Source organism: Actinokineospora fastidiosa, assembly GCF_014648415.1.
Classification (GTDB): Bacteria; Actinomycetota; Actinomycetes; order Mycobacteriales; family Pseudonocardiaceae; genus Actinokineospora; species Actinokineospora fastidiosa.
Map to the genome: position 1 here is coordinate 115,344 of NZ_BMRB01000005.1, position 115,085 is coordinate 230,428.

The 115,085-nt window shown below is 72.4% G+C and carries 101 protein-coding genes and 1 pseudogene (2 of these 102 cut by a window edge); 44 read left to right on the forward strand and 58 right to left on the reverse strand.

Annotation, left to right across the window (positions count from 1 at the left end; translation table 11 throughout):
• From IEY98_RS33190 to IEY98_RS24980, 4 genes are all read right to left on the reverse strand, one after another.
• On the reverse strand, positions 1–234 hold the beginning of the coding sequence (locus IEY98_RS33190) for a type I polyketide synthase (protein WP_189213068.1). 6,333 nt of this gene lie to the left of the window's left edge; only the first 234 of its 6,567 coding nucleotides appear in the window; the start codon lies at positions 232–234; the stop codon falls past the left edge of the window.
• Positions 235–1,338, reverse strand: a complete 1,104-nt coding sequence (locus IEY98_RS24970) for a fatty acid desaturase family protein (protein WP_189213069.1) — start codon at positions 1,336–1,338, stop codon at positions 235–237. It abuts the gene before it with no gap.
• A 19-nt stretch (positions 1,339–1,357) separates the two neighbouring features.
• On the reverse strand, positions 1,358–2,443 hold the full coding sequence (locus tag IEY98_RS24975; protein WP_229787399.1) for a ferredoxin reductase: 1,086 nt from the start codon (positions 2,441–2,443) through the stop codon (positions 1,358–1,360).
• Positions 2,444–2,797: 354 nt separating this feature from the next.
• The gene (locus tag IEY98_RS24980; protein WP_189213071.1) at positions 2,798–3,562 is read right to left on the reverse strand and encodes a GAF and ANTAR domain-containing protein; all 765 of its coding nucleotides are present in this window, start codon (positions 3,560–3,562) and stop codon (positions 2,798–2,800) included.
• A 319-nt stretch (positions 3,563–3,881) separates the two neighbouring features.
• On the opposite strand from IEY98_RS24980, the gene IEY98_RS24985 reads away from it, so the two are divergent.
• Positions 3,882–4,259, forward strand: coding sequence for an STAS domain-containing protein (locus IEY98_RS24985; protein WP_189213072.1), 378 nt, complete (start codon positions 3,882–3,884; stop codon positions 4,257–4,259).
• Here the strand turns inward: IEY98_RS24985 and IEY98_RS24990 are convergent.
• Positions 4,245–4,658 carry a VOC family protein gene (locus IEY98_RS24990; protein WP_189213073.1) on the reverse strand — a complete coding sequence of 138 codons (414 nt, stop codon included), beginning with the start codon at positions 4,656–4,658 and terminating at the stop codon, positions 4,245–4,247. The two genes, IEY98_RS24985 and IEY98_RS24990, sit on opposite strands and share 15 nt — an antisense overlap.
• A gap of 135 nt (positions 4,659–4,793) precedes the next feature.
• On the opposite strand from IEY98_RS24990, the gene IEY98_RS24995 reads away from it, so the two are divergent.
• Entirely contained in the window at positions 4,794–5,342 is a 549-nt protein-coding gene (locus IEY98_RS24995) for a dihydrofolate reductase family protein (RefSeq protein ID WP_189213074.1), read from the forward strand.
• Positions 5,343–5,376: 34 nt separating this feature from the next.
• Here the strand turns inward: IEY98_RS24995 and IEY98_RS25000 are convergent, their stop codons facing one another.
• Entirely contained in the window at positions 5,377–5,940 is a 564-nt protein-coding gene (locus IEY98_RS25000) for a TIGR03086 family metal-binding protein (RefSeq protein ID WP_189213075.1), read from the reverse strand.
• Positions 5,941–6,013: 73 nt separating this feature from the next.
• On the opposite strand from IEY98_RS25000, the gene IEY98_RS25005 reads away from it, so the two are divergent.
• Entirely contained in the window at positions 6,014–6,616 is a 603-nt protein-coding gene (locus tag IEY98_RS25005) for a TetR/AcrR family transcriptional regulator (RefSeq protein WP_229787401.1), read from the forward strand.
• Between the two features lie 256 nt (positions 6,617–6,872).
• On the opposite strand, the gene IEY98_RS25010 is transcribed toward IEY98_RS25005, so the two are convergent.
• The 3 genes from IEY98_RS25010 to IEY98_RS25020 are packed head-to-tail and all read right to left on the reverse strand — an operon-like array spanning position 6,873 to position 11,366.
• Positions 6,873–7,877 carry a Gfo/Idh/MocA family protein gene (locus tag IEY98_RS25010; RefSeq protein ID WP_229787487.1) on the reverse strand — a complete coding sequence of 335 codons (1,005 nt, stop codon included), beginning with the start codon at positions 7,875–7,877 and terminating at the stop codon, positions 6,873–6,875.
• 45 nt (positions 7,878–7,922) lie between these two features.
• The gene (gene mgrA / locus IEY98_RS25015) at positions 7,923–8,915 is read right to left on the reverse strand and encodes an L-glyceraldehyde 3-phosphate reductase (protein ID WP_189213077.1); all 993 of its coding nucleotides are present in this window, start codon (positions 8,913–8,915) and stop codon (positions 7,923–7,925) included.
• Between the two features lie 9 nt (positions 8,916–8,924).
• On the reverse strand, positions 8,925–11,366 hold the full coding sequence (locus tag IEY98_RS25020; RefSeq protein ID WP_189213078.1) for a glycoside hydrolase family 2 protein: 2,442 nt from the start codon (positions 11,364–11,366) through the stop codon (positions 8,925–8,927).
• 85 nt (positions 11,367–11,451) lie between these two features.
• On the opposite strand from IEY98_RS25020, the gene IEY98_RS25025 reads away from it, so the two are divergent.
• Positions 11,452–13,560: an alpha-galactosidase gene (locus tag IEY98_RS25025; RefSeq protein ID WP_189213079.1), complete on the forward strand. Its 2,109-nt coding sequence runs from the start codon at positions 11,452–11,454 to the stop codon at positions 13,558–13,560.
• Positions 13,561–13,626: 66 nt separating this feature from the next.
• Positions 13,627–14,571 (forward strand): hypothetical protein, encoded by a 945-nt coding sequence (locus IEY98_RS25030; protein ID WP_189213080.1) that lies wholly within the window; start codon positions 13,627–13,629, stop codon positions 14,569–14,571.
• 5 nt (positions 14,572–14,576) lie between these two features.
• On the opposite strand, the gene IEY98_RS25035 is transcribed toward IEY98_RS25030, so the two are convergent.
• From IEY98_RS25035 to IEY98_RS25055, 5 genes are read right to left on the reverse strand one after another with little or no spacing between them, the layout of a single operon-like run.
• Positions 14,577–14,978, reverse strand: coding sequence for a hypothetical protein (locus IEY98_RS25035; RefSeq protein ID WP_189213081.1), 402 nt, complete (start codon positions 14,976–14,978; stop codon positions 14,577–14,579).
• Entirely contained in the window at positions 14,975–15,928 is a 954-nt protein-coding gene (locus IEY98_RS25040) for an ABC transporter ATP-binding protein (protein ID WP_189213082.1), read from the reverse strand. Before IEY98_RS25040 ends, IEY98_RS25035 begins: the two co-directional genes overlap by 4 nt.
• A complete protein-coding gene (locus IEY98_RS25045; protein ID WP_189213083.1) occupies positions 15,925–17,646 on the reverse strand; it encodes a dipeptide/oligopeptide/nickel ABC transporter permease/ATP-binding protein in 1,722 nt (573 codons plus the stop codon). The genes IEY98_RS25040 and IEY98_RS25045 overlap by 4 nt, the downstream gene beginning before the upstream one ends.
• 13 nt (positions 17,647–17,659) lie before the next feature.
• Entirely contained in the window at positions 17,660–18,643 is a 984-nt protein-coding gene (locus tag IEY98_RS25050) for an ABC transporter permease (RefSeq protein WP_189213084.1), read from the reverse strand.
• On the reverse strand, positions 18,640–20,328 hold the full coding sequence (locus IEY98_RS25055; protein ID WP_189213085.1) for an ABC transporter substrate-binding protein: 1,689 nt from the start codon (positions 20,326–20,328) through the stop codon (positions 18,640–18,642). Before IEY98_RS25055 ends, IEY98_RS25050 begins: the two co-directional genes overlap by 4 nt.
• A gap of 158 nt (positions 20,329–20,486) precedes the next feature.
• On the opposite strand from IEY98_RS25055, the gene IEY98_RS25060 reads away from it, so the two are divergent.
• The 3 genes from IEY98_RS25060 (at position 20,487) to IEY98_RS25070 (ending at position 23,358) form a co-directional block, all read left to right on the forward strand.
• Positions 20,487–21,746: an ROK family transcriptional regulator gene (locus IEY98_RS25060; protein WP_189213086.1), complete on the forward strand. Its 1,260-nt coding sequence runs from the start codon at positions 20,487–20,489 to the stop codon at positions 21,744–21,746.
• Positions 21,747–21,820: 74 nt separating this feature from the next.
• The gene (locus tag IEY98_RS25065; protein ID WP_189213087.1) at positions 21,821–22,897 is read left to right on the forward strand and encodes an NAD(P)/FAD-dependent oxidoreductase; all 1,077 of its coding nucleotides are present in this window, start codon (positions 21,821–21,823) and stop codon (positions 22,895–22,897) included.
• A 164-nt stretch (positions 22,898–23,061) separates the two neighbouring features.
• Positions 23,062–23,358, forward strand: coding sequence for a hypothetical protein (locus IEY98_RS25070; RefSeq protein ID WP_189213088.1), 297 nt, complete (start codon positions 23,062–23,064; stop codon positions 23,356–23,358).
• 132 nt (positions 23,359–23,490) lie between these two features.
• Here IEY98_RS25070 and IEY98_RS25075 read toward each other — a convergent pair whose 3' ends face one another.
• Positions 23,491–26,544, reverse strand: coding sequence for a S8 family peptidase (locus tag IEY98_RS25075; RefSeq protein WP_189213089.1), 3,054 nt, complete (start codon positions 26,542–26,544; stop codon positions 23,491–23,493).
• Positions 26,545–26,658: 114 nt separating this feature from the next.
• On the opposite strand from IEY98_RS25075, the gene IEY98_RS25080 reads away from it, so the two are divergent.
• Positions 26,659–27,258, forward strand: coding sequence for a hypothetical protein (locus IEY98_RS25080; protein ID WP_189213090.1), 600 nt, complete (start codon positions 26,659–26,661; stop codon positions 27,256–27,258).
• On the opposite strand, the gene IEY98_RS25085 is transcribed toward IEY98_RS25080, so the two are convergent.
• Together IEY98_RS25085 and IEY98_RS25090 are read right to left on the reverse strand one after the other, a co-directional pair.
• Positions 27,236–28,144, reverse strand: coding sequence for an alcohol dehydrogenase catalytic domain-containing protein (locus IEY98_RS25085; protein ID WP_189213091.1), 909 nt, complete (start codon positions 28,142–28,144; stop codon positions 27,236–27,238). The two genes, IEY98_RS25080 and IEY98_RS25085, sit on opposite strands and share 23 nt — an antisense overlap.
• Before the next feature lie 127 nt (positions 28,145–28,271).
• Positions 28,272–29,240 carry a methyltransferase domain-containing protein gene (locus IEY98_RS25090; RefSeq protein WP_189213286.1) on the reverse strand — a complete coding sequence of 323 codons (969 nt, stop codon included), beginning with the start codon at positions 29,238–29,240 and terminating at the stop codon, positions 28,272–28,274.
• A 666-nt stretch (positions 29,241–29,906) separates the two neighbouring features.
• Between IEY98_RS25090 and IEY98_RS25095 the strand changes: the two genes are divergently transcribed.
• From IEY98_RS25095 to IEY98_RS25115, 5 genes are all read left to right on the forward strand, one after another.
• Entirely contained in the window at positions 29,907–31,142 is a 1,236-nt protein-coding gene (locus IEY98_RS25095) for an ABC transporter substrate-binding protein (protein ID WP_229787403.1), read from the forward strand.
• Between the two features lie 75 nt (positions 31,143–31,217).
• Positions 31,218–32,132, forward strand: coding sequence for a carbohydrate ABC transporter permease (locus tag IEY98_RS25100; RefSeq protein ID WP_229787489.1), 915 nt, complete (start codon positions 31,218–31,220; stop codon positions 32,130–32,132).
• A gap of 107 nt (positions 32,133–32,239) precedes the next feature.
• Positions 32,240–33,025 carry a carbohydrate ABC transporter permease gene (locus tag IEY98_RS25105; RefSeq protein WP_229787491.1) on the forward strand — a complete coding sequence of 262 codons (786 nt, stop codon included), beginning with the start codon at positions 32,240–32,242 and terminating at the stop codon, positions 33,023–33,025.
• A gap of 2 nt (positions 33,026–33,027) precedes the next feature.
• On the forward strand, positions 33,028–34,434 hold the full coding sequence (locus IEY98_RS25110) for a GH1 family beta-glucosidase (protein ID WP_189213094.1): 1,407 nt from the start codon (positions 33,028–33,030) through the stop codon (positions 34,432–34,434).
• The gene (locus tag IEY98_RS25115) at positions 34,431–35,450 is read left to right on the forward strand and encodes a LacI family DNA-binding transcriptional regulator (protein WP_189213095.1); all 1,020 of its coding nucleotides are present in this window, start codon (positions 34,431–34,433) and stop codon (positions 35,448–35,450) included. The genes IEY98_RS25110 and IEY98_RS25115 overlap by 4 nt, the downstream gene beginning before the upstream one ends.
• Here the strand turns inward: IEY98_RS25115 and IEY98_RS25120 are convergent.
• Complete coding sequence (locus IEY98_RS25120; RefSeq protein ID WP_229787405.1) at positions 35,442–37,091, reverse strand: ATP-binding cassette domain-containing protein; 1,650 nt, start codon at positions 37,089–37,091, stop codon at positions 35,442–35,444. The two genes, IEY98_RS25115 and IEY98_RS25120, sit on opposite strands and share 9 nt — an antisense overlap.
• Positions 37,092–37,394: 303 nt before the next feature.
• Between IEY98_RS25120 and IEY98_RS33450 the strand changes: the two genes are divergently transcribed.
• A complete protein-coding gene (locus IEY98_RS33450) occupies positions 37,395–37,796 on the forward strand; it encodes a magnesium chelatase subunit ChlI family protein (protein WP_373292454.1) in 402 nt (133 codons plus the stop codon).
• 235 nt (positions 37,797–38,031) lie between these two features.
• On the opposite strand, the gene IEY98_RS25130 is transcribed toward IEY98_RS33450, so the two are convergent.
• The 3 genes from IEY98_RS25130 to lanKC form a co-directional block, all read right to left on the reverse strand.
• Entirely contained in the window at positions 38,032–39,594 is a 1,563-nt protein-coding gene (locus IEY98_RS25130; protein WP_308425926.1) for an ABC transporter transmembrane domain-containing protein, read from the reverse strand.
• Positions 39,595–40,107: 513 nt separating this feature from the next.
• Entirely contained in the window at positions 40,108–40,251 is a 144-nt protein-coding gene (locus IEY98_RS25135) for a SapB/AmfS family lanthipeptide (protein WP_189213099.1), read from the reverse strand.
• 23 nt (positions 40,252–40,274) lie between these two features.
• Positions 40,275–42,824 carry a class III lanthionine synthetase LanKC gene (lanKC, locus tag IEY98_RS25140; protein WP_189213100.1) on the reverse strand — a complete coding sequence of 850 codons (2,550 nt, stop codon included), beginning with the start codon at positions 42,822–42,824 and terminating at the stop codon, positions 40,275–40,277.
• Positions 42,825–43,209: 385 nt separating this feature from the next.
• Between lanKC and IEY98_RS25145 the strand changes: the two genes are divergently transcribed.
• The 15 genes from IEY98_RS25145 (at position 43,210) to IEY98_RS32880 (ending at position 59,316) form a co-directional block, all read left to right on the forward strand.
• Positions 43,210–43,725 carry an ATP-binding protein gene (locus tag IEY98_RS25145; RefSeq protein WP_189213101.1) on the forward strand — a complete coding sequence of 172 codons (516 nt, stop codon included), beginning with the start codon at positions 43,210–43,212 and terminating at the stop codon, positions 43,723–43,725.
• A gap of 90 nt (positions 43,726–43,815) precedes the next feature.
• Positions 43,816–44,844 (forward strand): LacI family DNA-binding transcriptional regulator, encoded by a 1,029-nt coding sequence (locus IEY98_RS25150; protein ID WP_189213102.1) that lies wholly within the window; start codon positions 43,816–43,818, stop codon positions 44,842–44,844.
• 110 nt (positions 44,845–44,954) lie between these two features.
• A complete protein-coding gene (locus tag IEY98_RS25155) occupies positions 44,955–45,215 on the forward strand; it encodes a hypothetical protein (protein ID WP_189213103.1) in 261 nt (86 codons plus the stop codon).
• A gap of 94 nt (positions 45,216–45,309) precedes the next feature.
• Positions 45,310–45,882, forward strand: a complete 573-nt coding sequence (locus tag IEY98_RS25160; protein WP_229787407.1) for a sigma-70 family RNA polymerase sigma factor — start codon at positions 45,310–45,312, stop codon at positions 45,880–45,882.
• Positions 45,883–46,144: 262 nt separating this feature from the next.
• Positions 46,145–47,140: a beta-ketoacyl-ACP synthase III gene (locus tag IEY98_RS25165; protein WP_189213105.1), complete on the forward strand. Its 996-nt coding sequence runs from the start codon at positions 46,145–46,147 to the stop codon at positions 47,138–47,140.
• Between the two features lie 18 nt (positions 47,141–47,158).
• Complete coding sequence (locus IEY98_RS25170) at positions 47,159–47,407, forward strand: acyl carrier protein (protein ID WP_189213106.1); 249 nt, start codon at positions 47,159–47,161, stop codon at positions 47,405–47,407.
• Entirely contained in the window at positions 47,404–48,276 is an 873-nt protein-coding gene (scoE, locus tag IEY98_RS25175) for a (3R)-3-[(carboxymethyl)amino]fatty acid oxygenase/decarboxylase (RefSeq protein ID WP_189213107.1), read from the forward strand. The genes IEY98_RS25170 and scoE overlap by 4 nt, the downstream gene beginning before the upstream one ends.
• On the forward strand, positions 48,273–48,803 hold the full coding sequence (locus IEY98_RS25180) for an FcoT family thioesterase (RefSeq protein ID WP_189213108.1): 531 nt from the start codon (positions 48,273–48,275) through the stop codon (positions 48,801–48,803). The genes scoE and IEY98_RS25180 overlap by 4 nt, the downstream gene beginning before the upstream one ends.
• A gap of 17 nt (positions 48,804–48,820) precedes the next feature.
• On the forward strand, positions 48,821–50,377 hold the full coding sequence (locus tag IEY98_RS25185) for a long-chain-fatty-acid--CoA ligase (RefSeq protein ID WP_189213109.1): 1,557 nt from the start codon (positions 48,821–48,823) through the stop codon (positions 50,375–50,377).
• A 13-nt stretch (positions 50,378–50,390) separates the two neighbouring features.
• Positions 50,391–50,642 carry a phosphopantetheine-binding protein gene (locus tag IEY98_RS25190; protein ID WP_189213110.1) on the forward strand — a complete coding sequence of 84 codons (252 nt, stop codon included), beginning with the start codon at positions 50,391–50,393 and terminating at the stop codon, positions 50,640–50,642.
• On the forward strand, positions 50,635–54,849 hold the full coding sequence (locus tag IEY98_RS25195; protein ID WP_189213111.1) for a non-ribosomal peptide synthetase: 4,215 nt from the start codon (positions 50,635–50,637) through the stop codon (positions 54,847–54,849). The genes IEY98_RS25190 and IEY98_RS25195 overlap by 8 nt, the downstream gene beginning before the upstream one ends.
• A 152-nt stretch (positions 54,850–55,001) precedes the next feature.
• Positions 55,002–56,417: an MFS transporter gene (locus IEY98_RS25200; protein ID WP_189213112.1), complete on the forward strand. Its 1,416-nt coding sequence runs from the start codon at positions 55,002–55,004 to the stop codon at positions 56,415–56,417.
• Positions 56,418–56,498: 81 nt separating this feature from the next.
• Positions 56,499–57,521: an ABC transporter substrate-binding protein gene (locus tag IEY98_RS25205; protein ID WP_189213113.1), complete on the forward strand. Its 1,023-nt coding sequence runs from the start codon at positions 56,499–56,501 to the stop codon at positions 57,519–57,521.
• Entirely contained in the window at positions 57,518–58,555 is a 1,038-nt protein-coding gene (locus IEY98_RS32875; RefSeq protein WP_229787411.1) for a FecCD family ABC transporter permease, read from the forward strand. The genes IEY98_RS25205 and IEY98_RS32875 overlap by 4 nt, the downstream gene beginning before the upstream one ends.
• A complete protein-coding gene (locus IEY98_RS32880; RefSeq protein WP_229787413.1) occupies positions 58,552–59,316 on the forward strand; it encodes an ABC transporter ATP-binding protein in 765 nt (254 codons plus the stop codon). The genes IEY98_RS32875 and IEY98_RS32880 overlap by 4 nt, the downstream gene beginning before the upstream one ends.
• Before the next feature lie 237 nt (positions 59,317–59,553).
• Here the strand turns inward: IEY98_RS32880 and IEY98_RS25215 are convergent, their stop codons facing one another.
• The gene (locus IEY98_RS25215; protein ID WP_229787414.1) at positions 59,554–60,756 is read right to left on the reverse strand and encodes a YncE family protein; all 1,203 of its coding nucleotides are present in this window, start codon (positions 60,754–60,756) and stop codon (positions 59,554–59,556) included.
• A gap of 122 nt (positions 60,757–60,878) precedes the next feature.
• Between IEY98_RS25215 and IEY98_RS25220 the strand changes: the two genes are divergently transcribed.
• The gene (locus IEY98_RS25220) at positions 60,879–61,934 is read left to right on the forward strand and encodes a helix-turn-helix domain-containing protein (RefSeq protein WP_189213115.1); all 1,056 of its coding nucleotides are present in this window, start codon (positions 60,879–60,881) and stop codon (positions 61,932–61,934) included.
• A gap of 9 nt (positions 61,935–61,943) precedes the next feature.
• Here IEY98_RS25220 and IEY98_RS25225 read toward each other — a convergent pair whose 3' ends face one another.
• The 3 genes from IEY98_RS25225 to pucD form a co-directional block, all read right to left on the reverse strand.
• The gene (locus tag IEY98_RS25225) at positions 61,944–63,935 is read right to left on the reverse strand and encodes an EAL domain-containing protein (RefSeq protein ID WP_189213116.1); all 1,992 of its coding nucleotides are present in this window, start codon (positions 63,933–63,935) and stop codon (positions 61,944–61,946) included.
• Positions 63,936–64,036: 101 nt separating this feature from the next.
• On the reverse strand, positions 64,037–64,843 hold the full coding sequence (locus IEY98_RS25230) for an SAM-dependent methyltransferase (RefSeq protein ID WP_189213117.1): 807 nt from the start codon (positions 64,841–64,843) through the stop codon (positions 64,037–64,039).
• Between the two features lie 82 nt (positions 64,844–64,925).
• Positions 64,926–67,232, reverse strand: coding sequence for a xanthine dehydrogenase subunit D (gene pucD / locus IEY98_RS25235; protein WP_189213118.1), 2,307 nt, complete (start codon positions 67,230–67,232; stop codon positions 64,926–64,928).
• Positions 67,233–67,395: 163 nt separating this feature from the next.
• Here pucD and IEY98_RS25240 point away from each other — a divergent pair, with 163 nt between their 5' ends.
• Positions 67,396–68,241 (forward strand): DMT family protein, encoded by an 846-nt coding sequence (locus IEY98_RS25240; RefSeq protein ID WP_189213119.1) that lies wholly within the window; start codon positions 67,396–67,398, stop codon positions 68,239–68,241.
• A gap of 8 nt (positions 68,242–68,249) precedes the next feature.
• Here IEY98_RS25240 and IEY98_RS25245 read toward each other — a convergent pair whose 3' ends face one another.
• From IEY98_RS25245 to uraD, 6 genes are all read right to left on the reverse strand, one after another.
• Positions 68,250–69,608, reverse strand: coding sequence for an 8-oxoguanine deaminase (locus IEY98_RS25245; RefSeq protein WP_189213120.1), 1,359 nt, complete (start codon positions 69,606–69,608; stop codon positions 68,250–68,252).
• Complete coding sequence (locus tag IEY98_RS25250) at positions 69,599–70,069, reverse strand: (2Fe-2S)-binding protein (protein ID WP_189213121.1); 471 nt, start codon at positions 70,067–70,069, stop codon at positions 69,599–69,601. Before IEY98_RS25250 ends, IEY98_RS25245 begins: the two co-directional genes overlap by 10 nt.
• The gene (locus IEY98_RS25255; RefSeq protein WP_189213122.1) at positions 70,060–70,914 is read right to left on the reverse strand and encodes an FAD binding domain-containing protein; all 855 of its coding nucleotides are present in this window, start codon (positions 70,912–70,914) and stop codon (positions 70,060–70,062) included. Before IEY98_RS25255 ends, IEY98_RS25250 begins: the two co-directional genes overlap by 10 nt.
• A gap of 10 nt (positions 70,915–70,924) precedes the next feature.
• Complete coding sequence (pucL, locus tag IEY98_RS25260) at positions 70,925–71,767, reverse strand: factor-independent urate hydroxylase (protein ID WP_189213123.1); 843 nt, start codon at positions 71,765–71,767, stop codon at positions 70,925–70,927.
• A 64-nt stretch (positions 71,768–71,831) separates the two neighbouring features.
• Entirely contained in the window at positions 71,832–72,146 is a 315-nt protein-coding gene (gene uraH / locus IEY98_RS25265) for a hydroxyisourate hydrolase (protein ID WP_373292455.1), read from the reverse strand.
• Complete coding sequence (uraD, locus tag IEY98_RS25270) at positions 72,143–72,643, reverse strand: 2-oxo-4-hydroxy-4-carboxy-5-ureidoimidazoline decarboxylase (protein WP_189213125.1); 501 nt, start codon at positions 72,641–72,643, stop codon at positions 72,143–72,145. The genes uraH and uraD overlap by 4 nt, the downstream gene beginning before the upstream one ends.
• A gap of 164 nt (positions 72,644–72,807) precedes the next feature.
• Between uraD and IEY98_RS25275 the strand changes: the two genes are divergently transcribed.
• Positions 72,808–73,149 carry a hypothetical protein gene (locus tag IEY98_RS25275; RefSeq protein ID WP_189213126.1) on the forward strand — a complete coding sequence of 114 codons (342 nt, stop codon included), beginning with the start codon at positions 72,808–72,810 and terminating at the stop codon, positions 73,147–73,149.
• A gap of 34 nt (positions 73,150–73,183) precedes the next feature.
• On the opposite strand, the gene IEY98_RS25280 is transcribed toward IEY98_RS25275, so the two are convergent.
• The 3 genes from IEY98_RS25280 to IEY98_RS25290 all read right to left on the reverse strand — a co-directional run bounded on the left by IEY98_RS25280 (position 73,184) and on the right by IEY98_RS25290 (position 77,210).
• Complete coding sequence (locus IEY98_RS25280; RefSeq protein WP_189213127.1) at positions 73,184–73,723, reverse strand: TlpA disulfide reductase family protein; 540 nt, start codon at positions 73,721–73,723, stop codon at positions 73,184–73,186.
• A gap of 98 nt (positions 73,724–73,821) precedes the next feature.
• Entirely contained in the window at positions 73,822–75,984 is a 2,163-nt protein-coding gene (locus IEY98_RS25285; RefSeq protein WP_189213128.1) for a 3-hydroxyacyl-CoA dehydrogenase NAD-binding domain-containing protein, read from the reverse strand.
• 11 nt (positions 75,985–75,995) lie between these two features.
• A complete protein-coding gene (locus IEY98_RS25290; protein WP_189213129.1) occupies positions 75,996–77,210 on the reverse strand; it encodes an acetyl-CoA C-acetyltransferase in 1,215 nt (404 codons plus the stop codon).
• 127 nt (positions 77,211–77,337) lie between these two features.
• Between IEY98_RS25290 and IEY98_RS25295 the strand changes: the two genes are divergently transcribed.
• Positions 77,338–78,519 (forward strand): TetR/AcrR family transcriptional regulator, encoded by a 1,182-nt coding sequence (locus IEY98_RS25295; protein ID WP_308425927.1) that lies wholly within the window; start codon positions 77,338–77,340, stop codon positions 78,517–78,519.
• 25 nt (positions 78,520–78,544) lie between these two features.
• On the opposite strand, the gene IEY98_RS25300 is transcribed toward IEY98_RS25295, so the two are convergent.
• Entirely contained in the window at positions 78,545–78,970 is a 426-nt protein-coding gene (locus tag IEY98_RS25300) for a nuclear transport factor 2 family protein (RefSeq protein ID WP_189213130.1), read from the reverse strand.
• A gap of 140 nt (positions 78,971–79,110) precedes the next feature.
• Here IEY98_RS25300 and IEY98_RS25305 point away from each other — a divergent pair, with 140 nt between their 5' ends.
• Positions 79,111–79,665 carry a TIGR03086 family metal-binding protein gene (locus IEY98_RS25305; protein ID WP_189213131.1) on the forward strand — a complete coding sequence of 185 codons (555 nt, stop codon included), beginning with the start codon at positions 79,111–79,113 and terminating at the stop codon, positions 79,663–79,665.
• A gap of 149 nt (positions 79,666–79,814) precedes the next feature.
• Here the strand turns inward: IEY98_RS25305 and IEY98_RS25310 are convergent, their stop codons facing one another.
• The 15 genes from IEY98_RS25310 to IEY98_RS25380 all read right to left on the reverse strand — a co-directional run bounded on the left by IEY98_RS25310 (position 79,815) and on the right by IEY98_RS25380 (position 99,454).
• A complete protein-coding gene (locus IEY98_RS25310) occupies positions 79,815–79,982 on the reverse strand; it encodes a hypothetical protein (RefSeq protein WP_189213132.1) in 168 nt (55 codons plus the stop codon).
• 103 nt (positions 79,983–80,085) lie between these two features.
• Entirely contained in the window at positions 80,086–80,676 is a 591-nt protein-coding gene (locus IEY98_RS25315; protein WP_229787418.1) for a TetR/AcrR family transcriptional regulator, read from the reverse strand.
• Between the two features lie 11 nt (positions 80,677–80,687).
• Positions 80,688–81,839: an acyl-CoA dehydrogenase family protein gene (locus IEY98_RS25320; RefSeq protein WP_189213133.1), complete on the reverse strand. Its 1,152-nt coding sequence runs from the start codon at positions 81,837–81,839 to the stop codon at positions 80,688–80,690.
• Entirely contained in the window at positions 81,836–83,740 is a 1,905-nt protein-coding gene (locus IEY98_RS25325; protein WP_189213134.1) for an ATP-binding protein, read from the reverse strand. The genes IEY98_RS25320 and IEY98_RS25325 overlap by 4 nt, the downstream gene beginning before the upstream one ends.
• Positions 83,741–83,748: 8 nt before the next feature.
• The gene (locus IEY98_RS25330) at positions 83,749–85,347 is read right to left on the reverse strand and encodes an acyl-CoA carboxylase subunit beta (RefSeq protein WP_189213135.1); all 1,599 of its coding nucleotides are present in this window, start codon (positions 85,345–85,347) and stop codon (positions 83,749–83,751) included.
• Positions 85,344–86,480, reverse strand: a complete 1,137-nt coding sequence (locus IEY98_RS25335) for an acyl-CoA dehydrogenase family protein (protein WP_268244610.1) — start codon at positions 86,478–86,480, stop codon at positions 85,344–85,346. Before IEY98_RS25335 ends, IEY98_RS25330 begins: the two co-directional genes overlap by 4 nt.
• On the reverse strand, positions 86,477–88,246 hold the full coding sequence (locus IEY98_RS25340; RefSeq protein WP_268244611.1) for an acyclic terpene utilization AtuA family protein: 1,770 nt from the start codon (positions 88,244–88,246) through the stop codon (positions 86,477–86,479). The genes IEY98_RS25335 and IEY98_RS25340 overlap by 4 nt, the downstream gene beginning before the upstream one ends.
• Complete coding sequence (locus tag IEY98_RS25345; RefSeq protein WP_189213136.1) at positions 88,243–89,016, reverse strand: TIGR03084 family metal-binding protein; 774 nt, start codon at positions 89,014–89,016, stop codon at positions 88,243–88,245. The genes IEY98_RS25340 and IEY98_RS25345 overlap by 4 nt, the downstream gene beginning before the upstream one ends.
• A 55-nt stretch (positions 89,017–89,071) precedes the next feature.
• On the reverse strand, positions 89,072–89,407 hold the full coding sequence (locus IEY98_RS25350) for a DoxX family protein (RefSeq protein ID WP_189213137.1): 336 nt from the start codon (positions 89,405–89,407) through the stop codon (positions 89,072–89,074).
• 731 nt (positions 89,408–90,138) lie between these two features.
• Positions 90,139–91,485, reverse strand: coding sequence for a type I glutamate--ammonia ligase (locus IEY98_RS25355; RefSeq protein WP_189213138.1), 1,347 nt, complete (start codon positions 91,483–91,485; stop codon positions 90,139–90,141).
• Positions 91,482–93,173, reverse strand: coding sequence for an IucA/IucC family protein (locus IEY98_RS25360; RefSeq protein WP_189213293.1), 1,692 nt, complete (start codon positions 93,171–93,173; stop codon positions 91,482–91,484). The genes IEY98_RS25355 and IEY98_RS25360 overlap by 4 nt, the downstream gene beginning before the upstream one ends.
• 50 nt (positions 93,174–93,223) lie before the next feature.
• The gene (locus IEY98_RS25365; protein ID WP_189213139.1) at positions 93,224–94,468 is read right to left on the reverse strand and encodes a lysine N(6)-hydroxylase/L-ornithine N(5)-oxygenase family protein; all 1,245 of its coding nucleotides are present in this window, start codon (positions 94,466–94,468) and stop codon (positions 93,224–93,226) included.
• A 577-nt stretch (positions 94,469–95,045) separates the two neighbouring features.
• Positions 95,046–96,374, reverse strand: coding sequence for a pyridoxal phosphate-dependent decarboxylase family protein (locus tag IEY98_RS25370; RefSeq protein WP_189213140.1), 1,329 nt, complete (start codon positions 96,372–96,374; stop codon positions 95,046–95,048).
• 65 nt (positions 96,375–96,439) lie between these two features.
• Positions 96,440–97,399, reverse strand: a complete 960-nt coding sequence (locus tag IEY98_RS25375) for an LLM class F420-dependent oxidoreductase (protein ID WP_189213141.1) — start codon at positions 97,397–97,399, stop codon at positions 96,440–96,442.
• A complete protein-coding gene (locus IEY98_RS25380) occupies positions 97,400–99,454 on the reverse strand; it encodes a S9 family peptidase (protein ID WP_189213142.1) in 2,055 nt (684 codons plus the stop codon). It abuts the gene before it with no gap.
• Positions 99,455–99,562: 108 nt separating this feature from the next.
• On the opposite strand from IEY98_RS25380, the gene IEY98_RS25385 reads away from it, so the two are divergent.
• Positions 99,563–100,372, forward strand: a complete 810-nt coding sequence (locus IEY98_RS25385) for a S1C family serine protease (protein ID WP_229787420.1) — start codon at positions 99,563–99,565, stop codon at positions 100,370–100,372.
• Positions 100,373–100,463: 91 nt separating this feature from the next.
• Here the strand turns inward: IEY98_RS25385 and IEY98_RS25390 are convergent, their stop codons facing one another.
• Entirely contained in the window at positions 100,464–101,276 is an 813-nt protein-coding gene (locus tag IEY98_RS25390) for a PPK2 family polyphosphate kinase (protein ID WP_189213144.1), read from the reverse strand.
• Positions 101,277–101,416: 140 nt separating this feature from the next.
• Between IEY98_RS25390 and rocD the strand changes: the two genes are divergently transcribed.
• Entirely contained in the window at positions 101,417–102,628 is a 1,212-nt protein-coding gene (rocD, locus tag IEY98_RS25395) for an ornithine--oxo-acid transaminase (protein ID WP_189213145.1), read from the forward strand.
• Here the strand turns inward: rocD and IEY98_RS25400 are convergent.
• The gene (locus tag IEY98_RS25400) at positions 102,617–103,198 is read right to left on the reverse strand and encodes a hypothetical protein (RefSeq protein WP_229787422.1); all 582 of its coding nucleotides are present in this window, start codon (positions 103,196–103,198) and stop codon (positions 102,617–102,619) included. The genes rocD and IEY98_RS25400 overlap by 12 nt on opposite strands.
• Positions 103,199–103,281: 83 nt before the next feature.
• On the opposite strand from IEY98_RS25400, the gene IEY98_RS25405 reads away from it, so the two are divergent.
• Genes IEY98_RS25405 through IEY98_RS25415 form a run of 3 tightly spaced genes read left to right on the forward strand, consistent with a single transcriptional unit; the run spans position 103,282 to position 105,766 of the window.
• A complete protein-coding gene (locus IEY98_RS25405; RefSeq protein WP_229787424.1) occupies positions 103,282–104,565 on the forward strand; it encodes a class I SAM-dependent methyltransferase in 1,284 nt (427 codons plus the stop codon).
• 35 nt (positions 104,566–104,600) lie between these two features.
• Positions 104,601–105,314: a DUF1295 domain-containing protein gene (locus IEY98_RS25410; protein WP_189213295.1), complete on the forward strand. Its 714-nt coding sequence runs from the start codon at positions 104,601–104,603 to the stop codon at positions 105,312–105,314.
• Positions 105,311–105,766, forward strand: a complete 456-nt coding sequence (locus IEY98_RS25415; RefSeq protein ID WP_189213147.1) for a peroxiredoxin — start codon at positions 105,311–105,313, stop codon at positions 105,764–105,766. Before IEY98_RS25410 ends, IEY98_RS25415 begins: the two co-directional genes overlap by 4 nt.
• On the opposite strand, the gene IEY98_RS25420 is transcribed toward IEY98_RS25415, so the two are convergent.
• From IEY98_RS25420 to IEY98_RS25440, 5 genes are all read right to left on the reverse strand, one after another.
• Positions 105,767–106,687 carry an LCP family protein gene (locus IEY98_RS25420; protein WP_308425928.1) on the reverse strand — a complete coding sequence of 307 codons (921 nt, stop codon included), beginning with the start codon at positions 106,685–106,687 and terminating at the stop codon, positions 105,767–105,769.
• Positions 106,688–107,665: 978 nt separating this feature from the next.
• Positions 107,666–108,901: an SAM-dependent methyltransferase gene (locus IEY98_RS25425; RefSeq protein WP_189213296.1), complete on the reverse strand. Its 1,236-nt coding sequence runs from the start codon at positions 108,899–108,901 to the stop codon at positions 107,666–107,668.
• Between the two features lie 5 nt (positions 108,902–108,906).
• Positions 108,907–109,614 (reverse strand): DUF1365 domain-containing protein, encoded by a 708-nt coding sequence (locus IEY98_RS25430; protein ID WP_229787426.1) that lies wholly within the window; start codon positions 109,612–109,614, stop codon positions 108,907–108,909.
• The gene (locus IEY98_RS25435) at positions 109,611–110,897 is read right to left on the reverse strand and encodes an NAD(P)/FAD-dependent oxidoreductase (RefSeq protein WP_229787428.1); all 1,287 of its coding nucleotides are present in this window, start codon (positions 110,895–110,897) and stop codon (positions 109,611–109,613) included. The genes IEY98_RS25430 and IEY98_RS25435 overlap by 4 nt, the downstream gene beginning before the upstream one ends.
• Positions 110,898–110,910: 13 nt before the next feature.
• Positions 110,911–111,579, reverse strand: coding sequence for an alpha/beta hydrolase (locus IEY98_RS25440; protein WP_258906660.1), 669 nt, complete (start codon positions 111,577–111,579; stop codon positions 110,911–110,913).
• A gap of 71 nt (positions 111,580–111,650) precedes the next feature.
• Here IEY98_RS25440 and IEY98_RS25445 point away from each other — a divergent pair, with 71 nt between their 5' ends.
• The 3 genes and pseudogenes from IEY98_RS25445 (at position 111,651) to IEY98_RS25455 (ending at position 113,787) form a co-directional block, all read left to right on the forward strand.
• Positions 111,651–112,475 carry an alpha/beta fold hydrolase gene (locus IEY98_RS25445; protein WP_189213151.1) on the forward strand — a complete coding sequence of 275 codons (825 nt, stop codon included), beginning with the start codon at positions 111,651–111,653 and terminating at the stop codon, positions 112,473–112,475.
• 34 nt (positions 112,476–112,509) lie between these two features.
• A pseudogene (locus IEY98_RS25450) lies at positions 112,510–112,971 on the forward strand (nucleotidyltransferase family protein); the annotation flags it as partial.
• A gap of 102 nt (positions 112,972–113,073) precedes the next feature.
• Positions 113,074–113,787, forward strand: a complete 714-nt coding sequence (locus IEY98_RS25455; RefSeq protein WP_229787495.1) for a sugar isomerase domain-containing protein — start codon at positions 113,074–113,076, stop codon at positions 113,785–113,787.
• Here IEY98_RS25455 and IEY98_RS25460 read toward each other — a convergent pair.
• Positions 113,784–114,938, reverse strand: coding sequence for an MFS transporter (locus IEY98_RS25460; protein WP_229787430.1), 1,155 nt, complete (start codon positions 114,936–114,938; stop codon positions 113,784–113,786). The genes IEY98_RS25455 and IEY98_RS25460 overlap by 4 nt on opposite strands.
• 53 nt (positions 114,939–114,991) lie before the next feature.
• Between IEY98_RS25460 and IEY98_RS25465 the strand changes: the two genes are divergently transcribed.
• A protein-coding gene (locus tag IEY98_RS25465) for an ArsR/SmtB family transcription factor (protein ID WP_229787431.1) crosses the window boundary here: on the forward strand, positions 114,992–115,085 show its start. The gene runs 419 nt beyond the window's last position; the window shows 94 of its 513 coding nt (coding positions 1–94); its start codon is at positions 114,992–114,994; its stop codon lies off the right edge, out of view.

Consider the following 115,085-nt stretch of genomic DNA (forward strand, 5'->3'; position numbering starts at 1 on the left):
GAGCGTGCGCGCGAGGTCGGCGATCGTCGGCGCCGACCAGACCAAAGTAGACGGCTGGTCGCGGCCGATCAGCTCGCCGATCCGCGCGGCCAGCATGGTCGCCGAGCGCGACGACACGCCGAACTCGTGCAGCGGCCGGTCCAGGTCCTCGGCCGTGACCGGCCGCCCGAGCAGCCCGGTCAGCCAGTCCGCCAGCCAGCCGCGCCACTCCCGCTCACCGCCGGGCGCGCCCACTCACGCCGCCTTCGGGATCGCCGACAGCTCCGAGCGCCCGACCGGGCGCGGCGGCAGGGCCAGCCGGAAGATCTTCCGCCACACGCTGCCGATCTGCCTGCCCAGCGGCCCGGTGTTGTACCGCAGGCCGTACCGCTGGCAGATCTCCCGCACCCTCGGCGCGATCTCCTGGTACCGGCGGGCGGGGATGTCCGGGAACAGGTGGTGCTCGATCTGGAAGCTGAGGTTGCCCGTCAGCACGTGGAACAGCTTCCCGCCGGTGATGTTGCTGGAGCCCAGCAGCTGCCGGTAGTACCACTGCCCGCGCGTCTCGTTCTCGCACTCCTCCTGGGTGAAGTCGGCCACGCCCTCGGGGAAGTGCCCGCAGAAGATGATGCTGAACGCCCACAGGTTGCGGACCAGGTTGGCGACCGCGTTGCCGGTCAGGGTCGCCAGCGCGCCGGGACCGCTCAGCAGCGGGAACAGCACGTAGTCCTTGAGCGCCTGCCTGCCGCTCTTCTCCCACATCCGCCTGCGCAGGGCCTTGGTCGACGCCCACGACCGGCGCCCGGTCATTAGCCGGTCGAGCTCCAGGTCGTGCAGCATGACGCCCCACTCGAAGAACACCATGAGCAGGAAGGCGTAGACCGGGTTGCCCAGGTAGTACGGCCGCCAATACTGCGCGTCGACCATGCGCAGCAGGCCGTACCCGATGTCGCGGTCCTTGCCGATGATGTTGGTGTAGGTGTGGTGCACGTAGTTGTGCGTGTGCCGCCACTGCTCCGACGGGCACACGGTGTCCCACTCGAACATCTTCGAGTTGAGCTTGGGATCGCCCATCCAGTCGTACTGGCCGTGCATGACGTTGTGGCCGATCTCCATGTTGTCGAGGATCTTGGAGACCGACAGCGCTGCCGTGCCCGCCACCCACGCGGGCGGGAACCAGCCCGCCCACAGCAGCGCCCGGCCGAGCGCCTCGAACCGCTGCTGCGCGGCCACGACCCGGCGGAGGTAGGCGGCGTCCGGCTCGCCGAGGTCGGCGACCAGCTCGCGGCGCAGCGCGTCGAGCTCGCGGCCGAGTTCGGCGAACTGCTCGGGGGTCAGCGGGGGGATGCGGGCGGCCATGACGGCGTCCTCTCTGGTGTCAGATGTCCAGCTCGACGTCGCCGCACGCGGTGGTGACGCACAGCTGGACCCGCTCGCCGGGCTCGGCGCTCACCGCGCCGGTGAGCGTGTTGCGGACGGCGCCATCGGCCTTGACGGTCGTGCACGTGTGGCAGACGCCCATGCGGCAGCCGTACTCCGGGCTCAGCCCCGCGGCCTCGGCCTGCTCCAGCAGGGAGCGGCCGTCGTTGGCGGCGCGCACCCCGCTGCGGCGGAACCGCACCTCGCCGACGGCGTCCGCGCTGGGGACGGTCACCGGGACGAAGCGCTCCGCCAGCAGCCGGCCGGCGAGCCCGTCGGCCGCCCAGAGGTCGGCGACCGCGTCCATCAGCGGCGCGGGGCCGCAGACGTAGGTCAGGGCGGCGGCGTGGTCGGCGCCCGCCAGGTGCTCGCGGCGGAACAGGCCGTCGAGCGCGCCCGCGCCGGGGGCCTCGGTGTAGGCGATGCGGAGCGTCACCCGGCTGTCGGCGGCGGCGATCGCGGCCAGTTCATCGGCGTAGACGACATCGCGCGGGGTGAAGGCGTAGTGCAGGAAGGTGATCCGCGAGTCGTGCGCGCGGGCGGTGAGCGTGCGCAGGATCGACATGACCGGGGTGATGCCGCTGCCGCCGCTGATCAGCAGGAGGCGCGCGGGCAGGACGTCGGGGAGCACGAACTCCCCCTCGGCCGGGGACAGCGTCACGACCATGCCGGGCCGGGCGTGCTCCTTGAGGTGCCGGGAGACGGCGCGGTTCACCTTCGCGGTGATCTCGACGTCCGCGCTGCCCTCCGCGCTGGCCACCGAGAAGAACCGGGTGCGGAGCACGCCCCCGACCGCCACCGTCAGCCGCACGTGCTGCCCGGCCCGCGCGCCGGTCCAGTTGGCGTTCGGCCGCAGGGTCAGGGTGACGGTGTCCGGGGTGTGGTGGGCGACCCGGACGACGACCGCGCGGATCTCCCGGACCGACCACAGCGGGTTGACCATGCCCAGGTACCGGTCGACGCCGTGCGGAGCGGTCAGCCCCGTGACGATCGGGGACTCCAGCACCCGCCGCACGGCCGCCCGCACCAGGCCCGAATTCGCCACGCCAGCCACCTCGCCGAATTCTTTCACCGGAACGGCGCGCGATTGCTCCATTCGGCGCGCCGCGATCGAGGATGGCCGAGCGCGAAGATCGGTGTCAATGGCGTGGTGGCGGCCCAGAACTACTCAGGGAGTGCTGTTCGGAGGGAATTTGTCACCCGGGGACAGCCGCGCTTTCCAACTCCACGGCCGGATGAGCGTTTACCGCCGAACGGGCGCCGACGTGCGCCGATGCCACTTGTCAGCCACCTGAGCCAGTCCGGGGTCCCGGTTGTGCCGAGGGTTACTGCGCAGGCGACTGGTGTCGGCATAACAAATTTCGACGCCCACCACGTCCGAACGGGACAACTATTCCGGTCAGCCTGCGGGCACCGGTGTCGTGTCCGGATCCCCGAGGCCGAATCGCGCCAGCGCCGACCCGAGATCGCCTTGTTCGTGCGCGCTCACCAACGTCGCGGCCACCTGCCGCAGTTTGGAATTGGTGTTCTGCGACGCTCTTTTGAGCAGTTGGAACCCCGCGTCCGCGTCGGCCCCGAAGTGCCGCATGAGCAGCCCCTGGGCCTGGCCGATCGCCTGGCGGGTGTCCAGCGCCGTCCGCAGCTGGTCGACCAGGCCGCGGCTATCGTGGTAGAGCTGGGCGTTGTCGAAGACCGCGCCCGCGTGCAGGGTCAGCAGCAGCACGATGTCGTAGGCCGTCTCGCCGAACTGGTTCGGCGTGTCGGAGAACAGGGTGAGCACGGCGGCCGTCGAGCGGCGCGTCGGGATCGGCAGCGCCAGGACGCTGCGGTAGCCGCGGCCCGCGACGTGCGCGCTGAACGCGGGCCAGCGCTGGTCGGTCGTGGTGTCGTCGATGCGGCGCGGCTCGCGGTACTCCAGCGCCTCGGCGATCGGGTCGATGGCGGCAGGCGCCTCGCCCACCCGGTCGAGCTCGACGGCGGCGACGGTCTCGGCGCCGTCGGCGGTGCGCACGGTGATGGTGGCCTCGGTGACGCCGGGCACAGTGAAGGCGAGCCGGGAGACGAACCGCGAGAGGACGGCGTTGACGTCGTCGTCCTCGGCCAGCCGGGTCACCTCGGCCAGCTCCTGCGCCAGCGTCAGCACGCGCCGTAACGCCCCAGACATCGCACATCCTCCACGGCAGCGGCAACGCGCCAGACAACCCGGCCTTGCCGCTCGTTCGGGGCCGGAGGCGACCGTCATGGTCGGGATGCTGCGCTGCCGAACACCCGTTGGCCGCGACTGTACCGAACGCCGGTCTGCTCTAGGATCACCAGTGCCGCGGTTGGGCAGTCAGCCGGGCAGCCCTGTGGACCCGTCATGGGCACAGCGCTGCGGGCCGTCCTCCCTCCGATCCTCCCCAACGGGTGCCTCGTGGACGGCGGTCCTGAATCCACGAGAACCCCGGAGGGCCGCCCATGTCCGTCGCGCACGCCAAGACCCGATGACCGACCCGGCCGCGCAGGTCCCCTCGGTCGACCGCGGCGCGCTGAGCGTCACCGCCGCGTCGCCGGAGCCGTCCACGCTGGTGCTGGCCGTCGACGGCGAGCTCGACCTGGTGACCGCGCCGCGACTGGACGCCGTCCTCGCCGCGGCCGTGCTCGTCGGCAGGCACACCCGCGTGGTGGTGGACCTGACCGGGGTGTCGTTCCTCGGGGTCGCGGGCATCACCGCGCTCCAGCGGCACCGGGCAAGGACGGACGAGCACGGGATCGCCTTCCGGCTGGTCGCCACGGGCAGGCCGGTGCTGCGCCCGCTGGCCCTGCTCGACCTCGAGGACGCCTTCGACGTCCACCCGACGGTCGGGTCAGCCCTGCGGTGAGGAGATGTTGACCATCCAGGTGATGCCGAAGCGGTCGACGCAGGCGCCGAACTCGTCGCCCCACATCTGCTTCTCCAGGGGCATCTGCACGGCGCCGCCCTCGGACAGCCTCGTCCAGTAGCCGCGCAGCTCGTCGGCGTCGTCGCCGCTGAGGCTGATCGCGATGTTGTCGCCGGGGTTGTGGGCCATGCCGGGCGGGGTGTCCGACGCCATCAGGGTGAAGCCGCTGGCGGTCTCCAGCGTCGCGTGCATGACCTTGTCCGCCTGGGCTGGGTCGTCCGCGCCGTACTCGCCGAAGGTGTTGAGCGTGAGGGTTCCGCCGAAAACGGACTCGTAGAACTCGACCGCCTGCCGGGCGTCGCCGTCGAAGCTGATGTAGGGGTTCAGTCGCGATGCCATCGTGGTCTCCTTCCGGTAACCGGCATCGTCGCAGATCAACGGGCATCCGGAAATTTCTCGCTGCGCGGTGTCGAGAACGCCCAGGCCGCTCCGACCCCTCGGTGACAGCATCCCGACACGACATCGGAGCCCGCCATGCGCAAGGTCATCCACTTCGTCCACTCCTCCGTCGACGGCTACATCGAGGGCCCGGAGGGCGAGTTCGACTGGCCCGCGATGGGGCCGGAGCTGTCGGCGTACTCGCTGGCCCTGAGCGAGCGGGCGGGCACGCTGCTCTACGGGCGCGTGGTGTGGGGGTGGATGGCGGGCTACTGGCCCACCGCGGAGTCGATGTCGGACGACCCGCACGACCTGGCGTTCGCCCCGATCTGGCGGGCCACCCCCAAGGCCGTCCTCTCCCGCACGCTCACCTCGGCCGAGCACGGCGCCCGCGTCGTGCGCGCCGAGGACCTGGCCGAGCTGAAGGCGGGCGACGGCGGCGACCTGCTGCTCATGGGCGGCACGGAGGCCGCGGCGGCGCTGACCGACCTCGGCCTGGTCGACGAGTACCAGGTGGTCGTCCACCCGGTGGTCCTCGGCGGCGGCAGGCCGGTCTTCGCCCCCGGCAAGGCCCGCATCCCGCTGCGGCTGGCCGAGACCCGCGCGTTCGACGGGCGCTCGGTGCTGCTGCGGTACACGGTCTAGACGGGCGGCCCGGCGCCCGGGCCGCCCCCTTCCGCTAGGCCGTCCAGTCGGCGCGGCGGCCGGTCAGGGCGAGCAGCCGCTCCTGCGGGTCGGCGTCGCCGCCCGCGGCCAGGCGCGGCTTGAAGACGTTGCTGTCGTCGGACCACAGCTCCGGCACGTCCGGGAACTGGCCGACGATCCCCAGGGCTGCCTCGACCAGCTCGGGGTCGAGCGCGATGTCGGCGCCGATGGCCCTGGCGAGGTCCCAGCCGTGGACGAGGACGTCGGCGAAGTGCACGGTGAGCGCGGTGCTGCCGGGCACCGTGCGCCCGATGACGGGCATCTCGAACGGCGCCTCCATGGCGGCGTCGTCGGCGAACGCGCTGGTCAGGGCGGCGGCGGAGGTCCGGTAGTCGCGGCGCACGTCGTCGCCCGCCTGCGGGGCGGCGCCGGTCAGCCGCTCGACGGTGCGGTGGTTGTTCTCGACCATGTGCGCGATCACGTCCCGCACCGTCCACTTGTCGCACGGCGTGGGCAGGTCGAGCTGGTCGTCGGTCAGCTTGTCGATGATCCCCCCGGTCGACTCGATGGCGCGCCGGTCGAGGTCCCTGATGTCCATGTCCCCTCCAGAGATATCCGAACGTTCGGTCACATAGTTCCACATGATCAACCCGGTCGTCTAGATTGGGCCCGTGGACGGCCGACTGGCGCGAGGTGAGCAGACCCGCCGCAGCATCCTGCGCCGGGCGGCGGACATCGCCTCCGTCGAGGGGCTGGACGGGCTGACCATCGGCAGGCTGGCGACCGACCTGGCGTTGAGCAAGAGCAGCGTTTTCGCCCACTTCGGGTCCAAAGAGGACCTGCAACTGGCGGCGATCGCCCACGCCGAGGACGTCTTCCGCGACCTGGTCATCCGCCCCGCGCTGAAGGCCCCCGACGGCCTCCCCCGCCTGACGGCGATGTGCGAGCACTGGCTCGACTACTCCCGCAGCCGCGCCTTCCCCGGCGGCTGCTTCTTCGCGGGCGTCATCGCCGAGTTCGACGCCCGCGAGGGCCGGGTCCACGACGCGGTCCGCCACGGCCGCGAGAAGTGGATCGACCTCCTCACCGGCCTCGCCCACAAGGCGGTCACCCTCGGACACCTCCCCCCGGACACCGACCCGGCCCAGATCGCCTTCGAGCTCGACGCGCTTGCCCGAGCAGGCAACATGGAAGCGGTGCTGACCGGCTCGGACGCCGCGTACGACCGGGCGATCAGGGGCATCCGGGCCCGCCTGGGCGTGGACCCGGAGTAGCCCGGCCCCGGCCCGACCAGGATGCCGAGCCACCACTGGCACTGCTGCCCGGGCACCATGACCGGACGGCGACGCGGAGCGACCGCTCTGCCTGCCCGGAACCATCCCGCCCCGGCATGCGGTGACAGGCAAACCCCTCGACGTCACCAGAGGCGCAGTGGTCGGCGACCCTTCGGGGTCGGCCGTGCGGTGGTCAAGTGACCGTTCTGCGTGGGTGTGGTCGGGCCGCGGTTCGCTGCGAGACGCGGGGCCGGGGTTACCCGAGGGTCACGGACCGGCCGGTGGTCAGGCTGGTCTCGGCGGCGCTCACCAGAGCGACCGTGCCCAGGGTGGCCCGGCCGCTGATCTCGCTCTCGCACCCCGCCCGCACCGCGCGGGCGAAGTGGGCGATCACGGCCCACCTGTCGCGCAGGTGCGGGATGCCGACGGGGACCTCGGTGGGTTCGCCGCCCGCCCGGGCGTAGCGGGCGTAGGCGCCCTCGGCCGGGTCGGAGCCTGCCCAGTGGAGCATGCCGTCGTCGCCCTCCACGGTCCAGTCGCCGGTCCACGGGGTCGCGGGCGCGCTGCTGTCGGCGCTCGCGCTGTACTGGACGACCACCCCCGACCGGAACTCGATCTCGGCGGAGAACGACGTCAGCGCCGCGTCCCGGGAGCGGCCGCACGGCCAGGCGCGGGCGTCGATCGCGCGGGGTTCGCCGAAGAACGCGCGGAGCAGGTCGAAGTGGTGGACCGCCGTGCGCCACAGCACCGAGCAGGTGTCCTCCGCCGGGGAGCGGTGGTTGCGGCGGAACGACACGCTCACGTGCCTGACCTGACCGACGACCTCCTGCGCCAGCAGGTGCCGGACCTGGGACGACGCGGCGAAGAACCGGTGGTCCTGGGCGACCACCAGCCGCCTGCCGACCTCGTCGGCGAGGTGGACGAGGTCGGCGGCCTCCGCCAGGTCGAGGGTGAAGGGCTTCTCCAGCAGCACGTGCTTGCCCGCGCTCAGCGCCGCACGGGTGACGGCGCCGCGGGTCGCGGGGGCGGTGGTGACGAACACCGCCTCGGCGTCCACCTCGGCCATGGCGGCGTCGAGTCCGCTGTGGATGGCCGGCAGCGGGACCCCGGTGGCCTCGGCGAAGGCCGCGCGGCGCGCCGGGTCCGGCTCGGCCCAGGCGACCACGCGCATGCCGGGCGCGGAGGGCAGCACCCGCAGCGCCCAGTCGGTTCCCCACCCGCCGAGGCCGACCTGGACGGCGGAGACCGGATCGTTCACCATCGGCACCGGTCCACAATACGTCCCGATCATGGCCGCGCCACCCGGTCAGCCGAGGGAAATCTTTTCGATGGCCGCCAACTCCTCCGCGTCGAAGTCCAGCCCGCGCACGGCGGCGACGCTGTTCTCCACCTGCGCCACGCTGCTCGCGCCGACCAGGGCCGAGGTCACCCGGCCGCCGCGCAGCACCCACGCGATCGCCAGCTGCGCCAGGCTCTGCCCGCGCCGCCGCGCCACCTCGTCCAGCGCGCGGACCCGCCTCAGCGTGTCCTCGGTGATGCCGTCCGCGCTGAGGAACGGGCTGGCCCCCGCCGCCCGCGAGTCGGCCGGGATGCCGCTCAGGTAGCGGTCGGTCAGCAGGCCCTGCGCCAGCGGGGAGTACGCGATCGAGCCCGCGCCCACCTCGTCGAGCACGTCCTGCAGCCCGTCCTCGATCCAGCGGTTCACGATGCTGTAGGCGGGCTGGTGGATCAGCAGCGGCGTGCCCAGCCCGGCCAGGATCGCCGCCGCCTCCCGCGTCTGCTCCGCGGAGTAGTTGGAGATCCCGACGTACAGGGCCTTGCCCGAGCGCACGGCAGTGTCCAGCGCGCCCATCGTCTCCGCCAGCGGCGTGTCGGGGTCCGGGCGGTGGCTGTAGAAGATGTCCACGTGCTCCAGCCCGAGCCTGCGGAGACTCTGGTCCAAACTGGACAACACGTGCTTGCGCGACCCCCATTCCCCGTACGGGCCGGGCCACATGTCGTACCCGGCCTTGGTGGAGACGACGATCTCGTCCCGATATGGCCGGAAGTCCCGGGCGAACAGCGTGCCGAAGTTCGACTCGGCCGCGCCCGGCGGCGGGCCGTAGTTGTTGGCCAGGTCGAAGTGCGTGACGCCGAGGTCGAACGCCCGCCGCAGGATCGCCCGCTGCGTGGCGAGGCCGCGGTCGTCGCCGAAGTTGTGCCACAGGCCCAGCGAGACCGCCGGGAGCCGCAGGCCGCTGCGGCCGCAGCGCCGGTAGGGCATCTCCGCGTACCGGGTGTCGGCTGCCGTGTAGTCCATCGGGGCAGCCTAGCCTGCGGAGCGCGCCGCGGCGGCGCACAGGGCGTTGGCCGAGCGCAGCACCTCGGGCGCGGTGAATGCGGCGGGATCGACCTCCGCGGCGGTGCTGACGTGGAACGAGTGCGTCTCGCCGGGCAGCAGGGTGATCAGCATGTCGTCGGCGACGGCGTCGGCGGCCACCCGGTCGGCGAGCAGCGCGACGTCGCGGGCGAAGGCCGACGCCGTGACGTCCACCCGGTAGCCGCCCTTCACCGACGCCACCGCCGCCGTGACCGGGTTCGGGTCGTACGGCATCGCGATGTCCTCGACGAACAGGTGCACGACCCGCACCTCCCCCGCGGCGGCCACCAGCAGGTCGGTGTCCTCGCCCGCCAGCACGACCGCGGGCAGGTCGACCCGCGCCGCGCCCCGCGCGCCCGCGTCCAGCGGCAGCGCCGCCTCCGCGACCACCTCGCCCGCCAGCGTCATCCGCCGCACGGACAGCTCCCCCGTCCACGGCTCGTCGGTGTCGTTGACCGCGATGACGGCGAGCGCGTCACCGCGCGGCTGCACGGTCAGCAGCCGGGGCGCGAAGGCGTGCCGCAGCGCGTAGTACAGCGGCTTCGGCCGCTCGTCGCCGTCGACCGCCGACCAGGAGATGACCGGCCAGCAGTCGTTGAGCTGCCAGACCAGCGCGCCCGCCGTGCGCGGCCACCACGACCGGAAGTGCGCGACGCCGAAGTGGACCGCCCGCGCCTGGTTGAGCTGGGTCGCCCAGTGCCAGTCGGCGAACGCGGCCGGGACCGGCAGGTGCGCGGCAAGGCCGCGGTCGAGCTTGCCGTTGCCGTCCTCGGCCTTCTGGTGCAGCAGGAAACCCGGCGAGGTCGGCGTCATCGGCTCGTCGTGGACCCACGCGGTGAGCGTCGCCCACGTGGGCGGGCCCTGGAAGCCGAACTCCGCGCAGAACCGCGGGACGTGGTCGCGGTAGTGGACGTAGTCGACGCGGTTCCACACCTCCCACTCGTGCCGGGGGCCGTGGTCCTCGTCGTTCGGGTGGACGCCGTCGGGACTGTGCGGGCTGCCGATCGCGTAGGGCCGGGTGGGGTCGAGTTCGGCGACGATCGCGGGCAGCAGCTCGGTGTAGTAGCGCAGCCCCCAGGTCTTGCCCTGCAACTGCTCCGGCCAGCCCCAGTCGGCGTAGCCCCAGAGGTTCTCGTTGTTGCCGTTCCAGAGCGCCAGCGACGGGTGCGACGTCAGGCGGGCGACGTTCTCCCTGGCCTCGGCCTCGATCTCGCCCCACAGCGGCTGCTCCTCGGCGTAGGAGGAGCAGGCGAACGGGAAGTCCTGCCAGACCAGGACACCGCGCTCGTCGCAGACGTCATAGAAGTCCTCGGTCTCGTAGATGCCGCCGCCCCAGACCCGCAGCATGTTCATGTTCGCCGCGACCGCCTGGTCGACGCGGCGGGCGAGCCGCTCGCGGGTGATCCGGGTGAGGAAGTGGTCGTCGGGAATCCAGTTGGCGCCCTTGGCGAAGACGGCTTTGCCGTTGACGACGAACGTGAACGGGGTGCCGACCTCGTCCGGGGTGGTGTCGACGGTGATCGTGCGGAAGCCGATGCGGCGGCGGTAGGAGTCGCCGGTGTCGAGCGTGACCTCCAGATCGGACAGGGGCTGCTCGCCGTAGCCCGTCGGCCACCAGAGCGGCGCGTCGGGGACGGCGAGCTCGACCACGGCGCTGGTCTCGCCCGCGGCCAGGGTCGTCGTCGCGGTGATCCCAGAAACTGTTGCGGTCACCCGCACTTCGGCGTCGGTGTCCGTGCGCTCCACGTCGACGTGCACCGCCACGCGGCCGGTGCCGTCGTCGTCCACGGTCACCAGCGGCCGGACGGAGGCGAACCGGGCGGTGTGCCAGCGCTCCAGCCGCACCGGCTTCCAGATGCCCGCGGTCTGCAGGTCCGGCCCCCAGTCCCAGCCGAAGCTGCACGCCATCTTGCGGACCATGTTGAACGGATGCGGGTACACGTGGTCGCGCCAGCCCAACTCGGCCTCGACGCGCTCGGCGTGGGCGAGCGCGGACGCGAAGTCGACCACCAGCTCGTTCACGCCGTCGCGGACCAGGGCCGTCACGTCGAAGCGGTAGGAGCGGTGCATGTTGGCCGTGCTGCCGACGACGACGCCGTTGAGGCTGACGGTGGCGACGGTGTCGAGCCCGTCGAAGGCCAGGTCGACGCGCTCGCCGTGCGCCGCCGTCGCGGTGAACTCGGTGCGATAGCGCCACTCCGCGCGGTGCATCCAGACGAGATCGGACTCGACGCGGTCGCGGTACGGGTGCTCGATGAGCCCGGCGGCGAGCAGGTCGAGGTGGGTCCCGCCGGGAACGACGGCGGGCACGTCGGCGCCAGCGACGGCGGCCGGGACCGGACCCGCGGTGGCCCGCAGGCGCCACCCGTCGTGCAATTCCTGGCGAATCATCCGCTTCGCTCCTCAGCGCCGGTGGAGTAGGCTCGGCTCGATTCTTACGCCAGCAACTTAAGTAAGTCAACGAGGGGTCCAGACCATGGCGGACATCGTGTCGCTGCGCGCCGCGGGCGTCGGCGTCGTGCTCGACCTGGCGGGCGGCACGCTGCCCCGGGTCCTGCACTGGGGGGCCGACCTCGGGCCGTTGACGGCCGCCGAACTCGCCGACCTGCGGCTGGCCGCGGCGCCGCAGCCAATCGGCTTCTCGGTCGACGGCCCGGTGGAGGTCGCCGTGCTGCCGGAGCAGTCGGCGGGCTGGCTGGGCACGCCCGGCCTGGTCGGCAACCGCGGCGGCCGGGACTTCTCGACAGCGTTCCGCGTCGCGTCCGCCGCGCTGGACGGCGACACGCTGACCGTCGAGGCGGTCGACGCCGGGCTCGGGCTGGTGCTGACGATCGAGCTGACGCCGCAGGGCCTGCTGAAGCAGCGGGCGGTGCTGACCAACCTCGGGGACACGCCGTTCGAGGTGGACGGCGTGACGCTCGTCCTGCCGGTGCCGCAGACGGCCACCGAACTGCTGGACTTCACCGGCCACCACCTGCGCGAGCGCGCGCCAGTGCGGACGCCGTTCACCCAGGGCCTGCGCGTGCGGGAGAACCGCACCGGGCGCACGGGATACGACGCGGCGTATCTGACGGTGGCGGGGACGGCCGGGTTCGACGACCGGTCCGGGGAGGTGTGGGCGCTGCACACGGCCTGGTCGGGCAACCTCCGCACGATCGCCGAGCGCACCTTCCACTCGGTGTCCCTGCTCGGCTCGGGTGAGCTGCTGGGCTCCGGCGAGGTGGTCCTGGCGCCGGGCGAGTCGTACGCGACGCCGTGGCAGTACTGGGCCCACGGCGTCGGGCTGGACGCCGTCTCGGCCCGCTTCCACGACTACCTGCGGGCACGGCCGACCCATCCGCGCACGCCCCGGCCGGTCGTGGTCAACACCTGGGAGGCGGTGTACTTCGACCACGACCTCGCCCGGCTGACCGACCTCGCCGACGCCGCGGCCGAGGTCGGCGCGGAGCGGTTCGTGCTCGACGACGGCTGGTTCGGCGCGCGCCGCGACGACCGCCGCGCCCTCGGCGACTGGCACGTGTCGGAGCAGGCGTGGCCGAACGGGCTCGGGCCGCTCATCGACCACGTGACGGGCCTGGGCATGCAGTTCGGCCTCTGGGTCGAGCCGGAGATGATCAGCGAGGACTCCGACCTGGCCAGGGCGCACCCGGACTGGATCATGGCGGCGGGCCAGCGGCTGCCCCGGCCCGCCCGCGCGCAGCAGGTGCTGGACCTGGCCAACCCCGCCGCCTACGCGCACATCCTGGACAGGCTGGACGCGCTGCTGTCCGAGCACGCGATCTCCTACCTGAAGTGGGATCACAACCGGGATCTGGTGGAGGCAGGTCATCGCCCCACCGGGCGCGCGGGCGTGCACGGGCAGACGTTGGCGGCGTACCGGCTGCTGGACGAACTGCGCGCCCGCCATCCGTCGGTGGAGATCGAGTCGTGCTCCTCCGGCGGCAGCCGGGTCGACCTGGGCATCCTGGCCCGCACGGACCGGGTGTGGGTGTCGGACTGCATCGACGCCCTGGAGCGGCAGGCCATCCAGCGGTGGACGAACCTGCTGATCCCGTGGGAGCTGATGGGCACCCACGTCGGCGCGGACGTCGCGCACACGACCCGGCGGCGGCACGTGCTCGACTTCCGCGCGGGCACGGCGCTGTTCGGCCACTTCGGCATCGAGTGGAACCTGACCACAGTGTCCGATGTGGACCGCGCACGGTTGGCGGAGTGGGTGGCGCTCTACAAGGAACTCCGCGGCCTGCTGCACTCCGGCGTCTCCGTCCACTCCGGCCCCGTGCACGGCGTGGTGGCGGCGGACGGCTCCGACGCGGTGTTCGCGATCGTGGCGACGGGGACGTCCGAGCTGTATCCGCCGGGCCCGGTCCGCCTGCCGGGCCTGAACCCCGAGGCGACCTACCACGTCCGCCCGCTCCCGCCGGGCGACATCGCCGACGGCAACGCCGCCGACTGGGGCGTCCCGCTGCCCTGGTGGACCCCGACGGGGGTGACCCTGCGCGGCCGCGCACTGACGGCCGGTGTGCTGCAGGCTCCGGTGCTATACCCCGAGCGATTGGTGCTGATACGCGCTACGGAGGTGTGACCCCGGTGTGCGACTATGCCGCCGCACATCCTGAATGGGGGAAACATGCGTCGTGGTCGTTTTGTGATGTTCGCGCTCGTCGCCGCGCTGGCCGGGTGCGGATCGCCGGAGGCGGCGGACAGCGCTCAGCCACCTGCAGGCTCCACCACGACCAAGGCGGCGCCGACGACCGTGCCCGCGGTCCTGCCCGGCGCCGAGATCGTGGGTGATCCGCTCCGGACCAAGTGGTGCGCGATGATCTCCACCGAACCGGTCGGCAAGTACGGCAGCGAGAACTACGCCCGGCGCGACTTCGACGCGTGCGGCCTCTTCGTGCTCAGCGAGGATTACGAGAACTCGTTCGAGGTGCGCGTGGGCGCGGGGCAGAAGCCAGGCTCGGCAACCTCCGGCGACCGGGACGCCGGGCACGGTCTCACCGTGGCGACGGTCAAGAGCACCAAGACCGAGTGCGTCCAGCACGTCGTCTTCGATGACGGGGTGCGGATCGCCGTCGAGGCCGAGGTCATGATCGGTTCGTTCGCGGTCAGCATGTGCGAGCCCATGAAGGCGATGACCGAGCACGTGGTGGACTACCTCCTGGCGGGCAAGCGGCCCGGAACCGTCGACGCGGGCGCCGGGACGCTCCGCGACGCGGACGCGTGCGAGTTGGGCGCGGCGGCAGTCGAGAAGTCGGCCAGGTTCCAGAGCGCCCGGCACGTTCCCGAAGCCGATGACCCGTGCCGCTGGGCCCTGCCCCGCACGGGGGAGACGCTCTACGTCGAGTTCGGCGTGGAGCAGGACTTCGGCCAGGACGGCGGGGTGGCCACCGTGGCGGGCCGGGACACCGTCACCGACACCTCCGTCGAACCGAGTCAGTGCCACCTGTACGGCAAGCACCGTGAGGAGTCGCCCGGCGTTCACGAGGTCGTGCGGATCACCGTGGTGAACGACGCCGAGGAGCCCTACACGCTGTGCGCGGAGGCGAAGGAGTTCGCCGCGGTCCTCTTCCCGATGCTGCCCCCGGCCGCCTGAGCGCGTTATCGGCTGAACGGATGGTGGTGCACGGCCGCGCGCAGCGGGGAGCGGATCCGCCGCGGTCGGCCGTGCACCACATCCGGTCCGCCGCCGTCCCGGGTGGGAGCGGCGGCGAACGTCTCGGCGGGGGCCACCTCGGTCCACATGCGGACCGAGCGCCCCTGCGGCCGGGTCTCGAATACGCTGATGACCGCCGTGGCCGGGTCGACCTGGATGATCCGCAGCCGCGCGCCCGACAGGTCGTGGGCGCGGTACCGCAGCCGTTCGCCCGTCGCCAGCGGCATCCCCGCCCCCGGCGGTGGTACGCGGTCGTCAGCCCGGACGGCGAGCAGGCGCACCGGCCGCTCCGGTCCGATGTCGAACCACAGCCACAGCCCCGGTCCCGGCCACACCAGCGTGATCATGTCCCGTCCACGTACATCCAGCACTTGGCGTAGTGGTCATCGGCGACCCGGTGGTCGGCCACCGGCTGAGCGCACACCCGTGTCGCCATGGGACAGCGGTCGCGGAACGTGCAGCCGGGGTCGTCGACGCGGACCGGCGGGTTGCCCGCGACGTCCAGTCCCGACTCCAGCGACCGGCCGCGCGCGTCCGGATCGGGCGCGGCGGCGGCCAACAGCCGCGTGTACGGGTGTTTGGGCCGCAGGATCACCTCGTCCGCCGGTCCGCGCTCCACGACCCTGCCCCGGTAGAGGACCATGATGTCGTCGGAGAAGTGCCGGGCCGTGGCCAGGTCGTGGGTGATGTAGAGGATCGCCAGGCCCTCCTCCCGCTGCAGCCGGTTGAGCAGGGTCAGCACGCCGAGCCGGATGGACACGTCCAACATGGACACCGGCTCGTCGGCGACCACCACCCGCGCCCCGGGCGCCAGCGCGCGGGCGATGGCCACCCGCTGGCGCTGACCGCCGGAGAGCTCGTGCGGCCTGCGGTGGGCGATCTCGGCCGCGGGCAGGTTCACCCGCTCCAGCAGCCGCGCCACCTCCGCGCGGATGTCCGAGGCGCGGCCGTGCAGCCGCAGCGGGCGGGCCAGGTGGTGCTCGATGGTGTGGAACGGGTTGAGCGAGGCGAACGGGTCCTGGAACACCATCTGGACGTGATTGCGATACCGCCGGTCGGGCACGCGCTCGCCGTCCGCTCCGGTGAGCGTGATGCTGCCCGACGACGGCCGCTCCAGCCGGGCGATCATCCTGGCGATGGTGGACTTGCCCGAGCCGGACTCGCCGACCAGGGCGAGCGTGCGGCCCGGGGTCAGGGTGAACGTGACGTCGTCCACCGCGCGCAGCCTCGCCCGGCTCAGCCCGGAGCGGATCGTGTAGTCCTTGACCAGGTCGCGGACCTCGATGGTGCTGGTCATCGCGCACCCTCCCGGGCGTAGTCGCGGCGGTCGCCGGTCAGGCTGGGGAAGGACGCCAGCAGCGTGCGGGTGTAGGGGTGCCGAGGGTCGCGGTGGACGCGCTCGGCGGTGTCGTACTCGACGATCTCGCCGTCCTTCATGACCGCGATGCGATCGGCGAGTTCGAGCAGCAGCGGCAGGTCGTGGGTGATGAACACGACGGCGAAGCCGAGTTCGTCGCGGAAGCGCAGGAGCTCCCGCAGGATGCCGCGCTGCACCACGACGTCCAGCGCCGTCGTCGGCTCGTCCATGATCATGACCTGCGGCTCCAGCAGCAGCGCGGCGGCGATCATCACCCGCTGGCGCATGCCGCCGGACAGCTCGTGGGCGTAGGACCCGAGCCGGGCCGGGTCCACCCCGACCAGCCGCAGCACCTCCTGGCAGCGCTCGCGGCGCTCGGCGGCCGACATGCCCGGGCGGTGCGTGGTCAGCACGTCGTCGAGCTGCGCCCGGACGGTCGTGACGGGGTTGAGCGAGTTCATCGCGCCCTGGAAGACCATGGACAGCTTGTCCCAGCGGAACGCGCGCAGCTCCCCCGGGCCCAGGGCCAGCACGTCGATGTCCGTGCCGTCGCGGTCGTGGAAGACGACCGACCCGGCGGTGACCTCGGCGGGCGGGCGGTGCAGCCGGTTGATCGCGTACGCCAGGGTCGTCTTCCCGCAGCCGGATTCGCCCGCCAGCCCCAGGATCTCGCCCCGGCGCAGGGTGAGCGACACGCCCTTGACCGCGTGCACCGGCCGCTCCACCCGGTAGACGACCTCCAGGTCGCGCACGGTGAGCACGCGGTCGGGGTCCCGGTCGTCGACCGTCGGCGCGGGCGCGGCCACCGTGTCGCGGCGGCGGGCCCGGTTCCGCAGCTTCGGGTCGATGATCTCGTCGATGCTGAAGTTGATCAGCGCGAGGCCGCAGCCGAGCAGCGCGATCAGCAGGCCGGGCGGCACGAGCCACCACCACGCGTCGCGCTGCAGGGCGAACCCGTTCTGCGCGTAGTAGAGCATCGTGCCCAGCGTGGAGGAGTTGGACGTGCCCAGGCCGAGGAACGCCAGGCCCGCCTCGTTGAGGATCGCCAGGATGACCGCGAACACGAACTGCGATGCCAGCAGCGGCAGCAGGTTCGGCGCGATCTCGACCGCGACGATCCGCCACGGCCGCTCCCCCGCGACCTTCGCCGCCGCCACGTAGTCGCGGTTGCGCAGCGACAGCGTCTGCGCCCGCAGCACCCGCGCCGACGCCGCCCACCCGGTCAGCGCCAGCACCAGCGCGATCGTCCACGTGCCGCGCGACTCCGGCGGCACGAAGCCCGCGATCACGATGACCAGCGGCAGGCCCGGGATGACCAGCATGACGTTCGACAGCAGCGAGAACGCCTCGTCGGTGAACCCGCCGACATAGGCGCCGATGACGCCGAAGACCGCCGACAGCAGCGTGGCCATCACCCCGACCAGCACGCCGATCTCCAGCGACCCGCGCGTGGCGTAGGCGAGCTGGGCGAAGACGTCCTGGCCGGTCTGGGTGGTGCCGAGGAGGTGCCCGCCGCCGGGCGGGGTGAGGCCGATGTCGCGGATCGCGTTCGGGTCGCCGACGAGCAGCGGGCCGAGCAGGCCGAACAGGGTGATCAGGCCGACCAGCCCGAGGCCGACCCCGAGCCGGGCGGACCAGCGGGGCAGCAGATTCGTCACCGTGGTCTCCTTCCTACGACCGCGTGCGCGGGTCGATGAGGCCGTAGAGCAGGTCCACGACGAGGTTGGCGCCGAGCACCGCGACCGTGATGATCAGGAAGATGCCCTGCATCAGCGCGTAGTCGTTGTTCTGCACGGCCTGCAGCAGCTTCGACCCGATGCCGGGGTAGGAGAACACCTGCTCGGTGATGATCGAGCCGGAGACCACGAAGCCCAGCGAGATGGCGAAGCCCGCCACCGACGGCAGCACGGCGTTGCGCGCGGCGTAGCGGAGCATGACCCGGCTGCCGCGCAGGCCCTTCGCCTGCGCGGTCAGCACGTAGTCCTCCGAGCCGGTGGACACCATCATGTTGCGCATGCCCAGCAGCCAGCCGCCGACGGAGGAGATCACGATCGTCAGCGCGGGCAGGATGCCGTGGTAGACAGCCGAGCCGATGAACTCCAGGCTCCAGCCGGGGTCGAGCACCACGTCGTAGCCGCCGTTGAGCGGGAACCAGCCCAGCGTGCCCGCGAACACCGCGGACAGGATCAGCGCCAGCCAGAAGTACGGCACCGCGGCCAGCACGGTGGTCGCCGGGATCAGCGAGTCCAGCCAGGTGCCGCGCCGCCAGCCGACCACCATGCCGAGCGTGACGCCGAGCAGGAAGGACAGCAGGGTGGCGATGCCGACCAGGACGACCGTCCAGGGCAGCGACGCGGAGATGACCTCGGCGACCGGCGTCGGGTAGCTGCTCACCGACACGCCGAACTCCCCGCGCAGGGTGTTGCCCAGGTAGCTCCAGTACTGGGCCAGGAGCGGCTCGTCGGTGTCGGCGCCGAGGAGCAGCTCGAACGCCCGGCGCGTCTCCGGGTTGACCTGGCCGCCGCGCTGGGCGAGCTTGGCCATCAGGCTGTCGACCGGGGTGCCCGGCATGAGCCGGGGGATGAAGAAGTTCAGCGTCACCGCTGCCCAGAGCGCGACCAGGTAGAACAGTCCCTTGCGGACGAAGTACGTCACGGCGATCCCGCTGGCCGCAGCGACTTGAAGATCTGCGAGTGGTCAGGGCGCTGCCAGACCGCCGGGAAGGCGTAGAGGTCGTCCTCAGTCGGCCAGCCGGTGAACTTGGCGGCGTTGTACTCGCTCGTGGTGCCCCCGGTCAGGACCGGGATGTAGGGCATGAGGTCGGCGACCCGCTCCTGGATGGCGGCGAAGTGCGGCCTGCGGCCCTCGACGTCGGCCAGGTCCAGCTTCTCCAGCTCGGCCAGCGCGCCGTCGATGACCGGGTCGGACACCCGGCCGTAGCCCGGGTTCGCGGTCTCGCCGACCTTGGCGGTGGTCGCCGTGGAGAAGAAGTAGCTGTACATGTAGTACGGATCTGCGGCGGGGCCCTGGTAGAGCGAGTCGATCAGCATCTCGTACTTGCCGGTGCCGCGCGCGGCCGACCACTCGTTCCAGGACACCTGCTGCGTGGTCAGCTTGACGCCGATGGCCTGCAACTGCTGGCCCATCGTGTCCAGCGCGGTGATGTAGTCGGTCCAGCCCGCGGGGACGAGCACGTTGAACGCCAGCGGCTTGCCGTTCTTGGCGTAGACGCCGTCGCCGCCCTTGGCGAAGCCCGCGCCCTCCAGCAGCGCGGTCGCCTTGGCCACGTCCGGCTCCATCGGGGCGACCTTGTCGGCCAGGCCGTCGGAGAGGTACTGGGCGTCGCGGTCGACGAGGGCGAACCCGGGCGAGATCGGGCTCGCGGTGTCCTCGAAGGCCAGCGCGTTGAGCTGGGTGCGGTTCATGCCGTAGTAGATCGCCTTCCGCACGGCGGGATCGGTCTGGTGACCGGTGCAGCCGAGGTCGGCGTTGGAGCAGGTGAACAGCGCGATCTGCATCAGCGGCACGGAGATCGCCTTGTAGCCGGGGTAGTTCCGCTCGACGTTCTTGATGTCGGGCACCGGGCCGGTCTGCCAGTCGATCGTGCCCGCGGCCAGCGCGTCCGCGCCCGCCTGGTTGCCCGAGAGCGCGACGTAGCGGACGCGCTTCACCGCGGGCTCGCCGTCCCAGTAGGTCGGGTTGGCCTTGAGCGTGAACGCCTGGCCCTTGAACTCCTCCAGCATGAACGGGCCGGTGCCCATGGGCTCGGCGATGACGTCGTTGGCCGGGTCGGCGATGGTCGACCACACGTGCTCGGGGACCATCCAGATGCGGCCGAGCACCTGCGGGCCCTGCGAGTAGGCGGGCTCGTCGAAGGCGATCTCGACGGTGTGCTCGTCGACGGCCTTGGCGGTGCCGTCGTAGCCGGTGCCGTTGATGGTGCTGTTCTTCTTGACCATGTCGAGGGTGAACACGACGTCCTTGGCGGTGAACCGCGTGCCGTCGGTCCAGGTGGCGTTGTCCCGCAGGGTGACGGTGAGGACGGTGCCGTCGTCGTTCCAGGAGTAGGCGGTGCCCAGGCGCGGGACGGGCTCGCCGGTGCGGGCCATGTTGAAGAAGAACAGCGGCTCGAAGATCGTCCCCGGGCCGTCGATGGTGGTGGGCGAGAACGGGTTGAAGTTGATCTGGTAGTCGCCCGCCTGTCCGGTGTAGACGACCAGCGTCGCGTCGGCGGTGCTCGGCGCCCCGCCTGCCGACGACCCGCACCCGGCGGCCGCGAGGGCGACGGCGAGCCCGGCCACGACGATGCGCCCTCTGCGGCGCCTGGACCTCAACTGCATCACGACAGTCCTTCCGTGGTGGCGGACCCTGCTGTGCCGCCGGTCACCTCAGGGTGGCATTGTTAAGTCAACGAAGAAACGAAGTCAAGAGCTACCGGTCGCCCGGACGAAGATCGCTGTTAGACTTAGCCAGGCGAAGGAAGTAAGCGGGAGTGCAGATGAGCGGACCTGCTCGAACGACGTCGCACGCGAGCAGCAAGGCCGCGGTGCTGGACGTCATCCGCGCGGCGGGGACCATCAGCCGGGTCGGCCTGATCAACGCGACCGGCCTCACCGGCGCCACCATCTCCACCGTCGTCCGCGGGCTCATCGAGGACGGTCTTGTCGTGGAGACCGGCCGCGCGGAGTCCACCGGCGGCAAGCGGCGCGTCCTGCTGGAGCTGGACCACTCGGCCCGCTACGCGATCGGCGTCCACCTCGACCACGCGGGCATCACCTACGTGCTGACGAACCTGGGCGGCGCGGTCGTCGGGCGCATCTCCCGGCCGGGGGCGGGCGCTGCCAAGCCCGCCGACGTGGTCGAGCGGATGGCTGCGGAGGCGGCGGCGCTGGTCGGCAGCGTGGGCATCGACCGCGAGCGCGTCCTCGGCCTCGGCCTGGTCTCGCCGGGGCCGCTGAGCGCGTCGGCCGGGATGGCGCCGCCGCCGCCGACGATGCGGCAGTGGAGCGACTTCCCGCTCGACACCGCCCTGGGCCAGGCCACCGGGCTGCCCGTCCTGCTGGACAACGACGCCACCGCGGCCGCGCTGGGCGAGCACTGGTCGGGCGGGGTGGACAACGCCGCGACCGTGGCCGCGCTCTACATGGGCACCGGCATCGGCGCGGGCCTGCTGGTCAACGGCATCACCTACCGCGGGGCCAGCGGCAACGCGGGCGAGGTCGGGCACATCTGCCTCGACCCGTTCGGCCCGGAGTGCTGGTGCGGGGCGCGGGGCTGTCTCGAGGCGCTGGCCGGGCCGTCGGCCGTGGTCGCGGCAGCGCGGGCGGACAAGGCGCTGGCGCGCGCCGCCGGGCTCGGGCGCAGGCGCTCGGTGTCCGCCGACTTCGCCGCCGTCAGCCGGGCCGCGCGCAAGGGCGAGCCCGCGGCGCTGGAGCTGCTGGAGCGCTCCGCCCGGTACCTGGCGGTGGCGACCCGCACGCTGGCGAACGTCATGGACCTGGAGGCCGTGGTGCTGACCGGGCCGAGCTTCGCCATCGCGGGCGCGATCTACCTGCCGATCGTGCAGGAGGAGCTGGACCGCGCCTTCTTCTCCCGGGCCAACCACCCGGTGCGGGTGCGGCTGTCGGCGTCGGCGGCGACCGCGTCGGCCATCGGCGCGGCGGCGATGGTCCTGCAGTCGGAGCTGGTGCCCCTGCACCACGGCCTGCGGCTGCCGGGCAACCTCGTGGAGTCGGAGCCGCCGCCGGTCGGGGCCTAGCGCGTCGTGTTCGGCGTCACTGTCACGTTCGGCGGGGTCGCGTAGTCCTCTTCACGAGACGGAAGGGGAAGACGATGATCGTGGTTCTCGGCGCGGGCTACGCGGGCCTGATGGTGGCGAACGCCCTGGGGCGCAAGGCGGACGTCCGGCTGGTCAACGAGCGGGACACCTTCGTCGAGCGGGTCCGGCTGCACCAGCTGGCCGCCGGGCAGGAGCTGGTCCGGCGCCCGCTGGCGAAGCTGCTGCGCGGTGTCGGGTTGGAGGTCGGGCGCGTGGTCGCGCTGGACCCGGCCGCGCGCACGGTCGGACTGGCCGACGGGCGCGAGGTGGGGTACGACACGCTCGTCTACGCCCTCGGCAGCAGCGGCGACCTGTCGACGCCGGGCGCGGCCGAGCACGCCTACGACGTGGGCGTGCCTGCCGACGCGGCGCGGCTGCGGGACCGGCTGGCGGGCGGCGGCACCGTCGCGGTGGTCGGCGGCGGCCTGACCGGCATCGAGACGGCGGCCGAGCTTGCGCGGCCGGACCTCAAGGTCGTCCTGCTGACGGACCGGCTGGGCGCGGGGCTGTCGGAGAAGGGCCGGGCGCACGTGGCCGCGGTCTTCGCGCGCCTGGGCGTGGAGGTGCGCGAGGGCGTCGCGGTGGAGCGGGTGCGCGCCGACGGGGTGGAACTGGCCTCCGGCGACCACGTGACGGCCGACGCCGTGGCCTGGACGGCAGGCTTCCGCGTGCCGGACCTGGCCCGCGACGCGGGGATCGAGGTGGACGCGGTGGGCCGCATGGTCGTCGACGAGACGCTCCGGTCGGTATCCCACCCGGACGTCTACGGCGTGGGCGACGCGGCCGCCGCCCGCATGCCCGGCGGCCAGGAACTGCGGATGGCGTGCGCGACAGGCCTGCCGTCCGCCCAACACGCGGCCCGCGCCATCCTCGCCCGCCGCGCGGGTCGCGAGCCGGGCGCCCTGCGGTTCCGGTACTTCAACCAGTGCATCAGCCTGGGCCGCACCGACGCCCTGATCCAGTTCGTCGACCGCGACGACACCCCACGGGAACGCATCCTGACGGGCCGCCTGGCGGTCGCGTACAAGGAGGCCATCGTGCGCGGGGTGGTCGTCGCCGAGCGCCACCCGTGGATCCCGACCATGATCTAACCGCGCGTGGCCAGCCATCCCCTCGGCTGGGCATCGACCTAGAGGTCGTCGGGGACCGCGCCACCAGGAGAATCCGCGGTGGCGCGGTCGGCCGGACGCTGTCGGCGTCCGGCCGCGGAAACCCTGGGAGCCGAACTGTGACCACCGGCGCGACTTTCACGGGCATGGCCCCATGGCCGTTCGACGCGGGAATGATCGAGTGCCACGGCACACCGCTGGGCCTCGTCGACCTCCACAACGACTGCGATGTCCAGAGCCTGCACCTGGACATGCGCACCAAAGCCGTCACGCTGACGTTCGTCACCCATACCGCGACGACCTTCCGAATCGCCTTCGACGACGCCGAGATCCTCGCTGTTGACGCGCACCCCGGCGAGGACCACGACGTGCTCCACGGAATCGACTACTACCCGCACCCGGGCAGCGGCAGGCCCGCTTCGGACTGGACCTCGGACCGCTGACCCTCCGCCTGATCTCCGACAATGTCACCGTCGTCGTAGACCAGGAGATGCGGTGACGACCGGAGAACCCCGCGCCTCGCGCGCGGACCGCCTGCCGGACCTCACAGCGCTCTGGACCTTCCAGCCCTGACGTCAGATCCCGTACGCCCGCAGCACCGTCACCTCCGCCTCGCTCCCCCGCTCGTCCACCGCCCGAGCTCGGAGGGACACGTACTCGCCCGTGAGGTCGGGGACGACCGTCGTTGCCGACAGCGGGCCGGTTCGGGTTGCGGGGAGTGGGTGCCAGGTGAGGCCGTCGTCGAAGGACGCCTCGATCGACAGGGTTGTGAACGGGCTGGGGTCGGAGCCGGTGTTGGGTTGGAGGGTGACGTCGATGGTCGCCGCAGCGGCCCGGTTGCGGAGATCGAGATCGCGCGGGGCGAAGCGGATGGCGGTGATGGGCAGGCCGTTGCCGCCCTTCCCGAGGGGTTTCGGGTCGGCCTCCGGGCGCTGCGAGGTGAACGACCACGCCGCCGTCACCATGGGCGAGTACACCGACTTCCGCGTGGCCGTCGTCTCCAGCCGGTACCAGCGCGCCTCCTCCGGGACCTCGAACTGGCCCTGACCCGGCTGCCGCGTCTCCCCCACCTTCACGCCCTCGCGGAACAGCACCGTGCGGCCATAATCCACTGTGGACAACCCGTACCGGTCGTTCGCCGAGTCCCCGAACAGCGGGATCGCCAGGCTGATCGTGTCGTCGAACCGGGCCGCCCAGTCGCCGCCCGCCAACGACGGGCCGAAGACGGCGGTGTTCCAGTCCTCGCGGTGGACGCCCACGCCGTGCCGGACCGGGCCGCCCACCACGACCTGGTCGGTAGCCTGACCGCGGAGGTGGTGGAACTCCGCGGACCACGTCAGGTCGTCCACGTTGTGGTACTCCGTGCGCGCCACCGGCAGGTCGAACGGGACGCCGAAGCCGACCGCCGCGTCGAACCGGGGTTCGCGGGCGATCCACATCTTCATGCCGCGGTGCCGAGGCGCCTGACGCCGGTACGTCGCGTCCACCCGGGCCAGCTCCGCATCGCGCACCGACCGGCTGAACCCGGTGGGGATCGGGCCGTACTCGAACCACGCCAGGTGGTACGCGCGGTCGCCCGGCGCCGTCCACGCGCCGCCGATGTTGCTGATGATGTCTTCCACCGGCGGCCCGACCTGGCCGAGATGGATGCGCTCGAACGTGTCCCCCAGCACCCCGGTCAGCACCGCGCGCGTGTCCGTGCTGCGGCTGTACCCCACGCCGACCGCCTTCGGCGTCACCCCGCGCGCGTCGAAGTCCACCGAGATCGGCCGCGCGGCCCGCGCGTCGATGACCAGCGTCGTGTCCCGGGTGACCTCGACGACCGGGTGCACCACCTTGTGCGAGTCCGCCGCCCCGTCCGGCTGCGGCGTCGCGACGACCCCGTCGACGTGGTACGTCCCGCGCGGGACGCGCACCGTGCCCACCCCGTCGATCGTCGGGATCGGCCGGTACCGCGAGTCCGCGCCGCCGAACAGGAAGCTGAAGTTGGCGTCGGTCGGCGCCCCGGTGGTGTCGACGGTGCGGATGGTGAGGTCGTAGCTCTCCGGCTCGCGGTCGATCGCCAGCGGCGTGCTCACGCCCGCCGCGGTGACGAACCCGCTGAGCTGCCCGTCGCCAGCGCCCGCCGTGACCTCCACCGACGCCTCGCCACGCGCGGGCACGGTGATCGCGGACGCCGACAGCGTGAACGGCCCGGTGACGCCCAGGGTCAGCGGAACGGCCGCGTCGGTCGGGTTGCGGTAGGTCAGCGTGCGGGTCACGGGGTCGTCGGACGTCGACCGCCCGAAGGACAGCGCGGGCGGGTCCGCGGTGACCGCGACGCCGAGCGCGCGGTCGACGTCCACCCGGCCCGCGCCCTGGTCGTAGACGCTCTCGTCGATCGGGTGCGCGCTGCCCATCAGCGCGGCCTTGAGCTGCCGCCCGGTCCATCCCGGGTGCCGCTGCGCCAGGATCGCCGCCGCCCCGGCGACGTGCGGGGTGGCCATCGACGTGCCGCTGAGCGCGGTGTGCGCGCCGGTGCCGAACGAGTGCCGGGACCGCGCCGCCACCACGTCCACGCCCGGGGCCAGGATCTCCGGCTTGATCGCCGCGTCGCGCACGCGCGGGCCGCGGGCGGAGAAGCTCGCCCGCGCGTCGGCCCGGTCCACCGCGCCGACGGCCAGCGCGGCGTCGGCGGAGGCCGGGGAGCCGACGGTCTCCGCGCCGTAGCTCCCGTCATTGCCCGCCGCGACGACGAACAGCGTGCCGTGCTGGGCGCTGAGCCGGTCGACGGCCTGTTCGAGCGGGTCGCTGCCCGCCGCGTCCGGGCCGCCGAGGCTGAGGTTGACGACCTTCGCGCCGCGCTCGGCCGCCCAGCGCATGCCCTTGATGATGGCCGACTCCGAACAGCCGTTGGCCTGGCAGACCTTGCCCACGAGCAGCCGGGCGTCGGGGGCGATGCCGCGATAGCGCTCGTTGCGGCTGGCGATGGTCGCCGCGACGTGCGTGCCGTGGCCGTCGGTGTCGCGGGTGGACTCGTCGGTGAAGTTGCGGATCTCGGCGACGCGGCCGCGCAGGTCGGGGTGGGTGGCGTCGACCCCGGTGTCCAGGACGGCCACGGTGACGCCCTTGCCGGTGTAGCCGGACTTCCACGCCGACGGCGCGCCGATCTGGACGGCGGTGTGGTCGAGCGTGGGGTGGCGCAGCCCGTCGAGCCAGACCGGGGCGTCCTGCGCGGCCCAAGCCGCGGCCATCCCGTGCTTCGCCCGCGTCTGGGGCTCCAATGTGGACCCGACGATCAGCGGGAGGTCGGCGCGGCGCTCGTCGCCGTAGCCGTCGCGGAGGAGCGCGGCGACGTCGAAGAGCCTGCGGTCGAGCGTGCCCGCGTTGACGCGCTGCCAGGCGTCGGCCGGGACGACGTGCAACTCGTCGCCGGTCCCGAGGGTGGCGAAGTGCACCGACTCGCGGCCGGGCGCCGGGGTGACCGCGGGGACCAGCCGGTCCCCGACCCGCCGCACGGTGACGTGGTCCCCCGTGATCAGCGTGATAGACCCGATGTACTCGTGGGTGACGGCCTGGGCCGGTTCCGCGCTCACCGGCGGGGCGATGAGCGCGAGCGCCGCGAGGGCGCAGGCCAGTTTCCTGAGCATCGGACCTCCGGCGTGGGCTGACTCCAGGCAAGTGGAGCCCGCCGACGCCGTCAACCCGTTGCCATTTACCGGATCCGCGGTTGATCGATTCGCCGCGGGGGTATCCACCCGGACATGAGGCTCTACGCCGAGACCGCATGGCGCGCCGCGCGCCAGGTCGCCGCGGACCTCGCGGCCCTCGCGTTCCTGCTGCTGGCGGTCTGGGTGGCCACGGCGGTGCGCGACGCCGTCCTGCTGCTGCGCGGCCCCGGCGAGGACCTCGCCGCGGCGGGCGACGCCATCGGCGGGGCGTTCACCTCCGCCGCCGACAGCGCCCGGGGCGTCCCGCTCGTCGGGGACGACCTGGCGGGCGCGCTCGGCCGGGGCACCCGCGCGGGCGCCGACCTCGCCGAGGCGGGTCGCACGCAGACGGCCGCGGTGGACGCGCTCGGGTTCTGGCTGCCGTTCGCCCTGATCGCCGTCCCCGCGCTGGCGCTGGCGCTGACCTGGCTGCCCAGGCGCGTCCGGTTCGCCAGGGACGCCACGGCCGCGGCCCGGCTGCGCGCCCAGGGCCGGGCCGGGCTGGAGCTGCTGGCCGCCCGCGCCCTGGTCAACCAGCCGCTGCCCCGGCTCGCCCGGCTGCGGACGACCGACTGGACCGACCCCGGCACCGTCGCCACCCTCGCCGACTGGGAGCTGCGGCGGCTCGGGCTCAGGGCGTCAAGACGGCCTTGAGGACCCGTCCGGCCGCCACGTCATCGAGCGCGCGCTGGTGGTCATCGAGCGGGTAGGCGGTGACCAGGCGTGCGAGGTCGAAGCGGGCGGTCAGCGCGGGCAGCAGCCGGACGTACTCGACCAGGTGGGCCCCGCTGAACGCCCACGACCCGAACACCGACAGCTGCCGGTGCACGATCTGGTGCGGGTTGATGAGCGTGTCCCCCGCGTCGGTGTACTGCCCGACGACGAGGTAGGCCCCACCCCGGCGCGCCATCCGCAGCCCCTGCCCGACCGCGGCGGGCACGCCAGCGCACTCGATCACCAGGTCCGCCTCGGGCACGTCCGCGCCGATGTCGGCCCAGTCGTCGCCGATGCCCAGCTCCCTGGCCAGCGCCAGCCGCTCGGGCGGACCGCCGACGATGGTCACCCGCGCCCCGCCCAGCTGCGCCAGCGCCGCCGCCGCCAGCCCGACGGGCCCGGCCCCCTGCACGATCACACTCTCCCCGACCCGCACGGGCCGCCGCTCGCTGAGCGCGTGCACCATCGTCGGCCCCGCACAGGCCAACGACATGGCGGCCACCGGATCAACACCGTCGGGCATCCGGATGACGGTGGTGCCGGGCTCAAGCCGGATGTGATCCGCCCACGCCCCGGGCCGGTTGACGCCGTAGGTCCGCCGGTTCTCACACAGCGTCGGCTCCCGGAACCGCGTACACGGCTCGCACCGCCCGCAGGCCCGCGAGGACGCCCACATCACGACGTCCCCCTCCGCGAACCCCTCCATCCGCGACTCGTGGACGGTGCCCAGCCCCTCGTGCCCGAGCACCAAGGGCAGCGGCACGGCCAACCGCCCCTCCCGCAGATGCAGGTCCGTCCCACAGATGCCCGCGTACGCGGGCGCCACGACCAACCCACCCTCAGGCGCGGACGGCACGGGGACGTCCCTGATCTCCAACGGACTCCCGAATCCGCTCAACACCACAGCCCTGGCCACCGCATTCCCCTTCCGTCCTGGACGGGGAGACGGTAGTTCAGCGCCGCCGCCCGGTGATGCCGACGGGCCACCAGTACTCGCGGAGGACGTCGTAGCCGCTTGCGGTGAACCAGGACTTGATCTCCGCGGCCGTGTAGGTGTCGCGGTATCGCGGGGAGAGGACGTCGAACCAGGTGAGGGCCAGTTCGGCGTAGTGGCGGCGGCGGGTGAGGATGCGGCCGTGGGTGGAGCGGGCCACGAGGGCGCGGACGCCCGGGAGGGCGGCGACGGCGTTGAGGACGCGGACCGCGGCCAGTGTCGGCAGGGACAGGAGGCGGGACAGGCGGTAGACGGTCGAGTGGCGCCACGAGTGCAGGCCGAACGGGCGCAGCAGGTCGCGGACGAGCACGAGTGGGCTGAGCTTCCGCTGGTACACCCACACGAACAGCTCCCCGCCCGGCCGCACGGCCTTCGCCAGTGACGCGAACGCCCCGCGTGTGTCACCGGTGTGGTGGATGACGCCGTTGCACCACAAGAGGTCTACGCTCCCCTCCGGGAACGGCAGGGCGAACACGCTCGCCTGCACCACGTGCAGGTTCGGCAGGTCCGCCGCGGCCTTGCGCACCTCCGCGATCGCCGGGTTGAGGTCGACGGCGACGACCGTGGCCTCCGGGTGCCGCCGGGCGATCGCCGCGGTGAGCTTGCCGCTGCCGCAGCCCGCGTCGACGATCACCTTGCCCGCCAACGAGTCCCACACGTCGAAGACGGTGTCGAACTGCGCCAGGTCCTCCTCGATCGTGCGGCCGAACACCGTGTCGGACTCGAACCCGCCGTCGTGGAAGGTCTGCCACTCGAAGCCGAAGCTGGCGGCCGCGTGGCTGGCCCGCGCCTCATCGGCGGCGAACCGGACCACCCCGTCCTCCACCGGGTAGACCACGTCGCATTCCTTGCACACCAGGCCGTCCGCCGCTTCCAACCCGCCGTGACAGGCCGGACAGGCCAACAAGGCCAGGGTCGACTCCCGCATCCCGCTCCCCCTCCGTCGCGTTGTCCCCAACTCACGCCGGAACATCGCGGTGACGGCGGGCGCGTCTCAGCGCGGAGCCGATCTTCACTCGATGAGAGCAGCCTTCCTTGCCGCGCAACGGAAGGACTGCACCGAACGGACCTGATCCGGTGGGCGGCGGCAGGAGCGACTACCGCCGCCCACCGGCCGACCGGGGGACCGCCGGTCGGGGCGCGGGGTTGGGCTGCCCGTCCGAGGCGGGGCGGGACGACACCGCCTCGGACGGGCTCGTTCGCGTGGAGCGCTCACCTTCTGGGAGCGCTCCCAGCACAGGGTAACCACGACAAAACCGGCCTGTAAACCCCCGACTGCCCAGTGCATAGCCGCGACTGTCACACACCGAAGCGGCACGACTACCCGAAAGACTGCCGAAACACCACGTTTCCGCCGGTAGCACCCCCGTGAACGACGTAACCCCAGCCGCCGAGCCCGAAACGTTACGTTGCACCTCCTTGACATGCGTTTGTGGCCCCGAGCACACTGCTCCCACCCAGCTGGGAGCGCTCCCAGGAAGACTCGCACTGGTGACCCAGAGACGGCCACCGGCGCCAACCCATAGGGGTAGCTGTGCGTCAACTGTTCCGGAGGGCACTGGCCCTCAGTGCCGCGGTAACGCTCTCAGGCGGCGTGCTGGCCGCCTGCGGCTCCAGCGACGACACCGGAGGAAACGGCTCCGACGGCGGTCCCATCGAGCTGACCATCGGCACCTTCACCGAGTTCGGCTACGAGGACCTGCTGGAGGAGTACCAGCGGCTGAACCCGAACATCAAGATCAAGCACAACAAGACCGGCCAGGGCGGTCCGTACCACCAGCAGCTGTTCACCAAGCTCGGCGCGGGCTCCGGCCTCGAGGACGTCGTCGCGATCGAGGAGGGCCACCTCTCCGACGTCATGGCCAAGGCCAGCCTGTTCAACAACCTGCTCGAGATCGGCCCCAAGGACGTCACCGCCGACCGCTGGCTGGACTGGAAGTCGCAGCAGGCGACCACCAAGGACGGCAAGCTCATCGGCTACGGCACCGACATCGGCCCGCTGGCCATGTGCTACCGCAAGGACCTGTTCGAGGCGGCGGGCCTGCCCAGCGACCCCGAGGGCGTCAAGCCGCTGTTCGAGACCTGGGACTCCTACTTCGCCGCTGGCGACCAGTTCATCGCCAAGAGCGACGCCGCCTGGTACGACGCGAACGCCCAGATCTTCAACGCGATGCACAACCAGCTGCCGGTCGGCTTCTTCGACACCAGCGACCAGCTGGTGATCGAGACCAACGCCGACATCAAGGCCAACTGGGACAAGGTGACCGCCGCGAGCGGCCGCGGCCAGTCCGCTGGCCTGGTCGCCTTCAGCAACGAGTGGAACTCCGGCTTCAAGTCCGGCGCGTTCGCCACCAAGACCTGCCCGTCCTGGATGCTCGGCGTGATCAAGAACCAGGCCGGTCCGGAGAACAAGGGCAAGTGGGCCGTGACCGACGCCTTCCCCGGCGGCGGCGGCAACTGGGGCGGCTCGTTCCTCGCGGTCCCGACGCAGAGCAAGCACCCGCAGGAGGCCGCGAAGCTCGCCGCCTGGCTGACCGCGCCCGAGCAGCAGATCAAGGCGTTCGGCAAGACCGGCAACTTCCCCAGCCAGAAGGCCGCGCAGACCGCGCCGGAGCTGCTGGAGAAGACCGACGACTACTTCGGCGTCAAGGCGGGCGAGCTGTTCGCCAAGCAGGCGGCCAAGGTCGGCCAGGCGCAGTACAAGGGCCCCGGTGACGGCCGCATCCAGGAGAACGTGACCAGCCCTGCCCTGCAGTCGGTCGAGCAGGGCACCTCGCCCGCCGACGCGTGGGCGCAGGTGGTCGACGGCGCGACGAAGATCGCGAAGTAGCGCATGGCAACCGATCTGCAGGAGAGCCCGGCCCGCGCCCCCCGGCGCGGGCCGGGCTCCCCGGCGCGTCCGGGCATGCGCGACAAGCTCGCGCGGTGGGACGTCAAGCTCTCGCCCTACCTGTACGTTGCGCCGTTCTTCATCGTCTTCGGCATCGTCGGCCTGTTCCCGCTGCTCTACACCGGGTACGTCTCGCTGTTCGACTGGGAGCTCATCGAGGACAGCCCCGAGTTCATCGGGCTGGACAACTACGTCGACCTGATGGTCGACGAGCAGTTCTGGAAGGTGCTGGTCAACACCCTCAGCATCTTCCTGCTCTCCAGCATCCCGCAGATCATCATCGCGGTGCTGATCGCCTACCTGCTCAACACCCGGCTGCGCGCGCCCACGACGTGGCGCATCAGCGTGCTGCTGCCGTACGTGGCCTCGCTGGTCGCGCTGGGCATCATCTTCGCCAACCTGTTCGGGCCGCAGTTCGGCCTGGTCAACTCCATCCTGGAGACCTTCGGCATCGATCGGATCGACTGGCAGGCCGACCGGTTCTCCAGCCACGTGGCCATCGCGGTCATGGTGAACTGGCGCTGGACCGGCTACAACGCGCTGATCGTCCTCGCCGCGATGCAGGCCATCCCCCGCGACCTCTACGAGGCCGCGGTCGTCGACGGCGCGTCCTCGCTGCGCCGGTTCGTCAGCATCACGCTCCCGCTGCTGCGCCCGACGCTGATCTTCGTGGTCATCACCTCGACCATCGGCGGCCTGCAGATCTTCACCGAGCCCAAGCTGTTCTCCGAGATGCCCGGCTCGAACAACGGCGGCGCGACCAACCAGTACCAGACGGTGACGCTCTACATGTACCAGTCGGCCTTCGAGCAGCAGGACTTCGGCTACGCCTCGGCGATCGCCTGGGTGCTGTTCGTGATCATCATCGTGATCGCGCTGATCAACTTCCTGCTGACCCGCAGGCTGGCCGGAACGGGGTCCGGACGATGACCATGACCGGATCGCGCCCGACCGCCCTGCCCACCAAGGCGTTGCGGCGCAGCGCGCGCAACGAGAACCGGTCCTCCGGCGGGCGGGCCGGGTTCTGGACCTACGGGATGCTGCTGGCCTTCGTGGCGGGCTCGGTGTTCCCGTTCTACTGGCAGTTCCTGGTCGCCTCGCGCGACTCGTCGATGCTCACCGACAAGATCCCGCCGCTGCTGCCGGGCGGGAACTTCTTCGACAACGCCGCCCGGGTGTTCGACTCGGTGCCGTTCTGGAAGTCGCTGGGCAACAGCCTGATCGTGGCGGGCACGGTCACGTTCACGACGGTGCTGTTCTCCACGCTCGCCGGGTTCGCCTTCGCCAAGCTGCGCTTCCGCGGCCGCAACGGGCTGTTCCTGTTCGTCGTGGCGACGCTGGCGGTGCCGACCCAGCTGGGCATCATCCCGCTCTACATGGCGATGTCGGAGTTCGGCTGGACCGGCGAGCTGCAGGCGGTGATCGTGCCGAACCTGGTGACCGCCATCGGCGTCTTCTGGATGCGCCAGTACACCGTGGAGGCGGTGCCGTACGAGCTGATCGAGGCCGCCCGGGTGGACGGCTGCTCGATGCTGCGCACGTTCTGGCACGTCTGCCTGCCCGCGGTGCGGCCCGCGGCGGCGTTCCTCGGCATGTTCACGTTCATGACGTCGTGGAACGACTTCCTGTGGCCGCTGGTCGTGCTCAACGCCGACAACCCCACCGTCCAGCTGGCCCTGGAGCGCCTGCAGTCGGGCTACTACATCGACTACTCGCTGGTGCTCGCGGGGACGACGCTGGCGACCGTTCCCGTTCTCATCGTCTTCGTCCTGCTCGGCCGCCAGATCGTGGCGGGCATCATGCAGGGCGCCGTTAAGGGGTGACCTTGTCCGTCCAGACTGCGTTCGACGAGGGCGGCACGACCGCTGAGACCCGGCGGTTCCCACCCGGATTCCTGTGGGGCGCGGCCACCGCCGCCTACCAGGTCGAGGGCTCCACCACGGCGGACGGCCGCACACCGTCCATCTGGGACACCTTCAGCGCCACCCCGGGCCGGGTGGCGGGCGGGGACACCGGTGAGCCAGCGGCCGACCACTACCGGCGCATGCCGCAGGACGTCGCGCTGATGCGCGAGCTGGGGCTGGGCGCCTACCGGTTCTCGCTGTCCTGGCCGCGCGTGCGGCCCGACGGCGGCCCGGAGAACCCGGCGGGCCTCGACTTCTACGACCGGCTGGTGGACGAGCTGCTGGCGGCGGGGATCACCCCGGTCGCCACGCTCTACCACTGGGACCTGCCGCAGAAGCTGGAGGACCTGGGCGGCTGGACGGCGCGCGGCACCGCCCACCGCTTCGCCGACTACGCCGAGTCGGCCGCCCGCAGGCTCGGCGACCGCGTGCCGGTGTGGAGCACGCTGAACGAGCCGTGGTGCTCGGCGTTCCTCGGCTACGGCACCGGCGTGCACGCGCCGGGCCGCACCAGCGGCCGGGACGCGCTCGCCGCGGCGCACCACCTGCTGCTCGCCCACGGGCTGGGCATGCAGGCGCTGCGCGCGCACGCGCCGTCGGCGGCGTCGGGCATCACGGTCAACCTGTACCCGGTGTTCGCCGCCGACCCGGAGTCCGCCGCCGACCAGGACGCCGCCCGCCGGATCGACGGGCTGCAGAACCGGCTGTTCCTCGACCCGGTGCTGCGCGGCCGGTACCCCGAGGACGTGCTGGCCGACGTCGCCGAGTACGGGATGGCCGAGCACATCCAGGACGGCGACCTGGCGGTGATCAGCGCGCCGGTGGACTTCGTCGGGGTGAACTTCTACCGCGACTGGTGCGTCTCCGCTGTCGACACCGGCGACTTCGACCCCGGCTGGCCGGGCAGCGAGCGGGTGACGTTCCGCTCGCGCGGGCTGCCGGTGACGGCGTCGGGGTGGGAGGTGCGCGCGGCCGGGCTCACCGAGTGCCTGGTGGAGGCCGACCGCAGGTATCCGGGCATGGCCTGGTACGTCAACGAGAACGGCGCCGCCTACGACGACACCCTGGTCGACGGCACGGTGGACGACGCCGAACGCCTGGCGTACCTGCGCGACCACGTCGTCGCCGCGCACGCGGCGATCGAGGCGGGCGTGGACCTGCGCGGGTACTTCTACTGGTCCTTCCTGGACAACTTCGAGTGGGCGCATGGCTACGCGCACCGGTTCGGCCTGGTGCACGTCGACTACGCGACCCAGGCCAGAACGCCGAAGAGCAGCGCGCGCTGGTATTCGCGCCTGGCCCGGGCCAACGCGGTCCCAGAGCGATGAGCGAGGCGATCGACCGCGCCCCGGTGACCCTGGAGGAAGTGGCCAGGGCCGCCGGGGTGTCCCGGTCCACGGTGTCGCGGGTCATCAACGACCTGCCGGGGGTGAGCAAGCGGGCCAGGGAGGCGGTGGCCGAGGCGATCACGTCGCTGCGGTACGTGCCCAACCAGGCCGCGCGCAACCTGGTGACGCGACGAACGGACTCCATCGCGGTGGTGGTCTCCGAGAAGGGCGACCAGGTCTTCGGCGACCCGTTCTTCGCGGGCGTGCTGCGGGGCGTCTCGGCCGGGCTCGGGACGAGCCACAAGCAGCTCGTCCTGCTGATGAGCCAGGGCGACGCGGACCGGGACACGCTGGAGAACTACCTGTGCAGCGGGCACGTCGACGGCGCGATCGTCGTCAGCCTGCACGGCAACGACCTGCTGCCCCGGCGGCTGGTCGACGCCGGGCTGCCGGTGGTGCTGGTGGGACGGCCGCTCGCGGGCGGGTCCGTGCCCTACGTCGACTCCGACAACCTGACCGGCGGGCTGGTCGCGGCCCGGCACCTGCTCTCGCTCGGCCGCTCGCGGATCGGGACGATCGCGGGCCCGGACGACATGGCGGTGGGCATCGACCGGCTGATCGGCTGGCGGCGCGCGCTCGGGGACGCCAAGCGCCCCACGGACGCGGTCGTGCACAGCCGGTTCTCCATCGACGCGGGCGCGCGGGCGATGGAGGAACTGCTGGAGCGCCACCCCGATGTGGACGCGGTGTTCGCCGCGGCCGACATCATCGCGGTGGGGGCCATGCAGTTCCTGCAGAGCCGGGGCGTGCGCGTGCCGGAGGACATCGCCATCGTCGGCTTCGACGACTCGGTGCTGGCGACGATGGCGTCACCGCCGCTGACGACCGTGCGCCAGCCGGTCGAGGAGCTGGGGCGGACGACGACGTGGCGGCTGCTGGCCCAGCTGGCCGGGGAGCGCCACCTGCCGCCGTCGATCCTGCTGCCGACCGAGCTGATCCTGCGCTCGTCAGCCTGACCAGGCGTTGACCAGGCCCGCGTACTGCTCCGAGCGCCGGGCCAGGTCGGCGTGCGCGCCGAGCAGCGTGTGCCTGCCGTCGAGCAGGAGCACCCGCGAGGCGCGCTCTGCGGAGGACATGCGGTGGGCGATGACGACGAGGATGCCGCCGCGGTCGGCGATGGCCCGCTCCGCGGCGGCCTCCTGCCGGGCGGTCAGGTGCGAGGTGGCCTCGTCGAGGACCACGATCGGCGCGTCCGTGGCGTGGACGCGGGCGAGGGCGATCAGCTGGCGGTCGGCGGGGTCGAGCGCGCTGGCGTCGGCGTCGAGCTCGAGGTGGGCAGCGCCGACCTCGCGCGCGGCCTGGGCCAGGCGGTCGTCGGGGGCGTCGGGGTTGAGGAGGGCGATGTTCTCTCGGACGGTGCCCGCGAAGACGTAGGCCTCCTGCGGGGTGAACGCGATGAGGGCGGGGTCTATGCGGTCGACCGGGACGCCGCCGATCTCGACCGTGCCGTGCTGGACGGGGAGGAGCCCGGTGAGCAGCGCGGCCAGCGTGGACTTGCCGATGCCGGACGGGCCGACGACGCAGAGGTGGTCGCCGGGGCGCAGGTCGATGTCGAAGTCCGCGAGCACGGGCTCGGCGTGCTCACCCCAGCGGTGGGTGAGCCCGCGGACGGTGATCTCCGTGGTCTCGGGCCGTTCGGTGCCGGGTTCGTGGTCGTCGGTCGAGGCGGCCTCGGCGAGCCTGCGCAGGGCGACGATCAGGCGGAGGATCACGGTGCTGGTGGTGGCGGCGAGGCCGTTGAGCGCGGGGTAGAGCGAGCCGGTGAGGTAGACGAGGACGCCGAGCAGGGCCGCACCGCTCATGGTCGGCGGGGCCGTGGCCAGCACCAGGACGACCGGGAGGAACGCCCCGACCCCGACGACGGCGACCCGCAGCGCGGAAGCACTCGCCAACCGGGTAGCCGCCCTCGCTTGCGCGCGGGCGGCCTCTCTCACGGTCGACTCGGCGGTGTCGTAGGCAGCGCAGGCGGCGATGTCCGGCAGCCCGGCCAGTGCCTCCCCGGCGACCTTGGCGGTGGCCTCGTCGGCCAGCGTCAACTCCCGCTGCCCCTTTGCCAAGGCAGGCAACAACACCACGAACGCCCCCGCGGCCCCGGCCACCGGCAGCGCCACCGCCCACACCACATCCCCCGCGACAACCGCGACTCCCAGGACCGCCGCCACCGCCGTGACGACCATCCCCCGAGCCTGCACCAACATCCCGGCCGTGGCGTCCCGCACGATCTCGACATGCTGGGAAATCCGCGCCACCGCCGACGCATCCGGCGCGACCCGATGCCCCGTCCGATCCCGCAGCACCCCCCGAACGACAACCCCCACCAACGCGTCCCGCACGGGCTCGACGACCGCCCCCAACCGACTCCACACCAACCGCGCCCCCAAGGCCCCCACCACGGCCACGCCGCCGAACGCCCCCAGCCAGGTGATGCCCTCAAGCGGCCTGCCCACCGCGAACCCTCGATCGATGGCGGCCTGGACGAGGGCGCCGGAGAGGAAGGCGGGGAGGCCTTCGAGGATGGAGCAGGCCACGAGCACCAACCAGCCCCGCCACTGCGCCCCTAGTACCCGCCAGTACTCGGCGGCGGCCCCGCCCTTCACCGCACACCACCCAAAGCCGTCCCCTGCGCGAGGGCCACGGGCTTCAGCACGCAACCCTGCAAAGCCATCCCCCGCCGCTCCCGCGCGATGACCCCGACCCCCGCTATGCAACCTTGCAGAGCCGTCCCCCATCGCTTTCGTTCGGCCCCCACCTCCACCACGCAACCCTGCAATGTCGTCTCCCGCCGCCTTCGTCCGACGGCCCCCGCCCTCGCCACGCAACCCTGGAAAGCCGCCCCCCGCCGCTTCCGTCCGACGGCCCCGGCCCTCGCCACGCAACCCTGCAAAGCCGGCCCCCACCCCATGCACACGACGGCCTCCGCCGTCATCACACAACCACCCAAATCCGGGCCCCACCACATCCGCCCGACCCTCACCACGCAACCCTGCGAAGCCGTCCTCCGTCCCATCCGCGCGACGGCTCCGGCCCTCACCAGACAAACCCCTGAAACCGTTCCCCTCCCCATCCCACCCGGGGCCGTGGCCATGCTTGACCACGCCCTCTCCGCACGGGAACTGACCGCCCGAGGCGTCGACCGCTGCATCCGAGTCGCCTGGGTCCTCGCCGATCTAGCCGAAGCCCCCGACGCCGACCAGGTAGCCGCCGCCCTCCACTTCCGTGACCGCCTAACCCTCCACGCGACGGCTCCGGCCCTCGCCACACAAACCCCCGAAGCTGGCCTCCACCCCATCCGCGGTCGGTAAGCCGGGCAAACGTTTGCCCCGGCAGCACTCTGCCCCGATCGCAGCGGTTGCCAGGGGGCTGTGGTCGGCTTGGCGGGTCCGGCGCAAGCGCCTACCGCGCTGGGGCGTCGCGGGAGCGTGGTTCGGGCGGCGGGGTTCGGGGTGGGGTTGGTCATGGGAGTCACCGCCGCTCCGCGGGGTCGGGAATGGGAGGTTTGTGTACTACCTATCCACATACCCGGTCTGGTCGTGGTCATCACGTGAAGACCTCTCGGTACTCCGGGTTCGACCAGAGGGTGGCGTGGGGGGCGAGCGCGCGGGCCTTGCCGTCCGCCAGCCACAGGACCAGGTCGGCTCGGCTGGCCGTGCCTGCGCGGGTGGTGACCGTGATGCGGGTGGCGGTCGGGAGGAGGGCGGCTATCGCCTCGTCCACTTCGGACTCGGTGACCGTGTCCAGGGCCGCGGTCGCCTCGTCCAGGACCAGGAGGCGGGGGTGGGCGGTGATGGCCCTGGCCAGGCCGACGCGTTGGGCCTCGCCGCCGGAGAGGGGGGTGTCGGCCATCGGGGTGGCGTAGCCGGAGGGCAGGCGGTCGATGAGGTGGGCGATGCGGGCGGCTTCGCAGGCGGCGCGGACGTCGGTGGGCTGGGGGACGCCGTAGGCGACCGCGTCGGTGACGGTCGCGCCGAGCAGGACCGGGCGGGCGAAGGCGACTCCCACGGCGTTCCGACGATCGCGCAGGTCGGCGATGGGGGCGCCGTCGAGAAGGACGGTGCCCGCGTCGGGGGTGATGCCCGCGAGGACGGCGGCGAGGTCGCGGGCGCCGGGGCCGACGACGGCCACCGACGTGCCGCCGGGGATGGTCAGGTCCACTGAGGACAGCTCGCCGTGGGATACGTCCTTGAGCGTGACCGTCCCCGGCCCGTCGGGCAGGGGCAGTTCGGGGGTGGGCGGCAGTGGCGTGTCCACCACCTCGGCGATACGCGCGGCGCACGCGCGCGAGCGGGCCAGGCCGGTCAGCGCCGACACCTGGCCGACGACGCCCATCCCCAGCGTCGCGTATCCGAGGACGGCGAGGACGTCGCCGATGGCGAGCCTGCCCGCCATCAGACCGAACCCGGCCGCGACCAGCACCGCGACCTGCACCGCGGGCCGGAGGAGGCCACCGCGCCAGACCATCCGGGCCTGACCGCGCCAGATCGCGGCGCCCGCCTTGGACAACGACGGAAGTGGCCGCAGCACGCGCTCGGCCTCCTGGTCGGCCACGCCCGCGGCGGCGATCGTGCGGATTCCGCGCACCGCGTCCAACAGGCGGGCACCCAACTCGCCGGTGACCGACTGGTACGCCGCGACATCCGCGGCCGTGATCCGCAGATGCGACCGGGCGATCATCAGCGCCAACGGCAGCGCGACAAGGAAGACGACGGCCACCCGCCAGTCCACGACCGCCAGCAACACAACGGCCCCGACCGACACCAACGCCCCGGAGACGAGCTGCACCGCAAGCGCCGTCACCTGCGCCGCGCCCGCGCAATCACTGGTCAACCTGCCGATCGCATCCCCATCGGCGAACCGCCCGGGCCCCAACCGGATGAGGTGCGCGGCGACGTCCCCCCGCAACCGCGCCCCGGTCCGCGCCGTGACGCGGGCGGACACCAGCAGCCCCAGCACCTCCGCGACCAACACCCCCACCCCCGCCACCGCGACGGCCACCACACCCCCACCGTTCACCGCGTCCGCCAGAGCCGCGGGCAACACCAAGGCCGCCACCGTCCCCCCGAGTGCGACCACGACCAGCACCGCGGCCGCCCCCCGCTCCACGACACCAAGCAGGACCCGATCCCCAGCCCCGGCGCCACCGGCCACCCGAACCTCCATTAGGTCAGATGATGAGAACATATGAGGACATCATCCAGATGATCAGAACATCCGACCGACCGGCAGGCCCAGATGGCAAGGCCATCCCAGACCGCCGCCCACCTGAACGGCGGGATCATTCAGATGGTCAGATCATCCAGTGGAACATCCAGATGGTCCGAACATCCGGATGATCTGACCATCTGGATGGTGCGGTCATTCAGATGGTCTGGTCATCCAGATGGTGTCGTCATCCGGATGATCCCGACATCTCGGCCGTGGAGGGCGTTGGGATGGTGGGGGCATCTGGGTGGGGTGCACATTCGGATGGTCTGATCATCTGGGTGATGTCGTCATGTGGGGGCGTCACTCGGCGACTCGGGGTGTCCCAGTCATTGGAAGCTCGGGGCGCTGGCGACACAATGGGAAGCGGGAGCGGCGCACCAGTCCTGCGCCGCTCCCGCGTTCACCCTGTGACTAGTGGCAGGTCAGCAGGCTGATGGTGCTGTTCGCGCAGGACGCGATCAGGCTGAGGTTGGACGCGCCGCCGCCGTGGCTCGGGTCGCCGTAGGCCAGCTCGTTGGGGGCGTCCAGGTTCTGCAGCTCGAGGACCATGTCCATGGTGACTACTCCCTTTCCGTTTCCTACCGCCGGCCCGGTATGGGGCCGGAGTCTGTGGGGCCGTTCCCGAGGAACGGCAGGACGCGGCCGTGTCCGTCGTGGACGGCGGCCAGGGCGAGCAGCACGCCCGCGCCCCCGGTCGCCACGTCCATCGACAGTCGCAGCAGCTGGTTGCCCGGCATGGCGATCCCGCCGCCGTACGGCACCGCGTGCCACGCCAGGGCCGACAGGTGGGTCTCGATCGCGGCCGCGCGCTCGGGCGTCGGCGAGCGGCGCTGGGCCGCGGCCAAAGCGGACAGCAGTCCGCACCGCCCGTACAGCAGCCCGGGGTGGATCACGAACTCGCCGTGGCAGCCGCGCAGCAGATCGTCCTGGCGCTCCAGGCAGGCGGCGCCGGGCCGCCGTCGCGCCAGTTCCTCGATCACCAGCGCCACACCGGCGCTGCCGACCGCCACATAGGGCAGCGTGCGAGCGCCCCCGTCGCGGACCTGGAGCGCGCCGTCGTCGGTGAGCACGCATTCGTCGAGATCGCGCGCCACCGCGCGTTCGGCGAGGTCGAGCCACGCCGGGTCGGCGGTCTCGTCGTACAGGCGGGTGAACAGCAGCGCGGGACCGGACCAGCCGGACAGGATGCCCGCGCGGCCCACCTCGTCCGGCGGCGCGGCGACGGCCAGCGCGTCGGCGAGGCGTTCGCCGGTGGCGACGGCGGCCTTGAGGTGTTCGCGGTCGGCGGCGAAGTGCAGCCGGGTGAGCCCGATGCCCGCCAGGCCGCCGCCGTAGCCGTGGTCGCGGGTCTGCTCCACGAGCGTGGCCGCGCCGTCGATCAGGTCGAGCGCCGCCTGCCGGTGGCCGAGGGTGTCCAGCGCGAACGCGATGCCGTACGCGCCGTCGAGCAGGCCGGGCCGCGTGGGCGGCGTCCGCCGGACTGCTTCGAGCAGCCACTCCTCGTGCTCGGGATGACGCCCCTGCCCCGTCGCGTGCAGGGCGTACAGCACGCCCGCCGCGCCGTGGGACAGGCCCGTGCCGCCGAGCCGGAACTGCTCGATGTCGCCGGGGAACAGCCGGTCCTCGCGCTCGGGCGTGGCGCTGGCCAGGATCGCCGTGCCCAGGTCCGCCCGCACCCGCGCCCAGTCCGGCGTCGGCTCGTCCAGCGCGGTCGTCAGCGACGGTCCCGGTTTGAGCACGGCCCGGATCGACTCGACGTACCCGTCGGGCAGGGGGAAGCGGCGCTCGATGAAGTCCAGCAGCGCGCCGAGCTTTCCCGGCGCCAGCTCCAGCATCGCGTTGAGGGGCAGGAACACCCACAGCTTGAGCGCGGCCAAGGCGTAGCGGTCGATGTCGACGCCCGCCCGGTCGGCCGGGGCGCGGAAGCCGGGCGCACCCAGCGCGGGCCGCTCGCCGCTGTCGGCGGGGAACGCCATCTCGTAGTCGATCAGCGAGACGGTGTCGTCCTCGTCGACCAGGATGTTCAGCGAGTGCAGGTCGCCGAACACCACGCCGCGCCCGTGCACCTGGTCCAGCAGCCGCTCGACGGCGGCGACGATCGCGCACACCCGCTCGGTGAACGCGGCGACGGCGGCGTCGTCGGGATCGTGTCGGGTCAGCGGGTAGTTGCGGGCCAGCCACGGGCCGAGCGCGAGCCCCTCCATCGGCTCCATGGCCAGGAAGCTGTGCTCCCACACCGTGGTCAGCTCATACGCCCTGGGCACGCCCGCGATCCCGTCGAGGCGCCGCAGGATGTCGTACTCGCGCTCCAGCCGGGCCACCGCGTCCACGCCGTCGCGGTCCAGGCCCGCGTGCGGCCGGGCCTCCTTCACCACGACGGCGCGGTCGTCGGCCTTGCGGGTCGCCCGGTAGACGCCGCCGCCGTTGGAGAAGTGCAGCGACGAGGACACCCGGTACGGGAACTGGTCGGGGTCGCCAGCCCGGCGCGCCGCGAGGTGCGGGGCGAGACAGGCAGGCAACTCGACCCACGGCGGCACCCGGAAGGTCGGCGTGCGTTCGTCCGGGACCAGCTCGCCGTCCGGCCCGCGCAGGGCGAGGACCCGCGCGCCGTCGGACTCCACCCAGCGCTCGACGAATCCGCCGTAGCGCACATAGAGCGGGCCGTCGCCGTACCGGAGGTCGCTGAGAATGTAGGGGCCCGCGAATCCGGCCAGCCGGGGCGCCAAACCAACGAGAAGCTCGGCCAGTTGGTTATCGTCGGCCGGGTAGACCGTCACCAACTTGCCACTGGCCGACCGCGGCGCGTATTTGGCGTTGCGGGCCAGCAGAATGCTCCGCCCGCGCAAATGCTTGAACGCGACACGCGCACCGAAGCAATGATCCGCCACGATGGCGAGCACCTTTTCGGCGTTGTCGAGCGTGGCCGAGACGTGGATCTTCCAGCCCTGGTCCGGGGTGCGCGCTCCGTCCGGTCGCAGCACCCGCCACGTGCCCATATCGGCGCTCGCCCAGCCCGTGGCAGGCGTCGGCGCCAGGGCGGCGAAACCGGCGTCGGAATCCGCGGCGACCCGCTGTTCGTCGAAGAACAGGGGATCGGCGAAGCAGAACGCCTCGTACCGCAGATCCATCGTCATCCTTCCTAACACGGAATTCACCGAGTCGGCGGCTCGCGATTCCGCTCACGGCGGTCGGCATTCATTCCCGCATGCCCGGCCGCGTCCGGCCAATCCGCCGAACCGGCGTTGTCCCGCGTCCGATCAGGCGTCCGCGTGACGCGATTACCACCAGGTAACCGATGCGTTGCGTAGTCGAACTGATCCCCGGAACCACCCGTATGCCGCGTATCCCCGGCCGCACCTCGAAGGATTCAGAACTGTGGGTCACTCAGCTTTGCCGTTGGTGACGGATTCGCCCGAATCCGCCACAGCCTGTGATGGCCTGGACCAGGGTGTGGCCTGCGGGGGTCCACGTGGCACCATCTGGCGGACGCGGGTGGCGCCGGAAGGAGATGCCATGCACGACCGGACCGAACAGGTCGACGACCTCCATCTGGTGGCTCTGCCCAGCGCCGTGGGATGCGCGGAGATGTTCGTGCGGTTCTCGCTGACCGAATGGTCCCTGCGCGACCTGCGCGACCTGGCCGCCGAGACCGTCCGCGCGCTGACCAAGGCCGTGGTGTCCGCAGCGGACCCGGCCAACCCCGGCATGATGACCGCCCGCGCCCGGCTCTCCGGCGGCGACCTGGTGATCGAGATCGAGCCGCCGCACGCGGTCGCCGCGCCGCCCGTCCCCGCGGGCGCCCGCGCGGGCGTGCTCGACATCGGCGGCGGCCGGACGATGCTGTGGGCGGCGATCGCGCTGCCGTCGGGCATGTCCGCATCGGCCGTCCCGCTCCCCCGCCGCCAGCGCAGGCCGTCGTCGCAGACCGTGCGCGGCAACCCGCCGGACGAGCCGATCGGCGCCGACGCCGAGACCATGCAGCGCATCCTGTTCGGGCTGAGCGGACGACGCGAGCGCGACCAGCGGTGACACCGGCCGCACGGCCAGGCCCCGTCGGCTTAAGCTGATCGTGCGCGGACGTACCAGGGACCCGTCCGCGCGATCGGAGTTGAGTTGAGCATGACGGAGTCGGACGAGCGGGCGGCGCCGACGCTGGAAGAGGTGGCCCGGGTCGCCGGGGTCTCCCGTTCCACGGTGTCGCGGGTGATCAACGACATGCCCGGGGTGAGCAAACGGGCCAAGGAGGCGGTCACCGAGGCGATCGCCGCGCTGCGCTACGTGCCCAACCAGGCCGCGCGCAGCCTGGTCACCCGACGCACCAACTCCATCGCGCTGGTGGTGTCGGAGCAGGGCGACCGCGTCTTCGGCGACCCGTTCTTCGCGGGCGTGCTGCGCGGCGTCTCGGCGGGCATGTCCGCGGGGCACCGGCAGCTCGTGCTGATGATGGGCCGCACCGACGTCGACGACTCGGTGGCCAACTACCTGTGCGGCGGGCACGTCGACGGCGCGGTGGTCGTCAGCCTGCACGGGCACGACCCGCTGCCGAAGCGCCTGGCCGACGCCGGGCTGCCGGTGGTGGTCGTGGGCAGGCCGCTGGGCGACACCGCGGTGCCCTACGTGGACTCCGACAACATGTCCGGCAGCCTGCAGGCCGCCCGCCACCTGGTCGAGATCGGCCGCAGGCGGATCGCCACCATCGCCGGTCCCGAGGACATGGCCGTGGGCATCGACCGGCTCACCGGCTGGCGGCGCGGGATGACCGAGGCGGGCCTGAAGCCGGACCTGGTCGTGCACAGCGACTTCTCCGGCAAGGGCGGCGCCGCCGCGATGGCCGAGCTGCTCGACCGCGACCCGGACATCGACGGGGTGTTCGCCGCGGCCGACATCATCGCCGTCGGCGCCCTGCGGACCCTGGCCGACAAGGGCAGGCGCGTGCCGGAGGACGTCGCCGTGGTGGGCCACGACGACTCCATCCTGGCCACCTCGACGACGCCTGCGCTGACGACGGTGCGCCAGTCCGTGGAGGAGCTGGGCCGCAGCGCGACCTGGCGGCTGCTGGCCCAACTTGAGGGGGAGACACACCTCCCACCTTCGGTTTTGCTCCCCACCGAACTGGTCGTGCGGGCATCTACGTTAATTCGTCCCTAAGAATCGTCACACCCGGTAACGTGTGCTGGGTCTCACCGCGATGCAACCGGGTGAAGGGGTAACGCATCCAACCGAGACAGACCCAGATCTCCACGACCGGGGGGAACGACATGGACACCGAACCGCACGAACTGAGCCACCGCGCCCGCGCGATGCTCCGCGCCATCGCCGCGGGCCGGGCCACCCTGCGCTGCGGGCGCGAGCCGGACCTCTACATCGACGGCATGCCCTGCTGCGACCAGTTCAGCGCGCACGAGCTCATCCACGACGGCCTCGTGGCCGCGGGCACCGGCCGGTTCGGCCAGTTCGTCCCGGCCTCGCTCACCGCCGCTGGCTCGGCGGCGCTGGGCGCGAAGGTCGCCGCCGCGTAAGCACCACGGACTTCGGCCCGGCAGGACGCTGCCGGGCCGTTCCCGTGTCCGGGCTCCTTCACCTACGATGCCCGGTTCGCTACCGTGCGCAGCCATGGGTGGTGCGGAATCCCGCGACGCCGACATCACGTGCTGGGCCCTGGCCGCGCGCCACGGCGATTCCGTGGCGCGGGACCGGTTCGTCCGCGCGACGCAGCAGGATGTGTGGCGGTTCGTGGCTCATCTGGTCGAAGCGTCCGCCGCCGACGACCTGACACAGGAGACATACCTGCGCGCGCTGCGCGCCCTGCCGCGCTTCTCCGGCCAGTCCTCCGCCCGCACCTGGCTGCTGTCGATCGCCCGACGGGTGGCCGTCGACCATTACCGGGCGACCCGGACCCGGCCCCGCACCGCCGATCTCGACGACTGGCAGGCCGCGGCCGACCGGACCCAGCCGCTCGGCCTGCCGGGATTCGACGACGGCGTGGCGCTCGACGACCTGCTCGCCACCCTGATCGCCGAGCGGCGCACGGCCTTCGTGCTGACCCAGGCCATGGGCCTGACCTACGAGGAGGCCGCGGAGATCTGCCGGTGCCCGGTCGGCACGATCCGCTCCCGGGTGGCGCGGGCGCGCGAGCACCTGATGGCCCTGCTGCGCGACGCCGAGGACATCCCCGGCGGCCGATAGTCCCGTTCACCGAATGTCATACATTAATGGCATAGCGGCCGCGAAATAGGCGCTGACGTGGTCGAATGCCACGCGGGGACGGCGAACGGGCCGAGCTGGCGATAATCGGCGGGAACCGGAACGGTTCGACGATCGACAACCTCGACATGGACAACCACACCGACGACGTCCCCATACGTGCGCCTCCGCGCATGAGTCCGCTTCCGACCGGTCCCGAGGCCGGAAGCCGTCACACCTTTTCCGCACCCTGAGGAATTGAGGATTGGCCGTGTCCGCTGCCGTTTTATGCGGGGTCGGGGGCTGTGTTCCCGATTCGGTCGTGACCAACGCCGACCTCGCGCGCCGGTATGACACCTCCGACGAGTGGATCCGCTCCCGAACCGGCATTCGCCAACGGCATGTCGTGCGCGCCGGGGAAGCCACCTCCGATATCGCCGTCCGCGCGGGCGCCGCCGCATTGCGCAGCGCTGGAATCCACGCCGTGGACGCGGTCGTATTGGCCACGTCCACGCCGGATCATCCGTGTCCGGCGAGCGCGCCGACGGTGGCCAGGAAATTGGGTCTCCACGAGGCCGCGGCCTTCGACCTGAACGCCGTGTGCGCCGGGTTCGTCTACGCGCTCGCCGCGGCCACCGGGCTCATCGCCACCGGCATGGCGCGCACGGCGCTGGTGATCGGCGCCGACGCCTTCTCCACGATCCTCGACCCGGCGGACCGCGCCACCGCGGCCGTCTTCGGCGACGGCGCGGGCGCGGTGGTGCTGCGCGCGGGCGGGGCCGGGGAGCCCGGCGCCGTGCTGGCCTGCGACCTCGGCAGCGACGGCGACCTCGCCGAGCTGATCGCGGTCCGCGCGGGCGGCTCCCGGCATCCGCTGGTCATGGGCGCGCCGGTGAGCGGCGGCCACTTCTTCGCGATGCACGGCAAGGCCGTGTACCGGCACGCGGTGCGCCGGATGAGCGCGTCGGCGCGGGCGGTGCTCGGCCGGGTCGGATGGCGCCCGCCGGACGTGGACTGCTTCGTCGGGCACCAGGCCAACCAGCGGATCCTGGCTGCAGTCGGCGCCGAGGTCGGCATCGCGCCGGAGCGGGTGTTCACCAACATCGAGCGGGTCGGCAACACCGCGGCGGCCTCGATCCCGCTGGCCCTGACCGACGCGGCCGCCGCCGGAGCGCTGCGGCCGGGGCGCCGGGTCCTGCTCACCGCGTTCGGCGGCGGCGCCGCGTGGGGCTCGGCCGCGCTGACCTGGCCGGAACTGTAGTTCGGAGGATGCACGGAATTGGACACGGACCGCATTCGGGAAACGATCATCGGTTTCCTCCGCCAGGTCGACGGCGTGCCGGAGCACCCGTCCACCGAGGCGACCTTCGACGAACTCGGCGTCGACTCGATGAGCACCATGGATCTGCTGCTCCTGGTCGAGAAGGAGTTCGGCATCGAGATCCCCGACGACCGGCTGCCCACGATCACGACCGTCGACCGGATGGTGGATTTCGTGGCGTCGGCCGACCAGGAGGCCAGGAAGTGAACATCAGCGAGCAGACCGACGGGAAATTCGGCGTCGTCGTCACCGGTTTCGACGCCGCCACCGCGCCGGAAGCGGACATCGCCGCGGTGAAACACGCGGTCTACACCCACAAGATCGCCGTGCTCAAGGACCAGGACCTCGACGTGAAGGCATTCCTGGAACTGGGCGGCAGGCTCGGCACGCCCGAGGCCTATTACGAGCCGATCTACCACCACCCCGAGAGCGACCGGGTATTCGTCTCGTCGAATGTCGAGCAGGACGGCAGGCGGATCGGCGTGCCGAAGACCGGCAAGTTCTGGCACTCGGACTACCAGTTCATGCCGCGCCCCTTCGACATCACGCTGATCTACCCGCAGGTGGTGCCTTCGCGGAACCGGGGCACGTACTTCATCGACCTCTGCGCCGCCTACGAGTCGCTGAGCGCGGACCTCAAGGCCGCGGTCGCGGACACCGTGGCGACGCACAGCGTGCGGCGGTACTTCAAGATCCGCCCCGACGACGTGTACCGGCCGATCTCGGAGGTGCTCGACGAGGTCGACCAGCGCACCCCGCCGGTGTCGTTCCCCACCGCGCACAAGCACCGGCACACCGACGAGACCGTGCTCTACATCAGCGAGGGCTTCACGCTGTCCGTCACCGACCGCGAGGGGCGCGAGCAGCCCGATCTGCTGCGCGCGCTGCTGGAGCACACCGGGCAGCTGGACACCAGCTTCGAGCACGACAACATCCACCTGCAGACCTTCGAGAAGGGCGACCTGCTGGTCTGGGACAACCGGAGCCTGGTGCACCGGGCGCTGCACACCGCCAGCGCCGAGCCCGCCGTGTCCTACCGGGTCACCGTGTACGACGAACCGGACCGGGCGGCATGAGCACCGCGACGCCGGTCCGCCACCCGACCGACACCGACCTGCTGGCGCGGGTGCTGCGCTGCTACAAGCCGAACTGCCGGTACCTGCGCGCCATGAGCGTGTCCGCTGTGGACGGACATCTGCTGGGGACGGCCGAGCTGGCCGTCGACGAGTCGTGCTACATCGACGACACCGGCCACCTCAACGCGGTCGAGGTGAACATCGCCTACAACCAGATGCTCTACTACGCGATCGCGCTCGCGGTCCGGGAAGACCTGGTCCCCGCGGTCCTCGGCACGTGGACCATGGACGACTACTGGCGCCGTCAGCTCCCGGACATCCTGATCACCCGGATGGTCAGCCGGTTCCGCTGGCCGGTGGACCCGCGTCGGTTCCACGGCGAGTTCGCGCTCACCGGCCACAGCAGCCGCAGGCTGAGCGCCGAGAGCCCGCCGCTGATCGCGCTGGAGACGGGGTTCCGCTTCTGGGACGACCACCGCGGCCGGTCCGACGGCGAGGTCACCGTCGCCATCGTCGCCGCGACCTGAGCCGGAGGACGCTCCCGATGCCGTACTTCCCGAACCTGCGGACCGTCGCCGACGTGGTGGGCTTCCACGCCGCGCGTCAGCCCGACACCACCGCGATCACCTGCTCCGGCCGGTCGCTGACCTATGCCGCGCTGCACCGGGAGAGCACCCGGGTGGCCGCCGCCCTCGGCGCGGCCGGGCTGCGGCCCGGCGCGCGGGTGGCCTACCTGGGCATGGAGTCCGAGCACTACTACGAGATCCTCTTCGGCGCCGCGAAGAGCGCCATGGTGCTGGTGCCGGTCAACTGGCGGCTCACCGCGGGCGAGGTCGACCACATCCTGCGCGACTCGGGCACCGAGCTGCTGTTCGTCGACCGGGGGCAGGCCGAGCTGGCCGAGAAGATCAGCGCGGACCTCCCCCGGCTGCGCGCTGTCGTCGAGCTGGACTCGGAGTACGCGGCGTGGAAGGCCGCGTGCCCGGACGAGCCGCCCGCGCTCGCCGCGACCGAGGACGACCCGATCGTGCAGCTCTACACCAGCGGCACCACCGGCCTGCCGAAGGGCGTCGTGCTGGCCCACCGCAGCTTCTTCGCGATCCGGGACGCGCTGGCGGGCGCGGGGCTGCACTGGATCGACTGGCGGCCGGGCGACCGCAGCCTCATCGGCATCCCCGGCTTCCACGTCGGCGGCGTCTGGTGGGCCATGCAGGGCTTCGCCGCGGGCGTCACGAATGTGGCCATGCCGCGGTTCGACAGCACGGCGGCACTGCGGCTGATCCGCGAGGTCGGGATCACGACCTTGTGCGTGGTGCCGTCGATGCTGCGGCTGCTGCTGGCCGAGCCCGGCGTCGGCGAGGCGGACTTCCGCACGGTCCGCAAGATCGTCTACGGCGGGTCCCCGATCGCCGAGACGCTGCTGCGGGAGGCGATCGCGGTGTGCGGGGCGGACTTCGCGCAGATCTACGGGCTGACCGAGACCGGCAACACCGCGATCTGCCTGCCGCCCGCCGACCACGTGCCCGGCGGGTCACGGCTCCGCGCGGCGGGCAGGCCGTACCCGGGCGTGCGGGTGAAGATCATCGACGCCGACGGGGCGGAGGTGCCCGCCGGGACCGTCGGCGAGGTGTGCCTGCACACGCCCGCGCGGATGCTCGAGTACTGGGCCAATCCGGCGGCGACCGCGGCCACCCTGGTCGACGGATGGGTCCACACCGGCGACGCGGGCCATGTCGACGAGGACGGCTACCTCTTCATCAGCGACCGCATCAAGGACATGGTCATCGTCGCCGGGGAGAAGATCTTCCCCGCCGAGATCGAGAACGCGCTGGCCAAACACCCGGCGGTGGCCGAGGCCGCGGTGATCGGCGTGCCGGACGACCGCTTCGGCGAGGCCGTGTGCGCCTTCGTCGCCCTGCGCCCGCACCACACGGCCGGGCCGCGCGACCTCGTGCTGTTCCTCAAGGACCACCTGGCGTCCTTCAAGATCCCGGCGCGGTTCGAGTTCATCGACGCGATGCCCCGCAACCCCAGCGGCAAGATCCTGCGCCGCGCGCTGCGGGACCGGTTCTGGCGCGACCGCGACCGCCGAGTCAACTAGGGAGGAGACCCACGTGTGCGAGCCGCTGACGTTGGATGGGGTCCGGGCCGCTGTGGCCGAACTGCTGTACCAGGAGCCGTCCGCCGTCGACGACGGCGCCGACCTGCTGGCCGAGGGGCTGGACTCGGTGCGGATCCTGAGCCTGGTGGAGCGCTGGCGGCAGAACGGGGCGCAGGTCAGCTTCCTGGAGCTGGCCGAGCGGCCGACCGTCGCGGCGTGGTGGCTGCTGCTGTCGGCGCGGCTGCCCGGGGACGACCGTGGCTGAGCGCCTGCCGCTCCTGGCCGCCCAGCACGGGATCTGGACCGGGCAGCTCCTCGAGCCGGACAGCCCGGCGTTCAACACCGCCGAGTACGTGGAGATCCGCGGCCCCGCGGACATCGACGCGCTCGTCTCGGCGATCCGGCGCACGGTCGCGGAGACCGACGCGCTGAACGTCTGGTTCACCGAGGACGAGGACGGCCCGGCCCAGTACCGCGACGAGGCCCACGGGTGGTCGGTGCACGTGGCCGACCTGTCCGGGTGCGACGACCCGCTGGCCACCGCGCGCGCGTGGATGGCCGCCGACCTCGCCCGTCCGGTGGACTTCACCGCCGACCCGGTGTTCGGGCACGCGGTGTTCCGCATCGGGCCCGAGCGGGTCCTGTGGTACCACCGGGTGCACCACATCGCGCTGGACGGGTACGGCCTCGGCCTGGTCGCCCGGCGGGTGGCCGAGGTCTACACCGCGCGTGTCGAAGGCCGTGAGCCGCCGCCGTGCCCGTTCGGGCCGCTGTCGGCCGTGGTCGAGGAGGACGTCGCCTACCAGGCGTCCGACCGGTGCGCGCAGGACCGCGACCACTGGCTCGCCTACACCGCGGACCGGCCGGAGCCGGTCACCCTCGCCGGGCGGTCCGGGCCGCTGCCGCACCACGTGCTGCGCTGGGAGGACCATCTCGACAGGGCGACGGTGGACGCGCTCAACACGGTCGCGCCCGCCGCGAAGGCGTTCTGGCCGGACGTGGTCACCGCCGCGTTCGCGGGCTACGTGCACCGGATGACGGGCGCGGACCAGGTGAACCTGGCGCTGCCGGTGATGTCCCGGATGGGCTCGGTGTCGCTGCGGGTGCCGTGCATGGTGCTCAACGTCGTCCCGGTGTGGGTGCCGGTCGGCGGGGACGTGAGCCTGGTGGGGCTGACCGCGCTGGTCGCCGCCGAGATCCGCGGCGGGAGGGCGCACCACCGGTACCGCTACGAGCGCCTGCGCCGCGATCTCAGGCTGGTCGCCAGCGACCGCAAGCTGTTCGGCCCGTCGATGAACATCATGCCGTTCGACTACGGCCTGCGCTTCGGCGATTCGCCCGGGGTGGTGCGCAACGTGTCGGCCGGTCTCGTCGAGGACATGGTGGTCAACGTCTACGACCGGGCCGACGGGTCGGGCTTGACGCTCACCTTCGACGCCAACCCCTCCTGCTACCGCCCGGACGAACTGGCCGACCACCTCCGGCGGTTCCGCGCTTTCCTCGCGGAGCTGGTCGCGCATCCCGAACGGCCGATCGCGGCAGCCGGCCTGCCGCTGCCCGAGGAGCGCGACCGGCTGCTCGGCAGCTGGAACGACACCACCGTGTTCTATCCGCCCGCGACGGTGCCCGAGCTGCTGGAAGCGCAGGTCGCGCGCACCCCGGACCGGACGGCGCTGGTGGCCGAGGACGGCAGGGTGACCTTCGCCGAGCTCAACGCGCGGGCCAACCGCCTGGCCCGCTACCTGCTCGCGCGCGGTGCGGGGCCGGAACGGGTCGTCGCCATCGCCCTGCCGCGCACCATGGACGCGATCGTCGCGCTGTTCGCCGTCCTCAAGGCGGGCGCGGCCTACCTGCCGGTCGACCCGGACTATCCCCGGGCACGGGTGGACTTCCTGCTCGCCGACGCCCGCCCGGTGATCACCATAGGCAGGAATCTGCCCGGCGAGGTCGCCCCCGATGACCCGGAGATCGGCCTACTGCCGGATCACGACCTGACCGACGCCGAACGGCCCACCCCCGACACCGCGCTGGCCCTGATCTACACCTCCGGGTCGACCGGTGCGCCGAAGGGGACTGTGCTCACCCACGACGCGATGGTCAACCTGTTCCACCAGCACCGGACCCACCTCATCGAGCCCGAGGTCGCCGCCGCGGGCGGACGGCGCTTCCGGGCGGCGCTGACGGCGTCGCTGTCGTTCGACACCTCGTGGGAGGGCCTGATCTGGCTGCTGGCAGGCCACGAACTGCACTTCATCGGCGACGACGTGCGGCGCGCTCCCGAGGACCTGCTGCGCTATGTCGCGGACGAGGGCATCGACTTCCTGGACGTCACGCCGACCTACGCCGAGGAACTCGTCGCCGAGGGCCTGCTGGCCGAGGGGACGCGGCGGCCCGCGGTGATCGCCCTGGGTGGTGAGGCCGTGGGCGAGGCGCTGTGGAAGGCGCTGCGGGCGGTGCCGGGGTTGTCTGTCTACAACCTCTATGGCCCAACAGAGTGCACTGTGGACGCTCTGTGGTGCAGGCTCTCGGAGAGCGACTCGCCGGTCATCGGCAGGCCGATCGCCAACTGCCGGGCGTATGTGCTGGATGCCGCCGGACGGCTGGTCCCGCCCGGGGTGGTCGGCGAACTCCACCTGGCGGGTACGCCGGTGGGACGGGGATACCACGGCAAGGCGGAGCTGACGGCGCAGCGGTTCCGGGCCGACCCGTTCGGACCGCCGGGCGCGCGGATGTACCGGACCGGCGACCTCGCGCGATGGCGACGTGACGGCGTCGTCGAGTTCCTGGGGCGGGCGGACGACCAGCTCAAGGTCCGCGGCTTCCGGATCGAGCCCGGCGAGGTGGAAAGCGTCCTGGCCGGGCATCCCGGCGTCGCGCGGGCGGCGGTCGCGGGGCGGGGTGACCGGCTGGTGGCGTACGTCGTCCCGGACGGCGAGGTGGAGCCCGCGGCGTTGCGCCGGTACTTGGTGGAGCGGCTGCCGGACTATCTGGTGCCCGGCGCGTTCGTGATGATGGACCACCTTCCGGTCAACCCCAACGGGAAGCTCGACCGCGCCGCCCTCCCGTCACCCGAGCCCGCGGCGCGCGCAATCAGCCGGACGCCGCGCACGCAGGCGGAGCGCGAACTGTGCGCGCTGTTCGCCGAACTCCTCGGTGTGCCGGAGGTGGGCATCGATGACGACTTCTTCACCCTCGGCGGCCACTCCCTGCTCGTCGCCCGCCTGCTGACCCGGATCAGGGTGGCGTTCGGTGTGCGCCTGGGGATCCGGGCGGTGTTCGACGCCCCCACCGTGGCCGAGCTGGCGCGTCATCTCGACACGAGCCCGCCGGAGACCGCCGCGTTGAGCCTGTCCGACCTGGATCGGGAGGCGGACCTGGACCCGGCGATCACGGCCGACGGCTGTCTGCCCGCCCGCGAGCCCAGGCGGGTCCTGCTCACGGGTGCGACCGGTTTCCTCGGCGCGTTCCTCCTGCGGGCGCTGCTCGACCACTCGGGGGTCGAGGTCGTGTGCCTGGTGCGCGCCGAGGACGACAACGCGGCGGCGGAGCGGTTGCGGCAGACCCTGCACCGGTACCGACTCCGCGACCCGGGCCTGGCCGACCGCACGGTGGTAGCCCTGGCGGGCGACCTCGCCCAACCCGACCTGGGCCTCGGCCGCAAGCGCTTCGCGGAACTGGCGGAGGACATCGACGCCGTGTATCACAACGGCGCTCGGGTGAATCACCTGGAGCCGTACGCGCGCCTGCGTCCGGTGAACGTGTCCGGCACGCAGGAGATCCTGCGGCTGGCCACGACGACGAGAGTGAAGCCGGTGCACTTCGTGTCCACTTGCGACTTCTCGGACCTGTCCAACGGGTATGTGGCCAGCAAGTGGGTGTCGGAGCGCCTGGTGACCGCGGCGGGCGCGCGGGGCGTCCCGGTGACGGTGTACCGCCCGAGTCGCGTGGCGGGTCACTCCATCACGGGGGTCGGCAACACGGGCGACGCCTTCTGGAACCTGGTGCGCGCGATGGTGATCCTCGGCGCTGCTCCTGTGGTGGGGGCGCAGACAGCGGACCTGGTCCCCGCGGATCACGTCGCCGCGGCGATCGTCCACCTGTCCGTCGCACCGGAGTCGGCGGGGAGGACGTACCACCTGACCAGCCCCAGCCCCGTCCCGATCGCCTTGGTGATCGACGTCCTCCGCCGACGCGGCTACTCCCTGACGGACCTCTCCCCCGCCGAATGGACCCGCCGCCTCACCGCAAAAGCCGACAAGGCCGCCGAAATCGGTGACTACCGCCTCAGCCTGGTAACCGCCCACCTCGGCGACCCAGACACCGCTTCCCCCGCCTACGACCACGCCGAGACGACCACAGCCCTGTCGACTTCCACCGTCCCATCACCTCTGATCGACGCCGAAACCCTCCACCGCTACCTGGATCACCTACTCGATGTCGGCTTCCTCCCGCCCCCAACGCCTACCGAATGAGTGAGGGGACGGGTGTCTCAACCGCATGAAGGGTTGTCGGATGAACCCCCGCTCCTCACCCCACAGCCGACAAGGCCGCACCACCCACCCAGACCGCAGAAAGTGGCCGGATGACATACAGCCGATCACCCCACACCCCGGAAGGCTGCCCGATGAGCCTTGACTCCCCTCCCCGCGCAGCCGCCCGTCGGGACTGGGTGGGGTTGGGGGTGGTGTTGGCCGCCACCTTCATGGGGCAGGTCGACGGCTTCATCGTCAACGTCGCCAGTCCCACCATCCAGCGGGAGCTGCCCGCTGGGTTCGATCAGATCCAGCTGGTCGGCGCGGCCTACGTGTTCGCGTGTGCGGCGGGGCTGGTGACCGGCGGCCGGTTGGGGGACCGGTTCGGGCGTAGGCGGGTGTTCTTGGCAGGGGTGGGCGCGTTCACGGTCGCCTCGCTCTGCTGCGGGCTCGCCACCAGCGCCGAGGTGCTGATCCTCTGCCGGTTCCTGCAGGGAGCCTGTGCGGCGGCCTTGATCCCGCAGGAACTGGCGATCATCCAGGCGACCTTCCACGACGCACGCCAGCGGGGCCGGGCGTTCGGGGCCTATGGGGTGGCGCTCGGGCTCGGGGTCATCGCCGGGATCGCGGGGGGCGGGGTTCTGGTCGGGCTTGATGTGGGTGGGATGGGGTGGCGGTCGGTCTTCCTCATCAACGTCCCGATCGGTGTGGCGATAGTCGTGGTGGGGCGGTGGGCCATCCGGGAGAGTCGGTCGGACGCCGCCGTCGGGTTCGACATCGCGGGGGCGGCGCTGACGGCGCTGGCCATCCCCGCCCTGCTCGTGCCGCTGATGTTCGGCCCCCGCGCGGGCTGGCACGGGTGGGTGTGGCTCAGCGCGCTCACCGGGCTGCTGCTCGTCGCCGCGCTCGCCCGGCAGCAGCGGCGGCTCGCCGACCGGGGTGGGGACGGGCTGTATCCGCCGCACGTCCTCGCAAACCGCCGGTTCAGGCTCGGCATGGTCGTCCTCGCCGTCTTCTTCGCGGGCAACGCCGGGCTGTACCTGGTGTTCACCTACCACCTGCAGACCGGGCTCGGCCTGGACTCGCTCACCGCCGGGCTGATGTTCACCCCCCTCGGCGTCGGGTTCGCCGCCGGTTCGGCGATCACCGGCAGGCTCAACGGGACCCGCGTCCCCGTGATCGGCGCCGCCCTCATCGCCTGCTGCCTGCTCGCGATGGCCGCCGTGGCCTTCACCGGGGCCACTGCCGAGCAGACGCTGCTCGCGGTGCTCATCGGCGCGGTCGGCGCCGGGCAGGGGCTCGTCGTCTCGCCGCTCGTCGCCGTCGTCCTCAACCGCGTCGAGCCCGACCACGCGGGCGCGGCCACCGGGATCGCCGCCACGGTCGTCCAGTTCGGTCTGGCCGCGGGCTTCTCCCTGGTCGGCATCGCGTACCGCGTGGTGCTGGGCGGCATCCCCGGCGACCCGGCGATCGACCCGGCCCGCCACCACGTCGCGTTCGCCGCCGTCGCGCTCGCGCTGACCGCGGGCGCGGCCCTCACCGGCGTGCTCTGCCGCAGGCTCGCCTGAGAAGATCATCACCACCGGGAACCGGGCGGCCCTCCGACGCGACTGCCAGGACAGCAGCACACCTACTCGGATGGAGCCGCCATGTCCGCTCGGGGCGCCGCCCTGGCCGCACTCGCCCTGGCCGCCGCGACGGCGTGCGGAACGGCAGCGCCCGGCCCGCAGACCGCACCGGACGACGTCGGCGAGGGCCGGACCGCCTATCCCCTGCGGCTCGACAACTGCGGCGACACCTACACCTTCACCAAGGCCCCCGGCCGCGTCGTGGTGATGAACGGCGGGTCGGTCGCCGAGGTGTCCACGCTGCTCGCGCTCGGCCTCGGCGATCGCGTCATCGCCAACGCGCAGTCCTACGGCGCGTCGGAGACGCCCGGTCGCGTCGAGGCCATCGCGGCACTGCCCACCGGCGGGGTCGCGCTCAACAACCTGCAGGACATCCCCCGCGAGGCGATGCTCGGCCTGCGGCCGGACCTCGTGATCTCCACCCACACCGGCGGTTTCGCCTCCGAGTCCGGCTTCGCCACCCGCGCGGACCTGCGCGCCGCGGGAGCCAACACCTACGTCCCGCCCGCCGCCTGCGCCGACGACCGCGCGCCGACCATCGAGGACAGCCACGCCATGATCCGCGACCTCGGCGCGGTCTTCGACGTGCCGGGGCGCGCCGAGGAGATCATCGCCGACTCGACGGCCAGGATCGCCGCCACCGCGGCGAAGGTGCGGGACCGGCCGGTCGGGCAGGTCATGATCGTCTTCCCCGGCATGGGCGCTGCCGACCTCGACTCGGTGGCGGGCAACGGGATCTGGAACGACATCCTGGCCAAGGCGGGCGCGGTGAACGCCTTCGCCGACGCCACGCGGGCCACCTTCGCCAGCATCAGCGCCGAACAGGCCGCCGCGGCCGAGGTGGACGCGCTCATCGTCGTCGACTACCTGAACCCGGACCCCGAGGCGACGGTCCGCGCGCTGTTCCAGCGGTTCCCGCAGTGGCGGGCGGCCGTGGACAACCGCTTCCTGGTCCTGTCGGACTCCCTCTACTTCGGCCCCGACAACCACCTCGCGGTCGAACGGATCGCCGGGCTGGTCCACCCGGACGTGTTCCGGCAGTGACCCGCCACCGCGCGCAGACCGCGCCGCTGCACTTCGTGCCGTTGCCCGCATGCCTTGCCGTGACGGGCGCGGGGCTGGTCGCCGTGATGCTGATCGCGATCGGGGTCGGCTCGGTGTCGGTGCCGCTGGGCGACGTGTGGCGGGTCATCGGCTCGCACGTGCTGGGCGGGACGGCCACCGCGGACCCGGTGTCCGAGCAGATCGTGTGGGACTTCCGGGTGCCGAGGGTGCTGCTCGCCGCGCTGTGCGGGGCGGGACTGGCGGTGGCGGGCGTCCTGCTGCAGGCCCTGATCCTCAACCCGCTGGCCGAGCCGTACGTGCTGGGGCTGGTGCCCGGCGCGTCCGTGGGCGCGGTGCTGGTGATCACCGTGGGCGCGGGGGTGGTGGGCGGGCTGAGCGCGTCGTCGGCGGCGTTCGCCGGGGCGATGCTCGCGGGCGCGGCGGTGTTCGCGCTCGGCCGGGCCGCGCCCGCGCGGCTGGTGCTCTCCGGGGTCGCGGTCGGGTACGTGTTCCTCGCGGCGACGAGCTACCTGCAGCTCCAGGCCAACCCCGGCGACCTGCGCCAGGTGATGTTCTGGCTGATGGGCAGCGTCGCGGGCGCGCGGTGGGACCAGCTCGGCCTCGTCACCGCCGTGGTCATCGCGGCCACCGCCGCCGTGCTGCTCGCCGGACGCCGCGTCAACGCGCTGGTGACCGGCGACGAGACCGCCACCGCCCTCGGCGTCGACGTGCGCCGGACGCGGCTGCTGCTGCTCGTCCTCGCCGCGCTGCTGACCGGCACGGTGTGCGCGGTCGCGGGCGGCATCAGCTTCGTCGGCCTGATGGTCCCGCACGTGACGCGCCTGGCCTTCGGCGTCGACCACCGTCGCGTCCTGCCGCTCTCGGCGCTGCTCGGCGCGGGGTACCTCGTCCTGGTCGACCTGCTCTCCCGCACGGTAGACGCCCCGAACGAGCTGCCCATCGGCATCTTCACCGCCGCCTTCGGCGCCCCGTTCCTCATCTGGCTGATGCGCCGCGACCGGACCGAGTCGTGAACCTCGACATCGGCGCTGTCCGCGTCAGCCTCGGCGGCACGCCCATCCTGCGCGACGCCACCCTGACGGCGGAGCCCGGCGACTTCGTCGGCCTGGTCGGCCCGAACGGCAGCGGCAAGACCACGTTGCTGCGCACTGTCTACCGCGCCTTGCGGCCGGACTCCGGTGTCGTACGGGTGGGCGGTGAGGACGTGTGGTCGCTCTCGCCGCGCGCCGCCGCCCGTCGGACGGCCGCTGTGCTGCAGAGCCGGAACACGCCGGGCGGGGTGACGGTGGCCGAGGTGGTGGCGTTGGGGCGGACCGCGCACCACGGGCTGTTCTCATCCGGTGAGGATCGGTCGGCGGTGCGGGACGCGTTGAAGCAGGCCGGGGTGGCGGACATGGCGGACCGGGCGTTCGGGTCGCTGTCGGGGGGTGAGCGGCAGCGGGTTCTGCTGGCTTGCGCGTTGGCTCAGCGGCCTCGGGTGTTGGTGTTGGATGAGCCGACCAATCATCTGGATATCCGGGCTCGGTTCGAGTTGATGGATCTGGTTCGGGGGACGGGAATCACGGTGTTGGCCGTGCTGCATGATCTGGATATCGCTGCTCGGTACTGTGATCGTCTCGTGGTGCTGCATCAGGGGGTTGTCACTGCCGCAGGGCCGGTCTTAAATGTTCTTACCCCGGGGACCTTGCGTGAGGTCTTTGGGGTTAACGCCGCCGCTGAGCTGTGCGGGGACGGGGTGGTGCGGGTGGTGTATCACGCTGCGCCGTTGGCTTGATGGTGGGCGCTTTCGCGAGTTGCTTCGGTGGCGTCCGATGGGGTGAACCCGCATTCGTGGGGCCCCTAAGAAAAGCGGTGCGGCGCGGATTAGGGGCGGAGCGGCGAAGCCGTCCGCGCCGAGAAAGGGTAGCACCGCTTTTCTCCCCACGAATGCTGGTTCACCCCATCGGACAGTTATCTGGGGCGTGTTGCGTTTGGTGGGTGGTTGCGTTGGTTTGCTGCGTTGGTTTGTTGGTTAGGTGCCCCATCCGGCGGGGACTGTGCCCAGGCGGATTCGTTGGGGGTGGTCGCCTACTGGTACTGACGTGATTCGGTTTCCTGTCCTGAAGTCGATCACGGTGATTTGGTCTGCTGCGCTTTCGGAGATGACGCAGGCGGTTCCGTCTGCGTTGACTGTTGCCCAGTACGGCTTGGCTGCGGGGACTAGGGGACCTTCTTGGAGCGATGTGCGGTCCACGATTGTCGCGTAGTCGTCCATGGTTCCTGCGACGCACAGCTTGGTGCCGTCGGGGTTCATGGCCATGCCGTGGTGGCGGGAGTCGTTGACCCAGGTGGTGCGGTCGGGGTTCGTATTGGGGTTCTTCGGGAGTTCCTTGACCCTGGTGATGCGGTCGCTGGCCACGTCGTACTCCAGGAAGCCGTTGAAGAACGACACCTGGAAGTACAGCGTGCGCTCGTCGGGGCTGAAGGCGACCGGGCGTACGGCGTCGGAGAGGTCGGGGCGGCCGAAGGCGTCCAGGCGGGCGCGCATGTCGATGACCTCGACGACCTCATACGTCTCGGTGTCGACGACGGTGATCTTGCGGTCGCCCTTGGTCCAGTCCAGCTCGGGCGCGTCGAAGGGGGTGATGACCTCGCCGATGGACATGTTCCAGAGGTGGCGGCCGTTGTCGGTGTAGACGTTCTCGTGGGGCTTGTCGCCGGTGCGGAACGAGCCCAGTTCGCGGCCGGTCGTGATGTCGAGGACGTGCACCGTGTTCGACGTCGAGGCCGAGACCGCGACCTTGGTGCCGTCCGGGGAGACGGCCATGTGGTCGGCGCGGAAGCCGGACACCGGGAAGCGCCAGCGGACCGCGCCCGTCGTCAGGTCGATCGAGACGACGTCGGCGAGGCTGGGGCGGGAGGCGACCAGGGCGGCGCCGTCCGGGGTCGTGTACATGTCGTCGACGAGTTGGTCGTGGCCCTCGCCGGGGCCGTGCCGGACGCCGAGGAAGAACGCGAGGCGGATCGGGTTGAGGTAGATCTCCCGCAGCCGGGCGGCCTTGTCCGGGACGACGTCGACCCGGCCGATCTTGGTGTAGCGGTGGTCGAGGACGTCGACGGTGCCCTCCCAGTTGTTCCCCACGAACAACACCTCGCGCGGGGACGGCGCGGCGGCCGCGGGCAGGGAGCCTGCGGCGATGACGGCGGCGCAGGCGGCGATGAGCGCTCTTCTCACGGGGACTCCCACTGGTTACCGTGCAGTAGGACTGCAGGAAACTACAGCGCGCCGCACCCGGGGTAGAGCCCGGCCGCCAACGGCCGCCGCGGCCGTTGTGTCCCAGCGACAAGGAGGTCGCCGTGTCCCTGGCGCAGGTCCTGGCCGCGCTGGCCGCCGACGACGGCCTCGTCGACGAGCTGGTCGCCGCCGCCCGCGCCACCTCGCCGGAGGTGGCCCGGCTGCCCGCCGCCGAGAACCGCAGGCACGTCGCCGACCTGCTCACCGCCGGGCTCGCCGCGTTCGGCCGTCCCGGCGACGGCGACTTCACCGCGGCGACCGCGCTGGGCGCCGACCGCGCCGCGCAGGGCGTCCCCATCACCGCGCTGCTGAGCGGCGTGCAGGCCGGACGCGGGCGCATCGTGGAGATCGCCATCGCCCGGGGCCGCGCGGCCGGGGTGCCCGACTCGGTGCTGCTGGAGGCGCTGCTGGAGCTCGACCGCTACACCAGCGCGGTCGAACGCCACATGATCGACGGCTACCAGCGCGAACTCGCCCGCACCGCCCGGGACGCGCGCACCCAGGTCCTGCGGAGCCTGCTCCTGCACGGCGACGCGGTGCCGCCCGGTTCTCTGGCCCAGGTGGGCCTCGACCACTCGACGCGCTACTTCTGCCTGGTCACCGACATCACCGACCCGGTGCGCGCGCTCGACCTCCCCGGCGTCCTCGGGATCGTGGACGGGCGGCTCACCGGTCTGTCCGCGTGCCTTCCCCGCGGACCCGTGGACGCCCGGGTGGTGGCGGCGCCCGCCGCGCCGCTGTCGGAGGTCCGCCCGCGCTACCTGCTCTGCGTCGCCGCGCTCGCGTCGGCGCCGTCCCCGGGCGTGCACCTGCTGACCGACATCGCCCCGCAGACCGCGTTCGCCGCCCAGCCCGCGCTGGCCGCGCTGCTGGCGTCGACCCTGCTGGCCGCGCTCGACCAGGACGACGACTTCCACCGCGGGCTCGCCGCGACCGCACTGTCCTATCTGGACCACGGACGGCGGCTGGACCACACCGCGGCGGCCCTGCACGTCCACGCGAACACCGTGCGCTACCGGCTGGCCCGGCTGCGCTCGCTCACCGGGTTCCCGGATGACGCCGCCGCGATGGCGGAGACGGTGCGCTGGTGGTGGGCGCTGCGGGCCTGGCTCGGGTGATCCCCGGCCTCACACCCCGATGTCCTCCAGCGCGCCCGGCTCGCCGAACAGCGGGCCCTGCCCGAGGTCCGCGCCCGCGTCCCGCCACCAGCGCGCTTCCCGCGCGTCGGCGATCATCGGCACGATCACGGACACGCCCTCGGCGCGGACCAGCGGCACGGCCGCGCGCACCGCGTGCGTGACCAGCGACGGGGACCCGGCGGCCAGCTCGGCGGACACGCGCCGCATGGCGTAGTCGCTGATGCGGACCGCGTGCACGGGCAGGTCGGCGACGCAGCCCAGATCACCGCCGCCGCGGCCGAAGTCGGTCAGCACCACGCGCACGCCCAGCTCGGCGAGGACCTCGGCGTTCTCCGCCGCCGGGCCGTCCGGGACGGCGGCGGACGGGACCGGCAGGCCGATGTCCAGCCGGTCGATCGGCAGCCCGGTCTCGGAGCTGATGGACCGCACCTCGGCCACCAGGTCGGGGTCGGCGGCCGAGTCCGCCGTCAGCTCGACGTAGAGCCGGGGCGCGTCGCCCACCTTGTCGCGCATGGCCGTCACGCGCTCGGCGGAGCGCGACAGCAGCCAGCGGCCGACGCAGACGCCCATGCCGGTGTCGGCGAGCAGGCTCGCGCAGTCCGCGCCCGCGATCCGCCCGCGCGTCGGGTTGTCCCAGCGCAGAGCGCCGCGCGCGGCCACCACCGCGCCGTCGGCGAGCGTGACGACCGGGTCGAAGTCCACGTCCAGCTCGCCGTTCTCCCACGCGCCCGGGATCGCCGCGGTCAGGCTCCAGCGGTCGACGCGGCGGTCCACCTCGGCGATGTCGACCATGCCCCACTGCCTGCGCCCGCGCTGGCGCAGCTCGCGGATGGTGATGTCGGTGGCGCGCAGCAGGTCGGCCGGGCGGGTGTCGGCGCGCGGGCGGGAGACCACGGCGACCGTCGCCGACACCGCGATGCCCGTGCCGTCCACATAGGTCGGCTCGACCAGCGCGTCGTTGATCCGGGCGGCCACGCACGGCCCGGCCTCCGGCGAGCGCAGCAGCACGGCGAACTCGTGGTCGGCGATCCGGGCGATCAGGCCGTCGTCGACGAGGTCGGCCAGCCGGGCGGCGACGGTGGTCAGCAGGACGTCGCCCGCGTGCCTGCCGATGCCGTCGTTGACCACGGCGAAGTCGTCCAGCGACAGGTGCAGCACGGCCACCTCGTCGCCGACGCCCAGCGCCTCCTCCAGCCTGCCGGTGAACGCCGCGCGGTTGGGCAGTCCGGTGAGCATGTCGTGGGTGCCCTGGTAGGTGATGCGGTGTTCGAGCAGGTGCAGGTCGGAGATGTCCTCGACCATCGTCACGTGGTGGTCGGCGAGGCCGTCGGCGTCGCGCAGGACCGACACCGCCATCCTGGTCCAGACGGTGTCGCCGTCGGCGCGCTGGAACCGGGTGCGCTCGCGCAGCTCGCAGCCGCCCGCGGTCAGCTCGGCGTAGCGGGTGCGCAGGTACGCGCGGTCCTCCGGGTGCAGCAGCGAGTCGAAGCGCTTGCGGAACAGCGTGCCGCGGGCGTAGCCGAGCATCGTCTCGATGGCCTCGTTGGCGCGCACCACGCCGCCGCCGATGTCGGTGATCACCATGCCGAGCGCGGAGGTGTCGAACAGCTCGGTGAAGCGGGCCTCGCTGGCCTTGAGGCTGCGCTCGACGTTGTCCTTGGCCCGGCTCACCGCGGCGACCAGGTCCTCCTGCTCGGCGAAGAGCCGGTCGCGGGCGGCGGCGGTGAACGCCTCGGCCAGCGCGCCGATCACCGGGCCGTCCACTTCGGGCAGTCCGGCGAGCAGCTCGACGCTGGCCCGCAGGCACTCCGGCTGCCGGTAGCCGAGCCGGACCAGCCGGGCGCCCGCATCCCCGGCATGGTCGGGAAGCCGGTCGAGCAGGGCCGCGAGTTCCCGCTCGGCAGCGGAGCGGGACAGCGGGGCGTACCCGATCCGGGAGAGCGCGGCGGCCCATCTGGCGGGCAGCTCAGCTCGGTCCACGTCGGCCGTCCATCTCGTCGGGGGAGCGCGATCCGGGATAGCGCACGGGGGATATCACTCTGCACCCGAACGGGTGCCGAACGCTACCCCTTGTCGTCGATTCAGGCGGGCTTGACCGCGACGCCTGCGTAGAGATTGGACCGGTCGGCGTCGGCCGCGTCCTCCGGCCGCTCCGGCCGCCACTGCGGTGTGTAGACCAGACCCGGCTCCACGAGGTCGAAGCCCGTCAGCATGCGCAGGATCTCCCCCCGGGTTCGCGGGAAGATGGGGTCCTGGCTGTTGCGGAACAACTCGACCGCGCCCGCCATGCCCGACGGCGCGTTGTCCCACGTGAACGCCGAGATCGCCAAATGTGTTCCAGGAGCGACGAGATCGCGGTAACGGCCCACCAGCGCCCACGGGTCGTCGGCGTCGGGGATGAACTGGATGACGCCGACCATCAGCAGCCCGATCGGCCGGGCGGGGTCGATGAGGTCGCGGGTGCGCGGCGCGGCGAGGATCTTCTCCGGGTCGCGCATGTCGGCCTGGATGACCGCCGCGTTGGGGTTTCCGGTCAGCATCAGCTCGCTGTGCGCGACGGCGACGGGCTCGTAGTCGACGTACACTACGCGCGCGTCCGGGTTGGCGCCCTGCGCGATCTCGTGCACGTTGCCCACGGTCGGGATGCCCGAGCCGAGGTCGAGGAACTGGTCGATGCCCTGCTCGACCAGGTGCAGCACGGCCCGCCGCAGGAACGACCGGTTGAGCCGGGCCATGTCCCGCGCGGGCACGACCTTCAGCAGCTTCTCGGCCAGCTCGCGGTCGCCCGGGAAGTTGTGGCCGCCGCCGAGCAGGTAGTCGTAAACCCGCGCGGCGCTGGGGAGTTCGGTGTTGACACCCTCGGGGACCCAGCTCGCGGTCTCGCTCACCACACACCTCTATCGGGGGACTCGGCCGTGTTTCCCGCGAGCCTACTGACCCGGTCTGTCGTCCATTCGGGTCATCCTGGGATCACTGATCATCACTCATGGTCACGATGTGATCAGGGCGGACGGGGGCGTGGGTGAGGGCGACGCCGGTGGCGGCGCGGATCGCGGCGATGATCGCAGGCGTCGCCGAGATCGTCGGCGGCTCGCCGACGCCGCGCAGTCCGTACGGCGCGGCGGGATCGGCGAGTTCGAGGATGTCGACCGCCATCGGCGGCATGTCGAGGATCGTGGGGATCAGGTAGTCGGTGAAGGAGGGGTTGCGCACCTGCCCGTCGACGACCTGGATCTCCTCCATGACCGCGAGCCCGAGCCCCTGCGCGCTGCCGCCGTGGATCTGGCCCTCGACGGCCTGCGGGTTCAGCGCCTTGCCCACGTCCTGCGCGCACGCCAGCTCGACGACCCGGACCAGCCCCAGCTCGGTGTCGACGTCGACGACGGCGCGGTGCGCGGCGAAGGCGTACTGCACGTGCGCGTCGCCCTGGCCGGTCACCGGGTCCAGCGGCTTGGTCGGCCGGTGCCGCCACTCCACGGTGTGCTCGACCGGGCCGGTGAGCACGTCGGCCAGGTCGGCGAGCGGCTCACCGTCCACTGTGGTCACCTTGCCGCCGTGCAGGCCCGCGCCGCCGGGCACCGAGGCGAGCACGTCGGCTCGCACCGCGGCGCACGCGGCCCGGACCGCTCCCCCGGTGACATAGGTCTGCCGGGAGGCGCTGCTGGACCCCGCGCTGCCGACCGAGGTGTCCGCGGGCACGACGGTCACCTGCCGCACGCCCAGCTCGGTCCGGGCGATCTGCGCCTGCACGGTCACCAGCCCCTGCCCGACCTCGGCGGCGGCGGTGTGCACGGTGGCGACCGGCTCGCCCTGGATCAGCTCCAGCCGCACGCGCGCGGTGGAGTAGTCGTCGAACCCCTCGGAGAACCCGACGTTCTTGACGCCGACGCCGTAGCCGACCCCGCGCACGACGCCCTCGCCCCGGGTGGTGTTGGCGACCCCGCCCGGCCGCTCGCGCGGGTCGTCGGCGGCGGGCGGCGGCATCGGCCGGTCGCGCACGATGGTCAGCAGCCGGGCCACCGGCGCCGGGGAGTCGATGACCTGGCCGGTCGGCATGGTGGAGCCCTCGCGGACGGCGTTGCGCAGCCGGATCTCGACCGGGTCGACGCCGATCCGCTCGGCGAGCCTGTCCATCTGGGATTCGTAGGCGAAGCACGCCTGCACAGCGCCGAACCCGCGCATGGCCCCGCACGGCGGGTTGTTGGTGTACATGCCGTAGGCGTCGATGTGCACGTTGGGGACCTCGTACGGGCCCACGCCGAGGGTGGCGGCGTTGGCCACCACGGCCGTCGTGCTGGAGGCGTAGGCGCCGCCGTCGAGGACGATGCGGGCGCGGACGTAGACGAGCCTGCCGTCCTCGGTGGCGCCGTGCTCGTAGCGCAGCCGGGCCGGGTGGCGGTGGACGTGCCCGAAGAACGACTCCTCGCGCCCGTAGACCATCTTCACCGGCTTGCCGGTGCGCAGGGCCAGCATGCTCGCGTGGACCTGCATGCTCAGGTCCTCCCGCGCGCCGAACGCGCCGCCGACGCCGCCGAGGGTGATGCGCACCTTCTCCTCCGGCAGCCCGAGCGAGCGGGCGACCTGGGCGCGGTCGACGTGCAGCCACTGGGTGGCCACGTAGAGGTCGACGCCGCCGTCGTCGGCGGGCACGGCCAGCCCGGACTCCGGTCCGAGGAACGCCTGGTCCTGCATGCCGACGGTGTACTCGCCGACGACCACGACGGGCGCGGTCGCGGACTCGTCGCCGCGCCGGATCGGCACGTGCCGCAGGACGTTGCCGCCCTCGTGCAGCGCGGGCGCGGTGAAGGCGGCCTCGGCGTCGGTGACGGGCGTCAGCACCTCGTAGGCGACCTCGACCAGCGCGGCGGCGCGGCGCGCGGTCTCCGGGTGGTCGGCGGCCACGACGGCGATGGGCTCGCCCTGGTAGCGCACGACGTCCTCGGCGAGGACGGGCTGGTCGGCGTGTTCGAGGCCGTAGCGGTTGCGGCCGGGGACGTCCTCGTGGGTGAGCACGGCGGACACCCCGGCGAGCTTGAGCGCGGCGGTGATGTCGACCCGGACGATCCGGGCGTGCGGATGCGGACTGCGGACCGTCGCGCCCCAGAGCATGCCGTCGGCCCACAGGTCGGACGAGTAGGCGAACTCGCCCCGCACCTTGAGCACGCCATCCGGCCGCAACGGGCTAGTCCCCACCGTCCCGCCACCCCGCGTTTCTCCCTGGTGGTCGCGTCGGGCCGGAACAGTCCGGTTCAGCGCGGACCGGTCGCTGGCTTGCATCCCGTTCCCCTTAGGTGCGGCTGGCGGCCACCGGACGCTGCCCGGGGACCGGCTGGTTGAGGGAGGCCTCCGGCGTGTTCTGCCCCACTCGGTTCGGGCAAACCGCTCCTGTCGTCGCGGTCGGGCGGCTAGCCTCTGTTCGAGTGAATCGGACTGGGGGCCCATGCCTGACCTGATCATCGCGATCGCGCTGTGCGTCGCGGTCGCGATCGTCTACGCGACCGCCGCGCTGATCCAGGCCGCCTACGCCCACATGAGCGTCCGGGAGCTCACCCGCGTCCCGCTGTGGTGGGTCGCCCAGGCCCTCAACGCCCTCGGCGCGGGCCTGCACGTGGTCTCCCTGGGCTTCGGCCCGCTGTCGCTGATCCAGCCGCTGGGCGTGCTGACCCTGGTGCTCGCCGTGGTCGTCGCGGCGGGCAGGGCCCGCCGGATGATGACCCGGCTGGAGACCGTCGGCCTGGTGTCCACGGTCGCGGGGCTGGCGGGCCTTGCGATGATCATCACCACCGGCGGCACGCCGGACACGCTGACCTCCAGCGAGCTGACCGGCCTGCTCGTCGCCGTGGTGATCCTGCTGGCCGGGCTCGGCTACAAGGGCGCCCTGCCGGGCGCGTCGTCGCTGTGGGAGGCGGTCGCGGGCGGCCTTGCCTACGCCGTCTGCTCGGCGCTGTGCCAGAAGGTCGTTGTCGGCTTCCAGACCGAGGGCGTCGGCGTGCTGCTCCACCCGGCGATCCTGGTCTCGATCGCCGCCATCGGCACCCTCGCGGTCGCGGGCACCGTGTTCACCCAGCGCTCCTACCGCGACGGCCTGGCCGCCCCGCTGGCGGTGACCAACCTGGTCAACCCGGCCGCCGCCACCGCCATCGGCGTGGTCTTCCTCGGCGAGACGGTCGCCACGACCGGTGTCGAGGCCGTGCTGGCCGTGGTCTGCGCGGTCCTGGCGGGCTACGGCGTGACGAAGCTGGCCCAGGCCCGCGAGGCCCAGCCCGAACTCCAGCCCGCCGTCTGACATCCCGATCACCCCGTGAGGCCCGCGCGGGCCGCCAGCCGGGCGCTCGCGCCCGCCAGCCCCGCGGCGATGTCGTCCTCCGCGGCCTTGCACAGCCGATCGTCCTCCACCACCGGGTGACCGCCCACCAGCAGCGCCGACAGCGGCGGCAGCGCGCCGAACACCAGCGCGGCGACCGGGTCGGCGATGCCCGCGTGCTCGATCCCGGTCAGGTCCCACAGCGCGAGGTCGGCCAGCTTGCCCGGCTCGATCGAGCCGATCTCGGCCTCGCGGCCCAGGCAGGCCGCCCCGCCCATGGTGGCCATGCGCAGGGCGGCGCGGGCGTCCATGGCCGCCGCGCCGTCGCGGAGCCGGGCCAGGTAGGCCGCCGCGCGCAGCTCGACGCCCAGGCCGCCGTCCTCGTTCGAGGCCGCGCCGTCCGCGCCCAGGCCGACCGGGGCGCCCGCGGCCAGCAGGTCGGCGACCCTGGCGATGCCCGCGCCCAGCCGGGCGTTCGACGTCGGGCAGTGGGCGACGCCCGTGCGGGTGCGGCCCAGCGTGGCGACGGCGTCGTCGGCGAGGTGGATGGCGTGGGCGAGCCAGACGTCCGGGCCCGTCCAGCCGGTGCGCTCGGCGTACTCGACGGGCGTGCAGCCGTACTCGGCCAGGCACTGCCGCTCCTCGTCCAGCGTCTCGGCGAGGTGGGTGTGCAGCCGCACGCCCGACGACCGGGCCAGCTCGGCGCAGCCGGTCATCAGCTCGGCGCTGACGGAGAACGGCGAGCACGGGCCGACGGCCACCCGCACGGCCGCGTCGGGCGCGGGGTCGTGGTAGCGCTCGATGGCCGCCTGCGTGCCCGCCAGCGCGCCGTCCAGGGTCTCGACCAGGGAGTCCGGGGGCAGGCCGCCGTCGGACAGCCCCCGGTCCATCGAGCCGCGCACGGCGTGCAGGCGCAGGCCGATCTCGCCAGCCGCGTCGACGACCGCGCCGAGCAGGTCGCCGCCGTCGGGGTGGATGTAGTGGTGGTCGGCGGCCGTCGTGCAGCCGGTGCGGGCCAGCCGGGCCAGGCCCGCGCGGGCGGCGGCGCGGGTGATGTCCTCGTCCAGGCCCGCCCACACCGGGTACAGCGTCACCAGCCAGGTGAACAGGTCCGCCTGCTGGGCCAGCCCGCGCGTCGCCCACTGGTACAGGTGGTGGTGGGTGTTCACCAGGCCCGGGGTGAGCAGGCGGCCGCTGGCGTCGATGCGCCGGTCGGCGGGCAGGTCGGGGGCCGGGCCAGCGCCGACGAGCGCGATCCGGCCGTCCTCGACCACCACGTGGCCCGCGCGGTGCTCGGTGTCCGCGGCGTCGACCGTGGCCACGGCCGCGCCGTCGATGATCAGTCGCACGCCGCCCGGCCCTTCGCGCGGGACGCGGCGAGGCGCACCGCGTCCATGATCTTCTCGTAGCCCGTGCAGCGGCACAGGTTGCCCGCCAGCGCCTCGCGGATGTCGGGGTCGGCGGGCGCCGGGTCGCGCCGCAGCAGGTCGTGCGCGGCGACGATCAGGCCGGGCGTGCAGAAGCCGCACTGCACGGCCCCGGTCTCCAGGAACGCCTGCTGGACCTCCTCCAGCCCGTCGCCCTCGATGGTGCGGACCCGCCGCCCCTCGGCCTGGCCTGCGGCGACCAGGCACGCGCAGACCGCCACGTCGTCCAGGTACACCGTGCAGGAGCCGCATTCCCCCTGCTCGCAGGCGTTCTTGCTGCCGGGCAGCCCCAGCCGCTCGCGCAGGACGTAGAGCAGGCTCTCGCCCTCCCACACGTCGTCGGCGACCCGCTGCTCGCCGTTGACCTCGACCCTCACGCGCATCCCGACCTCCGGTACTCCGCCCAGGCCCAGGTCAGGGTCCGGCGGGCCAACACCCCCAGCGCGTGCCGCCGGTAGGCGGCGGTCCCGCGCACGTCGTCGATGGGCCGGGCGGCCTGGGCGACGAGGTCGCCGAAGCGGCGGGCCGCGCTCTCCGGCAGGTCGGCGTCCCAGTCCAGCCCGGCAGCGAACCGCTCGGCCTCCACGGCGCGCAGCGGCGTCGGGCCCGCCGAGCCGATGCCGGTGCCGACGGTCAGCGCCTCGGTGTCGAGCGCGACGGCGAACGAGCACACGGCGATGACCATGGCGTTGCGGGTGCCGACCTTGGCGAACTGCTGCGGCCCCCGCGGCGCGGGCACCAGCACCGCGGTGACCAGCTCGTCCGGCTCCAGCACGGACTTCTTGGGCCCGGTGAAGAACTCGCGCGCCGGGACGGTCCGCGTGCCGCGCACGGAGGCGATCTCCACGGTCGAGCCGTCGGCGAGCAGCGGCGGGTGCGCGTCGCCAGCGGGCGATGCCGAGCCGAGATTGCCGCCGACGGAGCCGCGGTTGCGGATCTGCGGCGAGCCGACCGTCCGCGCCGCCGCGGCGAGCCCCGGGGCCCGCTCCCCCACCTCGGCGATCACCCTGGCGTAGGGCAGGGCCGCCCCGATCCGGGTGCCGTCGTCGCGGAGGTCCCAGGCCGACAGCTCGGCGACCGAGGACAGGTCCAGCAGCGCGCCAGGCCGCCGCTTGTCGAAGTTGATCTCCACCATGACGTCGGTGCCGCCCGCGATCGGCACGGCCTCGGGCGTCGCGGCCTTCATGGCCAGCGCCTCGGCGAGCGTCGTCGGTCGCATGAACTCCACAGTGGACTCCCTACCACCACGCCAGGCCCGGGTCGGGCGCGCCGGGCTTGACCACCGCGCCCTCGATGAGCCCGTACGGCCGGTCGGCCGCGTGGAACACCTCGCCCGGGTTGTCCAACCCGAACGGCGCCAGGTCGACGAGGAAGTGGTGCTTGTTGGGCAGCGACAGCCGCACCTCGGCGACCGTCTCCCCCGTCTCCAGCACCTTCCGCCCCATCTCGTACAGCGTCTGCTGCAGCGACAGGCTGTGCGTGGCCGCGAACGCGCCCAGGAGCGCGGCCCGCGCGGCGGTGAACGACAGGGCCCAGTCGGTGGGCCCGGTGTGCCGCCAGCGGGCGGTGACGGCGGTGGCCAGGACGCGGTCGTCGGTCTCGGCGAGCGTCGTGTACTCGTCCTTGTGGAAGCCGTGGAACTCCGAGTCGGTGGTGTTCAGCACGACCAGGTCCGACACGCCCGAGACGACCCACTGCCCGTCCTCCGACGCCGACACCGTGGCCGTCCGCGTGCCCGCGCCCCGGACGAAGGAGTGCGCGCCCAGCCGGTCCCAGTTGTGCTGCTCGATGTGGACGCGGGCGCGGCTGATGGTGGGCGTGCTGTCGACGAAGTGCCGGGCCAGCCGCAGCGCGAAGTCCTCGATCTCGCCGACGCCGTCGCGGGCGAAGGCGTACACCGTGTTCTTCTGCGTGTCCGTGGGCAGCACGCCCGCGTTGTCGCCGGTCAGGTGGGTCGCGGCGAGGTCGCCCGCGAGCGTCGTGCTGACGGTCAGGTCGGTGAGCGCGTGCTCGGGGCCGTCCCGGTCCACCCGCACGAGGCGGATCCCGGCCTTGCCGTACCGGTTGTCCCCGAGTTCCACGCGTCCTCCCCAGGTGGGCGGCAGTCCCGGAAGTCAACCTACGCCCCGGGGCAACCGCAAGTGGTCAGCTTCCCCGGTAGGTCGTGTAGCCGAACGGGCTGAGCAGCAGCGGGACGTGGTGGTGCCGGTCGTCGGCGACCCGGAACTCCACGGCCGCGCTCGGGTAGAACGCGTCCGCGCCGAGGTAGGCGGCGGTGTCGAAGGTCAGCCGGTGCACCCCGGGCGCGGCGGACCAGCCGGTGATCCGGCCGTCGGCGTCGGTGGCGCCGACCTCGGCGAGCACCCAGGCGCCGTCGTCGTCGCGGTACTCGTGCCGCACCGGCACCCCCGCCGCGGGCGCCCCGCGCGCGGTGTCGAGGACGTGCGTGGAAAGGCTCACCCGGGACATCCTCCCGCCGCCTTCACCAGCCGCAAGTCGGCGATCTTGCGCAACTCCGCCCGCACTACCTCCTGCTCGACGTCGACGTCGTTGCCCATCCGCTCGCGCAGCGCGGCCAGCACCTCCGCGGCCGACAGCCCGGTCGCGCAGATCAGGAACACGTGCCCGAACCGCCGCTCGTACTCGGCGTTGCCCGCCCGCAGCCGCGCCAGGACGTCGTCGTCCGCGCTGGCCGCGGCCGCCTGCTCCTGCCGCGACCACCCCGCCTCGGGTCCCGTCGGCCGCTCCCCGACCCTCGGGTGCGCGCTCACGGCCTCGAGCAGGTCGGCCCACGCCAACTCCTCGAAGACCTGCGCCGACATCGCCCGCAGCGCGTCGAGATCGGCGTACGGCCTGCCCGCCACCACCCGTGCCGCCCAGCGGCGGGAGGCGCAGCAGGCCAATAACTCCGCCCGCGCCTCGATCGCGTCCCCCGCGTTGACCCGTTTCACGATCATCGGGCCAGTCAACACCACCGGAGCGGCCGCATCCAGCGATATGAATAGCCATAACCCCGCCCGCTTTCCCCGGCCGGACATTACCCGAAATGATGAATCGCGCCGAACCGGAGCCGGTTAGACTGGCATCGGCACATCGCCACATCGCACTGGGGGAAACAGCAATGAAGATTATCTCGCGCCTGCTGCTGGCCTTAGCAATGGTCCTTCCACTGTCCGGCGTCGCGTCGGCGGAAACCGATCAGGACCAGACCGTGGAGCTGATCCTGCAGGGCAACACCGCCTTCGCCTACCTGTTCCGGTCCTATCTCAACGACTCCGACTGGACGGACATCTCCACCGACGGCGGGGCCACCTGGAACGGTCCGCTGGGGAAGGTCGTCAACACCTGGGGCGGCGCCACGGGCATGACCTCCGAGGACGTCCACGTGCCGACCGGCCAGTGGGTCCGGGCCTGCGCCTGGTACGCGGGCGGCCCGCACTGCACACACTGGCGGCAGGCCTGACCGGCGGGCCGGGGCCGCCTCCGGGCGGCCCCGGTCAGCCGCCGCTCTCGGCCACGACCTCGCGGATCCTCGGGAGCAGGTCGTCGGCGAGCACGGCGCCGGCGAACACCGCCGCCACCCGATGCCTGCCGTCCAATATCAGGGTCGTCGGCACGCCGACATTCCGATATCGCCCGAGATTCAGCAGAGTGCGGCCGGGCGGGTCGTAGATCGACGGATAGCCGACCGCATTGTCCTTGACGAAATCGACAGCATAACCGCGCACATGGTCGCGGACATTGATGCCGACGAATCGCACGCCCGCGTCGGCCGTCTCGGAGTGCGCGCGCGCGAGTTCGGGGGTCTCGAACCGGCACGGACCGCACCATGCGCCCCACACGTTGACGACCGTGGCCGGGCCCGCCGCCGCGGTGGAGACGACCTCGTCGGGGTCGAGCAGGCTCTCCCCGGTGATCGCCTCGATCGTCGGGCGCTGGTCGACGGGCAGCAGGGCGCCGTTCGGCGGCACGGCCGCCGGGTCGGCGGAGCACGCGCCGAGCAGGGCCACGGCCAGCAGGCCGACAAGGAAGCGCACGACCCATTCCCGTCATCGACGTCGGACAACGGCGAGGGTAGTGCGCGCGGGAACGGACCAGGCGCGAGCCCCGAGGGGATCGCGCCTGGTCGCACGCCTTACTTGAAGTGCTCGCCCTTCTCGGCCTTCTCGACCAGGGAGGCGGGCGGGCGGAACCGGTCGCCGTAGCGGTCGGCCAGCTCGTTCGCCCGGGCGACGAAGCCTGCGATGCCGCCCTCGTACCCCTCGATGTACTGGATGACGCCGCCGGTCCACGGCGGGAAGCCGATGCCGAAGATGGAGCCGATGTTGGCGTCGGCCACGGTGCGCAGGACGCCCTCGTCGAAGCACTTGACGGTTTCCAGCGCCTCGGCGAACAGCATCCGCTCCTGCATGTCCGCGAACGGGACGCCCTCGGCAGCGGGGAACGCGTCGGCCAGGCCGGGCCACAGGCCGGTGCGCTTGCCCTCGTCGTCGTACTCGTAGAAGCCCGCGCCGGAGGAGCGGCCCTTACGGTCGAACTCGTCGATCATCCGGTCGATGACGGCCTCGGCCGGGTGCTCCGGCCACTCCAGGCCCGCCGCCTCGATGGCCGCCCGGGTCTCCTGCCGGATCTTGCGCGGCAGGGTCAGGGTCAGCTCGTCGAGCAGCTGCAGCGGCGGGGCCGGGTACCCGGCCTGGGTGCCCGCCTGCTCCACCGACGCCGCCGGGACGCCCTCGGCCAGCAGGGCGACGGCCTCGTTGAGGAACGTGCCGATGACCCGGCTGGTGAAGAACCCCCGGCTGTCGTTGACCACGATCGGGGTCTTCTTGATCTGCAGCGCGTAGTCGAACGCCTTGGCCAGGGCGACGTCGCTGGTCTGCTGCCCGACGACGATCTCCAGCAGCGGCATCTTGTCGACCGGGGAGAAGAAGTGCAGACCGATGAAGTCCTCGCGGCGCCGCACGCCCTCGGCGAGGTCGGTGATCGGCAGGGTCGAGGTGTTGGAGCCGAGCAGCGCGTCCGGGGCGACCAGGGCCTCGATCTCGCCGAAGACCTTCTTCTTCAGCTCGGGTGACTCGAACACGGCCTCGACGACCAGGTCGACGCCCGCGACGTCCTCGGCCTTGTCGGTCGGGGTGATGCGGGCCAGCACCTCGTCGGCCTTCTCCCGGGTGAGCTTGCCCCGGGACACGGCCTTGTCCAGGATCTTCGCCGAGTACGCCTTGCCCTTCTCGGCGGCGTCGACCGACACGTCCTTGAGGACGACCTCGATGCCGTTGCGGGCGCTGACGTAGGCGATGCCCGCGCCCATCATGCCCGCGCCGAGCACCGCGACCCGCTTGGCCTGGTACTGCGGCACGCCGTCCGGGCGCGACAGCCCCTTGTTGATGGCCTGCAGGTCGAAGAAGAACGCCTTGGTCATGTTCTTCGACACCTGGCCGGTGACCAGGTCCACGAAGTACTGCGTCTCGATCTTCGTCGCGGTGTCGATGTCGACCTGCGCGCCCTCGATGGCCGCGGCGAGGATGTTGCGCGGGGCGGGCATCGGCGCGCCCTTGAGCTGCTTGCGCAGGTTCGCCGGGAACGCCGGGAGGTTCGCGGCGAACGACGGGTTCGACGGGGTGCCGCCGGGGATCTTGAAGCCCTTGACGTCCCAGGGCTGCGCCGCCTCCGGGTTGGCCTTGATCCACGCCTTGGCCGCGTCGATCATCGCCTCCGGGGTGTCGACGAGCTCGTCGACCAGGCCCAGCTCCTTGGCCTTGGCGGGCTTGTGCCGCTGGCCCTGAAGCAGGACGTTGAGCAGCGCGGACTGGATGCCCAGCAGCCGCACTGTGCGGGAGACGCCGCCGCCGCCGGGCAGCAGGCCCAGGGTGACCTCGGGCAGGCCGATCTCGCTGCCCTTCACGTCGAGGGCGACCCGGTGGTGGCAGGCCAGGGCGATCTCGTAGCCGCCGCCGAGCGCGGCGCCGTTGATCGCGGCCACGACCGGCCTGCCCAGCTGCTCCAGCCGCCGGAAGTCGGCCTTCATCGCGTCGACCCGCGCGGTGATCTCGGCGGCGTCGGCGCGGCCCGCCTTGCTCATCTGCTTGAGGTCGCCGCCTGCGAAGAACGTCTTCTTGGCCGAGGTGACCACCACGCCGGTGATCGAGTCCTTCTCCGCCTCCAGGCGCTCGACCGTGGCGGTGAGCGAGGTGCGGAAGGTGTCGTTCATGGTGTTCGCGGACTGGCCGGGGTCGTCCATCGTGAGCGTGACGATGCCGTCGGCGTCGACGTCCCAGCGGAACATGTTCTCGGTCATCTCTCCTGGCCTCAGACTCGCTCGATGATGGTCGCGACGCCCATGCCGCCGCCGATGCACAGGGTCACCAGGGCGCGGCGCTCGCCGCGGCGCTCCAGCTCGTCGAGCACGGTGCCCAGGATCATCGCGCCGGTCGCGCCGAGCGGGTGGCCCATGGCGATGGCCCCGCCGTTGACGTTGATCTTCTCGTGCGGGATGTCGAGGTCCTTCATGAACTTCAGGACCACCGCGGCGAACGCCTCGTTGAGCTCCCACAGGTCGATGTCGTCCGCGGTGAGCCCGGCCAGCCGCAGCGCCTTCTGCGCGGCCGGGGTCGGGCCCGTCAGCATGATGGTGGGCTCGGCGCCGGTCACCGCCGCGGAGACGATGCGCCCGCGCGGGGCCAGGCCCGCGGCCTTGCCCGCCTCCTCGGTGCCGATGAGCACCAGCGCGGCGCCGTCGACGATGCCGGAGGAGTTCGCGGCCGTGTGGACGTGGTCGATCTTCTCGACCCAGTGGTACTTCTGCAGCGCGACGGCGTCGAAGCCGCCCATCTCGCCGATCCCCGCGAACGACGGCTGCAGCTTGCCCAGGCTCTCCACGGTGGAGCCGGGGCGCATGTGCTCGTCGTGGTCGAGCAGGGTCACGCCGTTGCGGTCGCGCACCGGGACCACGGACTTGGCGAAGTAGCCGCCCTCCCAGGCCCGGGCCGCGCGGTTCTGCGACTCGACGGCGTAGGCGTCGACGTCCTCGCGGGAGAAGCCCTCGATGGTGGCGATCAGGTCGGCGCTGATGCCCTGCGGGACGAAGTAGGAGTCGTAGTTGGTCTCCGGGTCGAGGAACCACGCGCCGCCGTCGGAGCCCATCGGCACCCGGGACATGGACTCCACGCCACCGGCGATGACCAGCCGGTTCCAGCCCGCGCGGACCTTCTCGGCCGCGGTGTTGACCGCTTCGAGGCCCGAGGCGCAGAACCGGTTGAGCTGCACGCCCGCGACCGTGTCCGGCAGGCCCGCGGCGATGGCGGCCGTGCGGGAGATGACCGCGCCCTGGTCGCCGACCGGGGAGACGACGCCCAGCACGATGTCGTCGATGGTGGCCGGGTCCAGCTCGGGGTGGCGGGACCTGAGTTCGTCGATCAGCCCGGTGACCAGGCTGATCGGCTTGACGCCGTGCAGCGACCCGTTCTTCTTGCCGCGCCCGCGCGGCGTGCGGATCGCCTCGTAGATGAAGGCTTCGGTGCTCACGCCCGACCGGTCCTCTCCTCGGAGGCTTCGCTAATGACGATTAACTTTCTCTCGCGGATGCGCTGGTTGTCAACGGGTCAGGGTCGGCCGTACGGTGTTAGACGGTTCTCACGCGTCGGAGGTGCAGGTGACGACCAGCCCGGTCCGCAGACCCCGCGACCGCAAGGCCCAGCTGGCCACCGCCGCCGCCGACCTGTTCCGCAGGCACGGCTACCACGCCGTCGGCGTGAACGACATCGCCGCGGCCGTGGGCATCACCGGGCCCGGCATGTACCGGCACTTCCAGAACAAGCAGGCCGTGCTGGGGCACGTCCTGCTGACCGGCGTCGACGCCCTGGCCGCCCGGCTCAACGGGGTCCTGGACGGGTTCGGCGACCCGGAGTCGGGGCTGCGGCCGCTGCTCCGCGCCGCCGCGGAGATCTCCATCGACCAGCGCGACCTCACCGCGCTCTGGCGCTGGCAGGGGCGCCACCTGCACCAGGCCGACCAGAAGGAGATCATCCGGCGCACCGGCGTGCTGCTCGGCGGCTGGCAGGCAGGCCTGCGCAGGCTGCGCCCCGAACTGGGCGACCGGGACGCGCTGCTGCTCTGCTTCGCGGCGCTGAGCGTGTTCGGCAGTGTCGGGGATCACCACGCCGCGCCCGCGCGCGAGCGCTTCGTCGACCTGCTGGCCGACCTTGCCGAGACGGCCGTGCGCAGCCCGGTGGTGCCGTCGACGGAGACCACCGCGGTCCGGCCGCGGCCAGCGGTGGCCGCCAGCCGCCGGGAGGAGCTGCTGACCGCGGCGACCCGGCTGTTCCGCGACCACGGCTTCCACGCGGTCAGCATGGAGGACATCGGCGCGGCGGCCGGGATCGCCGGGCCCAGCATCTACCGGCACTTCGCGGGCAAGTCCGACATCCTGCTGGCGGCCAGCCGCCGGATGGCCGACCGCCTCACCCTCGGCCTGAACGACTCCCTGTCCGAGGCGACGTCGCCGCGCGACGCCCTGCACCGCCTGGCGCGCTCCTATGTGGACACCGTGCTGCGGTCGGACGACCTGATCGCGGTGTACGCCAACGAGATCGGCAACCTGCCCGAGCGCGACGCCAAGGAGATGCGGCGGCTCCAGCGGGCCTACGTCGCGGAGTGGGTGCGGCTGCTGCGCGAGGTGTCGCCGTCGCTCAGCGACGCGGAGGCCCGGGTGGTCGTGCAGGCGGCGCTGACGGTGGTCAACGACCTGCCCCGCACCCGAGGGGTCAACGACCGCCCCCGGCTGGCCACCGAACTGACCGCGCTGGCCGTGGGCCTGCTGGACTCCCAGGCCTAGCCCGCCCGACTGGCCTGCCTGCGGCCTAGCTGCCCGCGCGGTAGGACTCGCCGCCGGTGCTGGCCTCGAAGGCGGCGCGGACCTCGACGGTGTCGTACACGATGTAGAGGCGCTTGGCCTTGCCCTCCTCGTCGAACTGGAAGACGTCGACCACGTCGAAGGGGGCGGAGGTGCCGTCGACGAGGGTCCAGTCGTAGTAGAACCACAGCGAGACGAGCGGGTCGCCGTCGGCGGCGCTGCCGCTCATGGTGCCGATCAGCGTCAGCGACGACGAGTAGCTGTCCTCGAACAGCTGGGTGTAGAACTGCTCGGCGGGCCGCGGGCCGTACAGCGGGGAGTGCACCTGCCCGTCCTCGGCGAACAGCGCCAGGACGCCGTCGAGGTCCCTGCTCTCCAGCGCGGACAGGTAGGCATCGGCGAACTGCTCGATGCTCTGCACGGCGGTGGTCATCCGCGTATCCCCCTCGGTTCGTGCGCCTCCAGTGCCGCAGTGAGGATCGCGCACCGGCTCGGCCGCGCTCATCTCCGAGGCGGACGTGATTCCGTCATGCCGAGTGGCCGAGCGGGCCTGCCGGTGTTTCAGTAATGGCCATGCAGCAGCTCGCCGCGTTCGACGCCGGTATCGCCGAGTTCGACCGGCGGGTGCGCCTGGTCCGGGACTGGGACGCGCCCACCCCCTGTACCGAGTGGACTGTGCGCGACCTGGTCAACCACGTCACCAGGGAACACCTCTGGGCCCCCTACCTGCTGCGCGGCGCCACCATCGCCGAGGTCGGCGACCGCTTCGACGGCGACGTCCTGGGCCCCGACCCGGTCGACACCTGGGTCAAGGCCGCGACCGGCTCCATCGACGCCTTCCACCAGCGCGGCGCCCTCGTCGGCCAGGTCCACACCAGCGGCGGCCCGATCAACGCCGACGAGTACGCGTGGCAGATGATCTTCGACCTCACCATCCACGCCTGGGACCTCGCCCGCGGCGCGGGTTTGGACGAGCACCTGAACCCCGACCTGGTGATGACGGTGACCGACGAGCTCAGCCCCTACTTCCCGGTCTGGTACGGCGCCATCCTCGACCACCCGGTCCCGACCCCGGTGGACGCGGACCCCCAGGATCGCCTCATCGCCGCGACCGGCAGGCAGCCCTAGCGCAGGCCCACACCTGCCCGGCGAACACCGCTTCCGGGTGCTCTGCGGGCACAGCGGGGGAAAGCGGCGCGACCGCGGTTTCCATTCGACGGGTGGGCATGCCCTGGTCATGTCGAGAACGGCATGACGGTGTCACAGCGCCGAGCCCGTCACGGTGGGGGCGGAGGGCCTGCATCGCACCGGCAGCCGGTGATGGTGATGTCGCCGTGGATCGCGCCCGCCTGGATGACCGGGCCGTGGACGGTTCCACTGACCTGGTTCACCACGGAGGGCGGTCGGGGCCGGAGCCGGTCGGCCAGTCCGAGCCCCAGCTTCACCGAGAAGACCGTCAGTCCGGCGACCACGGGGATCGCCAGGAGCCAGGGGAGCCAGTCGGCCTCCCCCTGGGATAGCGGCAATCGCTCCGGGAGACCACGACCTTCAGCGGTCCAGTGTCGCGTGCAGCATCGACGCCCACTCCGTCAGCACGCGGTGGCGGCGTTTGGCGTCGTCGGTGAGGAGGTTGGCCAGGCCGAAGCCGCGGGCGAGGTCCAGGGTGGCCTGGACTGCCTCGCGGACGCCGGGGCGGGACTCGTCGGCGCCCAGGGCCTCGACGGTGAGGCGGTGGGCCTCGCGGCCGACGTGGGCCTCCAGGGGGACCACCTTGGCGCGCAGGGGCTCGTCGGAGGCCGCCGCGACCCACAGTTGCAGCGCGGCGCGGAACAGCTTTCCCGCGTACATCTCGCCGATGGTCTGCACCACGTGCTCGGTACGGGCCAGGCCCGGCGGCAGCGACGGCAGTTCCGCGCGCATCGCGGCGAGGCGTTCGTCGGTGACGTGCTCGATCGCGGCGGTGAACAGGTCCTCGCGGGTCGGGAAGTGGTGTTGGGCCGCGCCCCGGGACACGCCCGCGCGTTCGGCGACGACGGACACCGTGCTGCCCGTCCAGCCGACCTCGGCCAGGCAGTCGACGGCCGCGTCCAGCAGCCGCCGCCGGGTGGCCCGGCTGCGGTCCTGGCGCGGCTCGCCCACCTGTCTCCCCCTCAGTACGACTTGGGCAGTCCCAGCGAGAACTGCGCCACGAAGTTCAGCACCATCTCCCGGCTCACCGGGGCGATCCTGGTCAGCCGGGACGCCGCGACGAGCGCACCGAGACCGTACTCGCTGGCCAGGCCGTTGCCGCCGTGGGTCTGCACGGCAGCGTCCACGGCCCGCACGACGGCCTCGCCCGCGGCGTACTTGGCCATGTTGGCGGCCTCGCCCGCGGCCATGTCGTCGCCTGCGTCGTAGAGCGCCGCGGCCTTCTGGGTCATCAGTTTGGCCAGCTCCAGCTCGATCTTGGCCTGGGCGAGCGGGTGCGCGACGGCCTGGTGGGCGCCGATCGGCTCCTTCCACACCGTGCGCGTCTTCGCGTAGTCGACCGCCTTGTCCAGCGCGAACCGCCCCATGCCGATGGCGAAGGACGCCGCCATGATGCGCTCGGGGTTCAGGCCCGCGAACAGCTGCATCAGCGCCGCGTCCTCGGACCCGATGAGCGCGTCGTGCGGCAGCGCCACCTCGTCGAAGAACAGGCTGAACTGCCGGTCCGGGGAGATGATGTCCATCGGGATGGGCTGGTAGGTGAACGCGTCCGTCGGCACGACGAACAGCGCGGGCTTGAGCTTGCCCGTCTTGGCGTCCTCGGTCCGCCCGACGACCAGCACGGACTCCGACTCGTCCACGCAGGAGATGTAGACCTTGCGGCCGGTCAGCACCCAGCCGTCGGCGGTCCGCTTCGCCGTCGTGGTGATCCTGTGGGAGTTCGAGCCCGCGTCCGGCTCGGTGATCGCGAACGCCATCCGCAGCGAGCCGTCGGCGAAGCGCGGCAGATAACGCCGCTTCTGCTCGTCCGTCCCATACCGGGTGATGATGGTCGCGCAGATCGCGGGCGAGACCACCATCTGCAGCAGGCCCGCGCCCGCCGCGCCCAGCTCCTCGCACACCGCGGCGAGGTCGCCGATGCCGCCGCCCCCGCCGCCGTACTCCTCGGGCACGTTCACCCCGAGGTAGCCCAGGCGGCCCGCCTCCTCCCACAGCTCCGTGGTGTGCCCGCCGGAGCGGGCCTTCTCGACGGTGTAGGTGTGCCCGTACTTGTGTCCCAGCTCGGCGACGGCCTTGCGCAGCGCCTGCCGTTCCGCGCTCTCGGTGAAGGTCACGCTTCCTCCTCGCTCACCACGGCCAGCACCCGGCCGACGTCGACCTGGTCTCCGGCGCCCACGCCCAGTTCGGTCACCACGCCGTCGGCGGGCGCGTCGATCCGGTGCTCCATCTTCATCGCCTCCAGCCACAGCAGCGGCTGCCCCGCGCTGACCCGCTCGCCCGCCGCGACGGCCACCCGCACCACGGTCCCCGGCATCGGCGCGAGCAGCGAGCCCGCGGCCACCTGGTCGGCCGGATCGGTGAACGGGCTGACGTGCGTCAGCGCCACCGACCCGCCATCGGTGTCCACGTAGGACACATTACCGTGCCGGGCCACCGCGAACCTGCGCCGCACCCCGTTGACCTCCAGCACCACCAGCCCCGGCGACGCCGACACGAGCGTGGCCGGGCCGTCGGGCACGCCCAGGGTGTAGCGCGCCTCGTGCTCGCCGTGCGCCGAGGTGAACCGCTTGACCTGCGGCTGCGACACCACGTTGCGCCAGCCGCCGGGGATGCGGCCCAGCACGCGCGCGCTCGCGCGGTTGGCCTCGGCGTCGGCCAGCGCCGCGGCCAGCGCGCACAGCTCGACGTCCTCCTTGTCCAGCAGCGGCGCGGCCAGCGCGGACAGGCCGTGCCGGTCGAAGAACGCCGTGTCGGTCTCCCCCGCCAGGAACGCCGGGTGCCGGAGCACGGTGACCAGCAGGTCCCGGTTGGTGGTCACGCCGTGCACCCGAGTCTTGACCAGCGCACCGGCCAGCGTCCGGGCCGCGCTGGTGCGGTCCGGGGCCCACGCGATGACCTTGGCGAGCATCGGGTCGTAGTGGACGCTCACCACCGAGCCCGGCTCCACCCCGGAGTCCACCCGGACGCCGGGCGGGACGGCGAAGTCGTGCAGCGTGCCGCTTTGCGGGCGCCAGTCCGCCGCGGGGTCCTCGGCGTACAGGCGGACCTCGATGGCGTGCCCGGTGGTCGGCGGCGGATCGGCGGGCAGCGCCGCGCCCTCGGCGATGGCCAACTGCCAGCGCACAAGGTCAAGGCCGGTGACGGCCTCGGTCACCGGGTGCTCGACCTGCAGCCGGGTGTTCATCTCCAGGAAGAAGAACCGGCCCGTCTCGTCGGCCAGGAACTCCACGGTGCCCGCGCCGGTGTAATCGATCGCCTTGGCGGCCTTGCGCGCTGCGTCGAACAGGCCCGCGCGCATCTCGTCCGACACCAGCGGCGACGGCGCCTCCTCGATCACCTTCTGGTGCCTGCGCTGGATCGAGCACTCGCGCTCGCCCACCGCCCACACCGTGCCGTGCGCGTCGGCGAGGACCTGCACCTCGATGTGCCTGCCGCGCTCGATGTAGGGCTCGCAGAACACCGTCGGGTCGCCGAAGGCCGAGCCCGCCTCCGAGCGCGCCGCCTCGATCGCGCCGGGCAGCTCCGCCAGCGTCCGGACGATCCGCATGCCCCGGCCGCCGCCGCCCGCCGACGCCTTGACCAGCACCGGCAGGTCGGCCTCGGTGACCTCGGCGAGTTCGGCCAGGACCGGGACCCCGGCGTCGGCCATGATCCGCTTGGCCTCGATCTTGGAGCCCATCGCCTCGATCGCGGCGGCGGGCGGGCCGACCCAGGTCAGCCCGGCCTCGGTCACCGCGCGGGCGAAGGCGGCGTTCTCCGACAGGAACCCGTACCCGGGGTGGACGGCGTCGGCCCCGGCGTCGACGGCGGCCCTGACCAGCAGGTCCGCGCGCAGGTAGGTGTCCGACGGCGCGGCGCCGGGCAGCCGCACGGCCGTGTCGGCCTCGGCGACGTGCGGGGCGTCGGCGTCCGGGTCGGAGAACACCGCGACGGTGCCCAGGCCCAGCTCGCGGGCGGTGCGGAAGACCCGGCGGGCGATCTCGCCCCGGTTGGCCACCAGAACCGAAGTGATCATCACGGCCCTCACATCCGGAAGACGCCGAAGCCGTCGGCGCCCTGGATCGGTCCATTGTGGATGGCGGACAGGCTGATGCCGAGCACCGTGCGGGTGTCGCGCGGGTCGATGATGCCGTCGTCGTAGAGCATCCCGGAGAGGAACATCGGCAGCGACTCCGCCTCGATCTGGCCCTCGACCATGGCCCGCATCGCCGCGTCGTGCTCCTCGTTGTACGGCTGCCCGGCGCGCTCGGCGTTCTGCCGCATGACGATCGAGAGCACGCCCGCGAGCTGCGCCGGTCCCATGACCGCCGACTTGGCGCTGGGCCAGGCGAAGAGGAACCGAGGGTCGTACGCCCGCCCGCACATGCCGTAGTGGCCGGCGCCGTAGGAGGCGCCCATGAGGATGGAGATGTGCGGGACCGTCGAGTTCGACACCGCGTTGATCATCATCGCGCCGTGCTTGATGATGCCGCTCTGCTCGTAGTCCTTGCCGACCATGTAGCCGGTGGTGTTGTGCAGGAAGATCAGCGGCGTGTCGGTCTGGTTGGCCAGCTGGATGAACTGGGTGGCCTTCTGCGACTCCTCGCCGAACAGCACCCCGCGCGCGTTGGCCAGGATGCCGACCGGGTAGCCGTGCACGCTCGCCCACCCGGTCACCAGGCTGGTGCCGTAGAGCGGCTTGAACTCGTCGAAGTCCGAGCCGTCGACCACCCGGGCGATGACCTCGCGCGGGTCGAACGGGATCTTGAGGTTGGTCGGGACGATGCCGAGCAGGTCCTCGGCGTCGTGCAGCGGCTCGCTGTAGTCGGTGCGCGGCTGCGGCCCCTGCTTGCGCCAGTTGAGCCGGGCGATCACCCGGCGGCCGACGCGGATGGCGTCCTGCTCGTCCACGGCGAGGTAGTCGGCGAGGCCGGAGACGCGGGCGTGCATCTCCGCCCCGCCCAGCGACTCGTCGTCGGACTCCTCGCCGGTGGCCATCTTGACCAGCGGCGGTCCGCCGAGGAAGACCTTGGCGCGCTCCTTGACCATGACGACGTAGTCCGACATGCCCGGCAGGTACGCCCCGCCCGCCGTCGAGTTGCCGAACACGAGCGCCACGGTGGGGATCTTGCGGGCGGAGGCGCGGGTCAGGTCGCGGAAGGTCCGCCCGCCCGGGATGAAGATCTCCTTCTGGGTCGGCAGGTCCGCGCCGCCGGACTCGACCAGGTTGATCGTGGGCAGGCGGTTCTGCGCGGCGATGTCGGCGGCGCGGAAGCCCTTGCGCATGCCCCACGGGTTGATCGCGCCGCCCTTGACGGTCGGGTCGCTGGCGTTGATCAGGCACTCGACGCCCTCCACGACGCCGATGCCGGTGACCAGGCTGCCCCCGACCTGGTAGTCGGTGCCCCACGCGGCCAGCGGGGACAGTTCCAGGAACGGCGAGTCCGGGTCGAGCAGCAGCTCGATCCGTTCGCGGGCGAGCAGTTTGCCGCGCTTGCGGTGGCGGGTGACGTACTTCTCGCCGCCGCCCGCAACCGCCTTCGCCTGTTCCCGGCGCAGCTCGTCGAGCTTGGCCAGCATGGCGTCGGCGTTGGCCTTGAACTCGTCGGCGGCGGTGTCGACGGTGGTGCGCAGGACGGTCATGCCGTGTACCCCAATCGCTTCGCGGCGAGCCCGGTCATGATCTCGTTGGTGCCGCCGCCGATGCCGAGGATGCGCAGATCCCGGTAGTGTCGTTCCACTTCGGACTCGCGCATGTAGCCGAGGCCGCCGTGCAGCTGGACGGCCTGGTTGACGACCCACTCCCCGGCCTCGACCGCGGTGTTCTTGGCGAAGCACACCTCGGCGATGACGTCATCGCCGTCGAGGTGCCGCTGGGCGACGTGCCGGGTGTAGGTGCGGGCGACGTCGATCCTGCGGGCCATCTCGGTCAGCGTGTTCTGGACCGCCTGCCGGGAGATCAGCGGCCGGTTGAACGTCTCGCGGTTGCGGCACCATTCGAGCGTCAGGTCGAGGGCGCGCTGGGCGTGCGCGTACGCCTGGACGGCCAGGGTCAGCCGCTCGGCGACGAAGTTGACCGCGATCTGGATGAAGCCGGTGTCCTCCTGGCCGACCAGGTTGGCCCTGGGGACGCGGCAGTCGGTGAAGGCCAGCTCGGCGGTGTCGGAGCAGTGCCAGCCCATCTTCTCCAGCTTGCGGCTGACCGTGAACCCGGGCGTGCCCTTCTCGATGACGAGCAGCGAGATGCCGTGCGCGCCCTTCCCGCCCGTGCGGACGGCGGTGGTGACGAAGTCGGCGCGGACCCCGGAGGTGATGAACGTCTTGGCGCCGTTGACGACGTAGTGGTCGCCGTCGGCCTTGGCCGTGGTGCGGATGTTGGCGACGTCGGACCCGCCGTCGGGCTCGGTGATGGCGAGCGCGCCGATCCTGTGGCCGTCGAGCGTCGGGCGGACCCACTTGGCGATCTGCTCGGGGTCCCCCGCGCCCGCGATGTGCGGGACGGCGATGCCGCAGGTGAGCAGGCCGGCGATGAGCCCGCCGGACGCGCCCGCGTAGTGCATCTCCTCGACGACGGCCATCGCGTCGATGAGGTCCCCGCCCCCGCCGCCGACGGCCTCGGGGAAGGCGACGCCGAGCAGGCCCTTCTCCCCCGCCTTGCGGTGCAGCTCACGGGGCAGCTCGCCGTCGCGCTCCCACTGGTCGAGGTGCGGGAGGACCTCCCGCGCCATGAACGCGCGCACGGTCTCCCTGAGCTCGCGGCGCTCGAACGGGTTCACAGCAGCTCCTCCGGGATGTCGACGTGCCTGCTCCGGAACCACTCGCCCAACCCCTTGGCCTGCGGGTCGAACCGCGTGCTCGCGGCGACCCCCTGGCCGAGCAGTCCTTTGAGGACGAAGTTCAGCGCGTGCAGGTTGGGCAACTCGTGCCGCTCGACGTCCCCAGCCTCGGGCAGCAACTCCTTGAGCCGTCCGACCGTCAGCTCCCGCACGAGCCACGGATAGGCGTTCGGGTCGCGCACCCAGACACCGAGGTTCGCGTTTCCACCCTTGTCCCCCGACCGCGCCCCCACGACGACACCGATCGGCAGACGCCTTGTACCACCGGAGGCGGCCACCCGCACCCCGCCATCCACACCTGCGCGCCCCTCCCCACCGTCTGTCCACAACCGACCAGTAACCCCTTCCCCGCCAGCGGGAGCGGAGTAGACTGGAGCAGGGCCGTCCCCCCAGGGAGCGGTGGGGGCCGTTTGGTGGTGTTCGCTGGGGGCGGAAACGGGTGGGGTGGGGGGCCAGGGGATGGTGGTGCGGGTGCCGTCGGGGTGGACGGCGATGTGCGGGACGTCGGTGCGGAGGACGTATTCGGGACGGTAGACGCCTACCGGGGTGCCGTCGGATGGTGGGGCGGTCAGGATGAAGCCGGGGTACGAGGCCAGGGCGAGTTCGACGGCGGCGCGGGAGAACGCCTTCGCGCGGGCCGGGTCCGGGGTGCGGACGGTGGCGTGCAGCAGGGCGCTGGCGGTCTCCTCGGTGTCGGCGTCCTCGCGGTCCGTGCGGGCCAGGGTCCAGGTGATGTCCTCGCCGGGCAGCTGGCGGCGGACCAGGGCGGCTTTGGCGTCGATGTCGAGTCCGGTGAGGACAAACGTCGCGCTGTTGCGGAAGCCGTCGAGGGTGTTGACGCAGACCTTGACCGTCGGCGGGGGCGGGGAGCCCTGGACGCCGCTGATCCGCACGCGGTCGGGGCCGTCGGGGGTCAGCACGATCATGTCGAAGTGGGTGGTGACGTCGGGGCCGAGGTAGCGGGCGCCCTGGATCTCGTAGAGCAGCTGCGCCGTCACGGTCTCGACCGTCACCGCGCCGCCGGTGCCGGGGTGCTTGGTGATCACCGACGAGCCGTCCGCGTCGACCTCGGCGATGGGGAAGCCCAGGTGCTCGGCGCCCGGGATCTCGGTGAAGAACGCGTAGTTCCCGCCGGTCGCCTGGGTGCCGCACTCGATGACGTGACCCGCCACCGTCGCGCCCGCGAGGGCGTCGTAATCGGTGGGCGTCCAGCCGTGGTGCGCGGCGGCGGCGCCGACGACCAGCGACGCGTCGGTGACGCGGCCGGTGACGACGACGTCGGCGCCCGCGTTCAGACACGACGCGATGCCCCAGCCGCCGAGGTAGGCGTTGGCGGTCAGGGCGCCGTGCAGGCCCAGTTCGGCGGCGCGGGGCAGCAGGTCGTCGCCCTCGACGTGGGCGACGCGCGCGGGGAAGCCCAGCGCGCGCACGGCGTCGGCCAGTCCGGCGGGGTTGAGGCCGCCAGCGTTGACGACGATCTTGACGCCGCGCTCCAGGGCGTCTGCCAGGCAGTCCTTGGCCTGCTTGAGGAAGGTCCTGGCGTACCCGGCGGACGGGTCGGCCATCTTCTGGCGGCCCAGGATGAGCATGGTCAGCTCGGCCAGGTAGTCGCCGGTGATCACGTCGACCGGGCCGCCGTCGAGCATCTCGCGCATCGCGGAGATGCGGTCGCCGTAGAAGCCGGAGACGTTCGCGATGCGGATCACGCGCGGGCCCGCCCTTCCCCCGGCGGCCCGGCGAACGCCTGCGCGATGCCGAGCCAGCGGTCGGCCTCCGCGCCCTCGGCGGTCAGGGCCGTGTCGTCGCGGTGGACGCGCTGGGTCACCAGCAGGCAGAAGTCGAGCGCGGGGCCCGACACCCGCTGCTCGGCGTCCTCCGGCCCCCACGTCCACACCTCGTCGGACGGCCCGGCCAACTCCACGCGGAACGGCTCGGCCGGGACCGGGAGGTCGCGCACGACGTAGGCGAAGTCGCGGGTGCGGACCCCGATGTGCGCCACGTGCCGCAGCCGGGGCGTCGCCTCCCGCGCGATTCCGAGCGCGTCGGCGACGTCGGTCCCGTGCGCCCAGGTCTCCATGATCCGCGCGGTGGCCATCGACGCGGGGCTCATCGGGGGCCCGAACCAGGGGATCCGCGTCCCGGCGGGCACGTTGGCCAGCGCGTCGGCCAGGGCGGCCCGGGTGCCGCGCCAGTGCTCCAGCAGGTCGGGCCGCCGCGCCACCTCCGCCGCGGCGTCGTCCACGACGCGGCTGGGGTCGCCTTCGGTGAAGGCCTTGACCGCGGCGGCCGCGAACCGCTCGGGGTCGGTGGCGGCGAGTATCGCCTGTTCGTCCGTCCAGGCGAGGTGGGCGATCTGGTGGGCGATGGTCCACCCGGTCGCCGGGGTCGGCAGCCGCCACTCGGCACCGGCGACCCGGGAGTCCAGCAGCTCACCCTCGTCCCGCAGGTCCGCGAGCAGCACGGTCAGGTCGATCACAGCTCAACCGTGGCATGCCCGCGGGGAGTTTTCAAGCATTCGTGCTTGATTGTTTTCAGGCGGCCAGCACGAGCGAGACGACCACTGGGGCCAGGTAGAGGAGCGGGAACGGGATGTGCGCCCACACCCTCGCCCTGGCCACGGTGATGACCGCGCCGATGAAGTAGACGACCAGCGCGATCCCCGCCGCCCAGCCGATGGCGGGCACGAGCAGCCCGACCACGAGCCCGACCGCTCCCGCAGCCTTGGCCGCGCCCAGCCAGTTCCACCACTTCTCCGGGACGCCGTACTCGCTGATCGGCTCGACCACCCACTTCGCCCGGAAGAACACGGACGCGGCCGAGAACCCGACCATCACAGCGGCAACCAAGGTGACAACGGTGTGCGACATGGGGAAACCCTTCTCCAACGTGCCTGTCACCCCTCTGACCCGACACCCACCCCAGATGTGACAGCCCTACGCCAGAACCGGTCCGTCAATTTCAGATGATGATGTCATATGATGACATCATCCGGATGGTAAGAGCATATGATGTCATCATGTGAACCTCCCGGGATGCGTCGCCGACAGGGCGGCCCGGGCAAAGGAGGCGATGCGGCAGGGACCCTCCAGGTGCGGCAAACACCGCATGCGGGGAGGAGAGGCTCTCCCCGCCATATCGCCCACCAGCAGATCGACCCTGCACCAGGACAAACCTGCAGCAGGCTCGCACAGAAGGTCGCCCCGCGCGCAGGTCCTCGCGCAAGCTGAACTCCCGAGCCCGCGCTGCCGATCCCACCCCGGCTGGAAGGCCGCGCCCCTGGGCTCGGCGCTTCACATATTGAGTTCGGGCGGTTGAAGACCGATACCCGGCAACGGGCACGCCGACTACATCCACCCGCCCGGCCTCGGCGCTCCACGTACTGAACTCGGCCGGCTGGAAGCCGATACCCGGCGACGGACACCCCGACTACATCCACCCGCCCGGCCTCAGCGCTCCACGTGCCGAACTCGGCCAACTAGAAGCCGATACCCAGCAACGACCACGCCCACTACATCCACCCGCCCGGGCTCACCCAGTCCTGAGATGCGTCCCCAGCAGGTCGCGTCGACCCTGCCGCAGGACTGGGCGATTCCCCGCGCTAGGCGCGCAGGTCGCCGCGGGCGCGCTGCCAGGCGGTGACTGTGTCGAGGCCGGCGGTCAGTTCTTCGCCCAGCATCGCCAGTTGGTGGTCGATCACCGGGTCGCCCAGTACCGCTCGGGCTGGTTTGGAGTCCAGCAGGGTCAGTGCCTCCCATGGCGTCCGGGCCAGTTCGCCCACTACTCGGGCCTCGTCGGGCAGCGGGAGGCGTTCTCGGACGCCTGCTATCCCGGCGCCCACCAGCGCCGCCACCACCAGGTGCGGGTGGGCGTCCGCACCGGCGAAGCGGGCCTCCAGGCGCAGGGAGCGGCCGCTGCCCGCCAGGCGGACGGCGGCGGTGCGGTCGTCGCGGCCCCAGCGCAGCGAGCGTGGGGAGAACGGGGCGGTGCGGAGGCGGACGTAGGAGTTCCACGTCGGCGCCCAGATGCCGGTCAGGTCCGGGGCGGCGCGCAGGATGCCCGCGATGAAGTGGCCGAAGAGCGCCGACGGCTCGCCGGGGGTAGCGCCCGCGGTCAGCGGCACACCCTCCGGGTCCGAAAGGGACAGATGGACGTGACACGAGCTGCCCATCCCCGACGCCTCCGCCGCCAGGTACCCCGCCCGCACGCCCCGCGCTGCGGCCGCTCGGCGGACAGCGGCCTGCAGCAGCATCGCGTCATCACACGCGGCGACGGCATCCCGGTGGCGCAGGACGATCTCGTACTGCCCCGGGTGCACCTCCCCGCGCGCGGACTCCGCGCCGAGGCCCAGGCCGTCGACGGCCGCGTGCACGTCGCCCAGCAGCGCGCGCAGCGGGGTCAGCCCCGCCACCGAGTAGTCCAGCCCCGCGGGCACCAGCGGCGCGCCGTCCGCGCCCGTGAACGTGGCCTCCTGCTCGATCCCCACCGACGGGACCAGCCCCAACTGCTCGGCGTCCGCCAGCCGCTCCCGCAGCGCCGTGCGCGGCGCCTCCGGCACTGGGCGGCCGTCGGGCCACTCGACGTCGCAGACCACCTGCCACACGCCCGGCTCCAGCGGGGCGAGGGTGGCCAGGTCCGGCCGCAGCACCAGATCGCCGTAACCGCCGAGGAACTGGTCGACAGCGGGCGCGTTGACCGTCTGCCGCGCCGGATTCCACCCGAAGACGTACGAGCAGAGCCCGTAACCGTTGGCCAGCACCGTGTCGACGAAGAAGTCCGCCCCCAGCTCGACGGCGGCGAAGCGCGCGTGCGGGTCGGGCGCCAGGCACACCACGCGCCGAACCTCGCCCGCGGACACCGCCGCGCGCAGCGACGCCGAGAGGGTCACCGCGGCCTTGGCGCGCGCGGCCAGCGTGCGCGGGCCGACCGGCCGCCGGTGGTCGATCACCAGGCACCGCCCGCGTCCGGGCCCGCCAGCGGGTTGAGCGCCCTGCCGAAGCGGACGTCGAACTCGTCGTCCCGGTCGATCTTGTCGAAGCCCTGGCCCGCGAGGTGCTCGCGGTTGAGGCAGACCCGTTCGACGTCGGGGGCGAACAGCCCGCACGCGTCGAACCGCGCCGCGGTCGACGGGTGGCTGTCCCGATAGGCGCCCACGATCTCCCGGACCCGCGCCCACAGCCGCGGCCGGGCGTAGTCCAGGTCGGCGTCGGCGATCTCGGCGATGAACCGCAGCTGGCCTGCGAACACCGAGCTGAACAACGACTGGACCAGCAGGTGCGCGGGCCAGCGCAGCATGTCCGCCGCGGCGTCGCCGCCGAGCCGGTCGTAGGCGGGCAGGTGCTCGTCGAGCAGGTCGACGCCCTGGGCGAAGTCCTTGATGGCCGCCCGCAGCGGCACACCCGCCGCATCGGTGATCAGGATGAGGTTCTGCCCGTGCGGGCAGAACCCGACGCCGTGCTCCAGCAGCCAGTGCAGCAGCGGCGTGAGCAGCAGGTCGAGCACCTTCGACAGCCACGCGTCCGGCTCCATCCCGGACTGGCGGACGAGGTGGGCGAGCACGCCGGGGTAGGGCAGGGCCGCAAAGGAGATCGCCCGCTCCCCCGGTGCCAGCCGGGTCCGGATGGGCTCGCGCCACAGCGCGCCCAGCGTCTCGTGGAAGCGGTACGGCAGCTCGTCGATCGCGCCGAACAAGGGATGCCGAACGGACACGCTCGCCACCTCGCCGAGCAGGTCGAAGCCCTGCAGCTGCTCGTCGGACGCGCGCACTTCGCGCAGCCATGTCGTCACCTGAGGCGCGGCCAGCGTCGCCGCCGACGCCAGACCCCGGTAGACGAGGGTGTTGCGCACCGACACGGCCGTCTTGACGTCCCTGCGCGTCGGGTGGGACGCGTTGGCCAGCGTGCGGATCGTCTGGTGTGGACGGTAGTGGTCCCGGCTCTCGCCCAGCGGCACGACGACGCCGGTCGCCAGCTCGGCGGCGTAGAGGGTGCCGATGATCTCGTCGAACTGCCAGGGGTGCACGGGGACGAGGGTGAAGTCGTCCGGGTCGGCCAGCCGGGCCCGGAACTCGGCCAGCTGGTCGCCCAGCTCCTCGGTGAGCAGCCCGTCCTCGGTGAGGTCGTCGGTGCACCGAAAGGCTGCGTGCTCGCGGCGCACGGCCACCCAGCGCAGCGGGAACGTCGTCCCCGCCTCCGGCGCGTAGCGCTCGCGGTCACGGCCGGAGAAGCCTACGCGGCCCTTGTTCAGCACCAGGCGAGGATGCCCGGTCAGCTTGCCGTCGGCGGTGTCGTAGTCCATTGCGGACAGTTCGGCCGCGGTCGGGGCCGACTCGATCCTGGTCGCCTCGTTGGCGACGGTCGCGGTCAGCTCGGAGAGCACGTCGGCCAGCCGCAGGCCGGTCAGGTCCAGCTCGGCGCGGGCGTCGACCACGAGCGCGCGCGGATCGTCGGCGGGCTCGCCGTTCCGCAGCGCGGTCCCCGGGCGCACCGCCCACGACTCGAACGCGCCCCGCCGCGCGGCGAAGCGGTACTCCGCGCCGCCGGACAGCGTGAGCCGCCAGTCGCGGAAGCCGCGCTCGTCCGGCTCGCCGACCGGCTCGGGGCGCAGCAGGCCCTCGTAGCTCAGCTCGCCGAGCATCTTGTGCACCACGGCCGCCCCCGCCGCCGCCCATGCCTCGCGCCGTCCACTCACCCGATGTCCCCTCCGCTCAACCCGAACGTGGTGAACGCCGTGCGCTCGGGCAGCCGGTAGACCGTGCGCCCGCACACCGCGTTCAGGATGGTCGCCGCCCGCCACGCGGCCAACCCCAGATCCGGCGCGCCCACCCCGTGGGTGTGCCGCTCGGCGTTCTGCACGAACACCGAGCCCGATGTGCCCGAGGCCACCCGGTACTCGGCGTCCACGACGATCCGTCCCGCCGCGTCCCGCTCGACGGGCAGGTCGCCGAGCAGCGGCCCCAGGTCCCGCTCGGCGTACCCGGTCGCGCAGACCACGGCGTCGGTCCGGATGGTGGCGGTGGTGTTCTGCTGGACGTGCCGCAGGTCCAGCTCGATCCCCGGCCGCGCGTCGACGACCTCGACGCCGGGGGCGAAGAACACGTCCGGCCATCCGCCGCCGACGCTGCGCTGGTACAGCTCGTCGTGGATGGCGTCGATGGTCTCGGCGCTGATGCCCTTGTAGAGCTGCCACTGCGCGGGCACGAGCCGGTCGCGGGTGGGCTGGTCGAGGCCGTGGAAGAAGCGGGTGTAGTCGGGGGTGAACTGCTCCAGGCCGAGCTTGGAGTACTCCATGGGAGCGAACGCGGGCGTCCGCGCGATCCACCGCAGCCTGCCGGTGCGGCGGCGCAGCAGGTCGAGGACGACCTCGGCGCCGGACTGGCCGGACCCGACGACGGTGACGTCCTCGGCCGCCACCAGCTCATCGCGCTTGGAGAGGTAGTCGGCGGAATGGACGGCCAGCTCCCGCAGGGGACCGGGGACCACTGGCTCTGTTCCGACACCTAACACCAGGTTGCGCGCCCGCACAGGGCCATCGGGGACGTCCAGCTCGAAGACCTCGCCCGTCCAGCGCACCGCCCGCACCTCGACGCCGAACCGGCAGCCGGGTAACCGCTCGCTGGCCCACCGGCAGTAGTCGTCGTACTCCGCGCGCGGGATGTGGAAGCGCTCGGCGAAGTAGAAGGGGAACAACCGGTCGCGGTCGCGCAGGTAGGACAGGAACGAGAGCGGGTGGGCGGGCTCGACCAGCGAGACCAGGTCGGCCAGGAACGGCACCTGCAGGGTGGTGCCGTCGATGAGCAGCCCCGGATGCCACCGGAACTCGGCCCGCCGCTCGAAGAACCCGGCCCGCAACCCGGGAACCGAACTGGCGAGCGCGGCAAGGGAGAGATTGAACGGCCCGATGCCCACGCCCGCGAGGTCGAGCACGCTCATGCCACCGCCCCGGCAAGAACGCCCCCACCGCAAGCACACCCCGATACCGACCGACTCCCGAACACACCCACACCACCCCTGACAACACCCCCAGCACAACCACACCCCAACACCCACCGACCCCCGAACACACCCACACCACCCCCGACAACACCCACACCACAACCACACCCCAACACCCACCGACCCCCGAACACACGCACACCACCCCTGACAACACCCACACCACAACCACACCCCGACCCACCCACGAGCACTCCCATGCCCTCACCCCTAACCAGGGCATCCCCACCGCAAGCGCACCCGGACACCCAGCGACCCCCGAGCGCCCCCATGCGCTCACCCCCAACCAGAACACCACCACCGCAAGCACACCCCGACACCGAGCGACCCCCGAGCACTTCCACGCCACCACCCCCAACCAGAACACCCACACCACAAGCACACCCCGACACCCATCGAGCCACGCCCACACCGCCATCCCTAGCCAGAACACCCACACCACAAGCGCACCCGGACACCCGTCGATACACGAGTACGGGCCGCGCCCTTCCGGTCACCCGCTTCCCGTGCGAGCTCATCGGGCCGCCTTTGCCACGAGGCCCAGCAGAGGCTGGTAGTCCCCGGGAGTCGTGTGCGGGTGCAGCAACGTCAGCTTGAGCCACAGGCCGTCTAGGCGCGCCCGGCCCAGTACGGCCTTGCCCTCGTCGAGCAGGGCCCGGCGGAGGGCGGCGACGTCGCAGGCGGCCTTGGGGCGGAAGACGACCGTCGACAGCGTCGGCTCGGCCCACAGTTCCAGGTCCGGGTGGGCGGTGATCGCCGCCGCCACGCCGCGCGCGGTCGTGCAGCAGGCCTCGACCAACTCGCCCATCCCGCGCCTGCCCAGCGCGCGCAAGGTCGCGGCGATCTTCACCGCGTCCGGGCGCCGGGACGTGCGCAGGGAGCGGCCGAGCAGGTCGGGCAGGCCCGCCTCGGTGTCGTCGTCGGCGTTGAGGTAGTCGGCGTTGGTGTCCATGATCCGCAGGTCCGCGCCGTCGCGGCAGGCGAACAGGCCCGCGGCGATCGGCTGCCAGCCGAACTTGTGCAGGTCCAGCGCGACGGAATCCGCGCTCTCCATCCCCCGCAACAGGTTCCGCCGCTCGGTGAACAGCAGGCCTCCGCCGTACGCGGCGTCGACGTGCAGCCAGTCCGGCCGCAGGGCCGCGATCTCCGGCAGCGGATCGATCGCGCCGCTGTTGGTCGTGCCCGCCGTCGCCACCACCGCCGTCGGCCCCTCGACCGACGCCAGCGCGCGGGCCAGCGCGTCCGGGCGCACCCGGTCGTCGCGGCACTCCACCACCACCGGCCGCGGCAGCCCGAGCAGCCACGCCGCGCGGGCGACGCTGTGGTGGGCGTTGCGGCCGCAGACCGGCGTCACCGCGCCGAACTTCTCCCTGGCCAGCAGCAGACCGTACAGATTGGACTCGCTGCCGCCAGTGGTGACGAGCGCGTCCGCGGCGGGCTCCGCCGGGTAGCACAGCCGGGCCACGGCGTCGGTGACCTGCCGCTCGATCGCGCTCGCCGCGGGCGCCTGGTCCCAGGAGTCCATCGACGGGTTGAGGGCGCTCGCCGCCACGTCGGCCGCCACCGCCACGGCCAGCGGCGGGCAGTGCAGGTGGGCGGCGCACCACGGGTCGGCCGGGTCGGCCGAGCCCGCGGCCAGCACGCGCGCCACCTCGGCGGCCGCGGCCGGGCCGACGCCGTGCTCGGGCAGCACGTCGGCCAGGGCCTTCACCGCCGAGGGGCCGCCGGAGGGCAGCGGGCCATTGCGCTCGCGGACGCCGTCGGCCAAGGCGTCGAGCACCGGCCCGACCAGGGCGCGCACCGCATCGGGCGTGGCCAGGGGCGCGTCGTGCGATGCGGTCATCCGCCAACCCTTCTTAGGTGAGCCTTACCTTGGAGAGGATACGCGGCGGCCGATCTTGGGCGCGCTCAGCGCGGCGCCAGCGCCCGCACCAGGTCGGCCGGGTCGTCGCCGGTGGGCAACACGGCGATGACCGGCGTGGTCAGGCCCGCCTCCTGATAGGCGGCGATCTTCTCCCGGCACTGCTCAGGGCTGCCGTGCACGATCAGTTCGTCGATGACCGAATCGGGGATGGCCGCGTTCGCCCCGGCCCGGTCGCCCGCCGCCCACGCCTCGTGCATCGGCCGCAGGAGGTCGCCGCGGCCGAGCCAGTCGTGGAACGCCGCGTACACGGGGACGGTCAGGTAGCTGCTGATCAGCAGCCTGCCCAAGCCCCGTGCCGCGTCGGCGTCCTCGGTGGGGCAGACGAAGATCCGGGCGACCAGCTCGGTGTCCGCGCCGATCTCCCCGCGCACGGTCGGCACGTCCGACGCCGCCAGCCAGTTGGTGATGGCGCCGTCGGACTGCTCGGCGGCAAGCCGCAGCATGCCCGGGCGCAGCGCGGCCAGCATCACCTGCGGCGGCACCGTCGGCGGGCGCTCCAGCCGGAACTTCGTGACCTCGAACGTGCCGTACTTCTCGGTGACCTTCTCCCCGGCCAGCGCCGCGCGCAGGAAGTGCAGCGTGTCGCGCACCCTGCGGAACGGGTCGGTGAAGTCGGCGCTGTTCCAGCCCTCCACGATGGTCGGCGACGACGTGCCGATGCCCAGCACGAACCGGCCGGGCGCCAGCTCGGCCAGGGTCGCCGCGCTCATCGCCAGCAGGCCGGGGCCGCGCGTGTAGACCGGGACGATCGCGGTGCCGAGCCGCAGGCCGGGCGACCACTCCGCGGCCAGCGCCAGCGGGGTGAACGCGTCGGTGCCCGCGGTCTCGGCCGACCACACGTCCGTGTAGCCGAGGTCGGGCAACTCCTTGACCAGCTCCCGGTGCGCGGTGAGCGGGACCCCGGTCAGCGGCAGCGTGATGCCCCACCTCGGCGTGACGGTCATCTACTTCTCCAATCCCAACGCGGACTTGAGCCAACGGACCTGCATGAGCATGAAGTTCTCCGCCACGTCGTCCTCCTGCGGCGTCATGTGCGTGACGCCCGGGAGCGGCAGCAGCGCGTGCGGGCGGCCCGCTGCCACGAGCGCGCTGGAGAGCCGGATCGCGTGCGCGACCACGACGTTGTCGTCGGCGAGCCCGTGGATGATCAGCAGCTCCCTGGTCAGCTTGGGCGCGTCGTCGATGAGGGAGTTGCGGTCGTAGACCTCGGGCTGGGTGTCGGGGTGGCCCAGGTAGCGCTCGGTGTAGTGGGTGTCGTACAGCCGCCAGTCGGTGACCGGCGCGCCCGCGATGGCCGCGTGGAACACCTCGGGCGCGCGCAGCACCGCCAGCGCGGAGAGGTACCCGCCGTAGGACCAGCCGCGGATGGCCACCTTCCCCAGATCGAGGTCCGGGTGCTCGGCCGCGACCGCGTGCAGGGCGTCGACCTGGTCGGCGAGGGTGACGCCCGCGAAGTCGTTGGCGATCGCGCGCTCCCACTCCGGGCCCCTGCCCGGGGTGCCGCGCCCGTCGGCGACGATGACGGCGAAGCCCTGGTCGGCCAGCCACTGCGGGCCCAGGTAGGCGTTGCGGGTCGACAGCACGCGCTGGGCGTGCGGGCCGCCGTAGGGGTCCATGAGCACGGGCAACTTGGCGCTGCCGGGCACGTGTCCGGTCGGGTACAGCAGGGCGGCGCGCAGGCCGCGCTCGCCGACGGTGAGCAGCCGGACGTTCGGCGTCAGCGGCGGCTCGACGGCGTGGTTGGCGATCTCCTGGCCGCCGATCGTGTGCCGCGAGCCCGCCCAGTCCATCGACCACGAGGTCAGGACCAGGCCGCCGGGGCCGCGCGACGCCGAGTGCACGCCGTCCTCAGTGGACACCCGGGTGACGCCGCCCGCGGTGGCGGTGTAGACGTGCACCTGGGTGGGGTCGTCGGCCGAGGCGGTGAACAGCACGTCGTCGCCGACGTCGAGGACGGAGCGGACCTGCAGGTCGTCGCCGGTGACCGCGCGGTCGCCGATGAACAGCCGGTTGGCCGGGCCGTCGGCCTCGACGCGGACCAGCTCGCCGCCGGGCGTCCACGCCGGGACGCCGGTGACGATCTCGACCCAGGTGTCGTCGGTGTCGGTGTGGATCAGCTCGGTGGCCCCGGTGTCCGGGTCGACCGCGCGGATCTCGTAGGTGCGCTGGTCGCGGGTCTGGGTGGCGATCAACGGCAGGCCGTTGTCCGACCAGTGCGCGGTGACGAGGTACTCGCCCGCCCAGTCGACGTCGGTCCGGGAGCCGTCCAGGCCGATGACCGCCAGGCGCACGGTGACGTTGGTGGTGCCCGCGGCCGGGTAGGCGACGGTGTGCGGCGCGCTGCCGGGGTTGGCCGGGTCGGCGATGTGCCAGCGCTGCACCTGCGTGCGGTCGGTGTGCGCGACCAGCAGGCGGGTGCCGTCGGGGGACCACCAGTAGCCGCGGGAGCGGTTCATCTCCTCGGCGGCGATGAACTCGGCCAGGCCCCAGGCGCGGTCCTCGCCATCGGGCTCGGCGAGCGCGCGGTCGTCCGTGCCGTCGACGGCGACGACCCGCAGCGCGTTGTCGGCGACGTAGGCGATGTGGCGGCCGGTCGGGTCGGGGCGGGGGTCGATGATCGAGCCGGGGGTGTCCAGCTCCCTGGTCTCGCCGTCGACGGTGACGAAGAGTCGGCCCGAGAGGGCGAAGGCCGCGGTGGTCACGTCCGCGTCGGTGGCGTAGCCGACGATGCCGCCGCCCTGCTCGCGGCTGCGCTCGCGGCGGGCGCGCTCCTCGGGCGAGAGCTCCTCGTTCCCGCTCAGCAGCGTGGCGGGGTCGGCCAGCCGGGTCTCGGCGCCGGTGGCGAGGTCCTTGCGCCACAGGATGTGGGTGCGGTCCTCGCCGGTCGCCGTGCGCAGGAAGAGCACGTGGTCGCGGCCGACGCGGAACTCGCGCGGGGCGCCGAGGGTGAAGCGCTGGGTCCGCGCCTGTAGGCGCAGGAACGAGGTCTCGTTGGTCACGTCCGACAACCTAGTGTCCTTTCCGCGCGGGCACACCGCCGGAGTTTCTTGGCCCACGCCGAGGTTTTCCACAGCCGGTTCCCAGCATCCGGGCGGATGGTCGGTGCCATGGATGCCAGCTACCCCCCACAGCAGTTCTGGCCGCAGGTGCCGCCGAGGCGGCGCACCGGCCGCGTGGTCGCCCTGGTCACCGCCGCGGTCCTCGGCGGCGGCCTCATCGGCGGCACGACAGGCGCGGTCATCGCGGGCACGGACTCGCCCCTGTCCCCCGCCCCCGTCACCGCCACGGCGGCGGCCGACACCGCGCCCGCGGACGTGAGCGCGGTCGTGGCCAAGGTCATGCCGAGCGTGGTCGAGATCAACGTCCGCACCGGCGCCGCCGAGGGCGTCGGCTCCGGCGTGATCCTCACCGCCGACGGCCGGATCCTGACCAACCACCACGTGGTCGCGGGCGCCCGGGAGATCCGGATCACCTTCGCCGACGGCACCACGGCCCCGGCGACGGTGGTGGGCACGGACCGCGCCTCCGACCTGGCCGTCCTCCAGGCCACCGGCGTCAGCAACCTGACCCCCGCGGCACTCGGCGACTCCGACACCGTCCGCGTGGGCGACTCGGTGATCGCCATCGGCTCCCCCGCGGGCCTCCAGGGCACGGTGACCACCGGCATCATCAGCGCCCTCGACCGCGACGTGACCATCGCCTCGGGCGGGGTGTCGTACGCGGCCCTGCAGACGGACGCGTCCATCAACCAGGGCAATTCCGGCGGCCCGCTGTTCGACGCCGACGGCCGGGTGATCGGCGTCAATTCCGCGATCTATTCCCCCACCTCCGGCCCGGGCGGATCGGCGGGCAGCGTGGGAATCGGCTTCAGCATCCCGATCAACACCGCGAAGGCGGTGATCGAGCGGATGGGGTGACTCCTCCACCGGAGCGCTGAGCACGAGGTGGTTTGTGGGAAGGCGGTTGACGCGGCCAGCGCCATTGTGGGGCGGTTGCCCACCCGCTGAGTCACGCCAGGGGGTCGTGTTCGGTCAGGCGGGTCAGTTCGGACTGGACGTCGAAGTCGGCGCGGGGAGGTTGGGGGGCGAGGGCTTCCAGGGTCTCCAGCAGCAGGCTCGCCACGGCCCAGTTGCGGTACCACTTGCGGTCCGCCGGGATGACGTACCAGGGCGCCGCGGGGGTCGAGCAGCGGGCCAGGACTGCGGCGTACGCCTCCTGGTAGGCGCTCCACTTCGCGCGGGCGGCGAGGTCGGCGGGGTTGTACTTCCAGTGCTTCGACGGGTCGTTCAAGCGGTCGAGCAGGCGTTTCTTCTGCTCGCGCGGGGAGATGTGCAGGAAGCACTTGATCACCGTGATGCCCGAGTCCGCCAGTTCGGCCTCGAAGGCGTTGATCGTGGAGTACCGCGCCTCCCAGTCCGGGGCCAGGTTCTCGACGCGGACGATCAGGACGTCCTCGTAGTGCGAGCGGTCGAACACACCGATCTGGCCGGGGACGGGCACCTGCTTGCGGATGCGCCACAGGAAGTCGTGCCGCCGCTCCTCCCGCGTCGGCGACTTGAACGAGGCGATGCGCAGGCCGAGCGGGTTCAGCAGGCCCGCGACGTGCTTGATGGTGCCGCCCTTGCCGGAGGTGTCCATGCCCTGCAGCACGAGCAGCACCCCGCGGGTCGCTTCGGCGTACAGCGCCTCCTGCAGCTCGGCGAGGCGGGCTCCGATCGCGGGCAGGGCGGCGCGGGCCGCCTGCTTGCTGGTCGGGCCCACGGGAGTGGACCGGGGATCGGGCAGGTCACCGGGCCGTACCCGCAGCACGTCACGCACCATGTAGCGGAGGGTAGTCCGACGCCCCGAGACCCGCTTCACGCACGTTTCCAAAGCGCAAACGCCGGATCACGCAACGTTTGCCCGCCACAAGCAACATTGTCCGGATGAAACCATCGCGAACGCCCCTTAACCTGGCTCACATGACCGCGACTGCCCAGCCCACCGACTTCATCGGCATGGACGAGCACTGGAGCCCGCACAACTACCACCCCCTGCCGGTGGTCATCGCCGAGGCCGAGGGCGCGTGGGTGACCGACGTGCACGGTCGCCGCTACCTGGACTTCCTCGCCGGGTACTCCGCCCTCAACTTCGGGCACCGGCACCCGGCCCTGGTCGCGGCCGCGGTCGAGCAGCTCGGCCGGGTGACCCTGACCAGCCGCGCGTTCCACCACGACCAGTTCGGCCTGTTCTGCCGCGAGCTGGCCGAGCTGACCGGCACCGAGATGGTGCTGGCCATGAACTCCGGCGCCGAGGCCGTCGAGTCCGCCGTCAAGATCGCCCGCAAGTGGGCCTACCGGGTCAAGGGCCTGGCCAAGGACACCGCGGAGATCATCGTCGCAGGCGGCAACTTCCACGGCCGCACCACCACGATCGTCTCCTTCTCCACCGACGAGGTGGCGCGCGCCGACTTCGGGCCGTTCACCCCGGGCTTCACCGTCGTCGAGTACGGCGACGCCGCCGCGCTCGCCGCAGCGATCACCGACCGGACGGCCGCCGTGCTGGTCGAGCCGATCCAGGGCGAGGCGGGCGTCGTCGTGCCCGGCGCGGACTACCTGCGCGAGGTCCGCCGCCTCTGCGACGAGAACAACGTCCTGTTCATCGCCGACGAGATCCAGTCGGGCCTGGCCCGCACCGGGTCCCTGTTCGCCCTCGACCACGCCGGGGTCCGCGCCGACGTCTACACGCTGGGCAAGGCGCTCGGCGGGGGCATCCTGCCGGTGTCGGCGGTGGTCGGCCGCCGCGACGTCCTCGGCGTGCTGCGCCCCGGCGAGCACGGCTCCACCTTCGGCGGCAACCCGCTGGCCTGCGCCGTCGGCCGCGCCGTCGTCCGGCTGCTGGCCACCGGCGAGTTCCAGGAGCGCTCGCGGGTGCTGGGCGCCCACCTGCACGCCCGGCTCGGCGAGCTGGTCGGCCGGGGCGTCTCCGAGGTCCGCGGCCGCGGGCTGTGGGCGGGCGTCGAGCTGACCACCATGGCGGGCCGCCTCGCCTCCGAGGCGCTGATGGAGCGCGGCGTGCTCTGCAAGGAGACCCACGACACCACGCTGCGCGTCGCGCCCCCGCTGGTGATCACCGAGGCCGAGATCGACCAGGGCGTCGCGGCGATCGCGGACGTGCTCGCCTCAGCCCGCTAGCAGGAACACCACACCGCCGACGAGCGGCCCGGTGATCGCCCCGGCGACCACCTGGGCCGCGGTGTGGTCCCCGAGCACGACCCGCGACCAGCACACCAGGGCCAGCGGCGCCAGCAGCAGCAGCAGCGACCACGGCCCGTAGAGCAGCGTGACCATGGCGACCGCGCCGCCGGAGACCGCGGCGTGCAGGGAGATCTTCCAGAACCGGGTCACCGCGATGCACACGGCCAGCGTGGCGATCATGGCCGCGGACAGCGCCAGGACGTCGCGCGGCGCGTCGGCCAGCACCAGGATGGCGACGCCGACGGCCGTGGACGCGAGCCCGACCAGCAGCGGGACCGTCCGGTGCTCGCGGTCGCGCACGTGGTGGCCGTCCCAGCGGCCCGCGCGGGCGCCGCGGATGATGAACAGCATCGGCAGCACGCTGGAGAACAGGGCCACCTCCAAGCCCCACAGCAGCGTGAGCCCGACGTGCCCGGTCGCGTGCCACGCCACGGTCATGGGCAGCACCAGCACCACCACGGCGGGCGAGAACACCTCCGTCGCCACCCGCGCGATCGCGATCTCCACAAGGCCGATACTGGCACGACCCATCCGGGCGTGGCGGACCCCCGAATGCGGGGGTGGACGCCCCCACGCAGATCGGAGTCGCCGTGGCCGAACGCACCCCTGTCGCCACCACCCTGGCCGAGCTGGCCGAGGCGGTGATCGGCGCGCCGCTGCCGGTGCGGCTGCGCGCATGGGACGGCAGCGAGGCCGGGCCCGACGACGGGCCGGTGGGCGTCGTGCGCACCCGGCGGGCGCTGCGGCACCTGCTGTGGAGCCCGAACGAGCTGGGACTGGCCCGCGCGTACGTCAGCGGGGACCTCGACGTGGAGGGCGACGTGGGCGCCGCGCTGTCGCGGTTCTGGGCGCTGACCCGCGGCGGCGCCACGCCCGGACTGGGGCTGATGGACAAGCTCGGCCTGATCAGGACCGCCGTGCGGCTCGGGGTGCTCGGCCCCCGCCCCGCGGTCCCCGAGGCCGAGGCGCGGCTGCGCGGGCGCGCGCACAGCAAGGCCCGCGACGAGGCCGCGATCTCCCACCACTACGACTTCTCCAACGCCTTCTACCGGATGGTCCTCGACCCGCAAATGGCCTACTCCTGCGGCTACTGGACCTCCGACGCCCCGGACTACACCGTCGAGGACGCCCAGCGCGACAAGCTCGACCTGGTCTGCGCGAAGCTCGGGCTGCAGCCCGGGACGCGGATGCTCGACGTCGGCTGCGGCTGGGGCTCGCTGGCCATCCACGCCGCCCGCCACTACGGCGTGCACGTCACCGGGATCACGCTCGCGCGCGAGCAGCGCGAGTTCATCATGGCCCGCCTCGACGAGCTGGGCCTGGCCGACCGGGTGGAGATCCGGCTGCAGGACTACCGGGACCTCGCGGGCGAGCCGTTCGACGCGATCGGCACGCTCGAGATGGGCGAGCACGTCGGCCGGGCCAACTACCCGGTCTACGCGGCCACCCTGCACCGCATGCTCAAGCCCGGCGGCCGCCTGCTGCTGCAGCAGATGTCGCGCGGCGCGAACGCCCAGGGCGGCGGCGCGTTCATCGAGACCTACATCGCCCCGGACATGAACATGCGGCCGGTCGGCCAGACCATCGACCTGCTGGAGCGGGCGGGCCTGGAGGTCCGCGACGTGGAGGCGCTGCGCGAGCACTACGTGTGGACCGTTCGGGCGTGGTGGGCCACGCTGGAGCGGCGCTGGCCGGAGGTCGTCGCGCTGGTCGGCGAGGAACAGGCCAGGGTGTGGCGGCTGTACTTCGCGGGCGGGGCGCTGGCGTTCGAGGAGAACCGGATGGGCGTCGACCAGATCCTGGCCGTGCGGCCCACGGCGGACGGGCGCAGCGGGATGCCGCGCACGCGCGCAGGACTGCGGGCGCGGGCGTGACCTTCGCGGCGACCGCGGCCGCCGTCGCGGTGCTCATGGCGGCGGTGTTCGCGATCAGCGTGCGGCGGGGCAAGTACGACACCATCGACACCGCATGGGGTCTGGGATTCGCGCTCATCGCTATCGTCTCGTTCGGACTGTCCGATGGAGACATACTCGTCACGGCGCTCACCGTGGTGTGGGGCGTGCGACTGGCGGTGCACCTGCACGTCCGCAACCACGGCAAGCCGGAGGACCGGCGCTACGCGGAGATCCTGGGCCGCGCCGAGGGCGATCCGCGCCTGCACATGCTGCGCGTGGTGTTCCTGCCCCAGGCCGTGCTGATGTGGGTCATCTCGCTGCCGGTGCAGGTCGCGCAGTCCGGCGGGCTCACCTGGCTGGACGCGGCGGGCGCGGCGCTGTGGGCGGTCGGGTTCGCCTTCGAGACCGTCGGCGACGCGCAGCTGAGCCGGTTCAAGGCCGATCCGGCGAACTCCGGCAAGGTGCTCGACACCGGCCTGTGGCGCTACACCCGGCACCCCAACTACTTCGGCGACGCCTGCGTGTGGTGGGGCATCTACCTGATGGCGTGCGACTCGTGGTGGGGAGCTGCGACCATCGTGTCGCCGCTGGTCATGACCTCTCTACTCGCCCGCGGCACGGGCAAGCCGCTCACCGAGCGCCACCTCGGCGCGAGCCGCCCGGGATACGCCGAGTACGTTGCCCGCACCAGCGGTTTCGTCCCGCTGCCACCGAAAGGAACCCGATGAGGACCGGAGACAAGGTCGCCGACTTCACCCTGGCCGACGAGACCGGCGCGCAGCGCTCGCTGTCGGAATTCCTGGCCACCGGCCCCGTCGTGCTCTTCTTCTACCCGGCCGCGATGACCGGCGGCTGCACCGCGGAGAGCTGCCACTTCCGCGACCTCGCGGCCGAGTTCGCCGAGGTCGGCGCGCACCGCGTGGGCATCAGCCCGGACCCGGTGGCGAAGCAGGCCCAGTTCTCCGCGACGCACGCCTTCGACTACCCGCTGCTGTCCGACCCGGACGGCGCCGTCGCCAAGCAGTTCGGCGTCCGCCGCCGCTTCGGGCCGCTGCTGACCAAGCGCAAGACGTTCGTCATCGACACCGACCACACCGTGCTCGGCGAGATCAAGAGCGAGCTGCGCTTCAACGTGCACGCCGACCAGGCGTTGGAGATCCTGCGCGCGCGGACCCGCTGATCAGGCGGGCGGCTTGGTGATGAGGTCCGCCGAGACCGGCGCGTCGGTGCCCAGCGCGTCGAACAGGGCCAGCGCCTTCTCCCGGTCCCAGCGGACCACCGCGCCGACACCCGGGACCCGCTCGCCGCCGCCGATCGGCACCGTGGTGGTGACCAGATCGCCGGAGCCCATCGCCATGGCCAGCGGCAGCAGGTTGTGCAGGTGGTCGCCCTCGTCCACGGTCACCGCGTCCGGCGCCGCGGCCAGCAGCGGCACCGCGCGGAACGGGTTGACCATCGTCCCGAGGCTGGTCGCCTTGTCGGTCAGCGCGCCGATGAACTCCCGCTGCCGGATCACCCGGTCCAGGTCCGCCCTCGGCCCGACGCGGGTGCGGACGTACCCGAGGGCGTCCGGCCCGGACAGCTCCTGGCAGCCCGCGGGGAGGTCGATGCCCGCCAGCGGGTCCTTGATGGGCTTGTCCAGGCACATCTCGACGCCGCCGACCGCGTCGACCAGGTCGGCGAACCCGCCGAGGCCGATCTCGATGTAGTGGTCCATCCGCAGCCCGGTGGACACCTCCACGGTCTGCGCGAGCAGCTGCGGGCCACCGAAGGCGTAGGCGGCGTTGAGCTTGTTGCGGCCGTGGCCGGGGATCGGCACGTAGGAGTCGCGCAGCAGACTGACGAGCGTCGGCGGTGTGTCGTTGTCGGGGATGTGCAGGACCATGATGGTGTCGGTCCGCCTGCCCTCCGGGGCGCCGGTGTTCAGCTCCTTCTGCTGGTCCTCGCTGAGGTCCTCCCGGCTGTCGGACCCGACGATGAGCCAGTTGGTCCCCGACCCCGCCGCGGGCCTGCCCTCGTAGTCGGTGAGCGCGGCGGTCCGGTTGAGCGACGACTCCCCGTAGATCCAGAGCCCGGCGACCAACGCCACCAGCACCAGCACGACGACGAGCGCGATCCGCCCCGGCTTCCGCCTCCGCCGCCCCCGCCGAGGCGGAGCCGGGTGGCGCTGGTCGGGCCCGCGCTGGGCTTGCCCCCGGTAAGGCTGCTGGTGGCCCCGGTGCGGCTGCTGGTGGCGCGGGTCAGGCCCGCGGCGACCCTGGGGGCCGTCCGGGTGGTACGGCGGTGGCCGGTGGCCCCGGGGATGTCCCTGTCCGTAGCTCATCTGTCCGCCCGACCGTGTCGTCAACGCCGATTTCCTTCCGCATGGGAGTCTCCCATCGCTTGTTCGGAAGACGCCGGATGGGGCGGGTGGGTTGCTCGGGCTCGCTCGCTTGCTCCGCTGCCGCTCGTCGACTACCGGGGCCTTGGTTTCTCGACAGGCTTCGGCGCCCGACCGGCCGCTGGCAGGGTGGTTCGCGATTTGCTTCTTAGTGGCCGATGGGGTGAACTCCCATTCGCGGGGCCCCTAAGCGAAGCGGCGCGGGCGTGGAGAAGGGCGGAGCGGCGAAGCCGTCCACGCCCGAGCAAGGGTAGCACCGCTTCGCTCCCCACGAATGGGAGTCCACCCCATCGGCCAGTTATCCGGGGCGAGTTACCTTTTGAGGGCAGTTGCGCTGCTTAACACAGTTCATAATCTTTCTTGCCCACTGGCACTCCACCCGCCCACCCCCCAAAGCAGGGCTTGCCTGCCATCCCGTCGACCTGGCAAAGCCTTACCATAGCCAGGGTGGGGGCGCGGCCCTCGACGAAACAGGACTTGCCAGGTTAGGGCCCCCAGGGCCCTAACCCGCGAAAACGCAAGCTCCGCGCCCCCACCCTGGCTGTGGTAACCCTCCGGGAGGTCGACGGGATGGCAGGCAAGCCCGACCATCCTGGAGACCTGCCCGTCCGGCGAGGACGCTTGTGACCACGAGCAACGCCGGGAACCGGCGAGCCGACCCCCCAGCACCAGCAGCAACCTCACCGCCCCCCAGCAACCTCACCGCCCAATAGACAACTGCCGAACATTCAGATACCCCGCCCGAAACCCAGCCTCACAGTAAGCGAGATAAAACTCCCACATCCGCCGAAAAGTAGAGTCAAACCCCAACTGCGCAACCCGCCCCCACTGCGACAGAAACCGCACCCGCCACTGCCGCAACGTCTCCGCGTAATCCAACCCGAAGTCCCGAAACGCATGCACCTTCATCCCCGTGAACCGCCCCACACACTCCTCGATAGCCTCAACAGAAGGAATAATCCCCCCAGGAAAGATATACTTGTGGATCCACGTGTAAGAATCCCGAGTAGCCATCATCCGATCATGCGGCATGGTGATCGTCTGCAACCCGAACCGCCCCCCAGGCCGCAGCAGCCGATCGACAGCGGAGAAGTAAGTAGGCCAATACCGCTCCCCCACGGCCTCGATCATCTCCACGCTCACCACAGCGTCATAAGTCCCCTGGGCCTCCCGGTAGTCCCGAAGAACCACCTGCACCCGATCCCCCACCCCAGCAGCGGCGATGCGCTGTTCGGCCAGCGCCTTCTGCTCCGACGACAAGGTCAGCGTCGTCACCCGGGCCCCGCGCTGAGCCGCTCGAATCGCGAGTGCGCCCCAGCCGGTGCCGATTTCCAACACGTGGGTGTCGCCGCCGACCCGGGCGTAGTCCAGGATGCCGTCGATTTTGCGGAGTTGCGCCTCCCGCAGGTCCGACGAGCCGGGGGCGAACCACGCCGACGAGTACGTCATCGTCTCGTCGAGGAAAGTGGCGAAGAGGTCGTTCGACAGGTCGTAGTGCCGGTGGATGTTGCGGCGGGAGTTCTCGACCGTGTTCTCCTCGGCCACCGGCTGCCGACGGTCCACCCAGCGGCGGAAGGCCTGCAGGCGGGGCGGGATGAGGGTGCTCATCCGGGCGGCGAACTCGGTCAGCAGCTCCACCAGCGCCGTGCTGGTCCAGTCGCCCGCCATGTAGCTCTCGCCGAAGCCGATCTTGGCGTCGACGCCGAGGCGGTGGAAGAACGCGGACGGGCGCTCGAGGCGCATCAGCGGGGACTGCGGTCCGCCTGCGCCGACCCGGGTGCCGTCCGGGTATTCCACGCGCACGGGCAGGCGGCGGACGGCGTTGGTGAACAGGGCGCGGGCGACGCGGGCGCGGAACGCGTTGTGCGGCGGGGTGAACAGCGAGCCCCACTGGCCGGAGGGATCGGGACGGTCCGCCGGGGCGCGGGTCGGCATCTCGGTCACTGGACACCCTCCTGGGGCGCGTGCTTCGGGCGGGGGACGACGGGAACGCGGCGCAGCCACAGCGTGATGCCGTGCTTGCGGATGAGGGCGCTGACCCGGTGGGGCAGCAGCCGCCCGCGCAGCACCATCCGGACCACCTCCCCGAGGGTCGGCGCCTTGCGCGTGCCGACAAGTGTCGCGGTGAACGGGACATTCCCGTCCTGGCGGAGGGCAACCGCCACGGAAAGCCTTTCACCTGGAAGCGGCACGCGCATCAGGTATTCGCCGCCCCCGGCCAGGAACGGCGACACATAAAAGTCCTTCGCGACCCGCGCGCGGCCATCCTCGTCCGGACGGAGCAGATAGCAGTGCCGCTCCCCGTAGGTGTTGTGCACTTCCGCCACCACACAGTCCACCTCCCCGCGTTCATCGTGCACCCAGTACAGGGTGAGCGGGTTGAACACGTACCCGAACACCCGCGCGTTCGCCAGCATCAACACCCGGCCGCACACGGAAATGCCCTGCCCGGCCAACCAGGCGGCCAGGTTCGCCTTGATGGAGCGCGCCGGAACGCCCAGATGGTCCGCCGCGCGGAAGCTCGCCAGCGGCCCGTACCGGGGCAGCGCGTCGAGATCGACCAGCCAGTAGTGCACGCGGTGGTGAAATGTCCGATCCATCCGTTCCCGTCGGACATGCGTCACGGTGCTGTCATAGAGCGCGGTCACGGAGTCCACCCTGCACCGAAGTGCTCCGCCGCACGGACGCCCGACGCGCAACCGTCCTCGTGGAAGCCCCACCCGTGATACGCGCCCGCGTAGGCGACGCGGTCGTCGTTGAGCGCGGGCAGGCCGCGCTGGGCGGCCAGCGAGCCGGGGGTGTAGATCGGGTGCTCGTAGACCATCCGGCGCAGGACCTTGTCCTGGTCCACGCGGTCGGCGGCGTTGAGGCTGACGATGTACTCCTCGGGCTCCGTCAGCCCCATCAACCGGTTCATTGCGTAACTGACCCGCACCGGGCCGTCGGCGACCGAGCAGGCGGGCTTGAGGTAGTTCCACGACGCCGCCGCGTTGCGCGTCCGAGGCAGCACGGACGTGTCTGTGTGCAGGAGTGTCTGGTTCACCGAGTACTCGAACGCGCCCAGCGTCGCCCGCTCGGCGGGCGTCGGCGCCGCGAGCAGGCGCAGGGCCTGGTCCGGGTGGGTGGCCACGACGACCCGGGCGAACCGGTGCGCCTCGTCGGCGTCGTCGCGCAGTTCGATGTGGTCGCTGTGGCGCACCAGCGCTCGGACCGGGGTGGACAGCGCGACGGCCGAAAGGTTCTTGACCGCGCGCTCGACGTACTCGCGCGAGCCGCCCACGACGGTCCTCCACCGCGGCGACCCGGTGACGGCGAGCACCCCATGGTGGTGCAGGAACTCGAACAGATACCGCGCCGGGTAGCGCATCGTGGGCTCCGGGCCCGCCGACCACACCGCGGAGACGAGCGGGATCAGGAAGTGGTCCACGAAGTACCGCGAATACCCGCCCACGACGACGAACGCGCGCAGCGTGATCTCGCCCGGGTCGTCCCGCAGGACGCGCCGGGCGTGTCGGTGGAACCGCTTGATCTCGGTGAGCATGCGCAGGAACCGGGGGCTGGCCAGGCTGGACGCCTGGGCGAACACGCCCACGGGCCCGCGCGCGCCCGCGTACTCCAGGCCGCAGCCCTCGCAGCGCACGCTCATCGACATCTCCGAGTCGCGCGTGGTCACGCCGAGTTCGGCGAACAGCCGCAGCAGGTGGGGATATGTCCGCTCGTTGTGGACGATGAAACCGCTGTCCACCGCGGCCACGCGGCCGTCGCCCGCGGGCAGGTCGTGGGTGTGGGCGTGGCCGCCGAGCCGGTCGTCGGCCTCGAACAGGGTCACGTCGTGGCGGCGCTGGAGCAGGTAGGCGGCCGTCAGGCCGGACACCCCGCTCCCGATCACGGCGACGCGGTCGCGCGCACCCCGCACGATGTCCTTCCTCACGGACGTCCTCCCTCTACATAGGCACCCGCAATCCGTCCGGCGCGGGCTGACGCCACGCATTCGTAATCAGCGGATCATGCGGTTGGGTGCCGAGGACACCGAGTGCGAAACGCGTGGTCAGGCGCGTCCACACGGCCGCTTTGCGCAGCATCGCGTGCCCTTCGCCGCGCATGTCGAAGCGGGCGACCCGGTCGGTGACCCGCCGGGCGCGCTCGGCGAAGCGGAAGGACAGCGCGGGTTCGGTCGTCCGGTCGCGGTCGCCGTGCGCGATCAGCACCGCGCGCCCGGCGAGCTGGTCGACGGGCTCGTCGACGATCCACGGCGCGAGCGCGCAGACCCCGACCACGTTCGGGTGTCCGGCGACCCGGAGCGCGACGCGGCCGCCCATCGAGTGCCCGACCAGCACGACCGGGACGTCGCCGATGCGGTCCAGCGCCCATTCCGCGTCCTGCACCGGGTGCGCGGCGGGCGGGTTCCAGCCCCGGTACCGGTTGCGCAGCAGGTGGACGCCGACGTTGTCGCTCCTGCGGGCGATGTCCAGGGCGAACGGGACCATCCGCAGGTAGGCGAGCTGGTGCGAGGCGACCCGGGCCATGCTCCACTCCCGACCGCCGTGCAGCACGAGCACGGCGGCGGCGTCGCCGTCGGCGAAGCGGCGCAGGCGGGGGGTGAGATCGTCCACGACGTCATCTTCGCAACCGGGGGCCGCCGGGATTGGCCGCTGTGTCGGTCCCCACGGCTAGTCTGCTGTGCGTGATCGAACACGTGCGCATCGCGACCCCGGCCGGGACCTTCGACGGCATCGCCGCGGGCGCGCCCGACGACCGGCCGGTCCTGCTGCTGCACGGCTTCCCGGAGGCCGCGTCCGCGTGGGAGCACCAGGTGGCGGCGCTGGGCCGGGCCGGGTACCGCGCGGTCGCCGTCGACCAGCGCGGCTACTCCCCCGGCGTGCGGCCGGAGTCGCCCGGCGAGTACCACGTCGACGACCTCGTGGGCGACGTGCTGGCCATCGCCGACGCGTCCGGCTGGGCGCGGTTCGACCTGGTCGGCCACGACGTCGGCGCGGTCGTGGGCTGGCACGCCGCGGCCGCGCACCCCGACCGCGTCCGCACGCTGGCCGCGCTGTCCGCGCCGCACCCGTGCGCGCTGGCCGAGGCCGCCCGAGCCGACGAGGACCAGGCGCTGCGCTCGCAGCACCTGGCGCTGTTCAAGGAGCGCTCCGCCGAACGCAGGCTGCTCGCCGACGACGCCGCCGCCCTGCGCGCGATCTTCGAGCACCGGCTGCCCCGGTCGGCGGTGGCCGACTACGTCGCCCGGCTGTCCGAGCCCGACGCGCTCACCGCGGCGCTGAACTGGTTCCGCGCCGCGCGGCGGCTGGTCCTGCCGGACCGGGTGTCCGTCCCGGTGCTGTACCTCTGGGGCACCGAGGACGTCGCGGTGGGCTCGACCGCGGCGCTGAGCTGCGGCAAGTGGGTCGATGGTCCATACCATTTCGAGATGCTCGACGAGGCGTCCCACTGGGTGGTGTGGGACGCGCCGGAAGCGGTGACTTCCCTGCTCATCGCCCATGTGACCTAGATCGTTCCCGGTCTCGGCGACTAGGCTGCCTGCCATGACGGCCGGTCTGCTTCTCGCCGCGGGTGCGGGCAGGCGCTTCGGCATGCCCAAGGCGCTGGCGCCTTTGCGCGGCGAACTGCTGGTCGACCACGCCCTCCGCGCGCTGGTCGACGGCGGCTGCGATCCCGTCGTCGTGGTGACGGGCGCGTCCGCCGCCGAGGTGGCCGCGCATCTCGGCGATCGAGCGACCGTCGTGGAGAACCCGGACTGGGCATCGGGCATGGGCTCGTCGCTGCGCGCCGGGCTGTCCGCACTGCCCGATGTGGACGCCGCCGTCGTGCTCACTGTGGACACTCCCGGCGTCACTGCGGCCGCGGTGTCCAGACTGGCGGCGTTGGCCGCCCCCGACGCGCTGGCCAGGGCGACCTACGACGGCGAGCCCGGCCACCCGGTGCTGCTCGGCCGCGACCACTGGGCGGGCGTCGCCGAACTCGCGGTCGGCGACACCGGCGCCCGCCCCTACCTGCGCGGCCGGGCCGTCGCCGAGGTCCCGTGCGCGGACGTCGCCGACGGCGCCGACGCCGACCACCCCGACGACCTGACCCGCTTTGGAGGCACCGTGTACGGCGACCTGGCCCTCACCCACCTGGCGAAAGTCGCCGAGCACAACGCGTCCGCGCTGGACGAGACCGCCGAGCTGGTGCTGTCCTGCGTCCGCGCCGACGGCCTGGTGCTCACCTCGGGCGCGGGGCACTCGCTGGCCGCCGTCGCCGAGACGTTCTTCCGGGCGGGCGGCCTGGCGTGCGTGCGGCCGCTGGTGCACGACGACCTGCAGGTCTTCGGCGGCGCCCGGAAGGCCACCGCGGCCGAGCGGCGCGCCGGGCTGGCGGCGTCGGTGTTCGCCGAGGTGCCGCGCACGGGCCACGAGGTGCTGTTCATCTTCTCCAACTCCGGGGTGAACCCGTTCCCGGTCGAACTGGCCCAGACCGCGGTGGACAGCGGCTGCCCGGTCGTCGCGGTGACGTCGCCCCGCTCGTCGGCGGGAGCGACGCGGCGGGCCGGTGGCCTGCTGGCCGAGCACGCGACCATCGTGCTGGACACGCTCACCGGCCCCGGTGACGTGGCCTATCCGCCGGATTCCGCGGTGACCGCGTCGCTTTCCACGCTGTGCAACGCCTTCCTGTGGAATCTGATGCTCGCCCGGCTGCACGACCGGGCCGAGGCCGAGGGTGTGGAGCTGCCGCGCTGGCGCAGTTCCAATGTCGAGGGCGGCGACACCGCGAACGCCGCGCTGCTGGAGCGGTACGGCGACCGCGTGCCGCACCTGGGCTAGCGCAGGGCCCGCACCAGCACCGGGATCCCGGCGGCGGCCACCAGCCCCATCACGAGGAACACCGCCGGGAGCCCGAGGAGTTCGCCGACGAGGCCGCCCGCCAGCGCGCCGAGCGGCTTGCTGCCCCACGCCACCATCCGGTGCCCGCTGGTGACCCGTCCGCGCAGCCGGTCGGGTGTGCGGCGCTGCCGCAACGACACCATGACGATGTTCAGCACCATGATCGCGGCGCCGCTGCCGAAGAAGCCCGCCCCCACCGCGATCGGGTTCGCGGTGGCGGCGGGCAGGGCGATCAGCGGCGCGGCGACGGCGAGAGAGCCGACGAGCGCCCGGTCCCGGCCGAGACCGCGCTCGACGCGCTCGGCGGCCACGGAGCCGACGACGCTGCCCCCGGCGACGGCGGCCAGCAGCCAGCCGAACCCCCGGTCGTCCAACCCCATCGCGCCCACCGCGTACAGCACGAGGATGGCGTAGGTCGCGCTGGTCGCGAAGTTGAACAGCCCGACCACCACCGAGAACGCGCGCAGCACCCGATCGCGCCACAGGAAGGCCAGGCCCTCCGCGACCTCGCCGCGCAGCGACGCCCGCTGGGCCCGCTCGGGCCGGAACGTGCCGCGCACCAGGAACAGCGCGACCACGGCCGCGATCCACAGCCCGCCGGGGACGGCCAGCGCCGCCAGCGCGCTCGCCGCCACGAGGAACCCGGCCAGCGGCGGCCCGACGAACTCGTTCGCGGTCAACTCGACGGCGTAGAGGCGGCCGTTCGCGCGGGAGAGGTGCTCGTCGGGGACCACGGCGGGCACGACCGACTGCGCGGCGACGTCGTGGAGCACCTCGGCCACGCCGATGCCGAACGCGATCGCGGAGAACAGCCGGATGTCGGTCGGTCCGAACGCGATCGCCAGGACAAGGACCGCCCGCACGAGGTTGGCCGTCATCATCAGGACCCGCCGGTCGACCCGGTCGACGACCGCGCCCGCGGGCAGCGCCACGAGCAGCCACGGCAGGGAGAACGCCACCGCGAGCCCGGCGATGAGCACCGGCGACCGGGTCGCCTCGATCGCCACCAGCGGCAACGCCACCTTGAGCACGCCGTCGGCGAGGTTCGACAGACCCGAGGAGGTCCATAACCGCCAATAGTCACCCGTCACTGATGGAGGATTGCACACCGATGGAGAAAACTCCACCGATGTACGATTCCCCCATGCTGCCCCACCGCGAGGCGACCGCCGCCGAGGCCAAGGCCCTCGCCCACCCGCTGCGCCTGCGCATCCTGCGGCTGTGCTGGCAGGGGGAGC

Bases quoted from the DNA above. Each gene is read 5' to 3' on its own strand.
- IEY98_RS24970 (WP_189213069.1), bottom strand. From the start codon at position 1,338: ATGGCCGCCCGCATCCCCCCGCTGACCCCCGAGCAGTTCGCCGAACTC.
- IEY98_RS24980 (WP_189213071.1), bottom strand. From the start codon at position 3,562: ATGTCTGGGGCGTTACGGCGCGTGCTGACGCTGGCGCAGGAGCTGGCC.
- IEY98_RS24985 (WP_189213072.1), top strand. From the start codon at position 3,882: ATGACCGACCCGGCCGCGCAGGTCCCCTCGGTCGACCGCGGCGCGCTG.
- IEY98_RS24990 (WP_189213073.1), bottom strand. From the start codon at position 4,658: ATGGCATCGCGACTGAACCCCTACATCAGCTTCGACGGCGACGCCCGG.
- IEY98_RS24995 (WP_189213074.1), top strand. From the start codon at position 4,794: ATGCGCAAGGTCATCCACTTCGTCCACTCCTCCGTCGACGGCTACATC.
- IEY98_RS25000 (WP_189213075.1), bottom strand. From the start codon at position 5,940: ATGGACATCAGGGACCTCGACCGGCGCGCCATCGAGTCGACCGGGGGG.
- IEY98_RS25010 (WP_229787487.1), bottom strand. From the start codon at position 7,877: ATGGTGAACGATCCGGTCTCCGCCGTCCAGGTCGGCCTCGGCGGGTGG.
- mgrA (WP_189213077.1), bottom strand. From the start codon at position 8,915: ATGGACTACACGGCAGCCGACACCCGGTACGCGGAGATGCCCTACCGG.
- IEY98_RS25020 (WP_189213078.1), bottom strand. From the start codon at position 11,366: ATGATTCGCCAGGAATTGCACGACGGGTGGCGCCTGCGGGCCACCGCG.
- IEY98_RS25025 (WP_189213079.1), top strand. From the start codon at position 11,452: ATGGCGGACATCGTGTCGCTGCGCGCCGCGGGCGTCGGCGTCGTGCTC.
- IEY98_RS25030 (WP_189213080.1), top strand. From the start codon at position 13,627: ATGTTCGCGCTCGTCGCCGCGCTGGCCGGGTGCGGATCGCCGGAGGCG.
- IEY98_RS25035 (WP_189213081.1), bottom strand. From the start codon at position 14,978: ATGATCACGCTGGTGTGGCCGGGACCGGGGCTGTGGCTGTGGTTCGAC.
- IEY98_RS25040 (WP_189213082.1), bottom strand. From the start codon at position 15,928: ATGACCAGCACCATCGAGGTCCGCGACCTGGTCAAGGACTACACGATC.
- IEY98_RS25055 (WP_189213085.1), bottom strand. From the start codon at position 20,328: ATGCAGTTGAGGTCCAGGCGCCGCAGAGGGCGCATCGTCGTGGCCGGG.
- IEY98_RS25060 (WP_189213086.1), top strand. From the start codon at position 20,487: ATGAGCGGACCTGCTCGAACGACGTCGCACGCGAGCAGCAAGGCCGCG.
- IEY98_RS25065 (WP_189213087.1), top strand. From the start codon at position 21,821: ATGATCGTGGTTCTCGGCGCGGGCTACGCGGGCCTGATGGTGGCGAAC.
- IEY98_RS25070 (WP_189213088.1), top strand. From the start codon at position 23,062: ATGGCCCCATGGCCGTTCGACGCGGGAATGATCGAGTGCCACGGCACA.
- IEY98_RS25075 (WP_189213089.1), bottom strand. From the start codon at position 26,544: ATGCTCAGGAAACTGGCCTGCGCCCTCGCGGCGCTCGCGCTCATCGCC.
- IEY98_RS25080 (WP_189213090.1), top strand. From the start codon at position 26,659: ATGAGGCTCTACGCCGAGACCGCATGGCGCGCCGCGCGCCAGGTCGCC.
- IEY98_RS25090 (WP_189213286.1), bottom strand. From the start codon at position 29,240: ATGCGGGAGTCGACCCTGGCCTTGTTGGCCTGTCCGGCCTGTCACGGC.
- IEY98_RS25100 (WP_229787489.1), top strand. From the start codon at position 31,218: ATGCGCGACAAGCTCGCGCGGTGGGACGTCAAGCTCTCGCCCTACCTG.
- IEY98_RS25105 (WP_229787491.1), top strand. From the start codon at position 32,240: ATGCTGCTGGCCTTCGTGGCGGGCTCGGTGTTCCCGTTCTACTGGCAG.
- IEY98_RS25115 (WP_189213095.1), top strand. From the start codon at position 34,431: ATGAGCGAGGCGATCGACCGCGCCCCGGTGACCCTGGAGGAAGTGGCC.
- IEY98_RS33450 (WP_373292454.1), top strand. From the start codon at position 37,395: ATGCACACGACGGCCTCCGCCGTCATCACACAACCACCCAAATCCGGG.
- IEY98_RS25135 (WP_189213099.1), bottom strand. From the start codon at position 40,251: ATGGACATGGTCCTCGAGCTGCAGAACCTGGACGCCCCCAACGAGCTG.
- lanKC (WP_189213100.1), bottom strand. From the start codon at position 42,824: ATGGATCTGCGGTACGAGGCGTTCTGCTTCGCCGATCCCCTGTTCTTC.
- IEY98_RS25145 (WP_189213101.1), top strand. From the start codon at position 43,210: ATGCACGACCGGACCGAACAGGTCGACGACCTCCATCTGGTGGCTCTG.
- IEY98_RS25150 (WP_189213102.1), top strand. From the start codon at position 43,816: ATGACGGAGTCGGACGAGCGGGCGGCGCCGACGCTGGAAGAGGTGGCC.
- IEY98_RS25155 (WP_189213103.1), top strand. From the start codon at position 44,955: ATGGACACCGAACCGCACGAACTGAGCCACCGCGCCCGCGCGATGCTC.
- IEY98_RS25160 (WP_229787407.1), top strand. From the start codon at position 45,310: ATGGGTGGTGCGGAATCCCGCGACGCCGACATCACGTGCTGGGCCCTG.
- IEY98_RS25180 (WP_189213108.1), top strand. From the start codon at position 48,273: ATGAGCACCGCGACGCCGGTCCGCCACCCGACCGACACCGACCTGCTG.
- IEY98_RS25185 (WP_189213109.1), top strand. From the start codon at position 48,821: ATGCCGTACTTCCCGAACCTGCGGACCGTCGCCGACGTGGTGGGCTTC.
- IEY98_RS25200 (WP_189213112.1), top strand. From the start codon at position 55,002: ATGAGCCTTGACTCCCCTCCCCGCGCAGCCGCCCGTCGGGACTGGGTG.
- IEY98_RS25205 (WP_189213113.1), top strand. From the start codon at position 56,499: ATGTCCGCTCGGGGCGCCGCCCTGGCCGCACTCGCCCTGGCCGCCGCG.
- pucD (WP_189213118.1), bottom strand. From the start codon at position 67,232: ATGCAAGCCAGCGACCGGTCCGCGCTGAACCGGACTGTTCCGGCCCGA.
- IEY98_RS25240 (WP_189213119.1), top strand. From the start codon at position 67,396: ATGCCTGACCTGATCATCGCGATCGCGCTGTGCGTCGCGGTCGCGATC.
- IEY98_RS25250 (WP_189213121.1), bottom strand. From the start codon at position 70,069: ATGCGCGTGAGGGTCGAGGTCAACGGCGAGCAGCGGGTCGCCGACGAC.
- uraD (WP_189213125.1), bottom strand. From the start codon at position 72,643: ATGATCGTGAAACGGGTCAACGCGGGGGACGCGATCGAGGCGCGGGCG.
- IEY98_RS25275 (WP_189213126.1), top strand. From the start codon at position 72,808: ATGAAGATTATCTCGCGCCTGCTGCTGGCCTTAGCAATGGTCCTTCCA.
- IEY98_RS25285 (WP_189213128.1), bottom strand. From the start codon at position 75,984: ATGACCGAGAACATGTTCCGCTGGGACGTCGACGCCGACGGCATCGTC.
- IEY98_RS25300 (WP_189213130.1), bottom strand. From the start codon at position 78,970: ATGACCACCGCCGTGCAGAGCATCGAGCAGTTCGCCGATGCCTACCTG.
- IEY98_RS25305 (WP_189213131.1), top strand. From the start codon at position 79,111: ATGCAGCAGCTCGCCGCGTTCGACGCCGGTATCGCCGAGTTCGACCGG.
- IEY98_RS25325 (WP_189213134.1), bottom strand. From the start codon at position 83,740: ATGATCACTTCGGTTCTGGTGGCCAACCGGGGCGAGATCGCCCGCCGG.
- IEY98_RS25330 (WP_189213135.1), bottom strand. From the start codon at position 85,347: ATGACCGTCCTGCGCACCACCGTCGACACCGCCGCCGACGAGTTCAAG.
- IEY98_RS25350 (WP_189213137.1), bottom strand. From the start codon at position 89,407: ATGTCGCACACCGTTGTCACCTTGGTTGCCGCTGTGATGGTCGGGTTC.
- IEY98_RS25360 (WP_189213293.1), bottom strand. From the start codon at position 93,173: ATGCTCGGCGAGCTGAGCTACGAGGGCCTGCTGCGCCCCGAGCCGGTC.
- IEY98_RS25365 (WP_189213139.1), bottom strand. From the start codon at position 94,468: ATGAGCGTGCTCGACCTCGCGGGCGTGGGCATCGGGCCGTTCAATCTC.
- IEY98_RS25370 (WP_189213140.1), bottom strand. From the start codon at position 96,374: ATGACCGCATCGCACGACGCGCCCCTGGCCACGCCCGATGCGGTGCGC.
- IEY98_RS25375 (WP_189213141.1), bottom strand. From the start codon at position 97,399: ATGACCGTCACGCCGAGGTGGGGCATCACGCTGCCGCTGACCGGGGTC.
- IEY98_RS25385 (WP_229787420.1), top strand. From the start codon at position 99,563: ATGGATGCCAGCTACCCCCCACAGCAGTTCTGGCCGCAGGTGCCGCCG.
- IEY98_RS25390 (WP_189213144.1), bottom strand. From the start codon at position 101,276: ATGGTGCGTGACGTGCTGCGGGTACGGCCCGGTGACCTGCCCGATCCC.
- rocD (WP_189213145.1), top strand. From the start codon at position 101,417: ATGACCGCGACTGCCCAGCCCACCGACTTCATCGGCATGGACGAGCAC.
- IEY98_RS25410 (WP_189213295.1), top strand. From the start codon at position 104,601: ATGGCGGCGGTGTTCGCGATCAGCGTGCGGCGGGGCAAGTACGACACC.
- IEY98_RS25415 (WP_189213147.1), top strand. From the start codon at position 105,311: ATGAGGACCGGAGACAAGGTCGCCGACTTCACCCTGGCCGACGAGACC.
- IEY98_RS25425 (WP_189213296.1), bottom strand. From the start codon at position 108,901: ATGCCGACCCGCGCCCCGGCGGACCGTCCCGATCCCTCCGGCCAGTGG.